This window comes from Streptococcus infantis (assembly GCF_047463315.1).
In the GTDB taxonomy this organism is placed as follows: Bacteria; Bacillota; Bacilli; order Lactobacillales; family Streptococcaceae; genus Streptococcus; species Streptococcus infantis_AB.
Window position 1 is genome coordinate 1 of the sequence record NZ_JASHEB010000002.1, and the last position, 115,343, is coordinate 115,343.

Here is a 115,343-nt window from a genome sequence, read left to right on the forward strand (position 1 = left end):
TAGCCATTTTACCATCCGATTTCAAATAGTAATTTCCTTGCCATGCATTGCGAGCATAAGATCCATCTGATTTCAAGTAATACCAAGCTTGGTAAGAAGAATCATAGACCCACTCACTCTGAGCCATTTTCCCATTTGACTTGAGGTAATATGAACCTTGCCAAGTATTATGCGCATAAGCTCCATCTGATTTGAGGTAATACCAGGCTTGGTAGTAAGAATCATAAATCCATTCACCCTGAGCCATCTTACCATCTGATTTGAGATAGTAACTTCCCTGCCAAGCATTACGTGCATAAGATCCATCTGATTTAAGGTAATACCAGGCTTGGTAATAGTTATCGTATACCCACTCATTCTCAGCCATTCTTCCATCTGACTTGAGATAGTAAGCACCCTGCCAAGTATTTGTTACTGTTTTCCCATTTTCAGAAAAATAGTACCAAGACCCATTTTGACGAACCCAGCCACTTTCAGCTGCTACACTTGGGGTAGGTGCTACATTGGTGTTAGTTTGAGATGTACTCGACTTTTTCTCTTTTAAAACACCCTTAGGCGCATTCTTTGATTCACAGGCAATCCCATCATGATCTTTATCTAAAGTAGCAGAATACCCTGGTTCTCCCTTATGAATATCTGCATAACCATTCTCCCAAGCTTCCTTACAGCTTGAAAAATGGATACTTTCATCTGCCACAACTGGATGTAAAAACAAAGCTAGAGCAGGTAAAGAAGCTAGACCAAGTTTTAATAAATGACGTTTGTTCATGATTTCCTCCTAAAATTATAATATTAATCTCGATATTATTTTATCAAACTTATTTCAGCAATTCAAGAAAACTTCTAGTTATTTCTGCAAACTCTTTTGGTTTGGCTCTATTTAGAACATGTGGACCATCAGGGATAATCTGGAACTGTGAAGTTGGCATCAGTTCTTGAATAGTTTTCATTGAAGTGAGATTTGGCTTATCTTGACTACCACAAATTAACAAAGTTGGATAGGGACAATTCTTTGCAATCTCCCTTAAATCAAGTGTTTTTAATTCTTCGGAAACTCCAACCATAAGAGCTTTATCTGCTCCCTGTTTCTCAAATATCCTTTTGGGGAGTAGTTTAAATATCAGCAACTGAATATAAAAAGGAATGTTACCAGCTAGTTTCAGTGGGCAACCTGACAAAACCAAGACCTGAAGATTTGGTATATCATAACTTGAAAGTTCCAATGCAAGTGCAGCCCCTAGGGACAAACCTACTAGAACAAAAGGTTCTGTCTCCTTTAATAAGTGCTGATAAATGCGCTCCTTAGCTTCTTGATAGCTAGCAACTCCGGAAGGAAATAACTCTAGGGCTTCAGAGGGATAATCTGCAAGAAAATCCTGAACTTCTTTCCAACTATCTGCTGACTGACCTAGGCCATGTAAAAATATTAATTTCATTTAGTTCTCCCTTACTGACAACTCGTATAACCCCCTAACCGCATTACAGCCATAAATGGCTTCTGCCTGTTTCAAATCTGATAAAGTCAAGACCTTCTCTTCTACCTGCCCGATTTCAAGTAAATGCTGGCGATAAATCCCTGGTAAAATGCCAAGTGTACTAGGTGGGGTATAGAGCTTGTTATTCATTTTTAAGACCAGATTCCCAATAGAGGTTTCGAGCAATTTTCCATCAGCAGTGTGATAGATGATTTCCTGCTCTCCCACTGTCAAATGCGGTCGGTGTGTCGTCTTAAAGTAGGTAAAGGCCTGCTCCAAATCAGCTTCTTGCTGACAAATCTTGGCCTGACAAAAACTAGAGCTAAGCGGTGTCAATACTTGTCGTTCAATTTCAATCTCTCCAGATTTGCTGAGACTGATTCGTATCCGATAATCTTGACAGATGTCACAAGACTGGTACTCCTTCTCTATTTTTTGTTTCAAAACTTCTTGGTCAAATGGAAAGGCAAAATAACGACTAGCCTTTCGCAATCTTTCTAGATGTTGCTTTTCAAAGAGCAATTTTTTCTGGCTGATTTTCCCTGTCGTAATCAATTGAAAACGAGGTTGTTTTCGGTAAAGAACAGCTGCCTTTTGATGGACTTCACGGTATTCTGACTCCCAAGTACTATCCCAAGTGATGCCACCTCCGACACCATAGATGGCTTGCCCTCCATGCAGTTGAATAGTTCGAATAGCCACATTGAAAATCCGTCGTCCATTGGGCAGTAAGAGACCAACAGTTCCACAGTATACTCCACGCGCATGTGGTTCCAAGTTCTTGATAATTTCCATGGTCGCTATCTTGGGAGCTCCTGTGATGGAGCCACATGGAAAGAGCGAACGGAAGATTTCAACTAGGTCAACATCTGGTCGTAACTGACTCTTGATAGTCGAAGTCATCTGCCAAACTGTAGAATACTGCTCAACTTGGCATAAACGCTTAACATGCTCACTACCAACCTCAGAAATACGATTCATGTCATTTCGCAAGAGGTCCACTATCATCATGTTTTCTGAACGATTTTTGGGATCCTGTTCCAACCAAGCCGCCTCTTTCAAGTCGTCATCGTTATTCAAACCACGTTTAGTTGTGCCCTTCATAGGACGAGTCGTCAATTCACGACCATTTTGCTCAAAAAAGAGTTCTGGACTCATGGAAATCACTGCCATATCATCATGCTCTACGTAAGCATTATATCCCGCTTCCTGCTCCACCACCATACGATTGTAGATGGCAAAAGGATTAGCAGATAACTCCTGCTTGAGTTGGACAGTATAATTGACCTGATAGGTATCTCCTTGTCTTAAATGATGGTGAATTTGGGTAATCGCCTTTTCATAGTCCTCAGCAGATGTTACTTCCTGCCAATTTGATGGCAAATCCACCTCCTCATAAGCTAGAGGAATGCTGGATGTTTCAACGCTGTCATGAACGGTGAAATAGAGGAGATACTCTCCTAACAAGGGACCCTCGTGAACCGCTAACTTCTCCTCAAAAGCAGGTGCTGCTTCATAACTAACATAACCAACTACATAATAGCCCTGCTCTTGGTAGCTTTCTACTTGAGCTAGCAAGTCTGCTACTTCTGCTAAATCTCTGGTTTTTAACTCTTTAATAGGCTGGGTAAAGGTGTATCTCTCGCCCAAAGCCCTAAAATCAATCACTGTTTTTCTATGCATATCCTAAGTATACCATAAAAGCCAGACCCCAAACAGGAGATCTGGCTTTTTAACTAATAGGGTTGAGAAAACTTACTCAACATAATCTAACAAATAACCATAACCCTTTTCTTCCATTTGATCCTTTGGAATAAAACGGATAGACAGGCTGTTAATACAATAGCGAAGTCCCCCCTTGTCCTGAGGCCCGTCTGTAAAGACATGTCCTAAGTGGGAATCACCAGTTCTACTTCTGACTTCTGTTCTGACCATATTATAAGACTTGTCTTCCTTGTAGGTCGCAACATCTGGACTGATAGGCTGGGTAAAACTTGGCCAACCACAGCCCGATTCAAATTTATCTTTCGAAGAAAAGAGGGGTTCACCTGTCGCTACATCTACATAAAGACCTGCTTCAAATTTATCCCAGTAACGATTTGAAAAGGCGCGTTCTGTTTGACCGTTTTGAGTTACAGCATACTCCTCTGGAGAGAGAAGTTTTTTCAATTTATCGTCACTTGGTTTTGGATATTGACTTGCATCAATAACAGGATAGGCTGCTTGATTGACATTGATATGACAATATCCATTAGGATTTTTCTGGAGATAGTCTTGGTGGTAGTCCTCAGCCACGATAAAATTTCTTAAGGCTTCCTTTTCAACCGCTAGAGGCTGGTCATACTTCTTAGAAACTTGATCAAAGACTTGATTGATGACTTCTAGGTCTTTTTCATCTGTATAGTAGACTCCCGTGCGATATTGGGTTCCTACGTCATTACCTTGCTTGTTTTTACTGGTTGGATTGATAATGCGGAAATAATGGAGCAGGATTTCTTTTAAAGAGATCTGATTGGCATCATAGGTCACATGAACAGTCTCAGCATGCCCAGTTTGGCCGATCAATTCATACTGGGTTGTTTCTCCTCTACCATTTGCATAGCCAGAAACAGCCTCTGTCACACCTGCTACTCGTGAAAAATACTCTTCTACTCCCCAGAAACAACCTCCCGCTAGATAGATATCATGTAAGTCAGCATCTTTACTTGAATCAGTTTTTTTCTTGGCCTTTTGTCCTTGACTAACTGCTGCCTTCTCGATTTGAGTGGTATCTGTGTAGCTTGCGCTCCTTTTTTCCAAAAGAAATAAAAATCCAATAATAATGCAAATGATGATTCCAATGAATACAATTATTTTTAATTTATCATTCATGATGAGCCTCTAATCTATGCTTTTTAGCGTCTGTAAAATAGTTTCCTTGTCCATAAAACCTGGCTGGGTCTTGACTAGTTTGCCTTCTTTATCGATAAAAGCCTGAGTTGGATAAGAACGAACTCCGTGACTCGCTAAAAGTTGTCCCGAAGGGTCTAGTAATACTGGTAAATCTTTATAGTCCAAACCCTGATACCATTTTTTAAAGGCTTCTTCTGACTGCTCTCCTTTTTGACCAGGAGAAACCACTGTCAAGATGACATAGTCATCACTTGCTTCTTTTGCAAGTTCATCTGTATCAGGAAGACTGGCTAGACAGATAGAACACCAAGATGCCCAAAATTTGAGATAGACCTTTTTGCCTTTGTAATCTGATAGACGATAAGTTTTTCCATCAACTCCCGTGAGTTCAAAGTCTGTAACTGCTTCTCCTTTTTTTACAGTTTGAGAGCTAACTTGCGCTTGTTTGTCTGCATTTTGCTTGTCAGTTTCGCTTGTTGTCTGATTTTTACAAGCCGATAGACAAAACAGACTAGTGCAGACCAATACAGTTGCTTGCCATGTTTTCATCTTCATCACCTTCTTTTTTGTTATATGAATATAGATATTCATTTTGTAGTTCTATTATATACCTACCTTGCTAAAAATACTTGGAATCTGTTTGGAAAATTCTTAAAACCCTTGGGAACCAAAAAACTCTCACCTGCTTAGCAGATGAGAGTCAATTGATTATTTAAAGATAGAAGTTTTAAAGCTATCTGTTTGTTGAAGAAGTTTCTTAAAGAGTTTTTCTTTCAAAGTGACAGTATTGTCAAATTTAACAGAACCATTCTTCAAGCTTGCCTTATCTTTTTCAACAGCAGCAGCAAATGCTTGTTTCAAGTCCTCATAAGAGTTATACGTTGTACCATCAATTTCAATAGATTGAATTCCATGTTTGGCACTTGTCACAACTTCATTGAAGTAAGCTTTCTTCCAATCTTCAAGATTGTTGAATTTTCCATCAGAAATCTTGTTAATGATGAAGTCATCACCTAGAGTATCTTTACCAGCTTTTTTAGATTCAGCTTTTAGCATGTTAGAAGCATAGTTTAGGAAGCCTTTTTCGTAGCCATAGTAACCCCAGATTCTGAAAGTATTGTGTTTAAATGACATCGCTCCTGGAGCACCTTCACTTGTATTACCACCATAGATACCAGTCATCATTGGAACAGTGACATAAGCAGAATCAAAGTCAGATGGATTATAAACTCTGTTACCTGGACCACGATTGGTCATGAAGTTGTTAGTTACTAGGTCATCTACTGTACGTAATGGAATAGTCTTTTCATCATCACTCAAAGGACGTACCTTATCGAATTGATTCTTGGTATTATTTCCTCGGTATTGTTTGTCTACTTTCTTGAACCAAGCGTTGTTTAAATCTTGATTTGCCTTATCCAGGACAGCTTCTCCTTCAAGATAATCCAGAAGCATGAGGGTGTCATTATAACCCTTCATGTAACGATCAATTTCGTCACGTGATTTAAGGTCATTTGGATTAGTGTTATACCATTGATTTCCATCGTTTGGACGTTCATAAGCCATGTTGAGACCAAGGGCTTTGTATTCACCATTTGGATTTGATACAGACGGAGTTTGTAACATTCCTTGAGCAAATGCTTCAAGATCTGTTCCTTCACGGTGTCTTGAGCCACCTAGATAAACCATTCGGTCATTTACGTGAGTTGTTTCATGAGTAAAGGCAGAAACCCCAAAATCACTAACCATATCCGTCACCATAAAGAAGACAGAATCATCCTTATATGGATTCGCATAAACGCGAGCCACAGCTCCCATACGGCCATCAGTCGCATGGTAACGATCTGTAGGTCCATACAATTCACGGATAGGCGCCACATCTTTACCACTGTTTGTATGGCCATAACGATCAGTACTAATGCCCTTATAATTCTGGTTGTCCAGTACAGGTGTCGGAACCATATTATTGCTCTTCAAGAGCTGATTACGGACTTTATCTAGAGATAGACGTGACCAGAAATCCAGGTAATTCTGTTGACCTTTCGCAACCTTGTCAATTTCAGCTTTGAAGGCATTCCGTTCTGCTTCAGTGTTCTTACCATATTTTTCAAATGAACTATAGGCCATGGTATTGTATGTTGAAATCAAGAACATGTGGGCATCTTTTAAGTTCAAGAGTGGTAAGATCATCTTGCCGTGCATATCGTTATTTAAACCTTCGTAGGCTCTATGTTTCTTATCTGCAAAATCAGGATTTGTTGTTTTTGGTTCCACGATATAGACATTATCTTTGGTTGCTTTGATGAACCAATCATTCAAGTCTGTATCTTTTGTGAAGAGTTCCATGTTATATTTGAGGAAGTCATTTAAATTGCCTGATAGAGTATGTTTAGCAACTACTTCACGGAAGGCATCATGTGTGCGAGTTCCTTTTACATAGTCTTCTTTTGAACCAATTTCAATCAAACGGTCTAATACATTGACGTTCTTACCATAGAAGTCTGGCTTGAACAACATGAGTTGCTTGATATTGAAATCATCAAACTTCACTCCGTAATAACGGTTAAGGTAAGATAGGCCAAGGAGAACCGCTGCCTTGTTATCATCAATTTTCTTGATCAAAGCACGCTTAGCAGCCTCATCTGTGTTTAATTGATGGTCTTGGTTTTCAACCAGTTGTTTGACAAAGTGAGTCAGATTATCCTTAACTTCTTTGAAGGTTTCTTCAAGATAAAGGTTCTTAATAGCATTAACTTTGTTTGGACCAGTTCTACCAAGGTGCGTGTAGATAGGATCTGATTGTAATTCTACAGGACTCAATTTTTCAACAATAGTATTGATGAGATCACTACGGTCTTTGTCAACCATATTCGGAGTATAAACAACTTCACCAAGTTCTGCAATACCGTACTCTTTCACTTGTTTGACTTTAGAGTCTTTCGGCGTAATGCTGAAGATATCTTTTGTCTTATCTGCATAGTGAATCATAATATGATCAGCATCAGCTAATTCCGTCACAAAGGTATTGCCTTTCATAGCAGTTACAGACAATACTTCTTTAGTCAAGAGAGGACTTCCTGCAGCCAATTTATTACCTTGGTCTACAATCCACTCTTTATTATAGAAAGGTTGAAGTTTTGCAATATTACGGTAAGCTAGCTCACGAGTTGCATCATAACTATCAATTGCTTTGTACTGATCGTCTTTGTTTAGACTGTTATTAAGCTTGTCTTCAATAGGTTTGCTGCTAGTAAATTTATCAGCAGTGATTCCCATTGCTTCAATTTTCTGCTCAGCTTCTGCCAGTGAGATACTTGGAATTTTACGTGAATTGTTAAAGGATTTCTTACCTTCACTCACGCCATCAACACTATAATTACGTTTGGTTCTTGAATAGGTGAAGTAATCGTCAGCATCAATATCTGAGTGACCAAATACCATCTCACCTGTTTTGACTTTCATCATAGTGATGTTGTCTTCAATAGTACCCAAGGCCCAGTTGGTACCCAGCAATCCACCAGATTGAACAGCTTCTTTCAGTTCGATAGAACCTTTAGCAACTGAATTTCTAAGGACACCTTCTTTACCGACCGTGTAGTTATTAGCACCATTTTGAGATGAATAGACTAGACCTGCAGCTTTTGCTTTGTTACCAGTGATTTTAGCATCAACGTAGGCTTTCTCAACGATACCCTTCCAGTTTTCACCAAGAACACCAGCTAAATAGCCTCCTCTATTACCAGCAGCGTGAAGTTTACCGATAAAGGCGACATTACTTACTTTTCCACTACCATCAATTTTATTGATAATACCAGCTACATCATTGTTACCGACAACATTTCCAGTTACTTTGACGTTTTCAATAGTTGCATTATTTTTGATGACATTAGAAATTGGAGCTACTCGATCAACTCCAGGCATATCAATATTGACATTTTCTAGTAAGAGATCCTTAACTGAACCACCTTCGATGTTTCCAAATAATGGTTTAGTGATATTATGAATAGCAAATTTATTACCATCAGTACTTCCCAATGAACCTTTAAAGGCATTGGTTACATAAGATTTGCCAGCTGGCGGTACATTATTAGCATTCATATTGCTACCAAGTTTAAATGTACCAGTCGGATTGGCTTGCATAGCTTTTACAAGTTCATTAAAGTCGTAGTAAACATCACCTTCATGAGCTTTAGGTTTAGGTAAATAGTGTATATACTCTTCAGTGAAACGATTTTCTGCAGTACGTTGAATCAAATCTGGTGCTTTAGCAGTTACTTTGTAAAGTTTATTTCCATCTACAGTAACTTCTTCGATTTTATCAACAGCTAGTTTAGTAACCTTATTATCGTGAGTGGTAACTTTTAAGTAGTAAGGCTTAACATTCGATGGTTTTTCAGACAAGAGACTACTATCGGTCTCATTTCCTTGGTCATCCACACTGATTAAGCTTGTTTCCTTAATATTTTTGACTTCGACTTTTTTAAGGTCGATTCTCAGTGGTTCTTCCTTAAGAACTTCTTCTTCGTCACCATTACCACGATCATACACCATAGTCGTTGCAAGCGTATAATCCTTGTAATAATCTAGATCAGCTAAAGCTGTCGCAAGATTAGACTCTGAAAGACTAAAGATCTTAATAACTTGATCGCCTTTTTTCAACACTGCTTGAATAGACTTGATAGTCACTCCATCTGGTTTTTTAAGGCTATAAGTTGCTTTTGCACTTCGATTCAATTCTTCTGTATCAACTTTAGTTAATGTTAGAGTAGGTTTTTCTAATTCCTTAGTACCTTTTTTGATAATGTGGTCTTGTGCCTGTTCAAGAACTTCTTCTGAAACAGTAGGTGCATCTGCAGTTTTCACACCCTTGATAGTCTTGTAGACTTTGGTAATTTTCTTCTTACCATTCTTACCTACCTGAGCAACTGTTTCAGTTCCCTTGAGTAAACTCGAATCTTGTTCCATTATCGTTTTAAAAGGAACTTCTTCAACAGAAACTTCTTCGGTTTGGCCTTCAATTGGTTTGGTTCCGCGACTGATTTTTTCAGCTACAGGAGCTTTAACAACTTCCGTACTAGTGCTGATAGCTTCGCCAACTTTCTCCCCATCTACAGTTTTGTAGACACGATGTATGAGTTGACTACCAACTTCACCCTTTTGAACAACACTTTCTTCGTCTGTATAGCGATTAGAATCCGATAGGTATTCTGTAGAATATGGAATTGTAACAGTTTCTGTTTCAGTCACAGTTGACTCAGTCACATTGTATTCTGGCAAGCTCGGTTGAATGAGAGGTTCACCTTCGTGTCCCTCTTCCTGAGTACCTTTAGCTGTTACTTCATCTGTATAGGCTGGGAGTTCAGGTTGGATTGGAGATTCGCCTACATGACCTTCTTCTTGAGTACCCTTGGCTGTTACTTCTCCTGTATAGGCTGGTAATTCCGGTTGGATTGGAGATTCGCCTACATGACCCTCTTCCTGAGTACCTTTGGCTGTCACTTCTCCTGTATAGGCTGGTAATTCCGATTGGACTGGGGCCTCGCCTACATGACCTTCTTCTTGAGTACCCTTGGCTGTACTATTCTCTGGTTGTGCTGGAGACTCTGGTTTGACAGGGGGTTCACCAATAGGGGCTTCTTCTTGGGTGCTCTCTGTTGTTTCTTCACTTGTATGACCAGGAGGTTCTGGTTGAACAAGTGATTCGCCTTCACGAGCTTCTTGTGTCACTTTATCTGTAATCAAGTTATTATCTTGATTATTTTCAGGCATTGAAACCTTCAAATCAGCTTCTTTGAAGTAACCAATGTAGTCATACCCATCAATTTGAATAACTCCATTCGCTAAATCCTCTTTACTACATGAAGAGAGTGTCTGATTATAAGATTGTAGGACTTTATTTTCAAAAGCCTTAGCAGTATGAGGAATAAAATAACTACCTCCAAGGGCACTAATTAGTAGGATTCCAACTACCTTATTGCGATGTTTCTTTGATATTAAGAGGACCGCTAAAGAAGCCGTTGCAAAACCGAGCCCCGCTAGCGCTAATTCTTTGTTTCCAGTACTTGGTAACAGCTGGCTTCCAACTTCTTTTTTTCTATAAACAAGATAAACAATATCATCTTGTTCTAAATTCGACGGAAGCTCTCTATGAATAAGGGCTTTTTCAGCTTCTGTCAACTCTTGCTCTGCCAAATAACGATAGTGTACCTGATTTGGCTCACAAACTTCATTAGCCGCTACTGGACCAAGCAAGAGGTTGTTAGCACCAAAAAGTACGGCTCCGATGACAGCAGAACCGACTCCAACAGAGAACTTTCTAATAGAATATTTTATAACCTTTTCAATATGTTTCTTTTCCATTTTACAATTTCCTAATATAATCTTGTGGGTATTGGGCACGCGCTCCTCCAATAAGCTTGGGACGACTAGCAAGTGCAGTTACGTGGGCTTGGCCGATTGATCTCAAAACTGGACGTATCGGGACTTGAACATGTTTGATATGCATCCCAATAGCCGTATCTCCAATATCGAGTCCTGCATCAGCTTTGATAAATTCGACCTCAACTGGGTCTTTCATATAGCGAAAGGCCGCCAATTGACCTGATCCTCCAGCATGCAAAGTCGGTAGAACACTAACAATCTCAAGATTGTATTTGATTGCAACCTCTCGTTCTACTACCAAGGCCCGATTAACATGTTCGCACCCTTGAACTGCTAGGTGGATTCCTCTAGCTGATAAGATTTCTAAGATCCTTTTAACAATTAATTCCCCAATTTCTTGACTAGAGGCTTTCCCGATGTGTCCTCCTATAACCTCACTGGAAGATAAGCCCAAAACAAAGAGAGCCCCCTCATGGAGAGAAGCCTTTGCCAACACATCTTCTAGGATTTCCTCTACCTCTTTTTGTAAATGTCCTTGGTCCATACTTTACCTCGCTTATTTCTTTCTATGATATCGTTTTTTCATTATTTTAGCAAGCTAAGTGACGTAATAGAAAGTATTCATCTATAGTACCTCAATTGAGTTTACAAAAATTATCGTATAGTCTAAACCTAATCAAATCCAAATCTAAAACGAAAAAAACAGAGAATTCTATTTCTCTGTCTTTTTTCAAATACTTCAAACTTTTTGGAGTCCTTGGACGGCATCGTGATTGATGATAACTTGACCGTATTCTTGGAGAACTGAACGGCTGATATCACTATCATCAGCAAATTCACGCATGCGAGCCAATAACCAAGCTGGATAAAGACTTGGATGATCTTCCACATCAACCAAGACTGTTAGATAGTATTGGTCGTTCATTTTGTAAAGTTCTGAAGTCTCCATTTGGTAATCAACTGTTTTCGCAAAAGAAACCAAACTAGTTAAGTCGTCAAAGCGTAGGATGTAGTAGATATAAGGTTCTCTTTTCCCTTCATCCACCTCAGCAATTTCATCAATCGCCGCTTCTTCCTCTTTTTCAACCTGCTCTAGAGATTGGATAGCTTCAATATCTTCTTTGGTTTTCTCTGCCATGGTTTTTTCTAATGTTTTCAAGAACTCATCTGGAGACATTTTTGCTAGTTCATCCATGTCAGGAAGGTCTGCCAAATCCTCAAAATCCAAATTTTGGTCAATCTTAGACTTGGTTACAAAGACGTCGACCTTATCAGGCTTCGGTGTCACTCGGAAGCTAAGCATACCTGTATCCAAGAAACTGTCTGGCATCTCTAACTCATCCAGAATGGCATAGAAAAACTCTTCTGTTTTTTCTTGTGGAACGAGAAAGTCTGCGATTTCCATTCCACGATCCATCAAATCTTCTAAAGACATCGTGATTTTTAAAGTCGTATCACTGATTTGTTTCATTTTCATAGTTCGTAACCTCATACTTTCAGTTCTATCTATTATACAAGATTTAAATGATTTTATCAAAAGAATGGCGTCGGAATGTGATATAATACTAGTATCTATTTTAGAATGTAAGAAAGATAGTTTCATGAAAAATATAAAAGTTAATGCTTTGGCTAGCTTGCTGGTCAATATTTTAAACATCGTTTTTCCCCTGATTACCAATCCCTATCTAACACGGATTCTTAGTAAATCAAATTACGGCTACTTTAACACAGCTAACACCTGGGCGAGCTTCGTCATTCCACTAGCTGCCTTTGGGATTTACAATTATGGGATTCGAGCAATTAGTAAAGTAAAGGATGACAAAAATAAGATTAATTATGTCTTTTCTAAGTTGTTCTATATTTCGCTCATTACTTCAGTTGTAACAACAGCTATCTATTTCCTCTTTATTTATTTTGATACTAGTATTGTCAATCTAAAAATTCTTTACTACATCCTTGGAATCCAAGCTCTCTTCCAATTTCTGAATATCGAATGGATGAATGAAGCCTATGAGAATTATTCTTTTATCCTTTATAAAACACTCGTGATTCGTATTGGAATGTTGGTTGCTATCTTCGCCTTCGTTAAGACACCTGATGATATTGTTCCCTATGCTACAATCATGAGTGCAACAACCATTATCAACTATCTACTCAGCTTCCTATGGATTAAACGAGAAGTTTCCTTTGTCAAGATCGAAGTCATTGAACTCATCAAAGCATCTAAGCCTCTTCTGACCATGTTGCTCCTAGCAAATGCCAATATGCTTTACACCTTGCTAGACCGTATGTTCATTACCAAAGGACCTGATGAGAATTACATCTCCTACTACACTATTGCTTCAAGTATTGTTATGCTGATTGCTAGTGTCCTGAGTGGAGCTATCAATGTCAGCATTCCTCGACTTGGTTACTACTTAGGAAAAAAAGATTATACTTCATATAAAAATCTGGTAAACCAAGGTGCGGCTCTCTTCTACTTTCTTATAATTCCGACTAGCATTGGAATCATGGTTTTAGGAACTTATGCGACAGTTATCTACTCTTCTGAGAAATATATAGAAGCAGGAATTGTAACAAGCGTCTTTGCCTTTCGAACCATTATCTGGGCTATCGAATTAATCCTTGGAAAGCAAATTATCTTTATCAATGACCATGAAAACCGATTAACAGCTTTCTACTTTATCGGTGGCGGTGTCAATGTCATCCTAAACTCTCTACTCCTTTTCAACAACATCTTTACTCCTGCCTACTACATCGGAACAACGATTATTGCTGAGGCAATTGTGGTTCTACTTGAAATCCGCTTTATTCAGAAACATAAACTCTTGGATTTGAAAGAAATCTTTGGAACATTAGCTCGCTACACAATTGTGTCACTAGGCTTTATTCCAATTTACTATATCTGTAAAATTCTCTTCCAAGTTCATTCATACACAGTGAATATGGCTATGCTCAGTATGGTAGTAGCTACAATTGCCGGATGTGCTATCTATTATGCTTTCGCTCTCTTTATCATTAAGGATAAAACCCTTCACTATGCAATAGATCTAGTTCGTGCAAAAATCAAACGAAGTTAACAAAACACCTATAAAGCTTAAGCTTTATAGGTGTTTTTATTGTAGAAAAATTTAATTAAAAATCAGTTAAAAACTTAATTATTTTCTTGGCTCGTTTGTGTCTTAGGTTCAGTAGATTGATTTTTTTCCTCAGACGTAACAGATGAGCTTTCTGTTTGTTGAGTTCTCTCAACTTCTGTTGTTTCGAAAATGTGCCCCTGACTATTTGCCACAGTTTGTTCCTGAGTTGTTTCCTCGGTTGTAACAGTCGTCCAAATTCCATCTGCATTGAGCTTGTACCCGTCAGGACTTGTTCCATTTCTTAGGAGAGAACCATTTGTTTGGAAATAATACCAGTTACCATTCAGTTGTTTCCAACCAGTCTGCATTGCTCCGTTAGCATCAAAGTAATAACTTTGATCATCTACCTTGTATAAACCAGTTGCCATCTGACCATTTTCAGTGTCAAGATAATACTTACGGCCCTTATCTTGGAACCAACCTGTCTTCATCGCTCCATTGCTTGCGAAGTAATAGTAATGGTTATCGAGCCATTTCCAACCGGTCTGCATAGCACCGCTTGCATTGAGATAATAACGGGAACCATTAATTTCTTGAAGGCCTGTTAGCATAACACCTTCTTTGTCTAGATAGTACCACGTGTCCTTATCTTTTAACCAGCCAGTCTTCATCGCTCCACTGCTTGTGAAGTAATAATAATGGTTATCGAGCCATTTCCAACCAGTTTGCATAGCACCACTTGCATTGAGATAATAGCGTGAACCATTAATTTCTTGAAGGCCTGTTAACATGACACCGTCTTTATCTAGATAATACCAGATGTCCTTATCTTTGAGCCAACCTGTCTTCATGGCACCACTGCTTACGAAGTAGTAATAATGGTTATCGAGCCATTTCCAACCAGTTTGCATAGCGCCACTTGCATTGAGATAATAGCGTGAACCATTAATCTCCTGAAGGCCTGTTAGCATCACACCGTCTTTATCTAGATAATACCAGATATCTTTGTCTTTGACCCAGCCAGTTTTCATATCCCCATCGCTAGTAAAATAGTTCCAATGACCATCAAGGAAGGCCCAGCCAGTTTTCATGATTCCATAGTTGTCAAAGTAGTAGGTCTTTCCATTAATTTTTTTCAGACCAACTGAAGGAACACCATCTCCATCATAATAATACCAGCTTACCCCAATCTTTTGCCAACTAGAAGCCCTTCCTTGAGCCTGTAGGCTACCATTACTTGCAAAGAACATCTTCTTGCCATTAAAGACTTGTAAGCCAGTTAGCATTTTACCATCTTTATCAAAGAGATATTTTTGACCACCAATTTCAGCTAGTTCGTTATAAAGTCTTGCTCCCGTTGAACTGATATAGTACCAAGAACCACCTTGCTTAAACCAACCCTCATACTGCATCTTACCATTACTATTGAGGTAATACCAGTTGCCATCTAGTTTTTCTCTGCTGTCCTGAATATGTAACCAGCTACCTGCTAGCATTTGGCCCTTACCATTGAAGAAATAATAGTCTCCATCATCTAATCTATGCCATCCAATGGCCATTTGATTGTCTTTCAAGCGATATTTCCAGAATCCATCTTCTTTGTACCACTTTTCAGTTACTTTGGGAATATTTGGGAAGGATTCTGAAACATCAGTAAAGCCTTTATCGCTAATGTTAAAAACAGTTGCATCTTTTGTTTGGCTCGAAGCATGAACTACTTGTATATTCTTCCGTTTGAGATAGTCTCTGGTTGAGGAAAGATTGGCATCGTATGATGATGTATGGACCACCATCTTTGGCGATAAGTTGTCTAGGAAAGGAATTGTATTAGAAATCTTGGCATCATAGTGATGATTCCACTTCATCATATCTACTTTACCAATCTCTGGCCCAATCTTATCCTCTGCTCCTTCAGCGTTATCTAGGTCTCCACCAAGGTAGATTTTTTTCCCAGCTACAGTTACAACTGCTACCAAGGAATTCGAGTTGTCATCATAGACTCTTTTCAATTTGCCATCTGGACCATACTCATTTTTATAGTTGTAGAGTTGGACATCCATATCACCAAATTTAAAGCGACTATCCTCCTCTTTAATGTCCTGTACTAGAGTGACACCTTTTTCTTTGGCAGTTTTGATAGCATTGTCATAATTAAACAAATTATCCCATAGACGCCACTTACTGGTAATTCGCTCATCTGTATATCTTTTTAGATAAAGTTTCCCTACTGGATAGCGTTTTAGGACCTCGTCTGCAGCCCCAATATGATCACTATGGACATGGGTTCCAAGGATAAAATCAAGTTTCTTAACCCCCAGATGACTTAAATGACGGAACAATCTATCTTCCAAAACTTGCGAATTTAAGTTGGAAATTCCAACTCGACTAGGATATTTAGGGTTTGAGCCATCAGGAAAATCATAGTCCTCTCCCATGTCAATGAGGGCAAAATGTCCGTTGCTTTCGAGAACAATAGCATCGCTTCCTGAAGCACCTTTGGTATTTATATAATGAATGCGGTTCCCAGAACCAGTTGAGATTGTATCTGCCTTCACTGATTGTAATTGACTTGCTGCAGCTGATAATAGTATGAAACTATATAAGAGCGATCGTTTAAGTTTTTTCATGTAAATCACTTCTTTCACAAAATTCATGGTAATATGGCCAGATAAAGATTCAATTTTTAATAAGTTTGGATTATTTCTTTAAAACAACTCGGGCTAATTTTGCATCACCTTGTTTATAGATTGGATTTTCTTTCCAGTTATAATTGGTATTGGGAGTTTCAAAATCAGCTCCATACAAATGACTGATATAGTCTCTAGTATTCTCTGGAATTTTCACATCTACGCCCTTAAAGTTAGCAACTTGTAATTGACTGAATGGCAATTCGTAATGATAGACCTCATGACGAGTTGGTACTCCCAAAGCATTAATCATAAAGAAAATCGTATCGGAGGAGATTGTTTCCCCTTTTTTATCATAAACAATTAGATCTACATTCAAACCTTTATAGCTGTATGATAGTTCTACCAATTGTTCATTGTAGTAAAATTCTTTGGTTCTTGAGAAACCTCTTTCCAAGAGATATTGTTCATCCTCTACAAAGCGTTGATAATCTGGAATAATGATGCCAAAATCCATATCCAGGTCATGGCTAATAAAATCATTTTCTCTAAAAAAGCCTAATAGAGTCCCAAAATCCAACCAAATATCATAATCTTTCAAAGGAGAACTATAAATAGTTTGAAGAATTTCTTCAAAGTTGTCTTTTAACAACTCACTTCTTTTGGAGTCCAATTCAACGTTCGCTTTGTCATTGAGACTTTTAATGATTGGTAAGTTCTTGATGAGGCCTTTCTTGTCCCCTAAAAGACTTGCCAAGCTTCTTTTTAACCATTGTAACACGTCTTACACCTCTTTTATATAAGCGACAAAATCATCATGTTTCACTCGTTTTTCAACTGGTGGAATTTCCATAAAATCATCACCGTAAATAGCTGACAAGATTTGATGGGAAGCCTCAGGGATTTTGTAGGTTCTATCTTCGAATGGACTATCCATTACTTTATCAAGTAGCGTCTTCTCAAATTTTGTAGAAGTTCTCTTATTTTCCATCAAATAATCAATAGAATCATTATCATTAGCCTGCATTGAGAGAAGGTTCATTTTTTTATTCCAAGTTTTAACTCTTGTTAAACGGAAAACAAGAACCAATAGATATCTGATAATATTCTTCAATCCAGCATTTTTACTATGAATACCATAGAGAGTATATACAGAAAGTCTGCGATAGGTATCTAGTTTAACCATCTCTTTGTTGACATCAGCATAATAATCAAATGGGAAAACATCTACGCAAATTCCTAAATCGATATCATTTTCAATATAGTTATTCTCATAAACTGTACGTGCATCATATACTCGATAAAATGGATAAGGATAGCGAGCGTCATTTTCCCAAGATGCTACTTTGTAGATAGGGTCATTGTCCCGTAGAACTGCTTGGTATAACTTGTCATACTCATCACGCTTCAAAGAGATATCAACATCATCATCCCAAGGAATATACCCCTTATGTCTAACGGCTCCTAATAGAGTTCCATAAGCCAAAGAATAATTAATATTCTCTTTTTGACAGAGATTATGAATGTAGTCCATCACTCCTAATTCTACTTCTTTAATCTCTTCTTCAGATAGTCTTCTGTATCCATCTCTCGTTTTAGAAATAACAGAGAAATAATAGCCTGAAATCATAAATAGAATACAACCCAACAATGAAATACCATAGAGAGTTGAGCTCAAGAACAAATTAGAAATTAAGATAACAACCGTCATAAGTAGACCAGAAACAAGCTCATTATCTGTTATCTTATCCTTTTTGTCTTTTAGGAATTTCTTGATGCTGGCCCAGATAAATGAAATCATGAAAGCAGCAAAAGGTAGGAAACCCAGTATACCATTATAGAAAAGTAGTTCTAAATATCCATTATGAGTCAAGTAATGCTCTTTAATGATATATGCACTTGCATCATAAGTTTTCCCTAACTCATACCAGTTACCTGCTGAGTAACCAAATAGTGGTCTCTTTGGAATGAACGAAGCTGTCGATTGCCAAATAGCAAAGCGATTATTAGAGATATTTTCTTCGCTAGTATCCGTTCTCTCCAAGGTTAAATTATTGTTTTCACCTTTTTCTTTATTGAGCAGAATTTCCGCAGAATGAGCTTTTAAATACAAATCACTGCTATACTTTACACCATTATATGATAAAAATACTAGCCCAACTGTTAATAATACAGTGACAAAAGATTTCGCCTTATTGCTATATTCAAATTTTATCAAAGAATAAAGAAATGCAGCTACAACTAAACAAATATATGTCGTTCTTGAGCCTGATAGAACTATATAGGCAAAGTTTAAAACAATGGAAGAAATAGCTAGTGTTTTAACAATTTTGTTTAAAGCAGAAAGTCTCATCCATAAATAGATAATGACGATTAGTGAAATAATCGAAAGATAGTTGGGACTTGCTAAAATACCAAACAAACGTGACTCAACAAATCCTTGACGGATCAACAAACCTTTATAATCGAAAACTCTATATCCGATTAGCATAAAAAATTGAACAAGAGATAAGAAAACTCCAACAGTATTTGCAACAGTAATTACAGAAAAGAATACGTTAAACAAAATTCGAGATTTTTCTCTACTAAAGTTTTGAAAAATTGGGTAAATAGCAAAGAAATAGATAAAGAACACTACCAAGTTCTTGATATTTGTTGAAAAACCATACTTCATCACCAGTAAACTTGTGATAATATTCATGGCAAAAAATATGATTAAGTACTCAATTTTTCTAACAAATAAATAGGCCTTCTTTACAAAGAAATTATATAAGCCTAATAGGACTCCCAAAAGAGTCATACCTAGGGTAACAAATTTATTTGCAGAGATGAATTGAAGGGGGACAATGAGTCCCGCCATACAATAAAAAGATATGACTGATAAAAATACCAGATTAATTTTAAAATAGTTTTTCTCAATAATAGAAATCATTTTCTCTCCTAACGGCTATGTTGACGAAGTAAAATCTGTGTGTAGAGCTTTCTGCTGAATAGTAGAGCTAGAAAACTTATTTTTCTAGCATTGGTAAATCTAGCATCTCTTAAAATGTTCACTCTATTCTGTTTTAGATAATTTATCAATTTATCTTCCAGTAGTTTATCTTTAAAATCAGAATCAATCAACAATCTATCCAAGACATAGAAATAGGCCCAATTTAAACGCATCGTTGCAACATCAGCGATTGCGGGATAGTGCTCTCTTATTATATTCGCATTTTGCTCATATGCTTCAATCACATTTAAGAATTTTAATGAGAACTTTTGTGTAGTAATACTATTTTCACGATGGACATAATAATACTTCTTCTCATTAGTCGCAGCAACCTTCTGACATTGATCCAGTAAACGAATCATAATAAAGGCATCTTCTGCAATTTTTCCAACTTCAAATTTCAAATGATTAAAGAGCTCTTTTTTATATAATTTATTAACAGCAGTAACTGATAAGACCTTTGCTTCCATAACCATTTTTATAGCTTCTTCTGAAGAAAGGTTCCAAGTTTTAATCTCTGAAACTTGTTTTTCAGGAATCTGATGAAAGACATCGTAGTGTCCGCACATTGATAAATCTGCATTCGACTCTCTTAATTGACGGTAGAGTGTTTCGTACATATCTGCATCAATATAATCATCACTATCAATAAAGCCAATCAAATCTGAAGAAGCATGATCAATTCCTGTATTTCTGGCTGCAGATAGGCCACCATTCTCTTTATGAATCACACGAATTCGTTGGTCTCTCAAGGCCAGCTGATCACATAAGTCACCACTCTGGTCTGTTGAACCATCATTGATAAGTAGCAATTCAAAATTGGTATAAGTCTGCTTTAAAATCGACTCAACACATCGTTCAAGATAATTTTCTACGTTGTATACAGGAACAATGATACTAATTTTTTCTTGCATTGTATTCTCCCTTATATTCTGTATAGCTCTTATCCATATCTGCTATTATGGCATCATGGTGAGGTACTTGCTTGTCTGCAGGCGGTGGTGTCATATAGTCACCAAAAGCTGTGCTGAGATAGGCGTCATAGCCGACCGGAATAGGCATTTCTGTTCCCTCGAAAGGTAGGAAGATGTTGTCTTCAAAGGCCTGAATTGGATACTTTTTCTTCATGTATCCTGGCCCTGAACATAATTCTGTAATGCCATCACTTTCGGCTGGCCCATACTTGGTCATTTCTTTCTCAGCCTTTTTCCAGATACGATAGCGAAGCGATTTAGGAGTCAACCCTAATAAAATGGTACTACCCCACTTCATGAGAGCTCCATGTTTTTCTGGAATGGTTTGTGCACAAAATAGAGAATAAATCAAAGCCCAGTGGACCTGTTTCTTGCGCTCTGCTGGATTTTTAGGGTAGTAGTCCAAGGGAAGAACATCCAAAGCCAAGCCGTGGGGAAGGTCCAAATCTTGTTGATAAGGTTTGATACAAGTTGTTTCCTTGTCTCGAATAGTGATAAAGAGGTTACGGTCTACATAGTCTTTAGAACTCTTTGATAGGAAGTAACGCTTATCCGCATATAGAGGCCATAACTCTGCTAGTTTTTCATAGTCCTTTCGTGGCATAAAAAAGTCCAAATCATCATCCCAAGGGATGAAACCTTTATGTCGTAAAGCTCCAATAGCTCCTCCGCCACACAAATAACAGAGCAAGCCATGTTCTTTACAAAAAGCGACAAAATATTCAGCCATTTCTAAGCTACGGGCTTGAATTTCCTTTAAATCACTCATCTCATTCTTTTCCTCTTCTATAGAATTACATCATTTTATTATACCAAAAAATGGTCAAAAAATCCATCTGGTTATGTGAAAAATCAAAGCCTGAGACATCTATTTTATTAGATGTTTCAAGCTTTGATTTAGTTTTTATTGTCATCTAAATCCCATTTGAGCTAATTTTTTCTGATAGGCTTCTTGGTCAATACGAAGTGACTGACCTCCATAGACATCATAGTCATCTACCCAGTCTCCAAGTTCCGGTACTGTTAGTCTTTCAATACCGTTCTGGCCTCCTTCGAGAACGGATAATCCGTTGGTCAATAAGAAAGTATATGGAATGTTGGTAGACGTCATAGCGAATACTTTACCAAGTGCTTCAGAACCTGTGAAGAGTTTTGTAGGATCCTTTATCTGCTGTAAAACAGCAGTCATGACTTGTTGCTGTCTACGAGTTCGTCCATAATCCCCTTCATCATCATCGCGGAAACGTGCATAGTTGAGAAGTGTTGAACCATTCATTTGTTGTGTTCCGACTTTAATTGTTTGTGTTGGTGATTCTGTTTCTGTCGCATGCAAGTCATCACCAACTGTAGCTTCTGTAACTGGAACTCCATTTAGGGTTGAAAATTGAGCATCAATAGTCACCCCGTCAGGGAAAAGCGTGTCAATAGCAGTCGCAAAGGCTTGGAAATCTACAAGAGCATAGTATTTGATATCTAGGTCAAAATTATCTTTAAGGACCTTACGTACCATTTCAGCCCCTTGTTTTCCTTCTTGTTCACCTAATTCGTAGGCTAAGTTCAACTTGTGGTCAGTTTGTTTTTGTCCGTTAATAACTTGGCTATAACCATCAATATAAACTAGGTTATCTCGCATAAAACTTACAAGTTTAAGCTTTTTATCTTTACCACTTACATTTAGAACCATAATGGAATCTGTCCGTGTTTCCGCACTATTCTGTCCAATACGGCCGTCTGTCCCTAAAATAAGAATATTAACACCATCTCTTGTATCCTGTCCATTGAAAACTTCAACTTGGGCAGCCTTGGCATCTTTTGGTTTGTCTGAATCAGCTGTTTGCATCCCTTTCAAAAACATGATGATCATTCCAACTAACACAAAAAGCAATAAGGTGAAAACCCATCCAAACAAACGTTTAAAAGAGAACCCTCTTTTCTTTTTGAGCTTCTTGACTTTTTGTTTTGGAACTTTATGTCGAGAGCTGCGACTTCTTTTGCCATAAGTTGGAAGGCCTATATTAGATTCTTCTTGAGGGAGTTCTTGCAAATCTTCGAATTCTTCCAAGTCCTCACGATAAACCTGACGAACTTCTTGTTGCGGCTTATCCAATTTAGCTTGTAAAAAAGCAAACTCTCTCTTTTCTTTATCATTTAGATAGTGGATATTTTTTAATAGATAGTCGTAACGTAGTTTCTCATGGTGTGTCAGAGGATTCTCTCTAGTCATTCCTTCTCCTTCCTTTTATCCTGTATGGTGTAGATAGGGTAAGCTCCTAGTACTTTATAGTTGATCCCAATCGTTTCTAGTTCTTTTTGAGCAAAATGGACCAATTCTTTATCAGCAAAGTCCACATCAATGATAAAAAAGTACTCACCTAGTGCTGTTTTTAAGGGGCGACTCTCAATCTTAGTTAGGTCAATCCCGCGCCAAGCAAAGGTCGAAAGCGCCTTATATAAAGCTCCTGGAAGATTATCTGGCAAGGTCAATGCTAGACTCATTTTCTTAGCATTTGCATTCAAGGGCATTTGCGGTGCCTTGGGACCTAACACCCAAAAGCGAGTGAAATTGGCTTCCATCTCTTGAATATCTTGAGCGACCAATTCTAATCCATATTCCTCAGCAGAGCTCTTAGGAGCAATGGCTGCAAATGGTTGATCTGGATGCTCGGAAACATAGCGCGCAGCGTAGGCTGTACTGGCAGTGACTTCTAGTTGAGCGTCTGGATAATGCTCATCGATAAATTTCTTTCCCTGCGCCAAGGCCTGCGGATGAGAAAAGATTTTCTCAATTTTAACTTGCCCTGGTACCGCCATCAACTGTTGATGAATTGGCTGCACAATCTCCGCCACAGCCTGAATACGAGCTTGATGAAAAAGATAGTCCAAGGTTTCATGAACACTACCTTCAATGGAATTTTCAACTGGCACTACTGAATAGTCTACCAATCCCTGTTCATAGGCCTTGATAACGTCCGTAATATTTGAAAAAGGCTCTAGTTCCTCATGAGGAAAAGCCGTCTGCACCACATGGTGCGAAAAAGATCCTTTAGGACCTAGATAGGCAATTTTCATATCAATTCCTCTATAATTTCCTCTGGACTTAGCTTGGACACATCAATAACTTTACTAGCTACTTCCTCATACCAAACCTGTCTTTCTTTAAAAATCACAGCCAAATCTTCCTTTCTATTCTTTAAAAATAGTGGACGTTGATTCTCTTTATCAGCTGAAATTCGCTGGTACAGTGTCTCAAAATCTGCTTTAAGGTAAATGTTGTCGGAATTTTCCTTCAGCAAGTCACGATTTTTCTGAGAAATGACCACTCCTCCACCAGTAGACACGACTTGGTTTGTTTTTAATAAGTCAGCTAAAACTTCTGATTCCACCTGGCGGAAGGCTGTCTCTCCTTTTTCTTCAAAGAAACGAGCAATCGGCATCCCCAGTCGGCCTTCCAGCAAGGCATCCATGTCTACAAAGTCAGGATCTAGCTTTCTAGCAATAGTAGTTTTTCCTGAACCCATAAAACCTAGTAAAACCTTAGCCATGAATCAAAGTCTCCAAATCATCAAAGAAGCTTGGGTAGCTTGTGTTAATAGCTTCTGCACGGTCCAATTCAACTTCTCCATCCGCAACCAAGAGAGCTGCAATGGCTGTCATCATACCGATACGGTGGTCTCCAAAGGTGTTGACTTTGGCTCCATGGAGGGCAGATTTCCCTTTGATAATCATTCCGTCTGCTGTAGGAGTAATAGTTGCTCCCATGCTATTTAAAGCATCTGCGACAACTTGAATGCGATCCGTTTCTTTAACCTTGAGTTCTTCTGCATCTTTGATAACTGTTTGACCTTGAGCTTGGGTAGCAAGGAGCGCGATAATCGGCAATTCATCAATTAAACGTGGAATCAAGGCTCCGCCAATTTCTATCCCGTTTAGTTCTGAAGTTTCAACAGTCAAGGTTGCAGATTTGGCAATTGAATCAATATCAGTAATCTCTAATTTCCCGCCCATAGCTCGGATAACATCGATAATACCTGTACGTGTTTCATTAATACCGACATTCTTAAGTACCACTCGAGAATTTGGCACAATCAAACCTGCTACTAACCAAAAGGCTGCACTCGAAATATCTCCTGGAACAAAAACCTTTTGTCCACTTAGTTTCTGTGGTCCCTGGACAGTGATTTTCTTACCATCGACACTTAAGTCACCACCAAATTGACGCAGCATATCTTCTGTGTGGTTACGAGTGCACTCCTTTTCAATGATGACTGACTGACCTTGAGCCTGCAAAGCTGCAAAAATCAAGGCTGACTTGACTTGAGCAGAAGCGATTGGCAATTCGTATTGAATAGGTCTTAAGTTTTTCGTTCCCTTTAAGTGCAACGGTGGCAAGTCTCGCTCTGTTTGACCCGAAATGCTGACTCCCATTTTTTTCAAGGGAAGAGTTACACGATCCATGGGGCGTTTAGAAAGACTATCATCTCCAAACATCTCTACTTCAAAGTCTGCACCAGCAAGGACACCTGAAATTAAACGAATAGATGTCCCAGAATTCCCCATATCCAGGGCTTTCTGAGGCGCTTTTAATCTATCCATCCCAACACCTTGAATGGTAACGACACCATCCTTGTCCTCAATCTCTACACCGAGATCACGAAATACCTGTATGGTTGACAAGACATCTTCACCACGCAAGATATCATAAACCTTCGTTTCACCCTCAGCCAAGCTTCCAAAAATGATAGAGCGATGACTGATGGACTTATCCCCAGGTACTCGAATACTACCATTTAAGTGCTTAATGTTTGTTTTTAATTTCATACAGGCCCTCATACTGACAATACTTTTTCTTATTTTATCATAAAAAGTCAGAAATTTCTTAAAAATTCCTGACTTTATGAGGTAAATTCTTATTTTAAAAGTTCTGAAATTGGTTCAAAGACAATTTTTTCAATATCAGAAAGGTAGATAGAAAGTTGTTGCTGTTTGGCAAAGAATTCTGACAAGAGAGAGTTTCCTTGAATTTGCTTGCCAAAACTTTCCATTTTTTCTTGGAAAGAAGCATCTGGAATTTGACCAGTTTGTGCCATGATTTGGATTTCATGTTGAAAAGCAATATAATCTGCAAAAATTTTGCTTGCTTCTGCATCCGCTTGGATGGCATCTCTAGCTTCTTTAACTGCCTTGTATTCAGGCAATTCGCGTAGTCCACGACTTAGTGCATTTGCACTATCATAAATATTTGACATAATTGTCCTCCTTATTTAATAACGACTGTGTAGTCAGTATTTTCTGTAATGACTTGCTCAGCACGTTTTAAATCCTGAGCATTCTTAAAGGAAATTTGCAGAATCCCGTGAACATCCTCACGGTTTTCCTCATTGATATGGATATTGACCAAAGAAGTTCCACGTAGCAATTCCAAGATGCGTAAAATAACATCTTCCTCATCGGGAACATCTACATAAAGGTCAAATGAGCTATCTACTCCTCCGCGTTTATGGATTTCCATAGCCTGACGTTGCTCACGCGCTTGATTGAAAAATCTCCATATTTGGTTTTCATCACCCTTACTGATAGCTTGTCCAATCTCGTCCAAACGGCCCTTGAAATCCTCGATGCGTTCAATAATAGTCTCTCGATTGGATAAGAGGATAGAAGTCCACATACCAGGCTCACTTTCGGCAATCCGAGTCATATCTCGAAATCCACCGGCCGCAAAGCGCCGCGCCATTTCATGCTCTTCAGCATAACTTGCAGTTTGTTCCATCAGGCCTGATGCTAAGATATGCGGAAAATGGCTAATCTGAGAAGTCACTCGGTCATGCTCTTCAGCATCGATTTCAATGAAACGAGCATGAAGACCTGACAGCAAGTCTCTCATTTCTTCGAGCGTATCCGGAGTTGTCAGACTAGATGGCGTGAAGATATAATAGGCATTCTCAAAAAGATTAACATCTGCAGAGGCAGCTCCTGTCTTGTGACTTCCTGCCATGGGATGGGCCCCCACAAAGCGAACGGACTTATCAGCAAAATACTTCTCTGCTGTAGCCACAATAGCTGACTTGGTCGATCCAGCATCAGAAATAATGACACCTTCTTTCAAGTCCAAGTTGCCCAATTCCTTAATAAAGGCAATAGTTTGCTTGATTGGCAGGCTAAGAATGATGACGTCTGCAAGTGGAGCAAAACTGGCAAAATCATCCGTCGCTCGGTCAATCATTCCTCTCTCCAAGGCAATATCTCTAGACGCTTGACTACGATTATATCCTAAAATTTCATAATCAGGATGATCCCGCTTGATCCCGAGTGCCATGGAAGCACCAATCAAACCTAGTCCTGCGATATAGATGGTTTTTGCCATAAGAACTCCTTAATAATTCTTTGTATACTCCCGATGTTTCACAACAGCTTCTTTTAATTCTTCCAGATTATCAGAGGAGAATTTCTCAAGGATTTCTTGAGCCAAAACCGTTGCTACGACTGCCTCCATAACGACACCTGCTGCTGGAAGAGCAGTAGGATCACTTCTCTCTACTGTTGCTTTATAAGGCTCATGAGTTTCAATATCGACACTCATCAACGGCTTATAGAGAGTCGGGATTGGCTTCATAACACCACGAACAATAATCGGTTGACCGTTGGTCATACCACCTTCGAAACCTCCAAGGTTATTAGTCCGACGAGTATAGCCATCTTCTGATGACCAGAGGATTTCATCCATGACTTGGCTACCCTTAAGATGGCCTGCTTTAAAACCAAGACCAAACTCCACACCCTTAAAGGCATTGATAGAAACAACAGCTTGAGCTAGCCTTGCATCTAGTTTACGATCCCATTGGACATAGGAACCAAGACCAACCGGAACACCTCCAACAACCGTTTCTACAACACCTCCGATGGTATCCCCATCGCGTTTGATTTGGTCAATATAGTCCTTAATCTCCTGCTCACGTTCTTGGTTGACAATAGAAACTTCAGACTGGGCAGCTAGTTTCTTAATCTCTGAGACTGTTAAGTTTTCTGGAACATTGATTTCCTTACCACCGAAGATAACAACATGGTTAGCAATTTCGATATCAAGTTCAGCTAAAATCCGCTTGGCTACTGCTCCAACTGCCACTCGCATGGTCGTTTCACGGGCAGATGAACGTTCCAGGGAATTTCGCAAATCATCAAAGCGGTATTTGATGCCCCCAACCAAGTCTGCGTGACCTGGGCGAGGATGAGTGATTTTTCGTTTGCTTTTGAGTTTGTCTTCAATATCCTCGGCAGACATGATATCTAGCCATTTTTGATGATCCTTGTTAATGACATCCATGGTAATAGGTGCCCCTGTCGTCTTACCATGACGAACTCCAGAAGTAAAGACAACTTGGTCACTTTCAATCTTCATACGACCACCACGTCCGTATCCACCCTGGCGACGTTTGAGATCCTCATTGATATCTTCTGCAGTCAAAGGCAGTCCTGCTGGAATTCCTTCAATAATTGCTGTCAGACGAGGACCATGTGACTCTCCTGCTGTTAAATATCTCATACATTCTCCTTATTTTACCAAGTATTCTTTCATTTCTTCAAGAGAAACTGGGTGAATCATCGCTGAACCAAGCTCAGGTACCAAAACTAACTTCATGGTATTCCCACGCGCTTTTTTGTCATGAGTCAAAGCCCGATAGAGCTTGTCAATATCCCAGTTTTCATACTCAACTGGAAGACCAAACTTCTGACACATCTCTCGGATGGACTGAGTTATTCCCTCTGGCATGAGGCCTTTTTCTTCGGCTACCTTAGAGACCTGAACCATTCCCATAGCTACTGCCTCACCGTGCATGACTTTTCCGTAACCAGCAGTTGCTTCAATGGCATGGCCAATTGTGTGACCAAAGTTGAGATACAGACGAATGCCATTATCCAACTCATCTTCAACTACCATCTTGCGCTTAACCTGACAAGAATGCTCAATCAAACTCTCGGAATGTTCCAAAATGCTTTCCACAGAACCATCCATTTTAGATAATAGGTCCCAAAGCTCAGGATCTTCGATGAGGCCATACTTGATGACTTCACCCATTCCTTCAATCAACTCTCTCTTACCCAAGGTCTCAAGAACAGTTGGGTCAATCAAAACACCATCAGGCTGAGCAAAAGTTCCCACCATATTCTTGGCAAAAGGGGTGTTCACTCCAGTTTTTCCACCGATTGAAGAATCAACCTGGGCAGTTAAACTAGTTGGAATCTGAACAAAATGAATTCCTCGCATATAGGTAGAAGCTACAAAGCCAGCCAAGTCTCCGACCACTCCGCCACCGAGTGCAAGGATGCCATCACTACGAGTTAAACCTTGCTTCACTAAAAATTCATAAGCCTTTTGAACCGTGGTTAGATTTTTTCTCTCTTCACCCTCTAGAAAGTCAAAAACTGCTACTTGAAACCCAGCATCCTCTAAACTCAGTTTGACCTTTTCTGCATAGAGTGAAGCTACATGGTTATCGGTAATGATAACGACTTTTTGTGGTTGCCAAAGTTCTCGCAACCATTTTCCTGCTTGAGACAAGCATCCTTTTTCAATCTGAATATCATAAGGATGATGTAGAAGGTCTATTCTGATTTTCATAGCAGGTCTCCTTTTTCTTTATTGATACTTTTGTTTTAATAAGTCCCAAATTTGATCTGTTGGCATTTCCTTGCCTGTCCATAACTGAAAAGCTTCCGCAGCTTGGTAAAGCAACATACCAAGGCCATTGATAGATTGATTTCCCTGGTTACTTGCCCATTTTAAAAACGGTGTTTCAAAGGGTTGATAAATTACATCTGCTACCATGAGCTTCTCTGGTAAAACGATGCTGGTCGGGATTGGCTGAGAGGATCCATCCATGCCCACACTAGTCGCATTGACCAAGAGGTCGGCTTGAGTGATGCTGTCCTGAAGACCTTGAACATCCTCTAATGCAAATAAATCTACTCTAAATCCAGTCGCATTCTGTATTTTTTCTAAGTAAGGTCTTGTTTTTTCCATGGATGAAGAACGAACAAAGACAGAAATCTGACTCACTCCATCCAAGATTGCCTGTGCCAAAATGGCCTTGGCTGCACCGCCTGCTCCTAACAAAACCATTCTTTTCCCGGAAATTTTAAAAGAAGGCAAGCTCTTAAAGAATCCCTTGCCATCTGTGTTATATCCAATTAAAGTTCCCTCTCGATTCACAACCGTATTGACAGCACCAATCAAACGAGCTTCTTCACTCAATTGATCCAGATAAGGAATGACCTGCTCCTTGTAGGGCATAGAAAGATTAATTCCAAACATCTGATAACGACGAATATTGGCAACTGTTTCTGCCAAGTCAGTTCCTTCTACCTCCCAAGCAAGATAAACCCCATTGGTATTGGTTGCTTCAAAAGCTCTGTTGTGAATGAAGGGTGAAATGGAGTGTTTGATAGGATTGGCGACTACAGCTGCTATACGTGTGTAGCCATCAATCTTCATTTAGTATCTCCCGAATTTTTTTCATGCTAGAAAGTGAAATCTGTCCTGGAGCACTGGCTTCGTCCAGACTCGCAAAAGACCAGCTAGAACCCGTCACATCTGAAGTGATACGAGAAACCTTACCCATTTTCCCCATAGAAATCGTCACATATTCTTGTTCGGGGTTCAATGTTTTAAAGCCACGTGTAAAGTTCATCAAATCCAATACATCTTGTTCTGTATGAGCCATAACCGCAATTTTTACAACTTTAGGATTTAAACTTGTCAACTCAGACAAGATTTCCATTAGATTTTCCGGTGTTTCTTGGAAATTATGGTAGCTCAAGACGAGGTTTGGAAATTCTAACATCTCCTCAAAAACATCTCTATAACTAAAATACTCAAAATCAATATAATCTGGTTGATAAAGCTGGGCTACTTCCTTGATAATTTGAACATATTCTTCTGACGAGAGTTCAATTTGACCACCCTCAGAACGAGTACGTAAAGTGAAAACAAGCTCACGACCTGCAAATTTTTCAAAAATAGCTGGTGCTACCTGTAAAATAGCTTCCTTTGGTAAGAAGTCAGCTCGCCACTCAATGATATCGGCATCATGGTACCGCGTCACATCAATAGTCTGAGCCTCCTCTAAACTTCTTGGCATTACGGAAACAATTAATTTCATTTACTAACCTTCATGGTAATCACTTTGAGGTAATTACTACTTTCATCTTTTTCGTTGTAGACAAAGTCTGCTGGAAGTCCATACTTTTGAAGGACCTGATATTCTCTACCTGCAAATCCTTTGTCGATTTGTTCTGTGAATTTTTGACGGGAAACATTAGCAGCATTAGTACTAGCAATAATGATTCCACCTGGATTTAAAATCTCTAGGCTTTGGGAAATCAATTTATGATAATCCTTAGCTACAGAGAAGGTTTGTTTTTTATTTCGGGCAAAGCTAGGCGGATCCAGAACAATCACGTCATAGCTTAAACCCTTTCTTTTAGCATATTTAAAGTATTCAAAGACATCCATGACAAGCAGTCGATGATTGTCTAGACTCAAACCGTTGGCATGAAAATGAGCTTCTGATAGTTCTCTTGAACGTTTGGCTAGGTCTACAGAGGTTGTTTCACTAGCTCCCCCCATAGCTGCAGCGACTGAGAAGGCTGCTGTATAGGAAAACATATTGAGCAAGGATTTCCCCATTGCTAAACCATCAACTAAGCTCCCACGAACTTCATGCTGATCCAAGAAAATTCCTGTCATAAGGCCGTCATTCATAAAGACTTGGTACAAGACTCCATTCTCGAGAACAGTGAAATATTCAGCCGCTTCTTGACCATAGATGTGGGCAGACTCATAGTCTAGACCTTTAAAGCGAATCTTTTCATAGGCACCTAAGACTTCCGGGAATACCTGAGAGAAGGCTGCAATAATCTCTTGGCTAAGACTATAAATATAGGAGTTGTACCAAGAGAAAACAACATAATCTCCATAGAGATCCAGCGTCATTCCACCAAATCCATCGCCTTCTTGATTAAACAAACGAAAGGCAGTTGTCAACTCATCTTGATAGTAGGAAGAACGTTTTTGTTTAGCTTTTTCAAACAAGCTTTCAAAGAAGGTTTGATTAAAAGAAACTTTCTGGTTAGTTACAAACCAACCAATTCCCTTATTTTGTCGGGATAAATAAGCCTTCCCTAAAAATTCTTTGCTTTGGCTGAAAAGTTCAACTTCCTGATCAGTTTCAGATAAATCTGGAAAATCAACTTCTTCCAAAAGAACCTGACCTTTACGGAGCTTTTTTTCGACACGCCGACTGACGAATACTTTATTCATAGATACAATTATATCAAATTTGTTGAAAATTCACAAAGTAGAAAGTGATTTCTCCATTGATGTCATAGGAACTATCCAAACTTTTCGTTTCTGCTTGATGATTTCTAAATGAGAATGGTCATTTGTGTTGAGAAATTTCATTCTATTACCGTAAAAATAGACATTCACATCCTGAGGACTATTTTTATAGCGCAAACGTTTGCTCATTTGCTTGCTTTGTGGTAAAATGATTCTCAAATTGTTAAGTATGAGGACTATCTATGAAAAATCAAACCCTAATGCAATATTTTGAGTGGTACCTTCCCCACGATGGACAACACTGGACGCGACTTACCGATGATGCTGAGCACCTTGCAAATCTAGGAATTAGCCACATCTGGATGCCACCTGCCTTTAAAGCTACCAACGAAAAAGATGTCGGTTATGGTGTCTATGACCTTTTTGACCTCGGTGAATTTGACCAAAAAGGAACTGTGCGTACCAAGTACGGTTTCAAAGAAGACTATCTTCAAGCCATTCAAATACTTAAATCACATGGGATTCAACCTATGGCTGACGTCGTCTTAAACCACAAGGCAGCTGCAGACCGTTTAGAATCCTTCCAGGTTATTGAAGTCGACCCAGAAGATCGCACAATTGAACTTGGAGAACCTTTTACCATCAATGGTTGGACAAACTTTACTTTTGATGGAAGACAAAACACCTACAATGATTTCCACTGGCACTGGTACCATTTCACTGGAACTGACTACGATGCTAAACGTCGTAAGTCTGGCATCTATCTCATTCAGGGAGAGAATAAAGGTTGGGCTCATGAAGAATTAGTCGACAATGAGAACGGAAATTACGACTATCTTATGTACGCAGACTTGGATTTCAAACACCCCGAAGTCATCCAGAATATCTATGACTGGGCCGATTGGTTTATCGAAACGACTGGTGTAACTGGTTTCCGCTTAGATGCAGTTAAGCACATTGACTCTTTCTTTATGCGCAATTTCATACGCGATATCAAGGAAAAATATGGTCAAGACTTCTATGTTTTCGGAGAATTCTGGAATCCTGATAAGGAAGCTAATCTGGATTATCTTGAAAAGATTGAAGAACGCTTTGATCTTGTTGATGTTCGCCTTCATATGAATCTCTTTGAGGCAAGCCAGGCAGGAGCTGACTATGATTTAACAACTATCTTTGATGATAGTCTGGCTCAAATCAATCCGGATCGAGCTGTGACCTTTGTCGACAACCACGATACCCAACGCGGACAAGCTTTAGAATCTACTGTAGAAGAATGGTTTAAGCCAGCAGCCTATGCTCTTATTCTCCTACGTCAAGAAGGGCTTCCATGTGTATTTTACGGAGACTACTACGGTATCTCTGGTCAATATGCTCAGCAAAATTTTAAAGAAGTTCTTGACCATCTGCTAGCTATCCGAAAAGATTTGGCTTATGGAGAGCAGACAGACTACTTTGATGACCCTAATTGTATCGGTTGGGTCCGTTCAGGAGCTGACAATCAAGCACCTTTAGCTGTTCTTATCTCAAATGCTCAAGACAATTACAAAACTATGTTTGTTGGTCCAGAATGGGCTGATCATACTTTTGTTGATTTACTTGGCAACCATTCAGACCAAGTAACTATTAATGCTGAAGGATATGGTGATTTCCCAGTTACTGAACGTTCTGTAAGTGTTTGGGGACTTACTTTTTAAGAACACAAAAAAACTTGCCATGGGCAAGTTTTTTTATTGCTAAATATTAGTCTTTCCAAAGGTCCATGGCATTTTTAAAATCAGATGAAACTTGAACATTTTGAGGGTTTGTTGCCTCTCTCTCCTGACGCTTAGCTTCTACCTGGGCTACACTCCTAATCCCTTCGTGACGCCAGTTTCGAAGGATAGCTTGGATATATTTCCAATTTGGTTTTCCATTTAGAACAGCTTCACGTAAGGCTTCTTTTATCAAATCCGCACTAGTTCCGTCTTCTTTCAAACTCTTTTCCAAATCTTCGATTTCAAATGGGCTCAATAGACGACCTAACTCCTGTTGGAAAGTATCTACCAAGCTCTTTAAATCATTTGGGGCAAGTTGCGTCTGGTTTGGAGCTTGTTTTTCAAAAAGTTGGTCTAGGCGCTCCAAGGCGAGAGTTGCATCAAAGATAACTTCTATTTCACCATTAAGTTCAATCGTACGGTATTGAAGCAGGCCTTTTTCTGTCAAGCGTGAAATAGCCTGATTGACTTCAGTGACATTTTTGCCGATTTTTTCAGCAATCTGACTTGGAGACAATTCACCTAAAGCCGTTGTATTCTGTAGGTAAAAGAATTGCCAAACCAAGAAATCATCACTTGATGAGAACAATTGATTGTAATGTAAGAGCAAGTCACTCGGCAACACTAAGTTTCCTGACTTGAAAGCATCTAAATATGTCATAATTCCTCTTATAAATATCCAAAATGAGACACATCTTCTTCCGCACTTTTCCACTCAAAAGGTGTTTCTTGATAAACTGCATAATTTACCCAGTTACTGAAAAAGAGGGCTGCAGACGAACTCCAACGCATACAAGGAAGCTCATGGATGTCGTCATTTTTGAAATAATTTTCTGGTATATGGGGATCTAAACCAGCATCTAGATCTCTAAAATATTCTTTCGCGAGCGTGTCGCGATCATACTCTAAATGCCCAAAACTATAGACTTCTCTCAAATCTCGACTCGCAAGGATAGAGATTCCTACCTCTTTTCCTGATGCTAAAATCTCTAGATTTGTTTTATTCAGAATATCTTCTTTGTGGACTTCTGTATGGCGAGAATGAGGGGATACATATAAATCATCAAAACCTCTCAAAAGAAGGTGACCTTCTTTTAAAACATCCTGAGGATAAATCCCCGAAAGCTTCTGCTCCATCTGGTATTTATCTACGCCATAGCGATAGTATAGACCTGCCTGTGCCCCCCAACAAATATGCAGGGTTGAAAAGACATGAGTCTTAGACCAATCGATAACTTGGGTAAACTCCTGCCAATAGTCAACCTCCTCAAATGGAAGGTGCTCAACTGGAGCTCCTGTGATAATCAAGCCATCAAAATAATCATCTCTGACTTCCGAGAAGGTCTTATAAAAAGTCTTCATATGCTCAGAACGAGTTGTTTTCGACTGATGACTTTCCATATATAAAAATTCAATATCTAACTGCAAAGGAGTATTGGCTAAATGGCGTAAAAGCTGAGTTTCTGTAACCATTTTCAGTGGCATCAAGTTTAAAATCAGAATTTTCAGTGGTCGAATATCCTGATGAGCCGCCCTCTGGTCATCCATGACGAAAATATTTTCCGTTCGTAAAATCTCAACTGCTGGTAATTTTTTATCAATTCGAATCGGCATAGAAATCTCCTTACTGTATCATATTGGACTCAAGTAAACATGGTATCGTCAACGGGGAAAAATGCTGACGTTTCTCTTTCCCTTTATTATACTGTATGAAGATATAGTTTTCAATTATAGTTTTTCTCTAACTAGATATAGCTTATTTTTATATCAAATGAAGAGAAAACAGCCCTAGGGACTGTTTTTCATTAATAATGCATCAGCACTTTATAGTCGTAATCTCCGATAGCTTCACGACCTTTGAGTTCATCCAGTTCGATCAAGAAGGCACAACCTGCTACGACTCCACCCAATTTTTCAATCATTTCGATGGTTGCTTTAACAGTACCACCTGTTGCCAAGAGGTCATCTACGATAAGAACACGTTGTCCTGGTTTGATAGCATCTGCGTGCATAGTCAAAGTGTCAACTCCATATTCTTTTTCGTAGTCCGCTGAAATGACTTCACGTGGCAACTTGCCAGGTTTACGAACAGGCGCAAAACCAATTCCCAACTCAAAAGCGACTGGACATCCAACGATAAATCCACGAGCTTCTGGTCCTACGATCATATCAATCTTTTTATTAGTAGCATATTGAACAATTTCACGAACAGCGTAACTGTAGGCATTTCCATCTGCCATCAATGGGCTAATATCACGGAAAGTAATTCCTTCTTGTGGGTAATTTTCAATACTTGCAATGTAATCTTTTAAGTTCATAGCATTTCTTTCTTTTAAAGTTTTTACTCCCTATTATACCATAATTCCTAGAAAAGCAAAATAGAAAGAGGCCTTGATACTTGGTTCAAGACTTCTCATTTTTTCTTCAATTGTTGCTAGAAGTACTTACTTCTTTTTGCTTTTAGAAGTTTGATTCCGTTGACGATTCTGTTGGATGCGCCACTCTCGCTCAAAGTAAGACATGGTTTCAAATACTCTCTCTGGCAAACCAACATCCAGCAAATAGATTGGGATTTTCAAAACATTTGTTTGCTTTGCAGTCGAAAATCTACTTCGTAGACGATACCAGAAAAAGTTGGATTTTAAAAGTTCCTTGTCATAAAACTGAACCTCAATAATATAAAAATCCCTTGCATTTCTACTACCCTTAATTCTCGTGAGAGCAAACTTTTCTACCTGTCCCCAGGAATAAAACTGCCAGTCTTTCTTTGGATATGGTTTATAGGAAAATCCTTGAGCTGTACATTTTAAATACTCTTTATCAGAAAAAAGCCGAAGCAAATGTTGATACAAAATGAAGCCAACGATGAGGATTAAGAAACCAATAAAGAGAATTAAAGCCACCAATCCCATAGGTGGTTCTTCAGGATAGCTCAGCAAAAACGAAAGGATCCAAAGTAGAAGAGCCAATTCTAGTAGGTAAAGAATAAGGCTCAAAACGATTTTCTTACTACTCCATTTAATAATTGTTTCTTCCATTATGCCAACTCACTTAAATATTCATAGCGTTCATATTTTTCAAGCAAGGCTTCATTCTTCTCGTCTAATTCTTTTTGAAGGGTAGCTAGTTTACCAAAATCAGAACCATTTGCTAGCATTTCTTCCTCTATAGAAGAGATGCGGTTTTCCAAGGCTTCGATGTCACCTTCAATACTTGCCCACTCCTGCTTTTCTTGGTAGGTCATTCGTTTCTTTTCTTCACGAACTTTGACGACTTTTTCCTTGTCAGCTTTTTGGTTTTGAGTTACCGTTTCTGCTTCAAAAGCTTTTTCATCTAGGTAGTCTGTGTAATGTCCAAAGAAAGGACGGATGATTCCATTCTCAAAGGCAAGGATCTTAGTCGCAACCTTATCAAGAAAATAACGGTCGTGACTAACTGTCAGAACTGGACCTGCAAAACCTTGTAAGAAATTTTCTAGAACTGTTAAGGTCGCAATGTCTAGGTCATTTGTCGGTTCATCTAAGAGAAGCACATTGGGTTTTTCCAATAGTAACTTGAGGAGGTAGAGACGTTTCTTCTCTCCACCTGATAGCTTCTCAATCAAAGTACCGTGCGTTGAACGAGGGAAGAGAAATTGTTCTAGTAACTCAGCGATTGAAGTCGTAGTACCACCGCTAGTCTTAACCTCTTCTGCCACTTCCTGCAGGTAATTGATAACCCGCTTACTTTCATCTAAACCTTCGATTTGTTGAGAGAAATAAGCGATACGAACTGTTTCACCGATGATAACTTGTCCTTCAGTCGCTTCAAGTCTTCCTGCAATAAGGTTAAGAAGGGTTGACTTCCCAACACCATTGTCCCCAACGATTCCAATACGGTCTTTGGCTTGCACTAAAAGGTTAAAATGTTTCAGAATCGGTTTATCGTCATAGGCAAAGGAAACATCCTTAAACTCGATAACTTTTTTACCGATACGGCTAGTTTCAAAATTCATGCTCAAGTCTGTCTCAAGGCTAGTATCTGAAACTTCCTTTTTCAAGTCATGGAATCGATTGATACGAGCTTGTTGCTTGGTCGCACGAGCTTGAGGTTGCCGTCTCATCCAAGCTAATTCTTGTTTGTAAAGTTGTTCCTTTTTGTGAAGAAGAGCGGCGTCACGCTCATCCTGTTCAGCCTTGAGACGGACATAATCTTGGTAATTCCCCTGATACTCTGTTAATCCACCTCTATCCAATTCAAAAATTCGCGTAGAAAGAGCATCTAGGAAATAACGATCGTGGGTGATGAAGAGGACAGTCTTCTTGGAATTCTTCAAGAAAAGTGTCAGCCACTCGATGGTCGCAATATCCAGATGGTTGGTTGGCTCATCAAGAAGCAAGAGATCATGATTTCCTAAAAGCACTTGCGCCAATTGAACCCGTCTACGAAGACCACCCGACAAAGCTCCAACCGGAGTCGATAATTCTTGAATGCCTAGTTTACTGAGAACAGTCTTGACCTGACTTTCGATTTCCCATGCTTGGAGAGAATCCATCTCCGCCATGACCCGTTCTAGACGCGCCTGCTTGTCCTCACTGTAGTTGAGCATAAGCAGTTCATACTCCCGAATCAACTGGATTTCCTTGAGGTCACTGGATAAAACAGTATCCAAGACAGTCTTACTATCATCAAAATCAGGATTTTGAGTCAGATAGCCAATCTTGTAATCACTCTTTGCTGAAAAAGGGCTAATATCGCCATCAAAACCTGAAACACCTGAAAGCACATCTAGAAGGGTCGTTTTCCCAGTTCCGTTGACCCCAATAAGACCGATACGATCCAAGTCATGGATAATAAAGGAAATATCCTTAAAAACAGTCTTATCACCAACTGATTTGCTTAGTTTTTCAACGATAAAATCACTCATTTTCTCTCCCTTAAGTATGCATGAATGGCTTCCACTTCATTATCTAGATTACCATCCACAATAGCGTACTCAATTTCTTCTAAAACATCCCCTAATTCAGGACCTGGCTGATAGCCGTATTCTTTGATGAGAATACCACCGTTGATTTGCATCTCTTTCTTATCATGAATAGTCAAGCTCTTGTAAGTTTCTGTGATTGCTTGCGGATTGACTTCTTTTCCTTGAGCTCTGCGAAGATTTTCAGCCTGTAGAAGCAAGTCCAAATCAAAACGGTAGCAATCACGCTTGCTCAGTTCTCCTTTTTCTCGTAGAGACAAAATAGTCAATAAATCCTGTACTTGCTTGGCAAATTGTCGTGATGTCTTCCAATGTTTTAAAAATTTTTGAGCATCTTCCACTTTTAAAACCCATAAAAGTGCTGCCCAAGCTTGCTCAGAAGATTCAAAAGTAAAATCTTTTTCTAAATCAAACAAAGACTGGAGTTTCTCCTGACTGCCTACCATATCTGGTAGATAATCATAAGCTTGACTCTCAATCATAGATGATAAACCTACTCGCCAATAGGGAGCAAGTAAAAGCTTATCAAACTCGACAAAGGTGCGCTCCACAGAGATTTTATCTAAGAGTGGCGTTAAGGCCTTCATCGCTTCAAACGTTTCTTGCTCGAGTTCAAAACCAAGACTAGCTTGGAAACGAAAGCCACGCATGATGCGTAGCGCATCTTCATTGAAACGTTCACTAGCTACACCGACAGCTCGCAAGACCTGATTTTCTAAATCTTTGAGACCATCAAATAAATCGACGATTTCCCCTGTCTCATCTAAAGCAAAGGCATTGACTGTAAAGTCACGACGCTTGAGATCTTCTTCCAGCGAACGCACAAAAGAAACAGAACTTGGTCTACGATAATCCACATAGACATCCTCTGTCCGAAAGGTCGTCACTTCGTACTCTTCATCTCCATCTAAAACCAAAACGGTCCCATGCTCAATGCCGATATCAGCTGTGCGTGGAAAAATCTGCTTGGTCTCTTCAGGATAAGATGAAGTCGCGATATCCACATCATGGATGGGACGATTGAGTAGGGCATCCCTAACAGAGCCACCCACAAAATAAGCCTCAAAGCCGGCTTCTTTAATTTTTTCTAATACTGGTAAAGCCTTCTGAAATTCAGAAGGCATTTTTGTTAATTTCATAGTAAGTGTTCTAATCCATAGACAAGCTCATGACGCTTGACAACTTCTTTGATTCCCAAATTCACCCCTGTCATGAAGGAGCTACGATCATAGGAGTCATGACGCAGAGTCAATCCTTCTCCCTGATTTCCAAAAATGACTTCCTGATGAGCTACCAAACCTGGTAAACGTACCGAATGGATTCGCATGCCATCAAAATTAGCTCCACGTGCTCCTGCTATGAGTTCTTCCTCATCAAACGCACCTTGCTTGATAGACTCTCGAACTTCCGCCATCAACTCAGCTGTTTTAATAGCTGTTCCACTCGGAGCATCCTTTTTCTTATCATGATGAAGCTCGATAATCTCCACATTTGGGAAATATTTGGCAGCCTGAGCTGCAAATTGCATGAGCAAGACAGCTCCCAAGGCAAAGTTAGGGGCAATCAAACCACCTAAATCTTGAGCACGAGAAAATTCTTTTAGTTCTGTAATTTCTTCACTAGTGAAACCTGTTGTTCCTACTACAGGAGCAAATCCATTTTCAAGAGCAAAACGCGTATTCTCATAGGCAACTGCTGGTGTTGTAAAATCCACCCAGATATCTGCTTCAAAGCCTGCCAAGTCTTTCTTATCATTGAATACTGGAATTCCTTGCCATTCAGATGCAGACTCAAAAGGATCCAAAACGGCTACTAGTTCAAGTTCAGGATCAGACAAAACCATCTGACAAGCAGCTTGGCCCATTCTTCCCTTAAAACCTGCGATAATTACTCGAATACTCATCTTTACTCCTATCTAAGATACAAAGCCTGTAAGAACACAAAGTGAAAATAGGAGTTCTGATCAAGGAGTTTCTTCTCCTTGGAAGAACTATCTTTTTCACACAGGGTTCCAGGCGTGTTCAATTCTAAGATACAAAGGACGTTAGCTGCCCATGAAAAATAGGGGATGGCGCTGACTTTCCACGAAAGGCAAGACAGGCATCTTTTTTCAAGAGGCAGATAGTCCGTGTTCAATTTTAAGATACCAAGACAGTCAAAACAATCTATACGATTGGTGTGTATGCCAAAGCGATGCTTCCTTCTCCCAGGTGAGTTCCAATGACACTACCAAAGGTTGCAATCTCAACATCTGTAGCTACTCCACTATCTAGCAAAAGCTGACGTAAATCGGCTGCTTTTTGAGAGGCATTCCCATGAATTACAGTAATCTGATAATTTCCATTACTTGTCACATCTTTGACAATTTCAACCAGACGTTTAGTTGCTTTCTTCTCTGTACGAACCTTCTCATAAACTTCGATAACACCTTGGTCATTAAAATATAGAATTGGTTTAATGCTAAGAAGATTTCCTAAAATGGCTGCGCCGTTTGATAAACGACCACCTTTAACCAAATGATCAAGATCATCTACCATGATAAAGGCAGAAGTATTTTCAATCTGTTCTGTTAACTTGTCTAGTATAGACTGGAAATCATTTCCCTGCTCAGACCACTGAAACACACTTTCCACCATGAAACCTAGTGGTGCACTTGTAATTCGAGTATCAGGAAAAGCAATGGTTAGACCTTCGAACTCATCCGTCATATATTGGATATTCTGGTGAAATCCTGAGATTCCAGAAGAAAGGAAGAGACCCAAAACATGAGTATAGCCTTTTTCTTTTAATGATGATAAAATTTCATCCAACTTTGCGATACTTGGTTGACTTGTTTTAGGTAGTTCAGATGAATGAGCCATTTTTTCATAAAATTCTTGAGCGGTTAGATTTACACCTTCAACATACTCCTGTCCGTCGATATTCACAGGAATGTCAAGCACAAATAAATCTTCTTTCCGCAAGGTTTCCGCTTGTAGAAAAGCAGATGAGTCTGTTATGACCGCTAATTTCATTTTTTTAAAACTCCAAATTAATTCCTGGTAAGTCTAATGCAATTTCCGTTACTTCATAAGTCAAACGGTTTAGCATATCCAAACAAGGACGAGCAAGCGTCTCAACTTCTTCTTGACTAAAGTCACTTGGTTGATCTACGATACGACCTTCGACGTGGTTCACTTGAGAAATAGTACCACTGATAACAAATTTATCAAAGACAATCATAAAGCTTAAAACAACTACGAGAGAAGTCACCTGATTTTCTTGGTCATGTTGAAGTAGTTGGAAGTTCACATCAACCTTTGTTTCAGGAATTCCGTTCTCATTTTCCCATTCAAAATTACGCGCATCAAAGTGATACTGACTAACAAATTCTTGTTCACGTTTTAAATTCATCATATTCTCCATGGTTACAATTTACTTTGACATTGTAACATATTTTCTTATTTTCTGCTAACTTTCCTAAATTCCGATTTCTGCTTTCACAACTTCAGCAATGGTATCCACATAGTAATCCACTTCTTCAGTTGTTGGTGCTTCAGCCATGACACGCAAGAGTGGCTCAGTTCCACTTGGGCGAACGAGAATACGTCCGTTACCTGCCATCTCTTCTTCCATCTTATCGATAATAGCCTTGATAGCTGGTACTTCCATGGCTTTTTCTTTCATGGCATTTTCCACACGGATATTGACCAATTTTTGTGGGTAAATCGTTACTTCTGAAGCCAACTGAGATAAGCTCTTACCTGTTTCTTGCATGATTTTAGTCAATTGAACTGCTGAAAGTTGACCATCACCAGTTGTATTGTAGTCCATCAAGATAACGTGACCTGACTGCTCTCCACCGAGATTGTAGCCTGATTTTCTCATTTCTTCAACTACATAGCGGTCTCCAACAGCAGTGACGGCTTTATTGATACCTTCACGGTCCAAGGCTTTATGGAAACCAAGGTTGGACATAACTGTCGTTACAATTGTGTTTTGTGCCAATTGACCTTTTTCAGAAAGGTATTTACCGATGATATACATAATCTTATCACCGTCGACAATTTCACCATTTTCATCGACTGCAATCAAACGGTCGCTGTCCCCATCAAAGGCTAAACCAATTGCAGATTGACTTTCTTTTACAAGTTCTTGCAAGGCTTCTGGATGAGTTGAACCGACATTCAAGTTAATGTTCAAACCATCTGGAGTTTCTCCAATGACAGTGATTTGAGCACCCAAATCTACAAAAATTTGGCGAGCACTAGTAGAAGCTGCTCCATTTGCAGTATCCAAGGCAACCTTCATCCCTTCAAGAGCTGTTCCAGTTGAAACCAGGTAGGCTTCATACTTGCGTAATCCTTCTGGGTAATCAACAACCGTACCTAATCCTTCGGCACTTGGACGTGGAAGAGTATCTTCGCTAGCGTCAAGCAAGGCTTCGATTTCTGCTTCTTTTTCATCGTCTAGCTTAAAGCCATCTCCACCAAAGAATTTAATCCCGTTATCTAGAGCTGGATTGTGGCTAGCTGAAATCATGACACCTGCGCTCGCTCCTTCAGTTTTTACCAAATATGCTACTGCAGGCGTAGCAAGTACACCAAGTTTATAAACGTGAATTCCCACAGAAAGAAGACCAGCAATCAAGGCTGCTTCTAACATTTCCCCTGAAATACGTGTATCGCGTCCAACTAAAACCTTAGGCGCTTCTGTCGCATGTTGACTGAGGACATATCCTCCAAAGCGACCCAACTTAAAGGCCAATTCTGGCGTTAATTCTACGTTTGCTTCTCCACGGACTCCGTCCGTTCCAAAATATTTACCCATTTTAAGATTCCTTTTCTAGTATAATGTTTATTTTAAGATTCTGACTTCGTCTCTGCTGCTGTCGTTGAAGAGTTTTCGGTAGACGAACCATTACTTGTTGAGGTTGTACTACTTGTTGTTCTGACAGCTTTGGTCGTTACTTTCATAGTAGTTTCAAAAGGTGTAATCACTGTTGGTAAGACAGCTCCATTTTTATCAACAGCTTGCAAAGGAACTGATCCAGAATAGTTCCCTGTAATCTGTTCACTCGTTGGTAAAACTGCGACAATCCGATCAATCTTAGATAGTGTATCCGCATCACTAGTTACTGAAACTTTTTCATCAGAAACAGTAACACGTTCGATTATAATCTTCTCATCAATTTGACTAGAATCAATTTGAGGTACAACAGGTACATTATCTCGAGTAACTTTCTTACCAATCTTGACTGTGATTTTTTGTGGTGTTGCTACAGCTGTCAAACCACTTGGAAGATTTTCAATGGTCAAGGGAACTTCAATCGTTCCCTCTGTAGCCTGGGTCAAATCAGCAGTCACTTTAAATTTACGAGTGCTTTCCTGCATCTCACTAGCCAAGGCCACCCGATTTGAACCCGTTAGAAACACTGTCACTTCTGAGCTAAAACCACTGATAAAATACTGCTCACTATCATACTGAATATCAATCGGTACATTGACTACCGTATTGGTATAGGTTTCAGTTTTAGTTTGCCTTGCATTCGTATTGTTTTGATAATTGATTGATGTTGCATAGATAAATAGGACACACGCAAAGAGGAGCGAGGAGATGATATAAAGACTATTTCTTCTCATTATTCCAGCCTCCTAATAGACGTTCTTTTAAGCTTGGTTCTTGTGAATCCTTAGGTATCAGAATACGACGTAGTTCTTCCTCGAATTCTTCCAAACTTAGATCATGTTTGAAGACACCGTTATAGGTGATGGATATACCTCCAGTTTCTTCTGATACAACAAAAGTAAGGGCATCTGAAACTTCTGATAAACCAATGGCTGCACGGTGACGAGTTCCGAACTCTTTGGAAATACCTGTGTTTTCAGTCAGTGGTAAATAGGCAGAAGTTACTGCAATCCGATCTCCACTGATAATGACTGCACCGTCATGTAGAGGAGTATTAGGGATAAAGATGTTAATTAATAACTCAGCAGAAATCTTAGCATCCAAAGGAATTCCTGTAACGATGTACTCCTGCAAGGTTCTCACACGTTGAACAGCTACCAAAGCTCCAATCTTTCGCGGGCTCATATACTCAACCGATTTTACAAAAGCCTGTACCATCTGCTCTTCTGAACTCATAGGAGTATTTGAAAAGAAGTCCGTAGCTCGACCTAATCGTTCCAAACCTGTCCGAATTTCTGGAGAAAAGATAACAACCGCTGCGATAACTCCATAGGTAATCAATTGGTTAATCAACCAGGAAATAGTCGTCAAGCCCAAAAAATTAGCCGCAATCTGAGCTAAAATAAAAACTAAAACGCCTCGAACCAGAATCATAATCTTGGTTCCTGCAATTGATTTTGTAAATTGGTATAAGATATAAGCAACGATTAGAATATCAATCACATTTATCGCAATACTCCAAGGACTGGAAAACAAACTAGACCAGTATTGAAGATTAGATAATTGCTGAAAATTCATCCTGTGTCCCCTCTCCAAAAAAGCTTCTCTTCATTATACCATTTTTAATGGAAATTTTCTCCCCCCTACCTCATTTTAAATTGGCAGAAAATATGATAGAATAAAATGATAAAAATGAAACAAGGAGAAACCATGTCTGAACTATATGATATCACCATCGTAGGGGGTGGCCCAGTTGGTCTTTTCGCAGCCTTTTATGCAAATTTACGTCAAGCTAAAGTACAAATCATTGACTCTCTTCCACAATTAGGTGGCCAACCTGCCATTCTTTATCCTGAAAAACAAATTCTTGATGTCCCAGGTTTCCCTAATCTCACTGGTGAAGAATTAACAAATCGCTTGTTAGAACAATTACAAGGGTTTGATACACCAGCCCATCTCAATGAAACTGTTCTTGAAATTGACAAAGAAGATGGTGTTTTTAAGATTACAACCACTAAAGGAACTCATACTAGCAAAGCTGTCATCATCGCTATGGGTGGAGGTGCCTTTAAACCGCGTCCACTTGAACTAGAAGGTGTCGAAGGTTATAAAAACATCCATTACCACGTTTCTAACATTCAGCAATATGCTGGACAGAGAGTAACCATCCTCGGTGGAGGAGACTCTGCTGTGGACTGGGCCTTAGCTTTTGAAAAGATTGCTCCAACTACACTTGTTCACCGTCGAGATAACTTCCGTGCCCTCGAACATAGTGTCCAAGCCCTTCAAGAATCATCTGTTAGCATCAAAACACCATTTGTGCCAAGTCAACTTATGGGTGATGGACAAATTCTCAATAAGCTTGAAATCACAAAAGTCAAATCCGATGAGACTGAAACCATTGAACTGGATCACCTCTTTGTCAACTATGGATTTAAATCTTCTGTCGGTAATCTTAAAAATTGGGGATTAGAACTGAATCGTCATAAAATTATCGTCAATAGTAAGCAAGAATCTAGCCAGCCTGGAATTTACGCTATTGGTGACTGCTGCTACTACGATGGTAAGATTGACTTGATTGCAACAGGTCTTGGTGAAGCACCAACTGCTGTCAACAATGCCATTAACTACATTGATCCTCAACAAAAAGTACAACCAAAACACTCTACAAGTTTATAAGAAAAAAACCACGAATCCTAGGATTCGTGGTTTTATAGTTCATCAGCAATTTTATTAATCTTTCTCAGTCGATGATTGACACCACTTTTTGTGAGTGGATTTGTCAAACTGTCTGCCAATTGCTGGATAGAGTAGTCCGGATGTTGGATACGTAAATGCGCTACTTCCTGCAAATCTACTGGCAGGCTATCTAGACCAACAGTATCCATGATTTTACTGATATTGTTGATGGTTTTCATACTCGCTGAAACCGTACGAGCGATATTTGCTGTCTCCGCATTATTAGCACGATTGAGATCATTCCGAGTTTCTCGAAGAATCTTGACACCTTCAAAAGTATCTCTCGCCTCCATGGCTCCCACTAAAATCAGGAAATCCATAATATCTTCAGCTCGTTGAAGATAGGTCACTGCCCCCTTTTTTCGTTCGATAACCTTGGCATCTAACAAGAACTGCTGCAAGAGCGAAGCAATCCCTTGGGCATGGTCCACATAGACGGAACTTATTTCTAACTGATACTTGCCTGACTCAGGATCCCGAATACTCCCATTTGCCAAAAAGGCTCCACAAAGGTAAGCACGTCCAGCTTCCTCGTCTCCTAAAATATCTGGATCAATCCCAGTCTCTAGACCAAAGAAAGAATCAGCCAAACGCAAATCCGCTAAAAGTTCTTGAACCCGCTCATCAGTAAACACGGTATAAACACGATTTTTCCGAAGATTACTTCTCTGATGATGACGAATCTCTGACTTGATACCATAGAAGTGCAGGAAAGATTCATAGAGGTGACGGGCTAACTTAGCGTTTTCTGTTATAACGGACAAGGTTAAACCAGAGCTAGATAAACCCACACTACCAGACATCTTGATAATAGCTGATAACTCATAACGACTCAGATGGTGCTGACCTAGGATTTCTTCTTTTACTGCTACTGTGAAACTCATTTTCTCACCTGTATAATTCGCATCAACTCGTCCACGATTAAATCTCCATCATGGAAGGCTCCACCATTTTCCAAACGTAAGAAATTGGATGAAATAACACGAGGGACTTGCTGGCGCAAACCTTCAAAATCATGTTCAACCTGAACCAGATATTCATCAAAACGGTTGGTGTCCATATAATCCCTCGGAACCTTTTCGATGTTAACAAGGACAGTATCGATAAATGGACGGCCCAAATGACGATGCAAGACTGCTACGTGATCACTATCTGAGAAATGTTCTGTCTCTCCACGTTGAGTCATAATGTTGCAGACATAGGCAATTTCAGCCTTGGTTTCCAGAAGAGCCTGACCAATCTCCTCAATTACGATATTAGGCAAAATCGAAGTAAAGAGTGAACCTGGTCCCAAGACAATCATATCACTCTCAAGAATAGTATTCACCACTCGACGGCTAGCCTGCGGTTTTTCATCATCTAGAGTGTTTGTCACATAGACATGGTCAATCATACCTGGATGGTCTGCAATGTGACTTTCACCAGCAACTTCAGTTCCATCTTTAAAGACGGCATGGAGTGTCAAAGGGTGGTCACTTGATGGAAAAATCTTACCTGTGGTATGGAAAAATTTACTCAGCAATTGCATGGCATTATAAGTCGAACCCTGCATTTCAGATAAACCTGCAATGATAATGTTTCCTAGCGGATGACCTGCAAAGGAACCAGCATCCTCAGAAAAACGGTATTGAAAGACCTTTTCATAGAATTTTGGCATATCTGACATAGCCACAAGAACATTGCGAAGATCACCAGGAGGAGTCAACTGTTGAATGTTTTTACGAAGCTCTCCTGAAGAACCTCCATCATCAGCAACAGTTACAATGGCTGCAATTTCGACATCCTTTTCCCGTAAACTCTTTAAAATAACAGGAATCCCGGTTCCACCACCAATCACCGTAATTTTTGGTTTTCTCATGAACGGTTTACCGTTTCCTTTCTTCGGTCTTTATCACGATGGCTTTCGTTTACAGGCCAATTTTTCGCCAGATCATTGGCTAAACGCTTGGCAAAAGCAACACTTCTATGCTGTCCACCAGTACAACCAATCGCAATCGTTAAGACTGATTTGCCTTCTTTTTTATAGCCTGGTAGGATTGGTTCAATCAAGGCTAACAAATGACGGTAGAAATCTTCAGATTCTTCATGATTCATCACATAGTCATAAACCGCCTGGTCCTCACCTGTCTGATTACGGAGCTCTGGAAGGTAGTAAGGATTTGGCAAGAAGCGAACATCAAATACCAAATCAGCATCAATTGGAATTCCGTATTTAAACCCAAAAGACATAACCTCGACACGAAAAGACTGCGTTTGTTCTTGGTCTGAAAACTGTTCTGCAATGGTCTTTCGAAGTTCACGTGGAGTTAACTCTGTCGTGTCTACCACGTTTTGACTCATATTTTTCAAAGGCGCCAAGAGTTCGCGTTCCAACTTGATTCCATCCAAGATACGACCATCTGCTGCTAGTGGGTGACTTCTTCTAGTTTCCTTATAGCGTGCCACCAATTCTTTGTCAGCAGCATCCAAAAAGAGGATTTTAAAGTCTAAATCATCTTGGTTTTCCAACTCATCCAAGACAGCTTGAATCTCTGAGAAGAAGGAACGGCTACGCATGTCCACCACTAGGGCTAACTTGTGGTCATCGTCCTTGGTCTCGACCAACTGCAAAAACTTTGGCAAGAGAGCAGGCGGCATATTATCAATGGTAAAATATCCTAAATCTTCAAAAGACTGAATGGCTACTGTTTTCCCTGCACCACTCATCCCTGTCACAATCACCAGGTGAAGTTGTTTCTTTGTCATCATAGTCTCCTTATATCAAAAGAAGTTTGGAAGAACCAAACTTCTACTAGCTTATCCAATCTCTGCGATGACTTCAATTTCGACTTTTACATCGCGAGGAAGACGAGCTACTTCCACAGCTGAACGAGCTGGAAATTCCTTGTTAAAGGCTGTTTGGTATACCTCGTTAAAAGGTACAAAGTCGTTCATATCACTTAAGAAGCAAGTTGTTTTAACAACATGGTCAAAGTCTGTTCCTGCCTCTGCTAAAATAGCTCCAATGTTTTTCAAGACTTGTTCTGTCTGTTCTTGGATTGTTTCTCCTACAATTTCTCCAGTTTCAGGAGATAGAGGTACTTGACCGCTAGCGAACAAAAGGTTGCCAACGATTTTCCCTTGAACGTAAGGTCCGATTGCCTTTGGAGCTTTATCTGTATGAATTGTTTTTGCCATTTGTATTCCTCACAGTTTTTCTAAAATAGCATCCCAAGCCTGGTCCATTCCTGCTTTTGTCACAGATGAAAAGAGGATGAAATCATCACTTGGATCAAAGTTTAATTTCTTTTTAATAGCTGATTCGTGCTTGTTCCATTTACCACGCGGAATCTTGTCGGCCTTAGTCGCCACAATGATGACAGGAATCTCATAATACTTAAGAAATTCGTACATCTGCACATCATCTGCTGTCGGGTCATGACGAAGGTCAACGAGACTAACAACCGCTCGAAGATTTTCTCGAGTAGTCAAGTACTCCTCAATCATACGACCCCATTTTTCACGTTCTTTTTTGGAAACACGGGCGTATCCATAGCCAGGCACATCCACAAAACGCATCTTGTCATCAATATTAAAGAAATTGAGTAGTTGTGTTTTTCCTGGTTTTCCAGAGGTACGAGCTAGATTTTTACGATTGAGCATGGTGTTGATAAAGCTTGACTTCCCAACATTTGAGCGCCCTGCAAGAGCAATTTCAGGAAGTTCATCCTCTGGATAGTGGGACTTGTTGGCTGCACTCAGCAAAATCTCAGCATTGTGTGTATTGATTTCCATAGTCACCTCTAGGCTGTCTCTAGAATTGGCTTAGCCGTTCCGTCAACTGCTTCTTTTGTGATACGAACAGTTTTCACATTTTCTTGACTTGGAACCTCAAACATAACATCTAGCATGGTTTCTTCGATAATTGAGCGAAGACCACGCGCACCCGTTTTACGTTCGATGGCTTTGTTTGCAATTTCTTGGAGAGCTTCGTCGTCAAATTCAAGCTCAACATCATCATAAGAAAGCAAGGTCTGGTATTGTTTAACCAAGGCATTTCTTGGTTCCTTCAAGATGCGAACCAAATCATCTACAGTCAACTGCTCCAAGGCTGCAAAGACAGGCAAGCGTCCAATCAACTCAGGAATAATACCGAATTTTTGAATATCTTCTGCGATGATTTCTTGCATGTAAGAACTATTTTCGTCAATAGCCTTGTTGTTTTGTCCGAAACCAATCACTTTTTCACCCAGACGCTGTTTGACAATCTCTTCGATGCCATCGAAGGCACCACCCACAATAAAGAGGATGTTTTTTGTATCCACTTGAATCATTTCTTGTTGTGGATGTTTACGTCCACCTTGTGGTGGTACACTAGCTACAGTTCCTTCGATAATCTTGAGAAGGGCTTGTTGCACCCCTTCACCAGAAACATCACGTGTGATAGACACGTTCTCGCTCTTCTTGGCAATCTTGTCAATCTCATCTACATAGATAATTCCACGTTCTGCACGTTCGATGTTAAAGTCAGCAGCTTGCAAGAGTTTGAGGAGGATATTTTCCACGTCCTCACCTACATAACCAGCCTCAGTAAGAGCTGTTGCATCTGCGATGGCAAAAGGTACATTCAAACTTCTAGCAAGAGTTTGAGCAAGGAAAGTCTTACCTGAACCTGTTGGGCCAATCATCAAAATGTTTGATTTTTGCAAATCCACATCTTCTGACTCTTCACGAGTGTCATGGAAATTGATGCGTTTGTAGTGGTTATATACAGCTACTGCCAAGGCACGTTTGGCACGATCTTGACCAATCACATAGTGGTTCAAGATGTTTAAGAGTTCGATTGGTTTTGGTACTTCAGATAAGTCTGCTAGGACTTCCTCTGCCAACTCCTCACGAATAATTTCCTGGGCTAACTCCACACACTCATTACAGATAAAAGCGTTGTTCCCAGCGATTATTTTTTTAACTTCTTCTTGGCTTTTGCCACAAAATGAGCAATAAACCATCATATCATTTTTCCTATTTGTAGGCATGATTCCCTTCCGTTCTAATTATTCATTCTCTCTAAAATAAGGTCATATAAAAAGCATGAATGCTATTCACCAAGTTTGTAAAGGCATTAAGCCAAAGTAGAGTAGCAAGTCCAAAGCGCTTTTTACGAAAAGCGTGTGTTCCAGCTACAAAACAGACAGCACACAAAAGAGCTGTAAAAAATCCAAAAATACTACGCTCCATTAGACTTCCTTTCTCTTTCTATATTCGATGGTAAAATCATAGGCATTTTTCTCATCTCTAGTATAAGATTTGCTTGCAACAGTCTCAAAAACAGTCAAGTCAAAATCTTCCGGAAAAAAAGTATCCCCTTCAACTTGAGCATGGATTTGTGTCACAATAATTTCATCGAGATAAGGTTCAAAAAGCTGAAAAATCTGCTTACCCCCAATGATATAGAGATTTTTATCCTGGTTATGGTACCAGTCTAAAACATCCTCAACATTTTGGAAAACCAGAGCACCCTCAATTGACTCTTCAACATTACGCGTCAAAATCAGAGTCTCACGTCCTGGAAGCAAACGTCGTCCCATTCCATCAAAGGTGACACGTCCCATCAAGATGGCATGATTCAAGGTTGTTTCTTTAAAATGTTTTAACTCTGCTGGCAAATGCCATGGTAAGCGATCCTCTTTTCCGATTACACCCTTTTCATCTTGGGCCCAGATGGCTACGATTTTCATTGTCATGCTTTCATCCTTTTTATTGATAGTTCTATTTTATCAAAAATCTTGAAAAAAGACTGTTTTGGAATGCCCTCCGAAATAGAAAAAATCCGTAGAAACTTTCTACGGATTTTTGACAAAATAGAGTATCTTACAAACCAGGTGCTTGTCCTAATTCTGCTGCAAGCATCCAGACAGTTTTTTCAAGGTCTGCCTTAGCACCAACGAAGATATCATTGGTTACATCATCACCTTCCTCATCAGTTACATCCAATGCTTTTTGGAAGAGTGTGATGAGGTAACGATAGATAGATAGAACACGCTCTAAACTTTCTTCTACGTTACGGAATTCTCCAACTTCTTCTTCGATTTCACTGTGTTGAAGGAATTCTGTCAAAGTAGAGTATGGTTTGCCACCAAGTGTAATCAAGCGTTCGCTGATTTCATCAAGGTAAGCATCTAGACTATCCATGTATTCATCCATCTTAGGATGCCATACCATGAATCCACGTCCACGCATGTACCAGTGTACTTGATGAAGAGCGATATGTGCCACGTACAAGTCAGCTACGGCTTGATTCAAAACTTCCTTTGTATTTACTAGCGCTTCTGCCGCTGGTTTAGTTAATGTTGCTACATCTTTTACTGCTTCTTTTTTCAATTCTACCATCTTTCTCACCTCATTATTATTTTTTGTAACCATCTTTATTGATTACTATTTTAGTATACTACTTCTCGAATACGATATCAAGGAAAGTGTACTATCTGAGAAAAGTCTTAATAGACTGATAATTTAAGAATAGGAAACTGTAATTTTTAGTTGTTTTCTGTGTCTTTACCAGAAAATTGACTTTGATAAAGGTCATAATAGAAACCCTTTGCAGCTAGGAGACTTTCATGATTTCCTTGTTCGATAATCTGCCCATCTTTCAGCACCAAAATCTTATCAGCTTCCTGAATTGTCGAAAGACGGTGAGCAATGACAAAGCTTGTTCTTCCCTTCATCAAACGCTTCATAGCTTTTTGAATCAAGAGTTCTAAACGGGTGTCAACTGATGATGTCGCTTCATCAAGGATTAGAATTTTTGGATTGGCTAAGAGGGCACGCGCAATGGTTAAAAGCTGTTTCTGACCAAGAGAAATATTACTTGACTCTTGGTTCATCTCCATGTTATAGCCCCCAGGAAGAGTGCGGATAAAGTGGTCTACATTAGCAGCCTTAGCTGCTTCAATGATTTCCTCATCTGTTGCTTCAAGGTTCCCAAATCGAAGATTTTCCTTGATACTGCCTTCATAGAGCCAGGCATCCTGCAATACCATCCCAAACTGTCGACGATAGTCCTGACGAGACAGGTCACGAATATCTTGACCGTCCACTAAAATAGCTCCAGCAGTTACATCATAAAAACGCATGAGAAGGTTAATTAAGGTTGTTTTTCCTGCTCCAGTTGGTCCTACGATAGCCACCATCTCTCCTGGTTCAACATCCAGATTGAAATTGCGAATCAATGGTTTATTTTCCACGTATTGGAAATCAACATTCTTGAAGCTAACCTGACCTGTCAATGGTGCCAGTTCTTTCACTTCAGCAGTTTGGGCTTCTTCCTGTTCATCCAAAACTTCGAAGACACGATCAAGCGAAGACTTAGCACTTTGCATTTGTCCCGCTAATTGAGTGATATTTTGGATTGGTTGACTAACCTGCCACACATACTGAACGAAAGCTTGCATATTACCAATGGTTAAGCGTCCTGCGATAACCTGCAATCCACCTAATACTGCAACAATTAAGTAAGTTAAATCCGATACAATATGAAGGGCAGGCATCATCAAACCTGAAATGAAGCTAGCCTTGAATCCAACTTGTTGCAATTCATCCGTAATCTTTTCAAATCTCTCTTGAGATTTCTCTTCACGTCCGAAAAGTTTAAGAACATTGAAACCAGTCAAGCTTTCCTGTACAAATCCATTCATACTTCCTAGAATGGCTGCCTGCTGTTTAAAGTATGGTTGCGAACGATTCAGAATTGTTTTAGCCCCAAAATAAGTTATCGGAATCGACAAGATAACAATGATGGCCAACTGAAGATTTAGATAGAGGACCATTCCCATAACAAAAAGAATGGTAAAAACAGCATTGACAATCTGTAAGAAGGATTGTTGAAGGGCATTTGAAACAGTTTCAACGTCACTGGTAAATCGACCTAATAAATCACCAAACTGGTGCTTGTCAAAGTAGGACACAGGGATGCGATTGATTTTTTCGCTCATTTCATTTCGCAAATCCTGTATCATGGACTGCACCGCATTGGTCATAAAGTAGTTTGAATAATATGACCCCAACTCATAGAGAAGACCACGCAAGAGATAAATCACTAGAATTACTGCAATATAGCTAGTATTAATGCCTGCTCCTGCAACACCATTTGCCATGGCAAGAAGGTTACTGGTTAACTCAGTGATAGCAAGCCCCAATACGAATGGCTCGATAACACTCATAATGACGCTGACTATTTTCAAGAAAACTGCAAAGAAAACAGAGAAACGGTAGGCTTTTAAATAGCTCCATAGACGAGCTAGACTAGATTGTTGTTTCATCCTTTACCTCCTATTCTTCTGTTAGAGACGCATTTTTCAACTGCGATTCAGCAATTTCTCGATAGATGTCATTGGTTTCCATCAATTCTTCATGACGCCCACGACCAACAATTTCACCCTTATCAAGGACGATAATCTGGTCAGCATCCATGATAGTTCCAACACGTTGAGCAACAATCAATACCGTAGCATCTTGTGTCACTTCCTTGAGACGACGGCGCAAAATAGCATCTGTACGGTAGTCCAAGGCTGAGAAAGAATCATCAAAGATATAGATATCTGGACCCTTGATGACTGCTCGTGCAATCGACAAACGTTGTTTCTGACCACCTGATAGGTTGCTTCCGCCTTCTGCCAGATGCGTCGCAAAACCTTCTTCTCGACTTTCGATAAAGTCTTTGGCTTGGGCCACATCTGCTGCTTGGTGCAAGTCCTCATGACTGGCATCCTCTTTCCCGTAACGGAGATTGTCTGCGATAGTCCCAGTAAAAAGCAAGGCCTTTTGTGGAATAAATCCAATCTTCTGACGGAGTGATTTGAGACGGTAATCCCGGACATCAACACCATCGACCTTGATTTTCCCTAGCGTAACATCGTAGAAACGAGGAATCAATTGAACTAGAGTAGACTTACCTGACCCAGTTGAACCGATAAATGCAATGGTTTCTCCCGGTTTAGCAGTGAAGGAAATATTATGCAAAACAGGGCTTTCTGTTTCCCCAGGATAGGCAAAGGTCACATTATCAAATTCTAAATAACCATGAGTTTCTGTTTCTTGAATTCCACCCTCGTTTGGATCAATGGAAATTGGCATATCCATGATTTCTTTCAAACGCTCACTAGATACAGCTGTTCTAGGATACATGGTGAAGAGGTTTGATAAGAATAGGAAGGACAAGAGAGCATGGAAACTATACTCGATGAAGGCTACCAAATCACCAATCTGCAAACTGCCGTGCTTGAGGGGATCAAGGGCAAACCAAACGATAGCCACAATCATAGCGATAATGATTTGCACAAATAGCGGTTCTGTCAAACCTGTCAATTTGAATAAACGATTCGAATTGTCCGCATAGATAGCATTTTTCTCTTCAAAACGTTTTTCTTGGAAGTCTTCACGAGCAAAGGCACGTATGACACGCAAGCCCATCAAATTCTCACGGACATACTGATTAATCTTATCCAGTGTTTTCTGTTGCTTTTCAGATAAGGGGCGAGTTTTGACCGCCACATAAATGACTACTACAGCCAGAAAAGGTACGGAAAAAGCGACGATCCAGGCTAGTGAAGGACTCGTCAAGAAAATCATGAGAATACTCGACAGCATCATCATGGGAGTGATAACACCCAACTTAAGCGTTTGTTCCGCAAACTGCATGAGGACAAAGGCATCACTGGTGATACGAGTCACCAATGAAGAAACACCAATTTGTTCATATTCGTGATGAGAATACTCTTGTAATTTAGCATAAACATCATTTCGCATGTCCTTAACCATACTGGTGGTCAGTTTACTAGCAGCATAGGCTAGAACAACCCGCCCAAATGTCCCCAAGACGATAATAACCAACATTACGATAGCCCAAAAATAGAGCTTTTCTTCATTACCTTGATTAATCCCCTGGTCAATCATGCGAGCAAGAACAGTCGGTAGCCCAAGATTGACAATAACAAAGAAAATAGCTCCGAAGAAGTCTAACACTAACCACTTGGGATAACGTTTGAGATAAGACCAAATATAAAGCATAATTCTCCTTTCTTTTTCATTCAAAATGCAGAAAAGAGCGTGCTTTCGCACGCCTTTTTACTAAAAAGAAGACAGGCAGTCTTGACCTCGAAGGAGGAACTGTCTGTCTCAGATATTTGAAGCTTATTTTACAAAGTCAAGCAATGCCAAGAAGCTTTCTGGATCAAGTGATGCACCACCAACAAGAGCTCCGTCAACGTCTGGACAAGCCATGTATTCTGCAACGTTTTCAGGTTTAACTGAACCACCGTATTGAACACGTACTTTATCAGCTACTTCTTGACCAAAGTCAGCTGCTACAACGTCACGAACAACTTTACACATTTTTTGTGCATCGTCTTGTGAAGCTGATTTACCAGTACCGATAGCCCAGATTGGTTCGTATGCGATTACTGTTGAAGCTACTTGTTCTGCAGTCAATCCAGCAAGAGCAGCTGAAACTTGAGCACCTACGAATTCTGCTGCTTTACCAGCTTCGTAAGTTTCAAGGCTTTCACCACAACAGATGATTGGAAGCATACCGTTTGCAAAGATTGCTTTTGCTTTTTTGTTGATGTCTTCATCAGTTTCGTGGAAGTAGTCACGACGTTCTGAGTGACCGATAACAACGTAGTCAGTACCGATTTCTTTCAAAACTTGTGGGCTAGTTTCACCAGTGAAGGCACCAGCATTTTCAAAGTAAGTGTTTTGTGCAGCAACTTTAAGGTTAGAACCTTTAGCAGCAGCAAGTACAGTAGTCAAATCAACTGCAGGAGCTGCGATACCTGCTTCAACAAGGTCTGATGAAGGAAGTTTTGATGCTACAACTTCAACGAATGCTTTTGCTTCTTCTGGGTTTTTGTTCATTTTCCAGTTACCAGCGATAAATGGTTTACGTGACATTTCACATACCTCTTTTTTCATTTTATTTTCTACTTATTTTATCATAAATAGAGGGAGCTTGCAAATTTTACTCTGTAACTAGAAGTCTTCTTTTCAAATACTTTCCAGTCGTCATTTCTATTTAGAGTCTGGCTTTTTCCTGGTTAATTTGACCACTGCTTCTGTCCTAGCCGTGTGCGGAAACATATCAACCGACTGGATATAATGCATGTCATAGACCTCCATCAATCTGACTAAATCACGTGCCAAGGTAGATACATTGCAGGAAACATAGACCATCTTTTCAGGAGCGTATTTGACGATGGTATCCAAGAGCTTGTCATCTAAACCGGTACGTGGCGGGTCCACAATCAAGGCATCCGCACGATAGCCTTCCTTATACCATCTAGGGATAATCTCTTCTGCTGTACCTGCCTCATAGTGGGTATTACTATACCCCATACGCTGGGCATTTGCCTTAGCATCCTCGATAGCTTCAGGAATAATATCCATCCCCCTCAGACTTTTAACTTTTTTGGCAAAGGCAAAGCCAATAGTACCAACACCACAATAGGCATCAATCAGATGGTCATTCTCATTTACGTCCAAGGCCTTAACGGCTTCACTATAGAGAATTTCTGTCTGTTCAGGATTGAGTTGGTAAAAAGCTCGAGGTGAAAGAGAAAATTCATAATCAAGAACACCTTCGCCTATACTATCTTGGCCCCAAATAATCTCAGTCTTGTCCCCATAAATCTCACTAGTTTTAGCAGTATTGGTATTGACTGCGACAGTCACTACTTCAGGATAATCCTTGACTAGGTCTTTCACAAATTGAGTCAGATTCAATTGACGATTGGTCACAATGATAATCTGGACTTGCCCAGTTTTCCGTGCTCGACGAACCATGATGGTCCGAACCCCAAGGATTTTCCGTTCATCCGTAATCGGAATTTGATGGTAAGTCAAGAGTTCAGCGATGCGATTAGCAATTGCTTGCGTCTCCTTGTCTTGAACAAGACAGTCCTTTAACTCGACCAAATAATGGGAATTCTGAGCATACAAACCTGCCTTGACTTGACCTTTAAACTTTCGTGTCTGAAATTGTAGTTTAGCCCGATAATATTTTGGTTTCTGCATGCCAATAGTTGGTCTAATCTCAAAGTTTTCATAACCTGCAGGGGCAAATTTCTTCAGTGCTTGATGGAGAAGATCTGTCTTGAATTCCAACTGCTTGTCATAGTGTAGGTGCATAATTTGACAGCCTCCACACTCATTATAAATAGTACAGTCTGGAACCACTCGAAACTTAGATTTTTTATTGACCTCAAGCAGTTTAGCCTCAACGTAGTTACGCTTAACAGAAGTCACCTGACAATAGATATCTTCACCCTTGAGAGCACCTGGGACAAAAACGAGGGTTTTCTGATAAAATCCGATACCTTCCCCGTTAATCCCCATGCGCTTGATTTTTAATGGAATTTTTTGTTTGACTTTAAGACTCATAAGTCTATTATACCACGTAGTTTCTCAATGGTTAAGAATATGTTACAATAAAACCATGAATACAGAGACATCTCATTTTTCCCCATTGGATTTTCCTGAGCAATTACGAACCTATATAGAGGGGGCAACCCTTTCTGACAGCTCTTCTCATTCAAGAGCAACGGTTCTCTATCTTGACTCAGGTTACTACTTGAAAATAGATCGAAAGGGACGTTTAGAGCGAGAAGCTAGCATTGCGAATTGGTTTGAACAAGAAGGAATAGGAACTCCAGTCATCCACTATCTATCTACAGATAAAGACTATCTTCTGACGAAAGAAGCTATTGGTCATAATGCACTCGCTTTTTTAGACCAGCCAGAAAAAATCTGCCGAACAATGGCAGAGGCTCTTAAAAAGCTTCATAACTTAAACCCACAAAATTTTCCTTCAGAAAATCATTTAAAAGCCTATAAAGAAAGAGCCTTTAAAAAATATGAAAAAGGGGCGTTCTATGTCAAGGAGCTCCTACCCCAATTCCAGATTAACAGTCGCGAAGATGCCTTCCAACTCATCCAAGAACAAGGGCATCTTTTAGAAACAGATACCTTTATTCACGGAGATGCCTGTCTACCAAACTTTATTCTTAAAGATGCCAGCCATTTCTCTTGTTTTATTGACCTTGGTTTGGCTGATTTTAGTGACCGACATATCGATCTCTTTTGGGCAGTTTGGTCCCTAAACTATAACCTGAAGGACCCTAAATACGCTGAACTATTTCTTGACTATTACGGGAGAGAACAGGTCGATATCAATAAACTTCGACTCGTTGCTGCCTTTGAAGTATTCGGATAAAAGGAAAACCATGAAAATCACAAAACTAGAAAAGAAAAAAAGACTCTATCTGCTAGAAATTGACAAGGAGCAAACCTGCTATATTACAGAGGATACCATTGTTCGCTTTATGCTGACCAAGGATAAGGAAATTAGTCCAGAGGAGTTTGCAGAAATTCAGACCTTTGCACAATTTTCCTACGGAAAAAATCTAGCGCTCTACCACTTATCTTTCAAGGCTCGCACTGAAAAAGAAGTCAGAGATTATCTAAGTAAACATGAAATCGATGAGAACATCATACCCAAAGTCATCCAATCTCTAAAAGATGACAACTGGATAAATGACCGTCAGTATGCCTATGCTATTATCAACTCCAATCAACTATCTGGCGACAAGGGAAGCTATATGTTGATACAGAAAATCTCTCAAAAAGGAGTTACTAAATCCATTATCCAAGAAGTCTTACAAGAATTTGATCTGACGGAAGTCGCAGAGCGTACAGCCGAAAAACTACTGAAAAAATATCAGGGAAAATTGCCTGCTCGCGCTCTACAAGATAAGATTATCCAAGGCCTAACCAATAAAGGTTTTTCCTACTCGGAAGCTAAAACAGCCTTTGACCAACTGGATAGCCAGGTAGAAGAGGAAACCGTTCAGGAACTAATCTTTAAAGAGTTGGATAAACAATATCGAAAATATTCGCGTAAGTATGAAGGATACGAACTCAAGCAGCGTTTGACCCAAGTTTTAGCACGAAAAGGCTACGATTTTTCGGATATAGCCAGCGCTCTCAGAGAATATCTTTAATTTTTTCATGAAAAACTAAGAACTTTAAACAAAAATGTGATACAATAGTAAACGATAAACTTATAAATTGTAGAAAGTTGGTTAGTTATGAAACTTCCAAAAGAAGGCGACTTTATTACAATTCAAAGTTATAAGCATGATGGGAGTCTTCACCGTACTTGGCGAGACACCATGGTACTAAAAACAACAGAGAACGCTATTATCGGCGTCAACGACCACACACTTGTTACCGAAAGTGACGGTCGTCGTTGGGTAACTCGAGAACCGGCTATTGTTTACTTTCACAAAAAATATTGGTTTAATATCATTGCCATGATCCGTGATAATGGGATTTCCTACTACTGCAACATGGCTAGCCCATACTATCTAGACGAAGAAGCTTTAAAATACATCGACTATGATTTAGATGTTAAAGTTTTTACAGATGGTGAGAAACGCCTCTTGGACGTTGAAGAATATGAACGTCATAAGCGTAAGATGAATTATCCTGATGATTTAGACTATATTTTGAAAGAGCATGTTAAGATTCTTGTTGATTGGATCAACAACGAACGAGGCCCCTTCTCAGAAGCCTATGTCAATATTTGGTACAAACGCTACGTAGAACTAAAGAATCGGTAAAGTTGTCAAACTAGGGTGTCTGCCCTAGTTTTTTTATAATCAAAAAACCTGTCTTAAGGCAGGTTTTCGTTTAAATATCTAATTTCGTAACGGTAAATTTGATATGGGAATAATCTTTCTCGATATCCTTATCTACCATAAAGGCTGTTGCATCCTTCTTGACCTGCACCAAGTCGATATTCTGGGCTTGAGCTGCATAGACACAACCACAGTAACATTGACGATAGATATCATATTCTTCACACATCTCTACAGAACGTTTGTAACCTTGGTTTTTCTTAAAGTCACTCGGAAGATAATGAGTGGTGTAGATTTTTTGCACATCAATCCCGATACTATTGATGGTTTGTGAATTTTTGTGAGGACTGATGGTTAGGGCTGAACCAAAGTAGTCAAACCCTAAATCCATAGCCACCTGCGCTGTCTTGTCCAAACGATAGTCAAAACAAACCTTGCAACGATCGCCACCTTCAGGTTCTTCTTCCAAACCTCGAACCAGTTTACGGTATTCATTGGGTTCATAAGGTGCTTCTAGATATTGGACGTTGTTGCCAGTTCTCTCATTAAAATCACTGACAAACTTCTTGGTCACATAAGCACGCTTGTGATATTCTGCCTTGGGATGGATATTGGAATTAGCAAAATAAATGGTCACATCGGCATACTTAGTCAAGTACTCTAAAGTGTAGGTACTGCAGGGAGCACAACAGACGTGCATGAGAATAGTTGGTCTTTCTTCATTTTTTTCCCAAACTTGGACCATCTTTTGCATGACACGGTCATAGTTGATCTTTTGATTGGGATTCATCTTGCTTAGAATTTCTTCTACATCAATCATGCTCTTCTCCTTTTCTTCTTGTTATTTTATCACAAGAAGGCTCTTTGGGCAAATAGGGTTTCGTGCTTTATTCAGTTTTTAAGTCCTGATTTAATAGCTTGCCCATCCTTGTCAGACCGATTATTAATATAGGATAACTTAAAAGTAAGATAAGGCCTAGAACTAAAAAGACAGCTACAAGACCCCAACGATCAATCAACCAACCTGTCAGTGGGAAAATGATAATCATAGATAAACTAAAGAGCATAGAATTGATACTAAGCATAGTTGCTCTTACACTGGACGGTAAATAGCCTTGTAAGTCATTAAAATAGATTGGTTGATAAACTGCATAGAGTGTATCGGTTAAAAGATACACGAGAAGAAAAGCAAAGGGAGTTCCAGAAAACACCAATAGTAAGGCTAAACCCGTTAGTGCAACAAGAGTCGGAAAAACTCGATTGCTATTCCATTTTTTACCAATTTGACTAGCTACATAAACTGCTATAAGATTTAAGCCACTACCAATCAGCATGACCAGCGATACCTGCCATCCTGCCAAGTCACTAATTTTCTGCTGATAGTAAAAGTAAAACATGCACATCAGTGTTCCGACTAGCTGATAAGTCATCATCCAATAAAAGAGTACTGGCTTTTCATGCCATTCTTTTCGAACTTGGATGACAATCGTTTTAAAGGTTAAGCTTTCATTTTTTTCTCTCTTTGCCATTGGTTCTTTCATAAAATAAATCAAGATTATTGAAAGAAAAGATAATCCAATAGCAATTAGATAAGTCCAAGCAAGTGCTCCGTGAATAAAGAATCCTGCCACAACTGTACCTAGGGTTCGGGTGACTTCTGCCACACCAGACAAAAAGCTAGAAATCTGAAGATAACGGTCTTTTTGACCCGCTTCAACCGCCGAATCATATAAGAAAGCGGTGCTGGTTCCCGAGTCAAAATTATAGGACCAAGCACTGACCATCATGGCAAGAGCATAGATCCAAAAATTCCCCTGACCAAATAAAATCAAGATAGAGGATACAATACTGGCCAAACGAGCCAAATAGAGATTGGTCTTGTAGCTAAATCGATCAGCCAACATACCAGAAGGGATCTCACACAAGAGACTTGTTCCATGAAAGATACTTTCTAAGAGACCGATTTGAAGTAAGGAAAGACCATTCTGAATGAAAAATAGAATCCAAAAACTGGTAATTCCAAAATAAGATGTAAATTCCAGACCTGCTAGGAGTGGAATATTGCGTTTGTAAGTTCTTTTAAACATTGTTTTCTCTCTTTCAATATGTATTATGACTGTTTCTAAAAGACTTACTTAGATTTGCCTACATTTTCTCCACCTCTTTCATTTAAAGTAATACTCAATGAAAATCAAAGAGCAAACTAGGAAGTTAGCCGCAGGCTGTACTTGAGTACGGCAAGGTGAAGCTGACGTAGTTTGAATTTGATTTTCGAAGAGTATAAAAACGCCAGACGGCGTTTTTATGGCTATTAAGGTTTGATACGGTGCAACATACGTGGGAATGGAATGGCTTCACGGATGTGTTTAGTACCTGCTGCAAAAGTGACCATACGCTCGATACCGATACCAAATCCACCGTGTGGGACAGTCCCGTATTTACGAAGGTCAAGGTAGAATTCGTATTCTGTACGATCCATACCAAGTGATTCCATCTTCGCTACAAGCGCATCGTAGTCTTCCTCACGCATGGAGCCACCGATGATTTCTCCGTAACCTTCTGGTGCGAGCAAGTCTGCACAAAGCACACGGTCTGGATTTCCAGGAACTGGTTTCATGTAAAAGGCCTTGATGGCTGCTGGGTAGTTCATGACAAAGGTTGGTACACCAAAATGGTTTGAAATCCAAGTTTCATGTGGTGAACCGAAATCATCACCATGTTCGAGATGTTCATAGTCAGCGTCTTCATCATTTTCATGCTCTTGCAAGAGGTCAATGGCTTCATCGTAAGTGATGCGTTTGAATGGCTCTGCAATATAACGTTTCAAGAGGTCTGTATCACGCTCTAATGTTTCTAAGGCTTGAGGAGCACGGTCCAAAACACCTTGAAGAAGAGCTTTGACATAAGCTTCTTGCAAGTCAAGTGACTCATCGTGTGTCAAGTAAGAGTACTCAGCGTCCATCATCCAGAACTCAGTCAAGTGACGGCGAGTTTTTGATTTTTCAGCACGGAATACTGGACCAAAGTCAAAGACGCGACCAAGAGCCATAGCACCCGCTTCAAGGTAAAGCTGACCTGATTGGCTCAAGTAGGCTGGTGTTCCAAAGTAGTCTGTTTCAAAAAGTTCTGTAGAATCTTCTGCCGCATTTCCTGAAAGAATTGGGCTATCAAACTTCATGAAGCCATTCTTATCAAAGAACTCATAAGTTGCATAGATGATAGCATTACGGATTTGCATCACTGCTACTTGTTTGCGTGAACGCAACCACAAATGACGGTTGTCCATCAAGAAATCTGTACCGTGTTCTTTTGGAGTGATTGGGTAATCTTGAGATTCACCGATCACTTCGATGTCTGTAATATCTAATTCGTAACCAAATTTAGAACGCTCGTCTTCTTTGACAATCCCTGTCACGAAAACAGATGTTTCTTGGCTTAGGCGTTTGATGGTGTCAAATTTTTCAAGACCTACTTCTTCACCAAATTTCTCGATAAAGTTTGGTTTGAAAGCAACTCCTTGGAAAAAGGCAGTTCCGTCACGCAATTGCAAGAAAGCAATTTTCCCTTTACCTGATTTGTTGGCAACCCAAGCACCGATAGTCACTTCTTGACCAACGTAGTCTTTTACTTCGATAATTGTTACACGTTTTGTCATCATTTATTTTCCTTTTTTCGTTTAACTTGTCCGAAGACATCATTACTCATTATTGTACCACAAATAATGGCTGATAGCTAGCTAGTTTGACAGAAATTCATAAGTTTTTAAACACAAAAAACCTCCGCCAAAAGGACGGAGATTTAGATTATTATTTTTCCATAAATTGGTGCAAACGACGAATAGCTTCTTTGAGTGTATCTAGGTCTGTCGCATAGCTGAGACGGACATTGTCTGGTGCTCCAAATCCAGCACCTGTAATCAAAGCCAGACCAACTTCCTCAAGGATGGCCGTTGTAAATGCTGTTACGTCGATATAACCTTTCATTTCCATGGCTTTTTTAACATTTGGGAAGAGATAGAAAGCTCCTTGTGGTTTGACAACTTCAAAGCCAGGGACTTGACACAAGAGTGGATAGATGGTATTCAAACGTTCTTCAAAAGCTTGGCGCATGGTTTCGACAGAGTCTTGCGGTCCAGTTAGCGCTTCGATGGTTGCGTATTGAGACACAGCTGTTAGGTTAGAAGTTGTTTGACCAGTCAATTTGCTCATAGCAGCAATGATTTCTGGATCACCAACTGCATAACCTACCCGCCAACCAGTCATGGCATAGGCTTTTGAAACCCCGTTAATGACAATGGTTTGCTTGCGAATAGCTTCTGATAGACTAGAGATTGGTACGAACTCATTCCCGTTATAGACCAAACGACCATAAATATCATCGGCCAGGATGAGAATATCATGCTCAACTGCCCAATTTCCGATGACCAAGAGTTCCTCACGAGAATAAATCATTCCAGTCGGATTAGAGGGTGAGTTTAGTACCAAGACTTTGGTCTTATCTGTGCGAGCTGCTTCTAATTGCTCTACAGTTACTTTAAAGTGATTGTCTTCCTTGGCTTGAACAAAGACTGGAACACCTTCTGCCATCTTAACCTGATCCCCATAGCTAACCCAGTAAGGTGTTGGAATAATGACCTCATCACCAGGGTTGATAACAGCCATAAAGAAAGTATAAAGGGAGAACTTGGCACCTGTAGCAAAAGTGACTTCGTTTGCTGCCACAGAATAGCCATAATAACGTTCAAAATAAGTATTAACCGCTGCTTTTAATTCAGGCAAACCTGAAGCTACCGTATAGAAAGAAGCACGCCCATCTCGAATGGCTGCAACAGCGGCATCTTGAATATTTTCAGGAGTATGAAAATCGGGCTGACCTAAAGTTAAGAAAAGGACGTCTTTTCCTTCAGCCTTTAACTTCTTTGCTCTTGCATCACTAGCCAGAGTGACACTTTCTTCCATTTCTAATACACGCTTGGATAGTTTCATTGTTTCTCCTTTTCGACTAAAGCACCAGATTCAAAATCTACCAGATAATAATCTCCTCCAGACTTGATTTCCCAGACAGGCTTATCAGCGTAGCGTCCAAAAGTAATCTTGTCGATCTCAGTTGCTCCTTTTTCTTTGACAACTGCTTCTGCTTTTTCTTGAGAAGTCCCATTTTCTAGTTGATATACGTAAATATTATTGCTACTTTTCTCTATTAAGACAGCAACTGGTTTCTGGTTCTTATCTTGACCAAGAACACTATAATAGCTTTCTAAACCATTGAAGATATCAACCTGGCTAACCGTTTCTAGATTTGCATACTGCTTGGCGAGCCTTTCACCTTCTACCTTTGCAGTTTGATAAGGCTTCATGCTGAGCCATACCAAGTAGAGAAAGGAAGAAGTGATGACTAGAGTTAACAAAGTTATACCAATAATGTACTGAAATAATAGGGAATTTTTTTCTTTTTTCTGTCTCTTTTTCACTCGTCTATTTTACCATCTATCCTAGTGAATTACAAGTGAATTAAGGGGGAGATTCTTGAACTCTAACCTCCTTTCAGGCTTTCAAATATAAGCTCCAACTATTGAGCTATAGGCTTTTCTTTATCTACAATCTCATGATTGATAGCTTCAAATTTAATACTTTTTATATTTTGAGCAAATTTCTTGCAAATGATTTCGCTTTGTTGTAACATATATTGTAACAACAGAGTAAATCTGATTAAAATTAAAAGGAGACATCCTATGTCTAAAAAAGTATTATTTATCGTCGGTTCATTACGAGAAGGTTCATTCAACCACCAAATGGCACTAGAAGCCGAAAAAGCTCTTGCTGGAAAAGCTGAAGTGAGTTACCTTGATTACTCAGCTATTCCTCTCTTTAGCCAAGATCTTGAAGTTCCTACACTTCCGACTGTTGCAGCAGCTCGCGAAGCTGTTCTAGCTGCTGATGCTATCTGGATTTTCTCTCCAGTCTACAACTTCTCAATTCCAGGGACTGTAAAAAACTTACTAGATTGGCTTTCACGCGCAATTGACTTATCTGACACTCGTGGAGCATCTGCTCTTCAAGATAAGATTGTTACGGTATCTTCTGTAGCTAATGCAGGTCATGATCAACTCTTTGCAATTTACAAAGACCTCTTGCCATTTATCCGTACACAAGTTGTTGGTGAATTTACAGCAGCCCGTGTTAATGATTCTGCCTGGGCAGATGGTCAATTAGTCCTTGAAGATAGCGTCGCTGCTTCACTAAAACAACAAGCAGAAGACTTGCTTCAAGCTATTCAATAATTACATAAAAAAGAAAAAGATAGTAGAAAATGTCATTTCTACTATCTTTTTTGTTAATCAACAAGTTCTGCAATCATACTATGTTTGAGTGGTAGACTACACATTACTAGAAGGAAGATAAATGATGATTGAATCCAGAAAAGAGCCAAGTCAAAGATTCCATGTACAGCAACCACTGTTAAAAATGAAAGATAAAGGCCAAGGATAGGTCGTTTACTTGGTACTTGACTCATATCAATTAATTTTCGGATTGGGTCAGAAGAAGCAATTCCTAGTAATACAGTCCCCACTACACCGTAACTCAATATCGTATCGATATAGATACTATGCGCATGTTCATGATAAGGTGCAAAAATACGAGGATAAGCATGCATGTATGTTAGTGGACCTTCTCCCCAGAATGGATTTTGTTTGAATAAGGTCATCCCCGCATTCCAGATAGATACTCGTTCTTCCATAGATGAATCAAGGGTTCCCATTCGAACTCCTAAATCACTCGAGAAGAGAAAGGCCAAGCCGATACCAAAGACTCCAATACTTAACCAGAAAGCTCGCCAGTTCTTAATGGTTGTGAACAGATAAATAATCGCACCAAAGATAATGGCTGGAAAAGCTGTTCTATTTTGAGTAAAGTTGAGTCCAAATAAATTAGCAAAGATTGCAATTACTGAGAAGATTTTCAACCATCTCAATCTAGTCGTACTTATCAGATAGAAACCAATCATGATACAGAAACAACAGATAATTCCATAATAATTTGGATTAAAGAAGGCTACTTCTGCTCGGTTCTGATGCCAGACCTGCATCTTAGGGGATAAGAAAGTATAATCAAATTTCTTGACGATTTGAAAATGCTCTAAGGCTGCAAAAACTGATGCTAGCACACTAAGCGACATAACCGATTGCAATACTAATCTGAAAAACTTAGGGGTTAAATGGGCTTGGTAATAGTAAAAGAAGATTGCAAAAAGGAACATTCCTAAAGTGGAAACCATCCCCATCACATTTTGAGCTAAAAGAGAGATAACACCACTATAGCCGATAAATAAAAGTAAGATAAAATGGTGGGATAATCGTTTTAATATCCCCTTCATCTCTCCTGTAAATATAAGACCTATTAAGTAGGCTATGAAAATAATAACGAAAATATAAAAAGGCAAGAAAATACTTAGAATAACAGCTAGCAAGACTAGCTCTTGCTTGGATAAGCCTTTCAATTTTTCAATGATACCTATTGATTTCACAACAGATCCTTTCTCTCTGCGCTATAAAGCTCAGATAAATAAACTATTAAAACATTTTACCATTTTTCAAATGATTTGAAAACCACTTTGTCCATGGCACCCAAACTAAAACTAGGTAAAATTTTATAGTGGGTGAAGATATCTCTTAAACCACGCATCCTTTTGTAAAAATATGGTACAATAAATCTAGTTGTTTCAGAAAGGACCTAGTATGAAATCCTACCAAGAAGTTTACAAAATCTTAGCTCATGAAACAGATTATTTAAGTGGAGAAAAAATTGCTGAAATATTAAACCTCTCTCGCACCTCTGTTTGGAAGGCTATCCAACGCCTCCAACAAGAAGGTTTAGAAATTGACAGCATCAAAAACCGTGGTTACAAACTTCTTCATGGTGACCTAATCTTACCTCAAGAAATCGAAAACAACAGCCCCATCACTGTTCAATATAAACCTATCACCAAATCAACTCAGAGTGATGCTAAGGAGGCTATGGAAGCTGGTGCCAAGGGAGATATACTCTACCTCTCAACTGGCCAAACGATGGGACGTGGTCGATTTCAACGCCCCTACTACTCTCCAGAAAAGGGGGGAATCTATATGTCTCTCCACCTCAAACCCAATCTTTCTTATCTAGATTTACCAGCTTATACACTCTTAACTGCAGCTGCTATTTATAAGGCTGTTAAAAATTTAAGCTTGATTGATTTAGACATCAAATGGGTAAATGATCTGTATCTTAATCAGAAAAAAATAGCCGGTATCCTAACAGAAGCCATTACTTCTATCGAAACCGGCCTTGTTACAGATGTTATTATTGGTGTTGGAATCAACTTTTCTATCGCTGACTTTCCCAAAAATCTGCAAGGAAAAGCTGGAAGTCTCTTTTCTAAAAGTAGCCCCATTACACGCAATGAACTGATTGCAGAAATCTGGAAATGTTTCTACGAAACAGAGGCTGATGAGCTGCTTTACCTTTATAAAAAACAATCAATTGTTTTAGGAAAAGAAATTTCCTTCAAGAAAGATCAAGAAATCATCTCAGGAAAAGCTTGTGATATCTCTGACCAGGGTCAACTGCAGATCCAATTAGCTACTGGTAAAAAAATTTGGCTCAACAGTGGCGAAGTTTCGCTTACCAAATGGTAAATATTCGTCAACAACATAAAAAATCGACCTTCTTGAAAGAGAGGTCGATTTTTGTATCATTTATTTTTTCAAACGCTCAACATCACGTGCAATGACAAGTTCTTCATCCGTTGCAATGACAAGGACACGAATTTTTGCTGCTTCAGTAGAGATATCTCCAGTTACACCAAAAACATTTTTCTCTGGATCTACATCACAGCCAAACCAAGAAATACCTGAGATAACTTTCTCACGGACGAGAGTTGCATTTTCACCAACACCAGCAGTAAAGATAATGGCATCAGCTCCATTTAGGACTGCCAAGTATTGGCCAATATGTTTTTGGATACGGTCAACATACATTTCAAAGGCCAAAGCAGCATCATGATTCTCTGCTTCCATTGCAGCTATCACATCACGCATATCACTAGACTTACCTGAAACACCCAGCAATCCTGACTCACGATTAAGAATACGACTGATATCCTCAGGTTTGTTAAAGTCCTCTGTATATTGCATTAAATAAGGAATGATAGCTGGATCAATATCCCCTGTACGAGTTCCCATCATAACACCACCAAGTGGAGTGAACCCCATAGAGGTATCGATTGATTGACCTCCCTTAACAGCTGTGATAGAAGCACCATTACCGATATGGCAAGTGATCAATTTCAACTCTTCTAATGGACGTCCCAAAAGTTTTGCTGCTTCTTGAGCAACATATTGGTGACTTGTTCCGTGCGCACCGTATTTACGAACTTTGTTTTCTGTATAGTACTTAGTTGGTAATGGATAACGGTATGCTTTTTCTGGCATTGTTGTGTGGAATGATGTATCAAAGACCGCTACACTTGTGATATCTGGCAACAATTCTTTGAAGGCACGAATACCAGCAGCATTTGCAGGGTTGTGCAATGGAGCAAGAAGTCCTAGTTCTTCAATTTTTTCTAAGACATCGCCTTCAACAACTGTAGACTCTTTGAAGTACTCACCACCTGCAACGACACGGTGTCCAACACCAGTAATCTCATCATAAGATTTAATAATATTAAAACGAATCAAGTCATCAAGCAAAATCTTAACAGCTAAGGTGTGGTTTTCAATATCAAGAACTTGTTCTTCAGAACGACCATCAAACTTAACTGTTGAAACAGAATCCTTCAATCCGATTCGCTCAATCAAACCTTTTGCAAGTACCTTTTCTTCTGGCATTTGGTAGAGTTGCCATTTCAAGCTTGAGCTTCCAGCGTTAATTGCAATGGTTTTTGTCATAATGTTTCCCCTTTTTTAAGCGTTTTCAACTATTATATCAAAATTTACATTAGATTTCATGTTCTTGACACCAATTTTGAAAATTTTCCTTAAATTCCATCAAAATTTCAGGGTCACGAAGACTCGTAAGTGGATAAACAAATGGTTCAATCCCTTCTCCCGTCTTCTTCTGTAGAACAAAGATTGTTTTAGACTGAGCTCCCTGTGCAAAGAGATCCTCTGGTAAAGCGATGATTGCTACTAGTTGGGCTTTTTCAGTCAGCCATGATTTTAAAAGTTCACTCTGAGGACTTGTCAGGAGATCTGTTGGAGCTAGAAAAATCGCATAACCACCTGTTTTAAGATACTTGAGTGATTGTTCCATTAACAGATGATGCGCATAGGTATGTTCGCCCTTGGCTGCCACTTGATAACGCGAGGCTGTCTGATTATCTGGATAGTAACCGACAGGCAGGTCACTTACAATGATATCACTTTCTTTTAATACTTGTGGACGTACTGCATCTCCTTGGACAAAGCCCATTTGAAGATCCATTACTTCCGCCATGCTTGCCGCCAAGTCAATCAAGAGGTCATCAAGTTCTATTCCCAGATAGTCTACCTTTTTGTTCATGGACGTTAAGAAGCTAGCTCCCAGAATTCCCATCCCAGAACCCAACTCTAATAGACTCATATTTTCAGCAGGAAAAAGTTGCTCTATGATAAAAATCATCAAGTGACCAATGGCATCTGGCGTGAACTGGTGGTTGGCTTGAAGAGGTTCTGTTTGCGCTGCCTTCATTAACAAAAATTGATAGGTCCGTAACCACTCCTCTTTTCGAAGTGCTAAGCGTTTTAAAGCCTGGTTATTTTTCTTGACTTGTTCCAGATTGGTTTGGCCATCTAGATAAATTCCGTTTTGTTCTATCAAGGCGTCATAAAAGCTAGTCGCCAAATCATTTTGAATAATTTGGACATTTTCTAGTAAATAAGTATATGCTTGTTCAATTTTTTCAAAATCCATAATCTTATCTTACCAAATTCAGAGCTGATTTTCCAGATTTTCATAATACTGAAAACAAATTAAAAACCTCTGAGATAACTCTCAAAGGTTTATTCTACTATTTACTATTTTCAACAGCTGCTGTTACAAATGCAGTGTAAAGTTCTTCTGGACGATTTGGACGACTTGAAAGTTCTGGATGATACTGACAAGCCACAAAGAATTTGTTTTCTGGGATTTCAACAATTTCGACCAAGCGGTTGTCTGGTGACACTCCTGAAAAGACAAAACCTGCTCCTTCAAACTGTTCACGGAAGGCATTGTTAAACTCATAACGGTGGCGGTGGCGACGTTGGACCACTTCTTTATTATGATAAGCTGCAGCTGCCTTGGAACCACGTTTCAACTTAGAAGGATAAAGTCCTAAACGAAGGGTTCCACCCATGTCCTCAACATCAATCTGATCACGCATGATATCGATGATCGGATATTTGGTATCAGGATCAAGCTCTGCTGAATTAGCTCCTTCAAGTCCTAAAACATGACGGGCAAACTCGATACAAGTCAATTGCATTCCCAAGCAGACTCCCAACATTGGTACATCATTTTCACGCGCATAGCGAATCGCTTGAATCTTACCTTCAGTTCCACGTTGACCAAAACCACCTGGAACGATGATTCCGTCAGCATCAGATAGAAGTTCTGCCACATTGTCAGCTGTCACATAATTAGCATTGACCCAATCAATCTTGACTTCTGCATCATTTGCATAACCAGAGTGTTTCAAGGCCTCTACGACAGAAATGTAGGCATCTTGCAACTCGACATACTTACCAACAAGAGCAATTTTGACTTGTTTTTTGAGATTCATGACCTTATCGACCATGGCTGACCACTCTGTCATATCTGCTGCCGGTGCATCAATCTTCAAATGGTCACAGACGATTTGATCCATGCCTTGAGCTTGCAGATTAAGTGGAATTTGGTAAAGATGATCCACGTCCAATGACTCGATAACAGCTTCTGGCGCTACATCACAGAACTGGGCTAGTTTGTTTTTAATCCCTTGTCCTGCAGGTTTTTCTGTACGAATGACCAACATATTTGGCTGGATTCCCAAACCACGCAATTCTTTGACAGAGTGTTGAGTCGGCTTGGTCTTCATTTCTCCAGCTGCCTTGAGGTAAGGAAGCAAGGTTGTATGGATATACATGACATTTTCTGCGCCTACATCAGACTTCATTTGACGAAGCGCCTCTAAGAATGGAAGGGATTCAATATCACCGACTGTTCCCCCAACCTCTGTAATAATAACATCAGAGTCAGTCGTTAGAGCGGCACGCTTAATTTTTTCTTTCAAGGCATCTGTAATATGTGGAATGACTTGGACAGTTGCTCCAAGGTATTCTCCACGACGTTCCTTGCGAAGAACTTCACTGTAGATTTTACCAGTTGTCACGTTTGAGAATTTGTTAAGATTGATATCAATAAAACGTTCATAGTGACCCAAGTCCAAGTCTGTCTCAGCCCCATCATCTGTTACAAAAACTTCCCCGTGCTGATAAGGGCTCATGGTCCCTGGGTCAATATTGATATAAGGGTCAAATTTTTGAATAGTTACCTTCAAACCACGATTTTTCAAAAGGCGCCCAAGGCTCGCTGCAACGATACCTTTTCCAATAGACGACACCACTCCACCAGTTACAAAAATATATTTCGTAGACATAGATTCCTCTTTCTAAAATGCTCAAGATCTTGTTCACTAGAGGGGGACTAAGAAAACAAGACCTTCACCGATAACTACAATCCAGGTTGATAATTTCCCTGGAAAAACAAAAATAGCTCCCTAATAACTAGGAAGCTCCGACCTCAAAAAGAGGTGCCCGAACAATATCTTACCTCAATTTTACTCATTTGTCAAATGTCACTCTTTGCTAGATTTATAGTTCTACTGCAGAAAAGAAAACAACAAGGAGATTTCCTCGTTGTTTGATATTATTCTTCCTCTTCCTCAGAATCTTCGTCATCTTCTTCAACGAGATCCACATCTTCTCCAAGGTCATCTGGTGCAATTTCATTGATTTCAGCGTCGTAGGCTTCTACTTCGTTCTTCTCATCATCCGGATTTTCATCATCGTAAGAAAGAGCTGGATCTTCTTCGTAGGCGTCCTCATCCTCTGGATCATCTGCACCATAATCAATGGCATCCGTATCTCCATCCATAAAGGCATTGACACGTTTTTTCTTAGCCTTAGGCGCTACTTCTTCATCGTCACTTTCCTCAAGAGCAATGATTTCTTCGTCAATTTCATCTACTCCATACCATGAACGAAGGCCCCATTTGTTATCTCCAAGAGAGATGAAGCTACCATCAAAGTTCAACTCTGTATAGAACAAAGGTAGTGCTTCGCGAATATCGCTATTAGAGGTACCAAGATAGTTTTGGATTTCATTGACCAAATCGCTAAAATGCATTTCGTGGTCGCGACCACGTTGTTCCAAGATGGCACGAGCCACCTCAATCATAGATAGTTCACTTTTTTCTTGCCCAGCAAATACTTCTAATTCCAAAGCGTTTCTCCTCTTTTTTTACTACTAATGCCAGAGTATATAAACTCTGGTCTCATTTTATCACGTACTCTTTATTGTACGATAATTTTCCTTATTAGTCAAAGGTTTAGAAGAAATAATATGAAATATTTCAGCGAATAAAAAGACCTGGGTGATACACTCACAGGTCTATTGATTTATTTATGACACAAGGCCACAGCCCAATGCCAACCACAAACTGCCAGAGGATCCCTACAGAGATAAAGGACCATTTATTGCGCCAGATTAAGTAAAAGGCCCCTTTCAGGTCCTGCCAGTAACTCCGTTTCATCTCAATCCCTTTCCTTTCCTTTTCTTTCATTCCCCTAGAATAGCGGAAAAGCCTCCCTTGTCAATGCGTTTCAAAAGAAAAAGGCTGGGTAAGCCAACCTTTTCTATTTATTCAGCTAAGAGCACTTCTTTGATGGTTTGTTTTTGGAGTTTTCTGTTGGATAGATAAAAGAGGCTTTCATAAACCACCGCAAAAACGATCAAAGTCCAAAAGCACACATTCCAGTCAAAGTTATGCTCAATCTTTTCAGGAACGGTGTCTTTGATCACACCAATCAAGATTTCCATGATGCCATATTGATAAGCCGTCCCAAGGGCAAATCCTAGATAAGCCCAGAAACGATAAGGAGCGAGAATATGACTTTGGCATTCACGATCGGTGTAGCCAAAAGCCTTCATAAGAGCCAAGGTTTCGCGACTTTCTGAGACCACAATTCCCAATGACAAAAAGAGGATCGAGAAAGAAAGGATCAAACCAATCATAATCATCATCGTTTGGATGATGTCATCTGTGTAGTCCCTTAGCCCAAAAGACAATTGAATCATGGCCGCGAAACACATGGAGCCAAAGACCACAAAAAACAGGATCGATTTTCTCCCCCAAATCAGCGACGAAGACAGCTCTTTTAGGAAGGGGGTTTCTTTCTTAGGAGCACTTTTTTTCCTTTTGACCTTAATCGGTGTTGGGGATTTTTTCAATAGGCGAAGGGCCGGCGTTTGTAATTGTCTTTTAGCATAGCCAATCGCAAGAACCATAAAGAAAGCCGTTGGCAGTATCACTAAAGCGATCAAGAGCTGCCAGTGAAAATGAATGGTAATTTCTGGCAAAATCCCCTTCTCATTGCGAAAGTCATAAAAATGTCCCATCATTAGAAAAGAAGCTAAATAGCCAAGAAGCGCTCCAACTCCAAAACTGAATCCAAAAGCCCAAAATCGTTTCCCCAACTGGCCATTGCTATAACCCAAAGCCTTTAAAATTCCTAATTGTTCCTTGTGGTCATCGACAAATTGTTTGATATAAAAACACATGAGAAGGATCGACGTCAAGGACAAGACAACCCCGCTGACCATGGCCACCATCCAGGAAAGCGAAATTTGGGCATCATAGTAGGTCTGAATCATCGGATTGGTTTTAGAAATCTCCAACTGCTCGATATCAAGATAAAAATTCAAGAAGAGATTGGCCACAAAAATCGCACAGGCTCCAATGATACTGACGACAACTAATTTTCGAATATCTTTTACTGAAAACATGGCTTACCATCCAATCTCATAAGCAGTCTGTGGCTGATCATTGGTCACAACTTCAGTAATTTTGCCACTATTGACGCGAATGATGGTTCTGGCCATATCCGCAATATTTTGGTTGTGTGTCACCATGATTAGGGTAAAGCCAAGCTTTTCCTTCAACTTCCAGATATAGTCGAGAATCTTGCGCCCTGTTTCTTCATCCAGGGCTCCCGTCGGCTCATCTAAGAAAAGAATCTCTGGCTTTTTGGCTAAGGCACGAGCAATAGATACTCTCTGCTGTTCCCCGCCAGACAATTCACTCGGATACTTGTCTAGCTTATCGCCAAGTCCCAAATCCTCGATAATCTGCAAAAAATCATGATTGTCTGCCAGGTCAGCTCCCATCTTAACATTTTGTCTAACCGTGAGATTCGGCAATAAATAATACTGCTGAAAAATAAAGGCAATCTTATCACGTCTAAAGGCTGTCAATTGAGCATCTGTGAGTTGAGACAAATCCTGTCCTTGAATGAGAATATGCCCCTCATCTACCTTTTCTAATCCTGATAACACGTTTAAGAGGGTTGACTTTCCTGATCCAGAAGGACCTAGGATAACTACATCATCCTGGTCTTGAATCTGTAGATCAATCCCTTTTAAAACCTTGGTTTGGCCGTAGCCTTTGTATACATTTTCTAGTTGAATCATTTCTTTCCTACCATTTCTTTGATGAGAGATTGACAAACTTCTGTCAATAAACCAATCACTTCTTCCATGCTGAACTGATAAATACCAGAAGCAACCATAGAGGCCATCCCGTGTGAGTAGATGAATAGATGCTGGTACAATCGACTAGCCTCCTCTACAGTCAAAGGATAGTCTGCGACAATCGAATCCAGAACCAATTGGTAACTATGATCCTTCATGGGAAGAAAATCTTGAAAGCGACGAATCGGATCTTTGCTAGGATTTTGGAAAAGCAACTGAAAGAGTTGGGGCTCTTTTGAGGCGAACAGGATATAAGCAACCCCGACAGATCGAAAAGGCTTCTCATCTTCTAAGGCCTTGCGAATATACTCAACCACGACCATTTCCGCAGCAACAATAACCTCTGCTTGTAACTCAGCCATATTTGCAAATTGCCCAAAAATGACTCTTGGTGTGGCTCCCAGTTTTTCCGCTAATGCTCGAGCCGTCAAACTAGCTATTCCCTCTTCTCTCACCAATTGTAAAGCTGTCCCAATCATAGCCTCTTTACTAAATTTAACCTTGGGTGGCATAAGACTCCTTTCGTGCAACGTTTGTTGCGCAACACTTGTTGCCTAAAATATTACCATAACAAAGAAAACTTGTCAAGAAAAATCTGTAAAGCATAGAACAAAAAAACCAGCCCACTAATACAAGTGACGTCTGGTATACTAAATCTAGTCCCGAAGATTCGAACGGCGCTTGAAAACTTTACCCAGCAGAACCTCACACTAGCCATATCCATAGATATCCGTTAGCTCAAGGTGTTGATGCCAATCGACAAGGCTGCCTCCACCTCATCTTCACTCATCTGGCTGATCAGCATCATACCAAGGACAATGATTAACAAATGCTCATTTTCAGCAACATCCATATAGTTCATGTCCTTCTCCTTTTCATTCTTTTTTCATTATAAAGTAAAGAAGACCAGACAGCAATGAATTCGTAAAGCAAAAACACCTCCAGTATTCACTGAAGGTGTCTCTTTTAGTGATAGCTTAAAGCTCGTTTAAAGGTTTTCCAGATACCTAAATCATCTGTTTGGAGGACTAGGCTAGCATACATACGTCCGATAAAGGCTGTTGCAGTTACGGCAAATACAACTGTTATCGCAAGAGAAATCCAAGCCTCGATGCTATTTGCATAACCATTAATAGCTCTAAAAGGCATAAAGAAAGTAGAAATAAAGGGAATATAGGATCCAATTTTCAAAATCAGATTGTCTCCTGCAGCGCCTAGGGCAGTAACGCCAACAAAACCAGCTATTATCAAAATCATCAACGGAGATAAGGCCTTTCCTGCATCTTCAGGGCGAGAAACCATAGAACCTAAGAAGGCTGCCAAGACTACATACATGAAAAGACTGACTAAGACAAACAATAAGGTGTTCAGAGAAAATGCTTCTCCCAAATGACTTAGAATACCTGAATTAGCCAAGAAAGGCATATCCTTAAAGAATAAGATAGCTCCAAGTCCGCCTACAACATAAATACCAATATGAGTCAAAATGACAAGAAGTAAGGCAATCATGCGTGCGTAAAAGTAGTGGCTAGCACGAATACTTGAGAAGACCACTTCCATAATTTTTGTCCCTTTTTCACTGGCTACCTCTTGAGCAGTGACACTGGCATAAGTAATCAAGATCATATAGAGGAAGAAGCCTAGTCCTGCCGCTGCAAAGGTTTGGACCATCTTCTTACTTTCCTTAGATTCATCAATCTGCTCTGAGAATTGAATCGTTTGTGCCAAGTGCTGTTCCTGTTCCTGAGATAAATGTGCCTCCGAACGATTGAGTTGGTATTGGAGCTCATTCAACTTAGTTGTCACAGCTAACTTAATACCACTTTCAAGTGAAGTTTCACCGTGATAGACTGCCTTGAGGACACTACCTTCTTGATCAATGGTCAAATAACCTTTTATTTTTTCATCCTTGACAGCTTCTTGGGCGCTTGCTTCATCCTTATAGTCAAAATTAATGCCATTGGTCGATTTAAGACTCTCTGTTACAGCAGGCACCGAACTAACTACTGCCACCTTATTATTCTGAGCTAAAGAGGAACCTTGGAGATAGCCAATTCCGCCAGACAAGCCGATAAAGAGAAAAGGCGAAATTACCATAAAGAAGAAACTCCAGGATTTGACATGACGTAAATAAGTTTCTTTGATTACAACCAACATATTTCTCATACTTCCACCCCTGATTCTAGTTTAAAGATTTCATCTATTGTCGGAGCTTGCTGGTCAAAGGTCGCAATATAGTGTCCTTGAGTCAAGATAGCAAAAAGCTCCTGTCCAGCATTTTCATCATCTAGGATGAGCTTCCAAATCCCCTGCTTGGTCAAGCTAGCATGTGTGACATGTGGGAGTTTTTCCAAGTCTTCCTGACTCTTTTCACTTGCAACAAAGAGTCGCGTTTTGCCGTATTGATTACGAACATCTTGGACTGGTCCATGCAAGACGACACGCCCATCACGAATCATAAGGATATCATCACATAGCTCTTCGACATTGGTCATGACGTGATCTGAAAAGATAATGGTTGCACCACGTTCTTTTTCTTTGAGGATAACCTGCTTGAGCAATTCAGTATTGACTGGATCCAGACCACTAAAAGGTTCATCTAGAATGATCAGATCTGGTTCATGCATTAAAGTAATAATCAGCTGAATCTTTTGTTGATTCCCTTTTGAGAGACTCTTAATCTTATCTGTCAATTTCCCCTTGACTTCCAGCTTCTCCATCCATTGAGGGAGTTTTTCTTTGACTTCTTTGGCATCCATGCCTTTTAACATGGCTAGGTAACGAACCTGCTCTAGAACTGTCAACTTAGGCATGAGACTACGTTCTTCGGGTAGATAGCCAATCCGAGCGTAGGTTTCCTGACGAATTTCCTGACCATCAAACTGAATTTCTCCTTGATAATCCAAAAATTTCAAAATACTGTGGAAAATGGTTGTTTTCCCTGCTCCATTTTTCCCAACTAGACCTAAAATTCTTCCAGGCTGAGCTTGAAAGTCAACGCCAAACAAGACTTGTTTGGGACCAAAACTTTTTTCAAGATTGCGGACTTCTAACATAATCCACCTCCTACTAATCTTACCCCCATTATACTCCTTTTTTTAGTCATTACAAGGATTTATGTACATTTTTATTAGTAGAATTTACTGGGCATTTTTTATATCAAAACGAATAAGATTCAACTTCATTTTTCTTTCCAATATTCGGCATTTACAAAGACAAAAAAATCCATCCCTCAGGATGGATTTTAGACTGTTAACGCACTTCTGCATTCACTTTTTCTTCGAGAGAAGCTTGAATTTTTTCCATGTAGCGTGCGACTTCTTCGTCTGTCAAACTATCTTCTAGATTTTGAAAGGTCAAGCTGTAGGCCATAGACTTCATGCCAAGTCCTAGTTTTTCACCTGAGAAGACGTCAAAGAGTTTGATGTCTGTCAAACGTTTCACGCCAGCAGCTTGAATGGCATCAACCACCTCTTGGTGAGTCACTTCTGCTTTGAGGAGAAGGGCGATATCACGGCTGACTGCTGGGAATTTAGTAATTTCCACAAAGACTGCTGCTGGTTGAAGGGCTTCTTCAATAGCTGAAAGGTTAAGCTCTGCCACATAAGTTTCTGGAATATCGTAAGCCTTAGCCGTCACAGGGTGCACTTGACCGAGGAAACCAAGAACTTGATCCCCTAGTGAGATCAAGGCTGTACGTCCTGGGTGAAGGCTAGCGATTTCAGAGGTTGCTGTATAAGTCACTTCAAGACCCAAACGAGAAAAGAGGGCTTCAAGGATTCCCTTAGCATAGAAGAAATCAACCGGAACGGCTGCAGTTTGGAAGTCTTTTTCAGCGACTAAACCTGTCAATGCAAAAGCAAAGCTGTTGATTTCATTTGGCAAGTCTTCTTTTGGATTACCCGTTTGTTCAAAGACTTTTCCAATCTCATAAAGAGCCAAGTTTTTATTCTTACGCGCTACGTTGTAGGCAACTGTATCCAAAATGCCTGAAACCATATTTTGACGGAGAACAGAACGGTCCACAGTCATTGGCCACATCAATTCTGTCAAATGACTTGGCTGAATCGTAAACTCAACTGCTTTTTCAGGGGTTGTCAGAGCGTAAGTGATGATTTCTGTCAATCCAGCACCTTCTGCAATGGTACGAACTTTACGGCGAAGCTTTTGTGTAGCTGTTAATTCACCGGCTGTCCCATCATCTTTTGGAAGACTGGTTGGCAAGCGGTCATAACCATAAATCCGAGCGATTTCTTCGAAGAGGTCTGCTTCAATCGAAATATCCCAACGACGACGAGGAACGCTCACTGTGAAGCTTTCTGCATTTCCAGAAAGGCCAAATCCAAGACGACGGAAAACATCCTCTACATCCGCATAGGAAAGCTCAGTACCAAGGACACGGTTAACGTCTGCAAGAGTAGAAGAAACTTCCACATCAGAAGTGTCCAACTGTCCTGCTGAAACGATGCCCTTACGCACGGTTGCACCTGCAAGCTCTGCAATCATACTTGCTGCCGCATCAAGGGCTTCATTGACAGTTGCCACATTGATGCCTTTTTCAAAGCGAGAAGATGATTCTGAGCGAAGATTGAGACGACCACTTGTCTTACGGATAGATTTGCCATTGAAGACAGCAGCTTCAAGGACGACACGAGTAGACTTTTCAGAGATTTCTGTAGCCTCTCCGCCCATGACACCTGCAAGGGCTACTGGTTTGTCAGCAACAGTAATGACTAAATCAGTTGTTTCCAACTCACGCTCTTCCCCATCCAAGGTCACTAATTTCTCACCAGCACGTGCTTCACGTACACGGATATCAGTTCCTTCAAAGGTATCCAAGTCAAAGGCATGCATAGGCTGACCAAAGTAAAGCAAGATATAGTTGGTCACGTCGACGACATTGTTAATGGGACGAATACCCTCGTTCATGAGGAGGTTTTGCAACCATTGTGGACTTGGTGCGATAGTCACATTATCTAAGATACGGGCAGCATAGTAAGGAGCCTTATCTGTATCAATGCTGACAGAAAGAGCATCCGCTGCAACTTGGTCTGTTTCTGTTAAAGTAAATTCTTTAAAGTTGACTGCCTTATCATAGATAGCTGCCACTTCGTGAGCTACCCCACGCATAGAAAGAGCATCTGCTCGGTTGGGTGTGATAGAAAGTTCGATGATTTCATCATCCAAGTCTAGGTAAGAGAAGACTTCCTCACCTGGTACTGCATCTTCTGGCAAGATTTGAATTCCATCTGCAAATTCTTTCGGTACAACGGAGTCAGAAATGCCCAATTCACCAAGTGAACAGATCATCCCGAGTGACTCTAAGCCACGGATTTTCCCTTTTTTAATCTTGTAGTTGTCCGCAATGCGAGCTCCCGGAAGTGCCACCATAACCTTGATGCCTGCACGCACATTTGGCGCTCCACAGACGATTTGACGGGCTTCTTCTTCATCCACATTGACTTGGCAGACATGCAAGTGTGTTTCTGGCACATCTTCGCAAGACAAGACTTCTCCGACGACAATTTTTGAGAGACCAGCAGCAGGTGATTCCACACCTTCTACTTCGATCCCTGTGGTTGACATTTTTTCAGCCAACTCTTGTGATGGTACATCAATGTCCACCAATTCTTTTAACCATTTATAAGATACAAGCATAATTTAATTCTCCAGAATGACAGTTGCCACTCTAGTTTTTTTCCTTTCCTATCATTTCATTAGAAGAATCATCTTCTTACCTTAATTTCTTTTTCAGTAACCAATCCGTATCTACCTTTTGCCCAACCATAAAACGATGTTGGCTAAATTTTTCAAAACCATATCGATTATAAAATGCTTGAGCTTTTGTATTATGCTCCCAAACACCTAGCCAAGCCCAGGAAAAACCATTGTTTTCGGCAAGTTCCAAAGCGAATTCAAATAGTTGCTTACCAAGTCCAAATCCTTGGTATGTTTGTAGCACATAGAGGCGTTGAATTTCAAAAGCGTCCTCTAATTCTCTCTCGGTTTGAGCATTTCCCCAGTTGACTTTGAGAAAACCAGCTATCTCCTCTTCATGCATAATGAAATAGGTTTCGGATTCAGGATTTTCCAACTCAGTTGACAAAACTCTCAGATTATAAGCCTCTTCAAAGTATTCCTGTAACTGCTCTTCCGTATTATCATGAGCAAATGTTTCACGAAAGGTTTGTTTGGCAAGTTTTGCCAACACCTCAACATCTGCTATTTCCACTTTTCTAATCATTATTAAAACTGTTCTGAGAAGCGGACATCTCCTTGGTAGAATCCACGGATATCGTTGATTCCGTAACGAAGCATAGCTACACGCTCTTGTCCAAGACCAAAGGCAAAGCCAGAGTAAACAGTCGCATCGATACCACTCATCTCAAGGACACGTGGGTGAACCATACCGGCACCCATAATCTCGATCCAACCAGTTTTCTTACATACGTTACAGCCGTCTCCTCCACACTTAAAGCATGAAACATCCACCTCAACAGATGGCTCAGTGAACGGGAAGTAAGATGGACGCAAACGAATTTGACGCTCTTTACCAAACATTTTTTGTACAATCAACTGGAGGGTTCCTTGAAGATCCGCCATTGAGATATTTTTCCCAACAACCAAACCTTCAATTTGGTGGAATTGGTGACTGTGGGTTGCATCGTCTGTATCACGACGGAATACACGTCCTGGTGAGATCATCTTCAAAGGACCTTTTGAAAAATCATGGGCATCCATAGCACGCGCCTGAACTGGAGATGTGTGAGTACGGAGCAAGATTTCTTCTGTGATATAGAAAGTGTCCTGCATATCACGAGCTGGGTGATCCTTTGGAAGGTTCATACGTTCAAAGTTATAGTAGTCTTGTTCAACTTCAAAACCATCCACGACTTGGTAACCCATCCCGATGAAGATGTCTTCAATTTCCTCACTAGTTTGTGTGAGGATGTGACGGTGACCAGTCGCAACTGGACGACCTGGAAGCGTAACATCAATGCTCTCACTTGCTAGTTGAGCTTCAACTTTCTTTTCTTCCAAGAGCTTAGCTGATTCTTCAAATGCAGCTGTCAAAATATCACGAGCTTCATTGACGTGTTTTCCGATAATTGGACGCATTTCTGCAGAAACGTCTTTCATCCCTTTAAGAATTTCAGTCAGTGATCCTTTTTTACCAAGGACAGAGACGCGCAATTCTTGCAGCTCTTTTTCATTTTCAGCAGAAATCTGCTTCAAGCTAGCTAGCGTTTCTTCACGAAGCGCTTTTAATTGTTCTTCAATAGTTGACATAATTCCTCCATCAGTCTCTCGTAGATAAAAAGAAAACCACATGCCAAAAACTCCACACTCGGAGCGTTGACACGCGGTACCATCCGTTTTTATCTGACAAGTCAGACCTTTATTTCTGAATCCATAGGCAAGTGAATTCACCCAGCTTTCATATAGAGAGCTTTCAGTCACGGCTCTCCTCCCTGATATACTTCCCCTGAGATACTAGTCTTGCAGATTCCTATTTAATTATTATTATTCATTTTATCAAATTTCAAGCATTCTTGCAAGATATTTTGCGACTAATCAACATAGTCCCCACCTTCAAAACCGTAATACTCTTCCAAGCTGAGACCACTTGCAGCGATTTCCTTGGCTTCTTTTCCGACGTAGCGAAGGTGCCATTCTTCAGCCATATAGCCTGTTTCTTTTTCCTTACCTTTGAGATAGCGAACGACAAAACCATAGTCTGCAGCATGATCTAAAAGCCATTGAGCAGCTTTTTCTTCTGTCACTAAATCACCATCTGTACCGATAAGGTCAAATGCTAGTCCAGTTTGGTGTTCACTATATCCAGGCCGAGCAGAATAGCGGTCAGCCTCTGCCTTTCCGTCTTTGTTGACATAGTCCTGATAAAGTTGAGTTTGAGTTTCATAACTTCTGAAACCACTATAGTGGTCGCTGATTGGGAAACCTGCTTCCTGCATAGCAGCAATAAGTTTCAACAACTCAGCCTTTGCTGTAGGATTTTCTCCAGGATTATAGTCCTTAGACAAGGGATAATGCTTATTAGCGATAACAATCTCATCGTACTTCCCTTGAACGCTATAGTAATCTCCCTTATTAACTACTTCTGCCTTTTTCTGGCTTGCTTCCTGAGATTTACTACCGACAGTCCCTTCTTGGACGGTTTTTTCTTCAGTTGAAGTCTGATTTTCTGAAGTCGCTGGCTTTTCTTGCGAACAAGCTGCCAATGTCAAGGCTAGCAATCCTGATAATACAAGGTATCTTTTTTTCATTGTTTATCCTTTCATTTCAATCATTTGGTCCAAAGTTTCAGATAAGGTTTCAACCAAACCTTCTAATTTGCTTCCCTTAACCTGATATTCTTCAGCGACCATTTCTTCCCAAGGAACCCACCAAGCTGGACCACGACCATTAAGACCGTGTCCCTTCATATCACCCTCTCGTCTAGGGAAAATATGCCAGTGGGCATGTGCATCACCGTTTCCCAACAACTCTACATTCATCTTTTGAGCAGAAAAGGCTTTAGAGACAGCTTCTTGGACCAAGCTCATTTCCTCTAAAAAGCGAAGTTTGACTGGAGCTTCCATATGATACAATTCTGTCACATGTTCTTTTGCCAGGAATAAAGTATAGCCTTCAAAATACTGGTGGTCTCCGATGACAACATAGCCTGTTTCCAGTTCTTTTACAAAGTAGGGATTTTCCCCTGCCTTAATCCATTCAATTCGTTGGCAAATCAAGCACATCTTAGTCTACCAATCCACTCTTGAGGTAAGCGTCTACCATACGCTCGGTAGCAAGAACAGAATCAATATGAGTTCGCTCGTAAGAGTGACTAGACTCGATACCCGCTCCTAGAAGAGCGTGTTTGACTTCTGCTCCAGCTGACATGGCTGCAGAAGCATCCGAACCGTAAAATGGATAGATATCGAGTTTAAATGGAATGTCCTGCTCTTTTGCCAAGGCAACCAGATGTTGACGGAATTCGTAGTGATAAGGACCTGAAGCATCTTTGACACAGATTGACACTGTGTACTCATCCGTCTGCTGGTCATCTCCCATTGCTCCCATATCTACCGCTAGATATTCGACAACTTGACTAGGGATACTTGAGTTAGCACCATGGCCCACTTCTTCAAAGACCGAGAAGGCAAAATGCGTAGTGACAGGAAGTTCAATCCCTTCTTCCTTATAGACTTTAAGGAGATTTAGAAGGATAGCTGCACTGACCTTATCATCCAAATGACGCGATTTGATAAAGCCTGTTTCAGTTACGACAGTTCGTGGGTCAAAGCTGATAAAGTCACCAACCTCAATACCAAGTGCGCGTGTTTCTTTTTCATTGGTCACTTTTTCGTCCAAACGTACTTCCATATTGTCCTGCGTGCGTTCAGCAGTTCCAGCGTCCTTGTATACATGACAAGAAGTCTGGTGGATCAAAATGGTACCTGAAATAGTCTTACCTGTACTAGCCACATGAACTGTACAGTTTTCGCCTTCAATCATGTTCCAAGGATAACCACCGATACGGTCCATTTTAAGACGTCCATCTGGTTTAACAGCGCGAACGATAGCTCCCAAGGTATCCACATGAGCGGTCACATAACGCTGTTGCTCGTCATTTTTACCTTTGACAGTAACATTCACTCCACCTTTGGCAGTACGGATTGGTTGATAACCTAGTTTTTCAAGAGTCTCAACCAAATAATTCGTAATCTCACGTGTGAATCCAGTTGGTGATGCGATAGCAGTTAGTTCTTTGATATATTCTACAGTTTGATTCATTTCTTCACCTCTTCCTAATATTATATCACTTTTCCCATTTTAGTATGTGTAAAAAGGAAAAACGAATATACTTTGATTGCGAAAGTATTTTATGATATAATGAAAAAAGTTCTTATGATGAAAGGAAAAAATATGAACAGATATTTCAAAATGACGCTTCTCTTAGCCTTACCGTTGGCATTCTTGTTGGGATGTTCTAAACAATCATCAACAACTTCTAACTCCTCAAAAGCAGAGACAACTGAGGTAAAAACGACTGAAGCTGAAACAACTGAGGCTGAAACTACAGAAAAGAAAGCTGAATCAAAAACTGTAGTCTTTGTTCATGACAGTAATCCAGGAAGACATTCTACCTTGACATATACTGTTGAGGGTGATGACGTTATGAAACAAGAAGTTTATAATGTTTTTGAACCTGAAATACTCAATAAGAGCGCTGATGAGCTTAAAGAACTTATCGTGAAAACTTATAAAGGGTATGAGGGAATCAAAGGTGTTACACAAAATATCGAATTCAAAGATGGAAAAGTCATCCATACCATGGTCATTGACATGACTGTAGTCAATCTTGATGAGATGAAAAAAGCAATGCCTAATGAATATTCAGGAGCTGGAAAGCGTGTGAGTTTTTCAAAAACTAAAAAGATGCTTGAGGACCTTGGATATACTGAAAAAACGAACTAAGAGTAATAAAAAAACCTTGGCATAAGCCAAGATTTTTTTTATTCCATCTCAAAAGCTTCACTCTTTTGCTTATTTGGAAGAACAAGGGAAAGTAAAATCCCAATGATCGCTGGTACTAACCATGGCAATGAAGCCTTAGCAAATGGTAGAGCATTCACAATATTGGCAAGGAAGGTCACTTCAAATGAACTTCCCAAGACACTAGCTACGGCAATAGCTGTAACAAGACCCATCGTCAATTGCATGCCTGGTTTTGAAAGTGGTACAAATTTGTTCACAATCACAATCATAACAATCACAATGGTAATTGGATACAAGATAACTAGGACAGGGATAGAATATTTGATGATTGCATCAAGACCGAGGTTGGCAATTGCAAAACCAATCAAGGTAAAGACAGTCGCATAAACCTTATAGCTGAGTTGTGGGAAACGTCCGTTAAAGAATTCAGCAGTTGAAACAATCAAACCTACAGTCGTTGTGAAGCAAGTTACTGTTACCATAGCAGCTAGGAATAATTGAGCTGTTGAACCAAAGATTTCTTGGGTCGCTTGTGACAAGATATAAACCCCTGGAGTTCCACCCTTCATCGCTTCTTCTGTCATCGGGAAGTGATTCCCAAGGAAACCTAGGCCAATGTATAGAGCACTAAAGCCAAGCGCTACGACAATTCCGACTACCCAAATGGTTGAGATGTACTCTTTTTTACTCGAAAATCCAAGTTGTTTCAAGGTTTCAACCGCGATTACACTAAAGGCAACAGATGCGAGAGCATCTAGAGTATTATATCCTTCAAGGAATCCTGCTCCAAATGCTGAAGCCTGATAAGCTCCTGAAGCCGCTTGTGGTGCATTTCCACCATATTTAAAGGCCCCAAGGATGACGAGAACAACGATTAAGAGGGCAAAAACTGGCGTCAAGACACGACCGATACGATCCAAAATCTTTGAAGGATTCAGCGAAATGAGATAGGCTGCAACAAAGTAAAGAACCGTAAAAATTATCAAACCTAGACTTTTATCTGCTTGATCCAAAAGTGGACTGATCCCAACTTCAAACGATGTTGTTGCTGTACGCGGAATCGCAAAGAATGGACCAATCGACAAGTACAAGGCTGCTAGATAAACTGTCGCAAACCATGGGGAAATTTTCTTAGAAATTTCATAGATATAACCCTTTGGATTCAGGGTCCCGATAATCAAGGTTAAGACGGCAATCCCGACACCCGAAAATACAAAACCTGCAATGGCAGGGAAGAAGTTATCTCCAGACTGTGCACCTAGAGTAGGAGGGAAAATCAAGTTCCCTGCTCCAAAAAATATTCCAAACAGGAGTAATCCTGTTAAAGCACCTTTTTTAGCCATAAACTCTCCTTATAAAATTAAAATACTTTCTTAGTATAACATGTTTAAAGGCATGAAAAGGCTGTCACAAAATAATTCTAAAATGTTTTCAATTTTCTGATTTTTAGAGCAAATAAAATCCCCCTAAAACCTTTCTTATTGTCGGTCTTAAAGGGAGTTTTTCTTATTCTAAAGCATCCATGCCACCTTGGACATTGATAACCTCATAGCCTTGTTCTGCTAAAAATTGACAAGCGCGTGCTGAACGCATTCCTGATTTACAAATCACGTAGAAAAGATTATCCTTGTCTAGTTGTTTATAAGTATCAGCTAGTTGGCTGAGAGGTAAATTACGAGCACCTTCTAAATGAAGAGCCTCAAATTCCTCTACTTCTCTCACATCCAATACAGAAAGTGACTCTTTCTGGTATAGTTGGTAAAAATCATTAAAAGTAATTTCTTTCATTTTTCATCTCCGAGAATTTTTTGAATTCTAGCTTTCAAGTCAGGTAAGACTTCTTCCTCAAACCACGGATTTTTCTTCATCCAGATTTGATTACGAGGTGATGGGTGTACCAGAGGGAAATAATCTGGCAAATACTCTTTATATCGATGGACACGATCTGTTACCTTTCCACTGACTTTCTCATGCAGATAGTAAGCCTGAGCATACTGCCCAATCAAGAGCGTCAATTGAATATCTGGTAATTCTTTCAAAAGTTTAGGGTGCCACTTTTCTGCAAAACCAGGTCTAGGTGGTAAGTCACCGGATTTCCCATGTCCTGGAAAGTAGAAATCCATGGGCATGACTGCAAAATAACCTGAATTGTAAAAGGTATCCTCATCCACACCCAACCAATCTCGCAGGCGATCGCCACTTTTATCCTTCCAGTAAAGTCCTGCTTCTTGAGTTTTGAGTCCAGGTGCCTGTCCAATGATATTGATACGAGCTGTCTTTGGGGCTGCAAAGAGAGGTTCAATCCCTTTCTCGGTATAACTGGCATTTTGTGGATCCGCCATGATGGCTTTCTTGATTCTTTCGATTTGAGACATCTGTTTTCCCTCCAAAAAGAAGTCCAAGCATACAATCTCAGACTTCTATAGCATTATTTGATCAATTCGTAAATAGCTTCAGCATAGATGGCTGCTGCACGGAAGAGATCGTCCAAGGCGATAAATTCATTGGCTTGGTGCATAGTATCGATAGAGTCTGGGAACATAGCTCCATAGGCTACACCACGCTCTAATAGACGTCCAAAAGTTCCTCCACCGATGACTTGTTCGTGACCTTGAAGGCCTGTTTGTTTTTCGTAAACATTCAACAAGGTTTGAACGAGTGGATCTTCCATTGGCACATAGTGAGGAGTGTGACCATGTTCAGAAAGGCTGACTGAAGCAACTGGCAAGCTTTCAAGAACTGACTTGATTTGCTCTGGGCTTGTTCCTTTTGGATAACGGAAGTTGAGGGCAATAGTATTGTCAGCACTTGTTTCATCAAAGCGGAAGACCCCCGCATTCATAGAAAGGGCACCCATTTTTTCATCCACATGAGCAACCTTCAAATTCTTTCCTTCGTGGTCATTCAAGAGAATCTTAGCAGCAATATCGAGGTAGTCTTTTGCAGGTCCTTCAAAAGCAAATTGGCTAAGGAAGAGGGCAAGGTAAGTCGCACCATTGACACCTGAAGCAGGCATAGCACCATGAGCTGATTTACCAATTACAGTCACCTTGTACTGACCGTTTTCTTCTTGGATTTCTCCTCTGAGTTTGTGCTCTGCAACGAAGGCATCTAGTTTCCCTTGCAAGTCAGCTAAGTCACCTGAAACGACTGCAGTTGCTGATTCAGGAACCATGTTTTCACGCAAACCACCTGTGAAGCTGTGAAGACGAGCTGCACCCTTGTTTTCACCGGCAAAGTGGAGGTATTCAGTGATATTTCCTTTTTCACCATTGATGATAGGGAATTCAGCATCTGGAGAGAAGCCAAAGTCAGGTTTTGCAAGTCCTACATGCTCAAAGTAGTAGTCCATATCTGCCCAACCTGACTCTTCGTCAGTTCCCACGATGAAGCGAACTTTCTTAGAAGTTGGAAGCCCCAATTCCTTGATGATTTTCAAACCGTAGTAACATGCTGTAGTTGGCCCCTTGTCATCAGAAGCACCACGCGCATAAAGGCGACCATCTTTGATAGTTGGAGTGTAAGGGTCCGTGTCCCAACCACTACCTGCTGGCACTACGTCCATGTGGGCAAAGATTCCGAGAACTTCTTCCCCTTGACCAAACTCGAAATGACCTGCATAGTTGTCGACATTTTTTTTTGGGTAGCCATCACGGTCTGCGATTTCGAGGAATTTCTCCAAGGCTTTTACTGGACCAGGTCCAAATGGATGCTGCGCATCTGCCTTGCTGTCATCACGTTCTGAGTTGATTTCCAAAAGGCTAAACAAGTCAGCCAAGAGGTCTTCTTTACGTTTTTCTACTTCTGCTGTAAAATCAATAACTGTCATTTTTACTTCCTATCTTTTCTCGATAATTTCATCTACTGGCAAGCGGTAGCTTGGTTCCAATTTCTCATCTGTGTATCCTACTGTAATCAAAAGCTCTGGACGGAAGCGTTCTTCAATTTCCAAAACTTCATTAGCTTTTGATTTGTCAAAACCAAGGATAATGTTTGAACCAATTCCCTGGTCAGTCAATGCAAGGACCAAGTTCATCGCAACTAATCCTGCATTAAGAGCCAAGTAGTCACTGACTTGTTGTTCATTGTAACGTGCATACTCAGCTGGAAGATTTTTCATAAAGTACTGAAGTTGTTCTTCTGAGAAGTTCTTTGCTCCACCAACACGGGCAATCTTGCGAGCTCGTTTAGCTAGGTCAGTATCTGTAAACAAGGCAATGGTTACAGGGGCAGATGCTACTTGCTCAAAGTTTGAACCGTAAGCCAATTTTGCTAGTTCAGCATTTCTCTCACGAACCACAACAAACTTCCAAGGCTGACTGTTGTGAGCGCTTGGTGCCAAGGTTGCGATTTCAATAGCAGTACGAACATCCTTGGGATCAACAGGTTTATCAATAAAATGCTTTGTCGCATGACATTTTTTATTTAACTCAAGAAATTTCATAAGCAAGTTCCTTTTCTAATTCTACTGCTTCCATTTTACCACATTTTGAAAGAGCTTGCAGAGATTTTTCATAAGTAGAGACCTTTATCCCATCTCTTAACCAGGAATTACAAGCTTTTCGATTTAGTTGTAAGCTATAATAAAAACTTTCTGCACAAGAAAAAGTAGACGATTAGTCGCCTACTTTACTCATATTATTGCGCTGATACAATTTTACTTGCAGATTCAATCGCTTGTTTCATAGCATCACGTGCAGTCTTCAATTGTTGAAGGAAAACAGTACGTGCTTCTGCAGGCATTTCTGTATCGTCAGAACCTGCGCTTGACAAGCCATCATTAAATGCCTTTCTTGAAGTTTCTAGTGAGTTAAGAGCAGGTTCCACTTGTTGTTTATAAGCATCTTTTTGAGCCTCAGGAACTTTGTCACCGATTTCTTCAACATATTTCTTATAGTTGTCAATCAACTTACCAAAAAGAGTTTTCATATCTCCAATTGTTTTAGCGTTGTCAATTTCTTCATCTGTTAGAAGAGTAACTTCAGATGTGTTTGTCTTTGAGTTATCTGTTTTTGATGAAGCTGATGTTTGTTCAGTCGTGCTTGAAACTTTACTTGCAGAATCAGAAGATTTATTTCCACAAGCTGCTAAAGTTGCAACTGATAAGAGCACAAGGCCCGCAGTAAGAAGTTTTTTCATGACTATCTCCTTTAAATAGTTTTATGATACCTATATTTTAAAATAAAATAATTTTATTGTCAAACATTTACCGAATTATTGAAGCTAAAAAGCTCATTGAGTTCACTATTTTTAAAATCTATATTAAATTTATCGAAAATGTTCAAAAGATTATCCAAGACCGAGGTTTAGACTTGAACGTAGTCGACTTGGAAAGCAATGATAATCCAAATAACTACATTATCTTCTCAAGCGATGGAAAAGAAATTAAAGAACAATTTGACAAGGTCCTCAAAGAACTCTACCAAGACGGAACCCTTGAAAAACTCAGCAAAACCTATCTCGGTGGTTCCTACCTACCAGATCAATCTCAATTACAATAAGATATATTAAAAACGATTGGCTAGTCCAATCGTTTATTTAGTATCTGTTAATCAAAGCAACTCTTACAAAAAATCAAAATAATTCTTCACATCCTCCACATAGCCATGCTTTTCAATTAAACTAGCTAACAAATCTCTATTATGGCCTTGATAGTTGTCCTCTCGCCGCAATTCTTCATACATTTCGATAAAGGGAAGGCCCTTGGTCTTAGCTGATTCTAGCTCTGCTTCATAGTCATAAACAACCTTACGAAATTGGATATTGACTAATTCACCATTTTCAACCTCAAGTAAGGCATACTGGGCACGGTGATTTTTCAGCCCTACCCAGTCAAAATAAGGCATACCAATCGAACCTGGATTGATGATTTGTTGACCTTGGCTACCATAACGAAGCAACTGCTTGTGAACATGACCATAGACGGCTACATCAGTAGTTTCATCAAGTAGCTGGTCAAATTTTTCGGTATCATTTTCAACCAGCAAATCACCACCATAATTTTTCTCAGGTAAATTATGTGAAAGAGAAAAGCGCAAGCCTTCCACTTCTTTCTTGGCTACCATAGGTAGATTTCTCAACCAATCAATATGCTCTGGGTTTAGACGCTCCATCAGATACTGGGTCAATCGCATAAGCTGGATTTCTTGGGGATCCTCTAAACCATATTGCCCATCTAAAGCCTCTAACACACAATCATCCCAGTTGCCTCGAACAGATGCTGTAATGGGAAGGTCTTTCAAAAGAGCCACCAAGTCATTTGCTCCCGGCCCAGGAAGAAAAATATCTCCCAGAAGCCAATATTCAGTCGCTCCCAACTTTTTAGCGTCCTCAAGCACTCCAGCTAAGGCTGTCGTGTTACCATGAATGTCTGATAAAATTGCAATCTTATGGTTCATTTTCTGCTCTTTCTTTATTGGATAGCATTCAGGGTATCCAAATCACTCTTATTTTTCTTCATTATAGCATAAAATCGTAGAAGATTTTCACATAGAAATATTATCACCAAGATTCTTTTAAAAATATGTCAAAAATAGTTGACATTTTATTTTTTAAAAGATATACTATAGTCAAATATATGTGACATAATCAAATAAGGAGGAAGCATGAATCGTGTGAAAGAATTTCGCAAGGAATTGGGCATATCCCAGCTCGAACTTGCCAAAGATATCGGTGTCTCTAGACAAACCATCAACATGATTGAGAATGACAAGTACAATCCTACCCTGGAACTCTGTCTCAATCTCGCTCATAGCCTCCAAACAGACCTCAACAGTCTCTTTTGGGAGGACGAATTTTAATAAGGAGAAGAAAAATGAAAAAAGAAACTCTCACTGAAAAACTAATCAAACGCACATACGGCATTTCTGGACCACTTGATGAACACAAACAACGTGAGGCTGACCGCATCGGAAATAAACTCTTTATGGTTCTCTTCTACCTCATGGTTTTTGGCAATCTCATTCCCTTTGTCCTCGCTTATAAATATCCCCAAATGGTCGCGTTTGGATATCCAATTATCATCTTTCTGGTTTCTATGGTTTGTGCTATCTATGTCAGCACTCAAACTAAAAAAACAGGTATTACTGCTATCGATCCTGATATGCTGAGCCAGAAAGAACAAAAACAATTGCGCTACCCTGGCCTTAAAGCCGGACTTGTCTATGGAGTTTTGATGTTCTTTGGAATGCCTCTTCTCAATGTCTTAACGGATGATAACAAGAACTATCTTAGTTACCTTTTCAATCTAGGCCATTTCACATCAATTCTTTTCGCAGCTTTCTTTTTCGGATTAATGATGCAACTTGTCTTCTGGCTTCGCATTCGAAAAGCCAAGGAAGATCAAGACGACTATTAGGAGAAATCATATGAAATCATTACAAACTTTAATTCTCAGTCATATTTTGGTCAGTATCTTTATGACCTTTTTCCTAGTTTATGGCTATATTACACGTCCTTTTCTGATCATCTTCCTGCTAGCCCTTCCTGTCTTGAACAAAGGACAAAGATTTCAGAAAATCACATCAAAAAAAATACGCCTCTTAAACGCATCTCTCTGCTTTATCCTCGTATCTCTCCCACAACTAATTACGAATTCTATGGATTGGAGATATCTCCTATTTCTAACCATCTGTATAATTTTTAGTTTGGTCTACTTCTATACTCTCTATCAACTCTTTAAAGAAGTTAAGCAAAAAGAATGTTATTAATCGCTCTAAAAAACACCCCCTAACACTTCTCAGTGCTAGGGGATTTGTTATTTTCTTAAATATCTCACATATTCTACTAATACGTAGATGAGGATTGTTAAACAAATGATAGTTTCTATCCAAACGAGTAGGTTAAGGGTTGGAAACTGTAGGATTCCCTGGGCCATTTTCAAGGAAGTTGCCGTGATGATGGTTGGGAAAGTTAGAGCTGAAAAGGATGGTTGAAATCCCTGTTTTAGAATTCTCGGCAAGCGACTAAGGACAAAGAAAAAGAAAGCCTGTGATGCAAGAATCATGACTAACAAAATCCAGCTAGGAAGGTCTGGACCTCCTACTCTCACTAGTGCTGCTAATAGGAGAGAAAATGGAGCGCAATAGATCCCTTCTTGACCCATTAAAGCTAGTGGCAATGGATTCTTTTTCAAATCTTGATAAATGAGAGGATACAGGATGAGGGTTAAGATAAAACCAAAAATCCAAGCTCCATAGGCAATCCCAACAATGCCCACCACGGGGTAGGTCAAGCTTGCTACTGCTATTCCTACATAAAGAACAGTCCAAGTCGGTGTAGCACTAGCCCTTGGCTTAGTCTGAACGTAATTGATAGTAAAGTAGATAATTAAACCTACATCCAGTAGAAAGGCAAACCACCAGAGAACCTGCGCAATGAAGTTCAAGCTAACTGGTAGAATCCGCAGCATATAAGTCGATAAAATCATCCCTGCCATGGGAAAGGTCGCCATTCCTGACAAGACGGGTGCTTTCTTCAGTTCTTGCTTGCTTACTTGCCAATCACTAAGATGACTGTAAAGAAAATAAAACCATAGAATCAAGCCTGACAAACTAAGCAAATGAGAAAGAAATGGGAAGGTATCTAAGATAAGATTTCCTGCACCAGCTAATCCCAATAAGCAACCTGAAAAAGCTAAGGGGAGTTTCTTCATGCTAACCTCCGAAAATAACGTTACTATCAGTATAGCATAATTAAAGCTCAGCTAGACAAACCTTCATCAATTTTTTTGGCTATAAAACGATTGTCCCCTTTTAAAATACTCACTAACAATAATGATTAAAATAAATTCATCAAAAGAGTACCTATCACTTGATAGGTACTCTTTTAACATTTCATTCTATAGCTTGGTTAGCCTTTAAAGGTTACGATTGTTGCACCACTTCCACCTGCATTTTGTGGCGCATAGCCAAAGCTCTTGACTTGCTTGTTTCTTTGGAGATATTTGGTTACTCCTTCACGAATGACTCCTGTACCGATACCATGGATGATGTCTACTTGAGCCATGTTGTTGAGCAGGGCTTGGTCGATAAAGGCATCCAAGGCTTCCATAGCTTCCTCATAACGTTTGCCACGGAGGTCTAGTCGAGCCTGTGGGCCTTTGCCTGCAGCACGTTTAACCACGTTGACTTGTTTCTTCTTGACAGGCGCTTCTTGCTGAGCCTGAACCAAGTCGAATTCCTTATCTTCAAGCGTCATCTTGATCAAGCCGACCTGAGCTTCCCAACGACCATCCTTGAGCTGATTGGTCAAGGTACCTCGTTGACCATAGCTTAAAACGATAATATCATCCCCAACTTTTGGAGCTCGTTTCTTCTTAGCCTTTTGAAGAATCTTGTTTTTAGAAAGGTCAACTTTTTCAGGGGCTAATTTTTTGAGCTTAGCCTTGGCTTCGATAATTTCATGTGGTTTGAGTTGAGATTTACTATGAAGATTTTTAAGAATATCATCACTCTCTGCCAGAGCCAATTCAACAATCTCAGCGGCTTGCTCACGCGCCTTATTGAGTTCTGTTTCCTTCTCACGATTGAGCTCGTTGTAGAGTTTTTTAAGAGCACGGTTCATCTTGAGGTTTTCTTGCTCAACTTGGCGAATATTCTCAAGACGTTTCCGGCTTTCAAGTGTTTGCTCTTCCAATTGCTCTATGATGCGATTGACATCATTGTCTTGGTTAATCTGCTTGTTGGCATCACCTACAATGACATCTGACAAGCCCAAACGTTTAGCAATCTCAAAGGCATTACTTCTGCCCGGTACTCCTTGCATAAAGCGATAGGTTGGACGCAGGCTAGCTGTATCAAACTCCATGCTGGCATTCTGAACATAAGCCGTTTCAATTCCATAGGCCTTGAGTTCAGGATAGTGAGTGGTTGCCATAGTCTTGACCTGACGCAAACGCAAGTCTTCTAGGATAGACATGGCAAGGGCAGCTCCTTCCTGAGGATCTGTACCTGCTCCAAGCTCATCTAGTAGCAAGAGGGAGTTTTGGTTGACTTTACCGAGGATGTCTACGATATTGGTCATGTGACTAGAGAAGGTTGAGAGGCTTTGTTCGATGGATTGTTCGTCTCCGATATCCGCAAAGACCTCCTCAAAAATTCCAACACGACTTCCCTTATCCGCCAAAATCGGCAAACCTGACTGAGCCATCAATTGCGTCAATCCTAAGGTTTTTAGCATGATGGTCTTACCACCCGTATTGGGACCAGTGATAACGATTGCTGTTAGCTCCTTACCGAAGTGAACATCATTTGCAACGGCATTTTGCACCAAGGGATGACGAACATGGAGGAGTTGGATTTCCTGCTCTTCAGAGACTTGAGGCACCACGGCTCCTGTCTCTTGGATAAAACGGACCTTTGCTCGAATCAAGTCTAAATGTCCAATAATCCAGGCATCATTTGCAATTTCAGCTGCGTGTGGCCGTACACGCTCAGAAAGTTCTTGAAGGATACGCAACATCTCATAGCGTTCATCTGCACGAAGACTAGCAATCTCCTCACTTAGCTTGACCACTTCACGCGGTTCGATATAGACTGTATTACCACTGGCAGAGATATCATGAACAACACCAGCAATCTTGTTTCGATAGGTATTTTTGACTGGCAGAACTTGGCGACCATTTCGACTAGCGATGATGCCTTCAGTCAACATCTGCGCCTTTTGTTTGAGAAGATCCTGCAAAACATCACGGACTTGGCTCTCACTGTCGTGGATTTTACGGCGGATTCGTGCCAAATCTTCACTAGCAAAATTCTCTATGAATCCAGCTTCATTAATAGCTTGGAAATTGCCCTGCAAATGTGGGAAATCATGAAGTTTCTCAAACCAATTGGCCAGGTGGTCCAAACTCACATTTTCAAGATTGTCATAGAAGTTTTTCAGTTCACGACTGGCAAAAATGACACGTTTGAGAAGGAGAAATTCCTCGATGTTGAGGTCTGCTCCCATCTCCAAACGTTTGCAGGTTGCAGCAATGTCTTTGGTGCTTGAGATACTGAAATGCGGATGCTCGACAAAAAGTTCTTGCATCTCCTTCATCTCAGTAAAAGCTTGCTGAATCTTGTCTCCTCTATCACTCGGAACAAGTTCTTTTAACTGCTCTAACCCTTGTTCCGTCAAAAGATGGGGCTCAAATAAAGCTTTGACCTTATTAAATTCTAACGTTTCTAGTATTTTTGTATTCATCTTATTTCCTTAGTAAAAATATTATGGCTTTGCTTATTTTTAACTTTTTTAAATCTATCTTTTACTTTTCGAAATTGTAAACAAAAGGCTAGGAATAGTTCCCGCCCTTTTTATCCGATTATTTTTGTAACCCAAAGCTGTTTAATAAAATTAGTTGTGAATGGAATGCTTTGGATGATATGTCTAGCTACAAAGCTATTTTCAAGTGAATTTTGAACAATTTGTAATGGCACAGTCGCGAGAATCGTTAGCATCATTTGGAGGACAAACAAGGTCACACCGACTGATAGCACACCCGCACCGATACGGTAGTATTTCTCATCAAGTATCTTACTTGGTACTAGGTTTAGAAAAAGACCAAGCAAGCGACCGATACAATAAAAGACTGTAAAGGCTAAGAGAAAACCAATTCCTGCATAAAAGACTTTATCCAGTTGGAAAAGCTGATTGGATGAGAAAAAGTAAGTTCCCTGTCCTTCCTGTGGGTTGGCATAAGGGATTAACAAGTTGAACTTTTGCCCTAAAGATAGGTAATAGTTGCTTGCAAAATAAGCTGAGACAATCGTAGCCACAAGATAATAAGCTTGTAAAAGAATTCCTCTGCGGTAGCCGATATAAAAGCTCCAAGCAAGGATTAATAAGAGTAGGATGGAAATCATAAGGAATCCCCTATCTTACTCTGCTCTTGTTTAGCAGCGACCACTTTATAACGGAGCGATTCTAACTCTTGCTCCTTATCATCAAATTCAATCTCACGGCTAAGCTGGGTTGACAAGCAGTTGACTGCTAAGAGAATCGCCACTGTCTCATCATCAGCTCCAGGCATTTGTTCTTTGATTGCTTCATATTTTTCCGTTGCAACTTTAGCAATCTCCTCCATGAAAAGATTGTCATGTTCAGTTGTCAGGGTTAATGTTTTTTTCCCAAATGTAAACTTGAATCGATTTAAATTTGCCATAAAATTCACCTCAAGATATTATACCAAATTTCACTAAGTTTGTCAGTTTTTACCAATTCTAGCGCTTTTATGGTACAATAGAGACTATGGCAAGTATCACATTAACTCCGAGCGAAAAGGAAATTCAGGCTTTTGTTCAAAAGCATGAACATGCACTCACTCCAAGTAAAAATCCCTATATTCGCTACTTTTTAAAGCTTCCTCAAGCCAGTGTTTCCGTCTATACATCTGGGAAAGTCCTCTTGCAAGGAGAAGCTGCTGAAAGCTATGCTAGCTTTTTTGGTTATCAAGTAGCACAAATAGTTAGCGGGCAAAATTTCCCCTTGATTGGAACAGATGAGGTTGGAAATGGTTCCTACTTCGGTGGTCTGGCTGTAGTGGCGTCATTTGTAACTCCTGATCAGCATGACTTTTTACGAAAACTCGGAGTTGGAGATTCTAAAACACTAACTGACCAAAAGATTCGTCAGATTGCTCCCCTTCTTAAGGAGAAGATTCAGCATCAAGCACTCCTTCTTTCGCCAAGTAAGTATAACGAAGTCATTGGAGAACGCTATAATGCTGTTTCTGTCAAGGTAGCGCTTCACAATCAAGCAATCTTTCTCCTCCTTCAAAAGGGAGTTGAGCCTGAAAAAATCGTTATCGACGCCTTTACGAGTGCTCAAAACTATGATAAGTACTTAAAAAATGAAGCCAATCATTTCTCAAATCCAGTTACACTTGAGGAAAAAGCTGAAAGTAAATACTTGGCTGTAGCAGTTAGCTCCATCATAGCGCGTGACCTCTTCCTAGAAAATCTTGAAAACCTAGGGCAAGAGTTAGGTTACAAACTTCCTAGTGGTGCTGGTGTTGCTTCTGATAAGGTTGCCAGTCAAATATTAAAAGCATATGGAATGAAGGGCCTTAACTTCTGCGCCAAACTTCATTTTAAAAATACTGAAAAAGCAAAAAAACTTCTATAGAGGTGAACCATGAAATATTTTAAATCATTTATAAGAGAATGGGGAGTTTTTATCCTTATTATTGCCTTAGTTGGTCTCAGCCGTCTCTTTCTCTGGAGCAATGTTCGTGTAGAAGGACACTCTATGGACCCTACTTTAGCTGATGGAGAAATTCTCTTCGTTGTCAAACATCTCCCAATCGATCGCTTTGATATAGTTGTCGCTCATGAGGATGAAGGGAATAAAGATATCGTGAAGCGAGTCATCGGGTTACCAGGTGATACCATCCGTTACGAAAATGATAAGCTCTACATCAACAATCAAGAAACCGATGAGCCTTACCTAGCAGATTATCTCAAACGTTTTAAAGAGGATAAACTCCAATCAACCTATACCGGAGATAGCTGGGATGGGAAAAAAGGCGAGTACTTCAGAAGTCTTGCTGAAAAAGCTGATGCCTTTACCTTAGATGTTAACTTCAATACTAGCTTTACCTTCACTGTTCCAGAGGGACAATACCTCCTACTTGGTGATGACCGTCTGGTATCTAGTGACAGTCGACATGTTGGTACTTTTAAAGCAAAAGATATCATTGGAGAGGCTAAATTCCGTTTCTGGCCACTCAAACGTATCGGAACATTTTAAGAACACTAAGAGGCCGAGAAATATAAATCTCAGCCTCTTCTCATTCTATTCTGAATGATAGATTTCATTCAGGAATGTAAAGGAATTATATGGAAGTCTATTTTACAGGTACGATTGAACGTATTATTTTTGAAAATGTCAGCAACTTTTACCGTATTCTCCTTTTAGATATAGAGGATACCAATGCTGAGGACTTTGATGATTTCGAGATCATTGTTACAGGGACCATGGCTGATGTTATCGAGGGAGAAGAATACACTTTCTGGGGGCAGATTGTCCAACACTCCAAATACGGAGAACAACTGCAGATTTCCCGTTACGAAAGAGCAAAACCAACTAGTAAGGGATTGGTCAAATATTTCTCAAGTAGTCATTTCAAAGGGATTGGTCTCAAAACTGCCCAAAAGATTGTGGAACTCTATGGGGAAAATACTATCGATGAAATCCTAGAACATCCTGAAAAACTTGAGACTATCTCAGGGCTGTCTTCTAAAAGTCGTGAGGCCTTTGTATCCACACTCCGTCTCAACTACGGTACTGAAATGGTCTTGGCCAAGCTTGCCAATTATGGCATTCCTAATAAATTAGCTATTCAAATTCAGGATACCTACAAAGAGGAAACCATCGATATCGTTGAGAACTATCCTTACCAGTTGGTAGAAGATATCAAGGGTTTGGGTTTTACCATCGCTGACCAATTGGCACAAGAATTGGGCATTGAAAGCCAGGCGCCTGAACGTTTCCGAGCAGGACTCATTCATAGCCTTTTAAACGCTTGTATGGAAAGTGGGGATACTTATGTTGAAGCTAGAGACTTATTAGAAAAGACTCTAAATCTACTGGAATCCTCACGTCCTGTAGAACTGGAACCAAGTCAACTTGCTCAAGAATTGTCCAATCTCATTGAAGAAGAAAAAGTCCAACAAGTTGACACCAAAATCTTTGATAACAGTCTCTTTTTCGCAGAAGAAGGGATTCACAATCACCTCATTCGTATCCTTGAAAAAGAAGAACCCAATAAACATGAAACAGAAATCATCCAGGAGCAGATCGCAATTGTCGAGGAAGAATTAGGCATTCAATACGATGCCATTCAAAAACAGGCAATCTGCGATGCTATCCAAAACAAGGTCTTTATCCTGACAGGTGGACCTGGTACAGGTAAGACCACTGTTATCAATGGGATTATTGCCGTCTATGCTCTATTAGAAGGACTGGACCTTCGAAAGAAAAGTAATCTACCGATTCTCCTTGCTGCTCCAACTGGTCGTGCAGCTCGTCGCATGAATGAACTAACAGGCTTGCCGAGTGCAACCATTCACCGCCACTTGGGTATGACTGGTGACGACGACACAAGCCATTTGGAGGATTATCTAGATGCTGACTTTATCATCGTAGACGAATTCTCTATGGTAGATACTTGGCTAGCCAATCAACTCTTCTCAAATATCTCCTCTACTAGTAAAATTCTCATCGTTGGAGATAGTGATCAGTTGCCATCGGTTAGCCCAGGTCAAGTTCTGGCTGACTTACTCCAAATTTCAAGTATTCCGCAAACACGCTTGGAACAAATCTACCGCCAGAGCGAAGAATCAACCATTGTCACACTTGCGAGTCAGATTCGTCAGGGAATTTTACCTGCAGATTTCACTCATAAAAAAGCAGACCGTTCCTACTTTGAAATCGCTAGTAACCAGATCCCAGCGACCATTGAAAAAATCCTAGACGCTGCCATCAGAAGTGGCATCCCTGCACGAGACATCCAAGTTCTAGCTCCTATGTATCGTGGAGCAGCAGGGATTGATGCCATCAATCAACTCATGCAAGAACTGCTCAATCCTCTTAAAAAAGGACAGATTAGTTTTGAAGCAAGTCAGTTTCAGTATCGTAGCGGAGATAAGGTCATTCATTTGGTTAACGATGCAGAAGTCAATGTTTTTAACGGAGACCTAGGCTACATCACGGACCTCATTCCTGGAAAATACACTGAATCTAAACAAGACGAAATGATGATTGATTTTGATGGGAACGAGGTTTCCTATCCTCGAAATGAATGGTACAAGATTCGTCTTGCTTATGCCATGAGTATCCATAAATCTCAAGGAAGTGAATTCCCAGTTGTCTTTCTTCCCATCACCAGTGCTAGCAAGCGTATGTTGGAGCGTAACCTCATCTACACTGCTATTACTCGGGCTAAAAGCAAACTCATTCTACTCGGTGAACTTCAAGCCTTTGATTATGCAACTAAACATATCGGAACCTCTCGCAAAACTTACCTAATAGAACGTTTTATTGAACTAACTGAAAGCTCTGAAGAAGTAAATGAGCCTGTTCTCGAAATCACAGAACCGACGGCCCCTCATCAATCTTACATCCTAACCGAAGAAAACTGGTCTAATATTCCAGCTATGATTGGGATTAGCCACGATGACCTTCAAGAGTTTTTCGGAAAATAAAGCACAAGAGAGAGTGGGACAGAAATCGGTAATTCATTAGAATTCGATTTCGTCGTCCCGCCTCCGCACAGTTGAGTAGGGCTGTAAAAGCTGATGAAATCAGCCTAGTAGAGCCCACTCAACCACTGCGTCTTGCTCGACAATCCAAAGACAATTAAAAGGCTAGGACTTTTGTCCCAGCCTTTTTTCTTGTAGAGATTATTTTACTGTTGCAGTGCTTGTGATCAATTCAACAGCTTTCTTGATTGTGATATCGTGTTTCAACATATCTGCTGAAAGCAAGCTTTGTACTTGAGCAACTTCCATGTTGTAATCTGCAGCCAATTGCTCGATTTCTTTTTGGATTTCTTCTTCAGTAGCGTCAAATCCTTCAGCTTTCGCAACTGCTTCGATAACAAGATTAGTCTTCGTACGTGACTCAGCTTCTGCTTCGTATTGTTTGTGAAGGTCTTCTTGAGTAGTTCCAGTGATTTGGAAGTACATGTCAGGGTTGATACCTTGACGTTGCAAGTTTCCAAGGAATTCGTTTACTGAGCGGTGAACTTCTTCGTGGATCATTTCTTCTGGAAGTTCTACGATTTCAGCGTTTTCAACTGCTTTATCGATTGCTGCACCTTCAACGGCATCTTTGTAAGCTTCTTCTTTAGCAGCAACCAATTCCTTGCGGTATTTTTCTTTCAATTCAGCAAGTGTTTCAACTTCTTCGTCGATATCTTTTGCAAGTTCATCGTCAAGAGCTGGAACTTCTTTAGCTTTAACTTCGTGGATAGTTGTTACGAATTTAGCTTCTTTACCAGCAAGGTCTTCTGCTTGGTAGTCTTCTGGGAATGTTACGATAACGTCAACAGTTTCACCAGCTGAGTGTCCAACTAATTGGTCTTCGAAACCAGGGATAAATTGACCTGAACCAAGTCCAAGTGAGAAGTTTTCACCTTTTCCACCGTCAAATTCAACACCGTCGATAGAACCAACAAAGTCGATCACAACAGTGTCGCCGTTTTTAGCAGCACCTTCTTTGATCACCAATTCAGCCAAGTTGTTGCGTTCACGTTCGATACGCTCTTCAACATCAGCGTCAGTTACTTCTTTATCTACATCAACTGATACTTCAAGGTTTTTGTATTCACCCAATTTTACTTCAGGTTTTGTAACAACTTCAGCAGTGATAACCCAATCTTGACCTTTTTCCATAGAAGTTACGTCAATTTTTGGTTGTGCAACGACTTCAAGACCAGCTTCTTTAACAGCTGCTTCATAAGCATCTGGTAAAAGAGCGTTCAATGCATCTTGGTAAAGTGCTTCTTCACCAAATTTTTGGTCGAAGATAGGACGTGGAAGGTGACCTTTACGGAAACCAGGAACGTTAAGAGTTTTCTTTACTGAGTTAAATACACGGTCCAATTCTGGTTTGATTTGGTCTTGAGAGATAGTGAAAGTCAAGACACCACGGTTTGTTTCTTTGTTTTCAAATGATACAGACATTCTGTCATTTCTCCTTAAAATTTTTAATACAGTCCATTATACCATATAGTAGCGAATTTTTTCAAGTAATGGATGCGCTTTTCGTCCATGCTTCAGTTACATTCGATGTCCCCTAAAATTCATCAGAACCCACCAGATGATGTTGAAAAGCATAAACTGCTGCCTGGGTACGATCACTGACCTCAAGTTTGGCTAAGATATTGGAGACATGGGTCTTGACTGTCTTAAGGGAGATGAACAATTCATCAGCAATACGCTGATTTTCATACCCCTTTGCAATCAGTTGAAGGACATCTCGTTCACGGGCAGTTAATTCTTCGTGAAGTTCCATATGATTACGGTGGTATTCCACCTTCTTACTCACCTCTTGTTCAATGGCTAACTCTCCAGCCGCTACCTTTTGAACAGCATGGAACAATTCATCAGCACTTGATGTCTTGAGCATATAGCCTTTAGCACCCGCATTTAAAACTGGCATGATTTTTTCATTGTCTAGGTAAGAGGTCACTATCAAGATTTTAGCCTCTGGCCATTCTTTGAGAATAGCTAGGGTTGCGTCAATCCCGTTGACTTCTGGCATCACAATATCCATCACAATCACATCGGGGCGAAGATCTAAAGCCATTGCAATTCCTTCGGCTCCATTAGTTGCCTCTCCAACAACTTCTACACCATCTTGTAATTCAAAATAACTTTTTAAACCAAGACGCACCATTTGGTGGTCATCTACTAATAATAGTTTCATTTTATTTCCTTTTGTTCATCAATCCAGCAAGGGTATACGAATATCCACTGCCAACCCCTGCTTGGGCGCTGTTAATAGTTGGATGGTCCCCGCCATATCTTCCACTCGTTCTTTGATATTCCTTAGTCCATAGCTAAGTTCATCAACATCACCTAGCTGAAAGCCACGACCATTGTCTACTACCTTTAACTGCAACTCTGTTTCCGTTTGATAAAGATAAACATCCAGACAAGAAGCCTGGGCATGACGAAGCGTATTACTGAACAATTCTTGGACGATACGAAAGACATGCTCCTCAATCTTTTTAGGTAGTTGGTCTACCTGATGTTTAAAGCTGACTTTGAGTTCACTTTTTTCTTCCAATTCTTTGAGAAGCAACTGAATCCCCTCAACCAGACTCTTTTGTTCCAGTTCGATTGGTCGTAAATGTAAAAGTAGAATACGTAAATCTCTTTGGGCTGTCTCCAAAATAGCTCTTACACTCTGGAGTTGTGTCTGCATCTTCTCTTTGTCTAATCTGGAAGCTTGTTGACTGAGTCCTGATAAAATCATATGGGCAGCAAAAATTTCTTGGCTAACCGTATCATGCAAGTCACGCGCGATTCGCTTGCGCTCCTTTTCAATAATCACTTCTTCCTTGATCAAGGCTTGATTGTCCGCTTTTTGAATGGCTTCTGTCAATAAACCAAGCTTGCCTGATAAGTTTCTAAAACTTGCGTCTAAATCAGTATCTCCAAGGCTTTTAATATCTTTACCAGCTAGCAGACGTTTAAGATTTGCTTGGATTCTTCTTCTTGAAATTTCGTCAACCATTGTCCAAAACAAGACCAATAAAAAAGCTAAGGCAAGACTAAACATCAAAGCCAGAAATAGGATTTTTTCTGTCTTTTCTAAATCTTGGAAGAGAGAAGTCCACTCCAAATCTAAGACCTTAAAAATGTTTCGAAATAGAAAAGCAACAAAGAGAAATGATGTGAGACCAATTAAAATATAGGGTTGCTTTTTCATCCTCTCACCACCTCAACATCTCCAACCATCGTTGTCAAAAGAATCTTAACACTCTTGGGACTCTTGAGATAATCTCTGGTTTCTTGATGAAATTGCTCATTACGCAAAGCACGTTTAGGCTGGTCGAAAAAGGTTAAATCTCCGTACAGAGAATTGACGCTTAGACTGACTTCAACATCCACTGGTACGATAATTCTAGTCGTACCCACCAGTTTTCTCAAGATGATGACATTATCATGATTGCTCAAAATCACGTGCTCTAGATGAATGGTATCCTTCCCCATAAGGCGAAAGAGATTGATATCATCAAAACGACAGGTCTGATAGCTAGAGAAGTGATGAAGATTTCCAAACCAGCGATTTTTCTCCCTCTTTACCGTCACTACTTCCTCAAAAACCAGATTGGTATCTTCTCTTTCCTGGTTCATCATAGGGTAAAGCAGGAAGAGACTATAAATCAAGGCCACAAAGATGGCTAAAATGACAAAGGGATTGAGCATGATGATAAAGAAAAATAGGATGCTCACCGCCACTAAAATAAAGTTATTTCCCTGTTTTCCAGTATAATATCGAATCAGCAGTAAAAACAAGAGCAAAATCAGTAGAAAACGGGAAAAATGCTCTGATACCATCATAATCAGAGCTCCTGTCAATAAACAAGCTTCAATAAATAGAAAAATTTGAAATTTTCGCATGTATCCGTCCTCTCTATTTAATTGTATCACAAATCCCAAAAGTCACATCCGTCTGAGGAATGATAAAGAGACCGGGACTAAAATCCCGACCTCTTTCTTTACATTTGGTCTTTTGCTTCTTTTAATTTCCCATATAGGAGATAGTCGACCTCTTGCAAATCCTCAATTTTTTTACAATTAAGGGCACACATAATCAAGCGTAGGTCTTCCTTCCAACCTTCAACAATGGAAATAACGACATCAACAGAGTAATTTTCAACCAGCTCTAACATAGTGCGTGATAGACCAACTGCCTTGGCTCCAAACACCAAGCATTTGATGATATCTAGTGGATTGCGAACTCCTCCACTAACTAAAAGTTCCATCTTGTCTTTCCAGTCTTGGGCATTCAGAAGAGCTTGCATGGTCGATTGCCCCCAGTCATTGAGGTAGTCACGCTGTCCACTGCGACGGTTTTCGATATAGGCAAAGCTCGTTCCCCCACGACCAGACAAATCAACTGTTCTTATCCCTATTTCGTATGCCTTAGCAATGGTTTTCACATCCATACCAAAGCCGACTTCTTTTAAAACAAGTGGCACAGAGATTTGCTCAGCATAATCTTTCAGATTATGCTGCCATAATCTAAATTGACGTTCACCCTCTGGCATGAGTAATTCCTGCATGACATTAACATGAACTTGCAAGAGGAGAGGATTCATCTCTTTCACTGTTTGTAATCCTAGTTCTACAGGTTTGTCTAAGCCAATGTTGGTTCCAAGAAGGAGGTCAGGATGATTTGACTTCACGGAAAAAGAATCGTCCGATGAATCCTTAAGAGCAGCACTGTAAGAACCTGTTACAAATAAAATCCCACAGGCTTCAGCCACCTGAGCCAATTTTTGATTGATTTCTCTACCCTTATCGCTTCCACCCGTCATGGCATTGATATAAAAAGGAAAGTCCCATTTTCGCCCTGCAAATTCTGTCGAAAGATCAATTTCATCTAAGTCATATAAGGGTAGCGAGGAGTGAATCAACTCCACTTCATCAAAACTATTATAAGTACTGTTTTGTTCAAGGGCATAGCGGATGTGTTCATCCTTCCGATTTGTCGTCATGTCCCATCCTTTCTTGATATAAGAGTTCAATTCCTAGATCAGCCCAGCGTTTTTTCAGTAATGTGGTCGAATCTTGGTCAAAACTGAGGGCAATCCCACAGTCTCCACCACCAGCACCACTGCTCTTAGCAACAGCTTTTAAGTCTTGGCTAGCATTTTTTAATTGCCTGAGCGAAGGTGTGTAAATGTCTGAACTCAAGTCTTCTAAAAGTTGGCTGGCTTGTTCCAGCAAGTCAATAATGGTTTCTTCTTGACCTACCTCCAAAGCCTTTACCAAGTTAGCTACTGTTTCTTTTGAAGCCTGTAAAAAGCTAGAGTTCATATTATCCTTGATTTGCTTGACCATATGACTAGATACAGCCACTTCCTTGGTCCAACCAACCAGAAAGTCAAATGTCAAGACCGGTTCAACGCTCGCGATTGAAAAGCCCCAGTCACGTGCTAATACGGCCTGCAAGTCTTCTTTTTCTAGCCAATCTGCCACTTTCTCACGGTCAAATGACTGATAGAGGACGAGGTCTTCTGATACGATACAGGCAATGTCCCCCATGGAGCCATTGTCCCCACGTTTGAGAAGTACAGCACTCGCCAATTTAAACAAGAGTTCTCTGTCAGCTAATCTTTCATAGAAGGCAAGCATGGCCTTGATAACCAAGACAACTACACTACCACTAGAACCCAGGCCGAATTTCTTCCCCTCACGTTCCATTTTCCCACGAATCTCTATAGAAAAAGGACGCAAGTCAACTCCTTGGGCAGTTAGATACTCCTCCACCAAGGCAACTGTTTCTTGAATCAAGGCATAAGAAGAATCCGGTCGCATGTCTACACTATAAGAAAACATATCTGAGTAGAGTCGATAATTATTAGACGCTTTAATCTCAGCCGTCATATAGATGGGAATAGCTTTTATTAGCGCCAACTGTCCTGGTTCTAAAATGGCATACTCCCCAGCCCAATAGAGCTTCCCACAAGTTTTAACAATCGTCATCTTGGCTCAAATCCTTTGTTTTTGAAACGATTAAGCGATAGCGTTGACCTAAGAGTTCTGATAGATGTTCCAAGTCTTTTTCTAAACAAAGAACCTTTACATTAGGCCCCGCATCCATGGTGAAGTAACAAGATTCTCCTTGTTCTCTAAGCTGACGAACAAAATCCATAGCCTCATAACTCGCATCTGTGAGATAAGAGAACGGCGGATTTGCAGTTTTTGTCGTAGCATGCATGGCAAGAGCGTTCTTTTCTGTTAATACTCCAACTTTCTCAAAGTCATTTTCCTTGAGGTAGATTAGCATATCCTTGTAGTCTTGCTCAGACTGACGAATCCACTCCTCAAATGTTGTTGAAGTTTCCACGCAGAGTTTCATGCCATCCCGACTAGAGATTGGTTTTTTCTGGTCTTCCAAGACCAACATAATCATAGAGAGTTTCAAGTCAGTTTCAACTGGATAGATTTCTCCACTATCCTTGTCCCAAGCTGCTAAGGGACCATAAAAACTACGAGATGAAGAGCCCGATGCAAACTTAGCTTCCAAAGCCAATTCTTTACGATTTAGTCCTAATTGGAAATAGGCATTACAAGCTTTTACCAGGGCAGACAAACCACTGGAACTTGAAGAAAGACCCGCTGCTGTTGGCATATTGTTCTTGGTATCGATACGAACAAAACCTGCCCCTTCAGGACGGTAGCGGTCAATGATTTTACTCATTTTGACATGCTCAGCTTCGTTTTGCAACTGACCATTGATGTAGAAAGCATCCGAGCTTGCATCTGCTGGCAAAGGTGAAAGTGTCGTCTCCGTATACATATTTTCTAAAGTCAGAGAGATACTGCTAGTCGCGGGAACCATCTCTTTTTCTTTTTTCTTACCCCAATATTTGATAATAGCAATATTGGCATAGGAACGTACTGTTACAGGCTTTCGATCCATGTCTGAACAGCTCCTTTCTCTTCTAATCTTTCTGCGAGTTCTTGTGCTTGACTGACATTAGCAACCAAGGCAATGATGCAACCGCCTAGACCACCACCACTCATCTTGGCTCCTAGAGCTCCATGTTCAAGGGCAGTTTCAACCAAGGCATCTGCCTCAGGGCTACTAACTCCGATTTCTTTTAGATTTCCATGAGCTTTGGTTAGAATTTCTCCCAGCTTCACGGCATCTTTTGTTTGAATAGCTTTTTCTGCTTCTTGGGTTAATTCTCCTAATGCATGCAAGAAAGGCAGAGCTTCCTTACCTTTGTTCTCTACGACTTGGATAGCTTCACGAGTATTTCCATAAACTCCAGTATCTGCAATGATCAGATAAGCTGACAAATCCATAGCTAATTCTTCAAAACCAACATTCTTGATAAAACGGATAGGTTGGTCACTAAGACAAGTCTTAGCATCTAAACCACTAGGATTCATATGGGCAATCATCTCCGCCCGATTGACCAAAATCTCTAAAACATCATGCGGAAGTTCTGCCTGGTAATAATCAAATACTGCACGAATGGCTGCAATACTTATGGCTGCTGAAGATCCCATCCCACGTTTTTCAGGAATAGCCGAGTCGATTTGACAACGGATGCAAGCATCTTTGATATTTAAATACTCGAGAGACGCATAAACAGCCATAGACAAGGTGTCCTCTTCAAACAGACGCCATGGTGTCGCCGCTGGTACCACTCGACAAGTCACTTCAACCTCTAAAAGAGGCAAAGAAATGGCTGGGTAGCCATAAACCACTGCATGCTCTCCGATTAAAATAATTTTACTATGTGCCTGACCGACACCAACTTCTTTTGTCATTTAATCCTACTATCAGATGAAAATCATCTTTTTCTAGATAAAATTTTAGAACTTTATTCCTTTCTATTTTATTATATTTTCACAAAAAAAGCGATTGTTTCCTTCACAATCGCTTGTTTTCATTACTGGACCCATTCACCATTATAGTTGACGTAGTAGCCACCTACTGTGGTATTTACAGCTAAGGCACCTGAACTATAGGCATAGTACCATTTACCATTAACTTGGAACCAGCCTGTCTTCATATCGCCATTGCTTGCATTGAGATAGTACCAAGTGGAGCCATCTTGAAACCAGCCTATCGCCATAGCTCCTGATAAACGGAGGTAATACCAATAGCCATTGATAGAAGCCCAACCTGTTTTCATATCCCCATTTTCAGCGTCAAGATAATACCAAGATGAGCCGTCTTGATACCAGCCAGTTGCCATAGCACCTGATGAACGGAGGTAGTACCACTTATTGCCAAGTTGTTCCCAACCAGTTTGCATGATACCAGTTTCTGGATCTAGATAGTACCAAGCTGAACCATCATTTATCCAACCTGCACGTCTTTCACCACCAATATAGTTTTCTCCATTAATTTCCGTTTTAGCTAGATAATACCAATTAGACTGGTCATAAAGCCAACCTGTCTCTAAAGAATGATTTTGATTAAAGTAATAGTTCGTGTAAAAACTCTTCTCTTCTTTATCTTCTGAATCTTCACGTTTTTCCCCATACTTTCTTCCAACACTGTCTTTAGTTTTAACCTCTAATGCTTTCCAACCAACAAACTCTTGTAGCACTCCATTTTTGTCAAAGTAGTACCATTCTGGCATTGGGGAACCTTCTAATCTTATACCATTAGGGTAAGGACCAATTGTATATCCTTTAACTGGCATTGGAATGTATTGCCAACCAACAACCATTTCACCATTATAATCAAAATAATAGGTTTTCCCATCAATCACTCGCCAGGCCGTTTCTTTGATGTCACCCTTCTTGTAGTAGGTTCTACCATTTTCTTGGACAAATTGCCAACCTTCTGAATCAGTGTCATCCGCTAATACTGTACTAGTTGCTAATAGACTAAAGAAAAATACTGCTAGTCCAACTTGCATCATTTTTTTCAAAAATTTCATTCTTGCTTCCTCCAAAATGATTGTAGCAAAGACTGAACTATATGTCAATATATAATAATTTCAAAAAAAGCAGTTACACAAGGTAACTGCTTTTCTATTCTTGCATGGTGTAACCCACACCACGCACGGTTTTAATGTAACTCTTTTGACCTTTTACGTCAAGTTTGCTACGTAGATAACGGATATAAACATCCACGATATTGGTTTCTGTCGCACTTTCGTACTTCCAAACACTTTCCAGCAACTGCTCTCGAGTTAAAACCTTCTTGCTTCCCATAAGGGTAGCCAAAAGGTCATATTCACGACGTGTGAGGGCGATCATTTCCTCACCACGATAGACAGTATGATGTTCTACGTCCATACGCAGATTGCGATAGGATGTCGGAACCTTCATTTGACTACAGTGTTGGTCGATAAAATCCCGACCTCGGAAAATTGCTGCAATACGTGCCACCAAATCATCAATAATGACTGGCTTGTAGATATATGAAACAGCGAAACGCTGGATTGTTTCAAGTTGGTCTTGCAATTCTTCTCGATGATCCAAGACTATAATAACCGAAGCTGGCTTAGTCCTACTCAACTGTTCTGCAAAACCCTGGGCTGTCATATCCCCTAGATGAGCATTCAGTAAAATCAAGTCATAGTCAGTCTGAAGAGCCATGGAGAGGGCTTTTTGACCCTCTTCTACCTGATCAACTCGGTATTGCTCTTTTTGGAGTTCCAGACTTAAAAAATGAGCTAGATTTCTTTCTTTCTCAAATAATAAAATCCGTTTCCCCATGGCTGACCTACTTATTTTTCGTCATACCAAGAGTAGTGGAATGTTCCTTCTTTGTCTTTACGTTGGTATGTGTGGGCACCAAAGTAATCACGTTGTGATTGGATCAAGTTTGCTGGAAGGTCAGCTGAACGGTAGCTATCAAAGTAAGTGATGGCTGCTGAGAATGTTGGTACAGGTACACCAGCTTGAACAGCAAGAGCTACGATATCACGAACAGATTGTTGGTACTTAGCAGTGACATCCAAGAAGTACTCATCCAAAAGAAGGTTAGCCAGATCTGCATCACGGTTGTATGCATCAGTGATTTTTTGCAAGAAACGAGAACGGATGATACAGCCAGCGCGCCAGATAGATGCGATGTCTGCAAATGGCAAGTTCCAATTGTTTTCTTTAGAAGCTACACGCAATTGCGCAAAACCTTGTGCGTATGAGATGATTTTTGAGAAGTAAAGGGCTTGGCGGATTTTTTCGATCAACTCAGCCTTGTCTCCTTCAAATGTGAAAGCAGCTGGTTTTGGAAGCACCTTGCTAGCGTGTACACGTTCTTCTTTATAAGTTGAAATGTAGCGCGCAAATACTGACTCAGTAATCAGTGACAATGGCACACCAAGGTCAAGAGCTGATTGGCTAGTCCATTTACCTGTTCCCTTGTTTCCTGCAGCATCCAAGATGTAGTCTACGATTGGACCATCTTGACCTTCGTCGTCTTTGCGTCCAAGGATATCCGCAGTGATTTCGATCAAGTAGCTATCTAATTCGCCTTTGTTCCACTCAGTAAAGATTTCAGCCATATCTTGAGCTGAAAGGCCAAGCAAGTGTTGCATCAAGTCATAGCTTTCTGCAATTAACTGCATATCACCGTACTCGATACCATTGTGGACCATTTTTACATAGTGACCAGCTCCATCAGGACCGATGTAAGTCACACATGGTTTACCATCTTCTGGTGCTTTTGCAGAGATCTCTTCAAGAACATCTGCTACCAATTCATAAGCTTCTTTTTGTCCACCAGGCATGATAGAAGGACCTTCAAGGGCACCTTTTTCACCACCAGAAACACCTGTACCAATGAAGTTAATACCAGAGTTCGCCAATTCTTCATTACGACGGATAGTATCTTTGTAGAACGTGTTTCCTCCGTCAATCAAGATATCACCTTTATCCAAGTGTGGAAGAAGGGCTTGAATCGTTGCATCTGTACCAGGTCCTGCTTGAACCATAAGCATGATACGACGTGGTTTTTCAATTGAGTTTACGAAGCTTTCAATATCATAGCTTGGCACAAAGTTTTTATCAGGGTGGCAAGCAATCACATCTTCTGTTTTTTCTTTACTACGGTTATAGATAGCAACTGTGTATCCACGAGATTCAATATTAAGGGCAAGGTTACGACCCATTACGGCCATACCAACAACACCAAAGTTTGCTTTTGTCATGTGACACTCCTCTTATTTAATATGTTTTATTTTATCACGTTTATCTGCGAAAAGAAAGAATTTTATAACAATTTGACTAGTAGTCTAAATCATCCGCATGGCCAGAACCATTCCCAACAAAGTAACCTGTCTTACAGTTAAGGGTGAAGAGATAAGTTCCATCTGGTTTGTAAAGATTATAATAACCATTGCCATTAACGATATTTACAGGTTCCAAGATATATTGGTTTCCAGTGATATATCCACGTGCACGGGATGTCTCAAGTATTCGTTCAAGGACACCATCTGCAAAGGTCCAGGCAGGATTACTACTATCACTTACAGCAGTTTGATTATACGGTACTCGACTGACACTTCTTTGCAAATTAACACCTTCGCTTGACAAGCCACTATTAGTAGATGCCGCAGTATCACTTGTTGAAGTAGATGGACTGCTTTCTGTTGTTGGGCTTGACGCTTCCTGGCTTGCTGCTGTTGTTGAGGCCGTTGTTGTACTTGCTAATTGACTCTTACCAAGGCTAATTGCTTTATCTAGAAGTTTGTCAATTTCTGTATTACCAGTCTTGATATCTGTAAATTTAGCATCCGCTTTGATTTTTGCATTTGTATCCAAAACACCATCTGTAATAGCTGGAGTTTCAAATTGAGCATTCACTTCTTGGATAGCTTTTATTTGGGTTTCTAAGCTATCGTATTTTGACTTGGCAAGAGTGTATTCTCTCGCTCCCTCAAGTTTGACTAGAAGTTCCTTCAATTGATTTATTTGACTAAACTGGCTATTTTTAAGAGCTGTTTTGTTTTCATCAGTATAAAACGTGTCGTAGAGTGTATTAAATTGTTCATAGACTGACTGATTGCTTACCAAACCTGAATCTGCCGCCTTCGTTTGAAGCTCTTGAGAAGAACGCGTAATCTGACGATAAACGTAATAGCCACCT

General features: G+C 40.0%; 109 protein-coding genes and 1 pseudogene (1 of these 110 running past the window's edge). 16 read left to right on the forward strand and 94 right to left on the reverse strand.

Translation table 11 applies throughout. The features are described from left to right. From QM857_RS02005 to mecA, 8 genes are all read right to left on the reverse strand, one after another. A partial coding sequence (locus tag QM857_RS02005) for an excalibur calcium-binding domain-containing protein (RefSeq protein WP_414274896.1) occupies positions 1 to 769 on the reverse strand: 769 nt, incomplete at its 3' end. A 49-nt stretch (positions 770 to 818) separates the two neighbouring features. Beyond that, the gene (locus QM857_RS02010) at positions 819 to 1,436 is read right to left on the reverse strand and encodes an alpha/beta fold hydrolase (RefSeq protein WP_414274897.1); all 618 of its coding nucleotides are present in this window, start codon (positions 1,434 to 1,436) and stop codon (positions 819 to 821) included. Continuing rightward, the gene (gene pabB / locus QM857_RS02015; RefSeq protein WP_414274898.1) at positions 1,437 to 3,158 is read right to left on the reverse strand and encodes an aminodeoxychorismate synthase component I; all 1,722 of its coding nucleotides are present in this window, start codon (positions 3,156 to 3,158) and stop codon (positions 1,437 to 1,439) included. Between the two features lie 72 nt (positions 3,159 to 3,230). After that, on the reverse strand, positions 3,231 to 4,346 hold the full coding sequence (gene msrB, locus QM857_RS02020; protein WP_414274899.1) for a peptide-methionine (R)-S-oxide reductase MsrB: 1,116 nt from the start codon (positions 4,344 to 4,346) through the stop codon (positions 3,231 to 3,233). Between the two features lie 9 nt (positions 4,347 to 4,355). After that, positions 4,356 to 4,916, reverse strand: a complete 561-nt coding sequence (locus QM857_RS02025) for a TlpA family protein disulfide reductase (RefSeq protein ID WP_195184341.1) — start codon at positions 4,914 to 4,916, stop codon at positions 4,356 to 4,358. 159 nt (positions 4,917 to 5,075) lie between these two features. Further along, positions 5,076 to 10,727: a ZmpA/ZmpB/ZmpC family metallo-endopeptidase gene (locus tag QM857_RS02030; protein WP_414274900.1), complete on the reverse strand. Its 5,652-nt coding sequence runs from the start codon at positions 10,725 to 10,727 to the stop codon at positions 5,076 to 5,078. 1 nt (position 10,728) lies between these two features. Further along, the gene (locus QM857_RS02035; protein WP_195184343.1) at positions 10,729 to 11,292 is read right to left on the reverse strand and encodes a TIGR01440 family protein; all 564 of its coding nucleotides are present in this window, start codon (positions 11,290 to 11,292) and stop codon (positions 10,729 to 10,731) included. A 195-nt stretch (positions 11,293 to 11,487) separates the two neighbouring features. Continuing rightward, positions 11,488 to 12,225: an adaptor protein MecA gene (gene mecA, locus QM857_RS02040; protein ID WP_006148076.1), complete on the reverse strand. Its 738-nt coding sequence runs from the start codon at positions 12,223 to 12,225 to the stop codon at positions 11,488 to 11,490. A 124-nt stretch (positions 12,226 to 12,349) separates the two neighbouring features. On the opposite strand from mecA, the gene QM857_RS02045 reads away from it, so the two are divergent. After that, positions 12,350 to 13,828, forward strand: a complete 1,479-nt coding sequence (locus QM857_RS02045) for an oligosaccharide flippase family protein (protein WP_247912670.1) — start codon at positions 12,350 to 12,352, stop codon at positions 13,826 to 13,828. Positions 13,829 to 13,902: 74 nt separating this feature from the next. Here the strand turns inward: QM857_RS02045 and QM857_RS02050 are convergent, their stop codons facing one another. The 16 genes from QM857_RS02050 to QM857_RS02125 all read right to left on the reverse strand — a co-directional run bounded on the left by QM857_RS02050 (position 13,903) and on the right by QM857_RS02125 (position 31,735). Then, a complete protein-coding gene (locus QM857_RS02050) occupies positions 13,903 to 16,455 on the reverse strand; it encodes an MBL fold metallo-hydrolase (protein ID WP_414274901.1) in 2,553 nt (850 codons plus the stop codon). A gap of 70 nt (positions 16,456 to 16,525) precedes the next feature. After that, on the reverse strand, positions 16,526 to 17,236 hold the full coding sequence (locus QM857_RS02055) for a LicD family protein (protein WP_414274902.1): 711 nt from the start codon (positions 17,234 to 17,236) through the stop codon (positions 16,526 to 16,528). Between the two features lie 3 nt (positions 17,237 to 17,239). After that, positions 17,240 to 19,387: a LicD family protein gene (locus tag QM857_RS02060; RefSeq protein WP_414274903.1), complete on the reverse strand. Its 2,148-nt coding sequence runs from the start codon at positions 19,385 to 19,387 to the stop codon at positions 17,240 to 17,242. Between the two features lie 8 nt (positions 19,388 to 19,395). After that, positions 19,396 to 20,361, reverse strand: coding sequence for a glycosyltransferase family 2 protein (locus tag QM857_RS02065; protein WP_414274904.1), 966 nt, complete (start codon positions 20,359 to 20,361; stop codon positions 19,396 to 19,398). After that, complete coding sequence (locus QM857_RS02070; RefSeq protein WP_414274905.1) at positions 20,345 to 21,190, reverse strand: LicD family protein; 846 nt, start codon at positions 21,188 to 21,190, stop codon at positions 20,345 to 20,347. The genes QM857_RS02065 and QM857_RS02070 overlap by 17 nt, the downstream gene beginning before the upstream one ends. Positions 21,191 to 21,331: 141 nt before the next feature. Beyond that, on the reverse strand, positions 21,332 to 22,645 hold the full coding sequence (locus QM857_RS02075; protein ID WP_414274906.1) for an LCP family protein: 1,314 nt from the start codon (positions 22,643 to 22,645) through the stop codon (positions 21,332 to 21,334). After that, positions 22,642 to 23,490: a prephenate dehydratase gene (gene pheA / locus QM857_RS02080; RefSeq protein ID WP_414274907.1), complete on the reverse strand. Its 849-nt coding sequence runs from the start codon at positions 23,488 to 23,490 to the stop codon at positions 22,642 to 22,644. Before pheA ends, QM857_RS02075 begins: the two co-directional genes overlap by 4 nt. Further along, positions 23,487 to 23,963: a shikimate kinase gene (locus QM857_RS02085; RefSeq protein ID WP_414274908.1), complete on the reverse strand. Its 477-nt coding sequence runs from the start codon at positions 23,961 to 23,963 to the stop codon at positions 23,487 to 23,489. The genes pheA and QM857_RS02085 overlap by 4 nt, the downstream gene beginning before the upstream one ends. Further along, on the reverse strand, positions 23,956 to 25,239 hold the full coding sequence (gene aroA, locus QM857_RS02090; RefSeq protein WP_414274909.1) for a 3-phosphoshikimate 1-carboxyvinyltransferase: 1,284 nt from the start codon (positions 25,237 to 25,239) through the stop codon (positions 23,956 to 23,958). Before aroA ends, QM857_RS02085 begins: the two co-directional genes overlap by 8 nt. Positions 25,240 to 25,328: 89 nt before the next feature. Then, entirely contained in the window at positions 25,329 to 25,667 is a 339-nt protein-coding gene (locus tag QM857_RS02095; RefSeq protein ID WP_036757185.1) for a YlbF/YmcA family competence regulator, read from the reverse strand. An 11-nt stretch (positions 25,668 to 25,678) separates the two neighbouring features. Continuing rightward, positions 25,679 to 26,782 carry a prephenate dehydrogenase gene (locus QM857_RS02100; RefSeq protein ID WP_414274910.1) on the reverse strand — a complete coding sequence of 368 codons (1,104 nt, stop codon included), beginning with the start codon at positions 26,780 to 26,782 and terminating at the stop codon, positions 25,679 to 25,681. Positions 26,783 to 26,791: 9 nt separating this feature from the next. Continuing rightward, the gene (gene aroC, locus QM857_RS02105; RefSeq protein WP_414274911.1) at positions 26,792 to 27,958 is read right to left on the reverse strand and encodes a chorismate synthase; all 1,167 of its coding nucleotides are present in this window, start codon (positions 27,956 to 27,958) and stop codon (positions 26,792 to 26,794) included. A 9-nt stretch (positions 27,959 to 27,967) separates the two neighbouring features. Then, positions 27,968 to 29,035, reverse strand: a complete 1,068-nt coding sequence (aroB, locus tag QM857_RS02110) for a 3-dehydroquinate synthase (protein WP_414274912.1) — start codon at positions 29,033 to 29,035, stop codon at positions 27,968 to 27,970. An 18-nt stretch (positions 29,036 to 29,053) separates the two neighbouring features. Then, positions 29,054 to 29,908, reverse strand: a complete 855-nt coding sequence (locus QM857_RS02115) for a shikimate dehydrogenase (protein ID WP_414274913.1) — start codon at positions 29,906 to 29,908, stop codon at positions 29,054 to 29,056. Beyond that, entirely contained in the window at positions 29,898 to 30,575 is a 678-nt protein-coding gene (gene aroD / locus QM857_RS02120; RefSeq protein ID WP_414274914.1) for a type I 3-dehydroquinate dehydratase, read from the reverse strand. The genes QM857_RS02115 and aroD overlap by 11 nt, the downstream gene beginning before the upstream one ends. Beyond that, positions 30,572 to 31,735, reverse strand: coding sequence for a class I SAM-dependent rRNA methyltransferase (locus QM857_RS02125; RefSeq protein ID WP_414274915.1), 1,164 nt, complete (start codon positions 31,733 to 31,735; stop codon positions 30,572 to 30,574). Before QM857_RS02125 ends, aroD begins: the two co-directional genes overlap by 4 nt. A 260-nt stretch (positions 31,736 to 31,995) precedes the next feature. On the opposite strand from QM857_RS02125, the gene QM857_RS02130 reads away from it, so the two are divergent. Then, entirely contained in the window at positions 31,996 to 33,447 is a 1,452-nt protein-coding gene (locus QM857_RS02130; protein WP_414274916.1) for an alpha-amylase, read from the forward strand. A gap of 46 nt (positions 33,448 to 33,493) precedes the next feature. Here the strand turns inward: QM857_RS02130 and QM857_RS02135 are convergent, their stop codons facing one another. The 12 genes from QM857_RS02135 to cdaA all read right to left on the reverse strand — a co-directional run bounded on the left by QM857_RS02135 (position 33,494) and on the right by cdaA (position 44,935). Beyond that, on the reverse strand, positions 33,494 to 34,168 hold the full coding sequence (locus QM857_RS02135; RefSeq protein WP_006151493.1) for a DnaD domain-containing protein: 675 nt from the start codon (positions 34,166 to 34,168) through the stop codon (positions 33,494 to 33,496). A gap of 8 nt (positions 34,169 to 34,176) precedes the next feature. After that, the gene (gene metA / locus QM857_RS02140) at positions 34,177 to 35,121 is read right to left on the reverse strand and encodes a homoserine O-acetyltransferase MetA (RefSeq protein WP_414274917.1); all 945 of its coding nucleotides are present in this window, start codon (positions 35,119 to 35,121) and stop codon (positions 34,177 to 34,179) included. A 191-nt stretch (positions 35,122 to 35,312) separates the two neighbouring features. Next, the gene (locus QM857_RS02145) at positions 35,313 to 35,825 is read right to left on the reverse strand and encodes an adenine phosphoribosyltransferase (RefSeq protein WP_006148048.1); all 513 of its coding nucleotides are present in this window, start codon (positions 35,823 to 35,825) and stop codon (positions 35,313 to 35,315) included. Positions 35,826 to 35,951: 126 nt separating this feature from the next. Next, positions 35,952 to 36,545, reverse strand: a complete 594-nt coding sequence (locus QM857_RS02150) for a hypothetical protein (protein WP_414274918.1) — start codon at positions 36,543 to 36,545, stop codon at positions 35,952 to 35,954. Beyond that, positions 36,545 to 38,413 (reverse strand): ABC-F family ATP-binding cassette domain-containing protein, encoded by a 1,869-nt coding sequence (locus tag QM857_RS02155; RefSeq protein ID WP_414274919.1) that lies wholly within the window; start codon positions 38,411 to 38,413, stop codon positions 36,545 to 36,547. Before QM857_RS02155 ends, QM857_RS02150 begins: the two co-directional genes overlap by 1 nt. Further along, on the reverse strand, positions 38,410 to 39,609 hold the full coding sequence (locus QM857_RS02160; RefSeq protein WP_414274920.1) for a CCA tRNA nucleotidyltransferase: 1,200 nt from the start codon (positions 39,607 to 39,609) through the stop codon (positions 38,410 to 38,412). Before QM857_RS02160 ends, QM857_RS02155 begins: the two co-directional genes overlap by 4 nt. After that, positions 39,606 to 40,373: a 4-hydroxy-tetrahydrodipicolinate reductase gene (gene dapB, locus QM857_RS02165; protein WP_414274921.1), complete on the reverse strand. Its 768-nt coding sequence runs from the start codon at positions 40,371 to 40,373 to the stop codon at positions 39,606 to 39,608. Before dapB ends, QM857_RS02160 begins: the two co-directional genes overlap by 4 nt. A gap of 262 nt (positions 40,374 to 40,635) precedes the next feature. After that, positions 40,636 to 41,484: a DegV family protein gene (locus QM857_RS02170; protein ID WP_414274922.1), complete on the reverse strand. Its 849-nt coding sequence runs from the start codon at positions 41,482 to 41,484 to the stop codon at positions 40,636 to 40,638. Between the two features lie 4 nt (positions 41,485 to 41,488). Continuing rightward, complete coding sequence (locus tag QM857_RS02175) at positions 41,489 to 41,863, reverse strand: DUF1149 family protein (RefSeq protein WP_235083894.1); 375 nt, start codon at positions 41,861 to 41,863, stop codon at positions 41,489 to 41,491. 66 nt (positions 41,864 to 41,929) lie between these two features. Further along, positions 41,930 to 43,279: a phosphoglucosamine mutase gene (glmM, locus tag QM857_RS02180; RefSeq protein ID WP_414274923.1), complete on the reverse strand. Its 1,350-nt coding sequence runs from the start codon at positions 43,277 to 43,279 to the stop codon at positions 41,930 to 41,932. A 32-nt stretch (positions 43,280 to 43,311) separates the two neighbouring features. Then, positions 43,312 to 44,091 (reverse strand): YbbR-like domain-containing protein, encoded by a 780-nt coding sequence (locus tag QM857_RS02185; RefSeq protein ID WP_178895319.1) that lies wholly within the window; start codon positions 44,089 to 44,091, stop codon positions 43,312 to 43,314. Further along, positions 44,078 to 44,935 carry a diadenylate cyclase CdaA gene (cdaA, locus tag QM857_RS02190; RefSeq protein ID WP_178895320.1) on the reverse strand — a complete coding sequence of 286 codons (858 nt, stop codon included), beginning with the start codon at positions 44,933 to 44,935 and terminating at the stop codon, positions 44,078 to 44,080. The genes QM857_RS02185 and cdaA overlap by 14 nt, the downstream gene beginning before the upstream one ends. A 132-nt stretch (positions 44,936 to 45,067) precedes the next feature. Between cdaA and QM857_RS02195 the strand changes: the two genes are divergently transcribed. Continuing rightward, the gene (locus QM857_RS02195) at positions 45,068 to 46,036 is read left to right on the forward strand and encodes an NAD(P)/FAD-dependent oxidoreductase (RefSeq protein WP_414274924.1); all 969 of its coding nucleotides are present in this window, start codon (positions 45,068 to 45,070) and stop codon (positions 46,034 to 46,036) included. Between the two features lie 32 nt (positions 46,037 to 46,068). Here QM857_RS02195 and whiA read toward each other — a convergent pair whose 3' ends face one another. The 13 genes from whiA to rlmD all read right to left on the reverse strand — a co-directional run bounded on the left by whiA (position 46,069) and on the right by rlmD (position 58,507). Then, entirely contained in the window at positions 46,069 to 46,980 is a 912-nt protein-coding gene (gene whiA, locus QM857_RS02200; RefSeq protein WP_414274925.1) for a DNA-binding protein WhiA, read from the reverse strand. After that, positions 46,977 to 47,954 carry a YvcK family protein gene (locus QM857_RS02205; protein ID WP_414257920.1) on the reverse strand — a complete coding sequence of 326 codons (978 nt, stop codon included), beginning with the start codon at positions 47,952 to 47,954 and terminating at the stop codon, positions 46,977 to 46,979. The genes whiA and QM857_RS02205 overlap by 4 nt, the downstream gene beginning before the upstream one ends. Continuing rightward, positions 47,951 to 48,841, reverse strand: coding sequence for an RNase adapter RapZ (rapZ, locus tag QM857_RS02210; RefSeq protein WP_414257919.1), 891 nt, complete (start codon positions 48,839 to 48,841; stop codon positions 47,951 to 47,953). Before rapZ ends, QM857_RS02205 begins: the two co-directional genes overlap by 4 nt. Positions 48,842 to 48,892: 51 nt before the next feature. Then, positions 48,893 to 49,273, reverse strand: a complete 381-nt coding sequence (locus QM857_RS02215; RefSeq protein WP_001140424.1) for a RidA family protein — start codon at positions 49,271 to 49,273, stop codon at positions 48,893 to 48,895. Between the two features lie 9 nt (positions 49,274 to 49,282). Then, the gene (yihA, locus tag QM857_RS02220) at positions 49,283 to 49,870 is read right to left on the reverse strand and encodes a ribosome biogenesis GTP-binding protein YihA/YsxC (protein WP_006150399.1); all 588 of its coding nucleotides are present in this window, start codon (positions 49,868 to 49,870) and stop codon (positions 49,283 to 49,285) included. An 8-nt stretch (positions 49,871 to 49,878) separates the two neighbouring features. After that, positions 49,879 to 51,111: an ATP-dependent Clp protease ATP-binding subunit ClpX gene (gene clpX, locus QM857_RS02225; protein WP_006145154.1), complete on the reverse strand. Its 1,233-nt coding sequence runs from the start codon at positions 51,109 to 51,111 to the stop codon at positions 49,879 to 49,881. A gap of 31 nt (positions 51,112 to 51,142) precedes the next feature. Further along, complete coding sequence (locus QM857_RS02230) at positions 51,143 to 51,313, reverse strand: hypothetical protein (protein WP_000442253.1); 171 nt, start codon at positions 51,311 to 51,313, stop codon at positions 51,143 to 51,145. After that, positions 51,313 to 51,819: a dihydrofolate reductase gene (locus QM857_RS02235; protein ID WP_235083886.1), complete on the reverse strand. Its 507-nt coding sequence runs from the start codon at positions 51,817 to 51,819 to the stop codon at positions 51,313 to 51,315. Before QM857_RS02235 ends, QM857_RS02230 begins: the two co-directional genes overlap by 1 nt. 127 nt (positions 51,820 to 51,946) lie before the next feature. After that, a complete protein-coding gene (locus QM857_RS02240) occupies positions 51,947 to 52,465 on the reverse strand; it encodes a Dps family protein (protein WP_414274926.1) in 519 nt (172 codons plus the stop codon). Between the two features lie 146 nt (positions 52,466 to 52,611). After that, positions 52,612 to 54,393 carry an ABC transporter ATP-binding protein gene (locus QM857_RS02245; protein ID WP_414274927.1) on the reverse strand — a complete coding sequence of 594 codons (1,782 nt, stop codon included), beginning with the start codon at positions 54,391 to 54,393 and terminating at the stop codon, positions 52,612 to 52,614. Between the two features lie 10 nt (positions 54,394 to 54,403). Next, a complete protein-coding gene (locus QM857_RS02250) occupies positions 54,404 to 56,140 on the reverse strand; it encodes an ABC transporter ATP-binding protein (RefSeq protein WP_414274928.1) in 1,737 nt (578 codons plus the stop codon). 123 nt (positions 56,141 to 56,263) lie between these two features. Further along, positions 56,264 to 57,022, reverse strand: coding sequence for a triose-phosphate isomerase (gene tpiA, locus QM857_RS02255; RefSeq protein ID WP_414274929.1), 759 nt, complete (start codon positions 57,020 to 57,022; stop codon positions 56,264 to 56,266). Between the two features lie 117 nt (positions 57,023 to 57,139). Further along, positions 57,140 to 58,507: a 23S rRNA (uracil(1939)-C(5))-methyltransferase RlmD gene (gene rlmD / locus QM857_RS02260; protein WP_414274930.1), complete on the reverse strand. Its 1,368-nt coding sequence runs from the start codon at positions 58,505 to 58,507 to the stop codon at positions 57,140 to 57,142. A gap of 55 nt (positions 58,508 to 58,562) precedes the next feature. On the opposite strand from rlmD, the gene QM857_RS02265 reads away from it, so the two are divergent. From QM857_RS02265 to QM857_RS02275, 3 genes are all read left to right on the forward strand, one after another. Then, on the forward strand, positions 58,563 to 59,339 hold the full coding sequence (locus QM857_RS02265) for an aminoglycoside 3'-phosphotransferase (protein WP_414274931.1): 777 nt from the start codon (positions 58,563 to 58,565) through the stop codon (positions 59,337 to 59,339). A gap of 10 nt (positions 59,340 to 59,349) precedes the next feature. Further along, positions 59,350 to 60,126, forward strand: coding sequence for a recombination regulator RecX (gene recX / locus QM857_RS02270; RefSeq protein ID WP_414274932.1), 777 nt, complete (start codon positions 59,350 to 59,352; stop codon positions 60,124 to 60,126). Positions 60,127 to 60,213: 87 nt separating this feature from the next. Then, complete coding sequence (locus QM857_RS02275; RefSeq protein ID WP_004252157.1) at positions 60,214 to 60,747, forward strand: DUF402 domain-containing protein; 534 nt, start codon at positions 60,214 to 60,216, stop codon at positions 60,745 to 60,747. A gap of 70 nt (positions 60,748 to 60,817) precedes the next feature. On the opposite strand, the gene QM857_RS02280 is transcribed toward QM857_RS02275, so the two are convergent. From QM857_RS02280 to QM857_RS02300, 5 genes are all read right to left on the reverse strand, one after another. Continuing rightward, positions 60,818 to 61,585, reverse strand: coding sequence for an epoxyqueuosine reductase QueH (locus QM857_RS02280; RefSeq protein WP_006150335.1), 768 nt, complete (start codon positions 61,583 to 61,585; stop codon positions 60,818 to 60,820). Between the two features lie 67 nt (positions 61,586 to 61,652). Beyond that, positions 61,653 to 62,852: an MFS transporter gene (locus tag QM857_RS02285; protein WP_414274933.1), complete on the reverse strand. Its 1,200-nt coding sequence runs from the start codon at positions 62,850 to 62,852 to the stop codon at positions 61,653 to 61,655. A gap of 224 nt (positions 62,853 to 63,076) precedes the next feature. Further along, the gene (gene asnS, locus QM857_RS02290) at positions 63,077 to 64,420 is read right to left on the reverse strand and encodes an asparagine--tRNA ligase (RefSeq protein WP_414275095.1); all 1,344 of its coding nucleotides are present in this window, start codon (positions 64,418 to 64,420) and stop codon (positions 63,077 to 63,079) included. Positions 64,421 to 64,571: 151 nt separating this feature from the next. Then, complete coding sequence (locus tag QM857_RS02295) at positions 64,572 to 65,750, reverse strand: pyridoxal phosphate-dependent aminotransferase (RefSeq protein WP_414274934.1); 1,179 nt, start codon at positions 65,748 to 65,750, stop codon at positions 64,572 to 64,574. Further along, entirely contained in the window at positions 65,747 to 66,235 is a 489-nt protein-coding gene (locus QM857_RS02300) for a DUF5590 domain-containing protein (protein WP_414274935.1), read from the reverse strand. The genes QM857_RS02295 and QM857_RS02300 overlap by 4 nt, the downstream gene beginning before the upstream one ends. A gap of 261 nt (positions 66,236 to 66,496) precedes the next feature. On the opposite strand from QM857_RS02300, the gene QM857_RS02305 reads away from it, so the two are divergent. Beyond that, positions 66,497 to 67,045 (forward strand): NADPH-dependent FMN reductase, encoded by a 549-nt coding sequence (locus QM857_RS02305; protein WP_414274936.1) that lies wholly within the window; start codon positions 66,497 to 66,499, stop codon positions 67,043 to 67,045. Between the two features lie 53 nt (positions 67,046 to 67,098). Here QM857_RS02305 and QM857_RS02310 read toward each other — a convergent pair whose 3' ends face one another. Continuing rightward, entirely contained in the window at positions 67,099 to 68,289 is a 1,191-nt protein-coding gene (locus QM857_RS02310; protein WP_414274937.1) for an O-antigen ligase family protein, read from the reverse strand. 211 nt (positions 68,290 to 68,500) lie between these two features. Between QM857_RS02310 and birA the strand changes: the two genes are divergently transcribed. After that, the gene (birA, locus tag QM857_RS02315) at positions 68,501 to 69,436 is read left to right on the forward strand and encodes a bifunctional biotin--[acetyl-CoA-carboxylase] ligase/biotin operon repressor BirA (protein WP_414274938.1); all 936 of its coding nucleotides are present in this window, start codon (positions 68,501 to 68,503) and stop codon (positions 69,434 to 69,436) included. 60 nt (positions 69,437 to 69,496) lie between these two features. On the opposite strand, the gene QM857_RS02320 is transcribed toward birA, so the two are convergent. The 16 genes from QM857_RS02320 to QM857_RS02395 all read right to left on the reverse strand — a co-directional run bounded on the left by QM857_RS02320 (position 69,497) and on the right by QM857_RS02395 (position 86,348). Then, a complete protein-coding gene (locus tag QM857_RS02320; RefSeq protein WP_414274939.1) occupies positions 69,497 to 70,687 on the reverse strand; it encodes an acetate kinase in 1,191 nt (396 codons plus the stop codon). A gap of 49 nt (positions 70,688 to 70,736) precedes the next feature. After that, positions 70,737 to 71,690, reverse strand: a complete 954-nt coding sequence (locus QM857_RS02325) for a class I SAM-dependent methyltransferase (protein WP_414274940.1) — start codon at positions 71,688 to 71,690, stop codon at positions 70,737 to 70,739. A 97-nt stretch (positions 71,691 to 71,787) separates the two neighbouring features. Then, positions 71,788 to 73,395 carry a CTP synthase gene (locus QM857_RS02330; RefSeq protein WP_414274941.1) on the reverse strand — a complete coding sequence of 536 codons (1,608 nt, stop codon included), beginning with the start codon at positions 73,393 to 73,395 and terminating at the stop codon, positions 71,788 to 71,790. A gap of 269 nt (positions 73,396 to 73,664) precedes the next feature. Then, positions 73,665 to 74,240 (reverse strand): DNA-directed RNA polymerase subunit delta, encoded by a 576-nt coding sequence (rpoE, locus tag QM857_RS02335; protein ID WP_006148015.1) that lies wholly within the window; start codon positions 74,238 to 74,240, stop codon positions 73,665 to 73,667. 417 nt (positions 74,241 to 74,657) lie between these two features. Further along, positions 74,658 to 75,803: an FtsX-like permease family protein gene (locus QM857_RS02340; RefSeq protein WP_414274942.1), complete on the reverse strand. Its 1,146-nt coding sequence runs from the start codon at positions 75,801 to 75,803 to the stop codon at positions 74,658 to 74,660. Positions 75,804 to 75,806: 3 nt separating this feature from the next. Then, entirely contained in the window at positions 75,807 to 76,487 is a 681-nt protein-coding gene (locus QM857_RS02345; RefSeq protein ID WP_414274943.1) for an ABC transporter ATP-binding protein, read from the reverse strand. Then, positions 76,484 to 77,059, reverse strand: a complete 576-nt coding sequence (locus tag QM857_RS02350) for a TetR/AcrR family transcriptional regulator (RefSeq protein WP_414274944.1) — start codon at positions 77,057 to 77,059, stop codon at positions 76,484 to 76,486. Before QM857_RS02350 ends, QM857_RS02345 begins: the two co-directional genes overlap by 4 nt. A gap of 221 nt (positions 77,060 to 77,280) precedes the next feature. Further along, positions 77,281 to 77,409 (reverse strand): glutamyl-tRNA amidotransferase, encoded by a 129-nt coding sequence (locus QM857_RS02355; protein WP_414274945.1) that lies wholly within the window; start codon positions 77,407 to 77,409, stop codon positions 77,281 to 77,283. A 104-nt stretch (positions 77,410 to 77,513) separates the two neighbouring features. Further along, complete coding sequence (locus QM857_RS02360) at positions 77,514 to 78,713, reverse strand: ABC transporter permease (RefSeq protein WP_414274946.1); 1,200 nt, start codon at positions 78,711 to 78,713, stop codon at positions 77,514 to 77,516. Next, complete coding sequence (locus QM857_RS02365; protein WP_414268457.1) at positions 78,710 to 79,603, reverse strand: ABC transporter ATP-binding protein; 894 nt, start codon at positions 79,601 to 79,603, stop codon at positions 78,710 to 78,712. The genes QM857_RS02360 and QM857_RS02365 overlap by 4 nt, the downstream gene beginning before the upstream one ends. A 196-nt stretch (positions 79,604 to 79,799) precedes the next feature. After that, positions 79,800 to 82,205: a phenylalanine--tRNA ligase subunit beta gene (gene pheT, locus QM857_RS02370; protein ID WP_414274947.1), complete on the reverse strand. Its 2,406-nt coding sequence runs from the start codon at positions 82,203 to 82,205 to the stop codon at positions 79,800 to 79,802. A gap of 76 nt (positions 82,206 to 82,281) precedes the next feature. Then, positions 82,282 to 82,791, reverse strand: coding sequence for an N-acetyltransferase family protein (locus tag QM857_RS02375; protein WP_414274948.1), 510 nt, complete (start codon positions 82,789 to 82,791; stop codon positions 82,282 to 82,284). 2 nt (positions 82,792 to 82,793) lie between these two features. Then, complete coding sequence (pheS, locus tag QM857_RS02380) at positions 82,794 to 83,837, reverse strand: phenylalanine--tRNA ligase subunit alpha (RefSeq protein ID WP_414274949.1); 1,044 nt, start codon at positions 83,835 to 83,837, stop codon at positions 82,794 to 82,796. 281 nt (positions 83,838 to 84,118) lie between these two features. After that, entirely contained in the window at positions 84,119 to 84,835 is a 717-nt protein-coding gene (gene ldcB / locus QM857_RS02385) for an LD-carboxypeptidase LdcB/DacB (RefSeq protein WP_006148004.1), read from the reverse strand. A gap of 3 nt (positions 84,836 to 84,838) precedes the next feature. Further along, the gene (locus QM857_RS02390; RefSeq protein ID WP_414274950.1) at positions 84,839 to 85,309 is read right to left on the reverse strand and encodes an HIT family protein; all 471 of its coding nucleotides are present in this window, start codon (positions 85,307 to 85,309) and stop codon (positions 84,839 to 84,841) included. A 1-nt stretch (position 85,310) separates the two neighbouring features. Continuing rightward, positions 85,311 to 86,348 (reverse strand): M42 family metallopeptidase, encoded by a 1,038-nt coding sequence (locus tag QM857_RS02395; protein WP_414274951.1) that lies wholly within the window; start codon positions 86,346 to 86,348, stop codon positions 85,311 to 85,313. Positions 86,349 to 86,480: 132 nt separating this feature from the next. Between QM857_RS02395 and QM857_RS02400 the strand changes: the two genes are divergently transcribed. After that, positions 86,481 to 87,032, forward strand: a complete 552-nt coding sequence (locus QM857_RS02400; protein WP_414274952.1) for a DUF1307 domain-containing protein — start codon at positions 86,481 to 86,483, stop codon at positions 87,030 to 87,032. Between the two features lie 38 nt (positions 87,033 to 87,070). Here the strand turns inward: QM857_RS02400 and brnQ are convergent, their stop codons facing one another. The 6 genes from brnQ to QM857_RS02430 all read right to left on the reverse strand — a co-directional run bounded on the left by brnQ (position 87,071) and on the right by QM857_RS02430 (position 92,192). Then, positions 87,071 to 88,396, reverse strand: coding sequence for a branched-chain amino acid transport system II carrier protein (gene brnQ / locus QM857_RS02405; protein ID WP_414274953.1), 1,326 nt, complete (start codon positions 88,394 to 88,396; stop codon positions 87,071 to 87,073). Between the two features lie 163 nt (positions 88,397 to 88,559). After that, on the reverse strand, positions 88,560 to 88,841 hold the full coding sequence (locus tag QM857_RS02410) for a rhodanese-like domain-containing protein (RefSeq protein WP_263393940.1): 282 nt from the start codon (positions 88,839 to 88,841) through the stop codon (positions 88,560 to 88,562). Then, positions 88,838 to 89,428, reverse strand: coding sequence for a uracil-DNA glycosylase family protein (locus QM857_RS02415; protein WP_263393941.1), 591 nt, complete (start codon positions 89,426 to 89,428; stop codon positions 88,838 to 88,840). The genes QM857_RS02410 and QM857_RS02415 overlap by 4 nt, the downstream gene beginning before the upstream one ends. A gap of 53 nt (positions 89,429 to 89,481) precedes the next feature. After that, positions 89,482 to 90,882, reverse strand: coding sequence for a dipeptidase PepV (gene pepV, locus QM857_RS02420; protein WP_414274954.1), 1,401 nt, complete (start codon positions 90,880 to 90,882; stop codon positions 89,482 to 89,484). A gap of 9 nt (positions 90,883 to 90,891) precedes the next feature. Beyond that, a complete protein-coding gene (locus QM857_RS02425) occupies positions 90,892 to 91,497 on the reverse strand; it encodes a nitroreductase family protein (protein WP_414274955.1) in 606 nt (201 codons plus the stop codon). A gap of 194 nt (positions 91,498 to 91,691) precedes the next feature. Then, positions 91,692 to 92,192: a hypothetical protein gene (locus QM857_RS02430; protein WP_178895351.1), complete on the reverse strand. Its 501-nt coding sequence runs from the start codon at positions 92,190 to 92,192 to the stop codon at positions 91,692 to 91,694. Between the two features lie 137 nt (positions 92,193 to 92,329). Between QM857_RS02430 and QM857_RS02435 the strand changes: the two are divergent. Next, positions 92,330 to 92,554: pseudogene (locus QM857_RS02435) on the forward strand (amino acid ABC transporter substrate-binding protein); the annotation flags it as partial. Between the two features lie 63 nt (positions 92,555 to 92,617). Here the strand turns inward: QM857_RS02435 and QM857_RS02440 are convergent. Further along, positions 92,618 to 93,451 carry a metallophosphoesterase family protein gene (locus QM857_RS02440; RefSeq protein WP_178895352.1) on the reverse strand — a complete coding sequence of 278 codons (834 nt, stop codon included), beginning with the start codon at positions 93,449 to 93,451 and terminating at the stop codon, positions 92,618 to 92,620. Positions 93,452 to 93,658: 207 nt separating this feature from the next. Between QM857_RS02440 and QM857_RS02445 the strand changes: the two genes are divergently transcribed. From QM857_RS02445 to QM857_RS02455, 3 genes are read left to right on the forward strand one after another with little or no spacing between them, the layout of a single operon-like run. Further along, positions 93,659 to 93,853: a helix-turn-helix transcriptional regulator gene (locus QM857_RS02445; protein ID WP_178895353.1), complete on the forward strand. Its 195-nt coding sequence runs from the start codon at positions 93,659 to 93,661 to the stop codon at positions 93,851 to 93,853. A 14-nt stretch (positions 93,854 to 93,867) separates the two neighbouring features. Continuing rightward, positions 93,868 to 94,410: a DUF3278 domain-containing protein gene (locus QM857_RS02450; RefSeq protein WP_414274956.1), complete on the forward strand. Its 543-nt coding sequence runs from the start codon at positions 93,868 to 93,870 to the stop codon at positions 94,408 to 94,410. 10 nt (positions 94,411 to 94,420) lie between these two features. Further along, positions 94,421 to 94,762, forward strand: a complete 342-nt coding sequence (locus QM857_RS02455) for a hypothetical protein (RefSeq protein WP_178895355.1) — start codon at positions 94,421 to 94,423, stop codon at positions 94,760 to 94,762. 47 nt (positions 94,763 to 94,809) lie between these two features. Here the strand turns inward: QM857_RS02455 and QM857_RS02460 are convergent, their stop codons facing one another. From QM857_RS02460 to zapA, 4 genes are all read right to left on the reverse strand, one after another. Next, complete coding sequence (locus QM857_RS02460; protein ID WP_414274957.1) at positions 94,810 to 95,706, reverse strand: TDT family transporter; 897 nt, start codon at positions 95,704 to 95,706, stop codon at positions 94,810 to 94,812. A 197-nt stretch (positions 95,707 to 95,903) separates the two neighbouring features. After that, positions 95,904 to 98,240, reverse strand: coding sequence for an endonuclease MutS2 (locus QM857_RS02465; protein WP_414274958.1), 2,337 nt, complete (start codon positions 98,238 to 98,240; stop codon positions 95,904 to 95,906). 110 nt (positions 98,241 to 98,350) lie between these two features. After that, on the reverse strand, positions 98,351 to 98,899 hold the full coding sequence (locus QM857_RS02470; protein ID WP_263393949.1) for a CvpA family protein: 549 nt from the start codon (positions 98,897 to 98,899) through the stop codon (positions 98,351 to 98,353). Continuing rightward, positions 98,896 to 99,198 (reverse strand): cell division protein ZapA, encoded by a 303-nt coding sequence (zapA, locus tag QM857_RS02475; protein ID WP_214262307.1) that lies wholly within the window; start codon positions 99,196 to 99,198, stop codon positions 98,896 to 98,898. Before zapA ends, QM857_RS02470 begins: the two co-directional genes overlap by 4 nt. Positions 99,199 to 99,284: 86 nt before the next feature. Between zapA and rnhC the strand changes: the two genes are divergently transcribed. From rnhC to QM857_RS02490, 3 genes are all read left to right on the forward strand, one after another. Then, entirely contained in the window at positions 99,285 to 100,160 is an 876-nt protein-coding gene (rnhC, locus tag QM857_RS02480; RefSeq protein WP_414274959.1) for a ribonuclease HIII, read from the forward strand. Between the two features lie 9 nt (positions 100,161 to 100,169). Beyond that, on the forward strand, positions 100,170 to 100,784 hold the full coding sequence (gene lepB / locus QM857_RS02485; protein WP_414274960.1) for a signal peptidase I: 615 nt from the start codon (positions 100,170 to 100,172) through the stop codon (positions 100,782 to 100,784). 89 nt (positions 100,785 to 100,873) lie between these two features. Next, on the forward strand, positions 100,874 to 103,240 hold the full coding sequence (locus QM857_RS02490; RefSeq protein WP_414274961.1) for an ATP-dependent RecD-like DNA helicase: 2,367 nt from the start codon (positions 100,874 to 100,876) through the stop codon (positions 103,238 to 103,240). 198 nt (positions 103,241 to 103,438) lie between these two features. Here the strand turns inward: QM857_RS02490 and tig are convergent, their stop codons facing one another. The 12 genes from tig to mapZ all read right to left on the reverse strand — a co-directional run. Next, entirely contained in the window at positions 103,439 to 104,722 is a 1,284-nt protein-coding gene (gene tig / locus QM857_RS02495; protein WP_414274962.1) for a trigger factor, read from the reverse strand. Positions 104,723 to 104,834: 112 nt separating this feature from the next. After that, positions 104,835 to 105,467, reverse strand: coding sequence for a response regulator (locus QM857_RS02500; protein ID WP_414274963.1), 633 nt, complete (start codon positions 105,465 to 105,467; stop codon positions 104,835 to 104,837). An 18-nt stretch (positions 105,468 to 105,485) separates the two neighbouring features. Next, positions 105,486 to 106,475 carry a sensor histidine kinase gene (locus QM857_RS02505; protein WP_414274964.1) on the reverse strand — a complete coding sequence of 330 codons (990 nt, stop codon included), beginning with the start codon at positions 106,473 to 106,475 and terminating at the stop codon, positions 105,486 to 105,488. Further along, positions 106,472 to 107,170, reverse strand: coding sequence for a cell wall-active antibiotics response protein LiaF (gene liaF, locus QM857_RS02510; protein WP_281137748.1), 699 nt, complete (start codon positions 107,168 to 107,170; stop codon positions 106,472 to 106,474). Before liaF ends, QM857_RS02505 begins: the two co-directional genes overlap by 4 nt. A gap of 98 nt (positions 107,171 to 107,268) precedes the next feature. Further along, positions 107,269 to 108,270 (reverse strand): type 2 isopentenyl-diphosphate Delta-isomerase, encoded by a 1,002-nt coding sequence (gene fni, locus QM857_RS02515; protein WP_414274965.1) that lies wholly within the window; start codon positions 108,268 to 108,270, stop codon positions 107,269 to 107,271. Further along, a complete protein-coding gene (locus tag QM857_RS02520) occupies positions 108,248 to 109,261 on the reverse strand; it encodes a phosphomevalonate kinase (protein WP_414274966.1) in 1,014 nt (337 codons plus the stop codon). Before QM857_RS02520 ends, fni begins: the two co-directional genes overlap by 23 nt. Next, a complete protein-coding gene (gene mvaD / locus QM857_RS02525) occupies positions 109,248 to 110,201 on the reverse strand; it encodes a diphosphomevalonate decarboxylase (RefSeq protein ID WP_235083848.1) in 954 nt (317 codons plus the stop codon). The genes QM857_RS02520 and mvaD overlap by 14 nt, the downstream gene beginning before the upstream one ends. Beyond that, positions 110,183 to 111,061: a mevalonate kinase gene (gene mvk, locus QM857_RS02530; RefSeq protein WP_235083847.1), complete on the reverse strand. Its 879-nt coding sequence runs from the start codon at positions 111,059 to 111,061 to the stop codon at positions 110,183 to 110,185. Before mvk ends, mvaD begins: the two co-directional genes overlap by 19 nt. 122 nt (positions 111,062 to 111,183) lie before the next feature. Next, complete coding sequence (gene cbpJ / locus QM857_RS02535) at positions 111,184 to 112,185, reverse strand: choline-binding protein CbpJ (protein ID WP_414274967.1); 1,002 nt, start codon at positions 112,183 to 112,185, stop codon at positions 111,184 to 111,186. Positions 112,186 to 112,279: 94 nt separating this feature from the next. Next, a complete protein-coding gene (locus QM857_RS02540; protein WP_414274968.1) occupies positions 112,280 to 112,969 on the reverse strand; it encodes a response regulator transcription factor in 690 nt (229 codons plus the stop codon). An 11-nt stretch (positions 112,970 to 112,980) separates the two neighbouring features. Further along, entirely contained in the window at positions 112,981 to 114,405 is a 1,425-nt protein-coding gene (gene gndA / locus QM857_RS02545; protein WP_414274969.1) for an NADP-dependent phosphogluconate dehydrogenase, read from the reverse strand. Positions 114,406 to 114,481: 76 nt separating this feature from the next. Continuing rightward, a protein-coding gene (mapZ, locus tag QM857_RS02550; protein WP_414274970.1) for a cell division site-positioning protein MapZ crosses the window boundary here: on the reverse strand, positions 114,482 to 115,343 show its 3' portion. 578 nt of this gene lie beyond the right edge of the window; 862 of the gene's 1,440 nt are visible here — the last part of the coding sequence; its start codon lies beyond the right edge, outside the window; it ends in the stop codon at positions 114,482 to 114,484.

Coding starts and splice junctions, on each gene's coding strand:
- QM857_RS02010 (WP_414274897.1), bottom strand. CDS start 1,436: ATGAAATTAATATTTTTACATGGCCTAGGTCAGTCAGCAGATAGTTGG.
- pabB (WP_414274898.1), bottom strand. CDS start 3,158: ATGCATAGAAAAACAGTGATTGATTTTAGGGCTTTGGGCGAGAGATAC.
- msrB (WP_414274899.1), bottom strand. CDS start 4,346: ATGAATGATAAATTAAAAATAATTGTATTCATTGGAATCATCATTTGC.
- QM857_RS02025 (WP_195184341.1), bottom strand. CDS start 4,916: ATGAAAACATGGCAAGCAACTGTATTGGTCTGCACTAGTCTGTTTTGT.
- QM857_RS02030 (WP_414274900.1), bottom strand. CDS start 10,727: ATGGAAAAGAAACATATTGAAAAGGTTATAAAATATTCTATTAGAAAG.
- QM857_RS02035 (WP_195184343.1), bottom strand. CDS start 11,292: ATGGACCAAGGACATTTACAAAAAGAGGTAGAGGAAATCCTAGAAGAT.
- mecA (WP_006148076.1), bottom strand. CDS start 12,225: ATGAAAATGAAACAAATCAGTGATACGACTTTAAAAATCACGATGTCT.
- QM857_RS02045 (WP_247912670.1), top strand. CDS start 12,350: ATGAAAAATATAAAAGTTAATGCTTTGGCTAGCTTGCTGGTCAATATT.
- QM857_RS02050 (WP_414274901.1), bottom strand. CDS start 16,455: ATGAAAAAACTTAAACGATCGCTCTTATATAGTTTCATACTATTATCA.
- QM857_RS02060 (WP_414274903.1), bottom strand. CDS start 19,387: ATGATTTCTATTATTGAGAAAAACTATTTTAAAATTAATCTGGTATTT.
- QM857_RS02065 (WP_414274904.1), bottom strand. CDS start 20,361: ATGCAAGAAAAAATTAGTATCATTGTTCCTGTATACAACGTAGAAAAT.
- QM857_RS02070 (WP_414274905.1), bottom strand. CDS start 21,190: ATGAGTGATTTAAAGGAAATTCAAGCCCGTAGCTTAGAAATGGCTGAA.
- QM857_RS02075 (WP_414274906.1), bottom strand. CDS start 22,645: ATGACTAGAGAGAATCCTCTGACACACCATGAGAAACTACGTTACGAC.
- pheA (WP_414274907.1), bottom strand. CDS start 23,490: ATGAAAATTGCCTATCTAGGTCCTAAAGGATCTTTTTCGCACCATGTG.
- QM857_RS02085 (WP_414274908.1), bottom strand. CDS start 23,963: ATGGCTAAGGTTTTACTAGGTTTTATGGGTTCAGGAAAAACTACTATT.
- aroA (WP_414274909.1), bottom strand. CDS start 25,239: ATGAAATTAAAAACAAACATTAAGCACTTAAATGGTAGTATTCGAGTA.
- QM857_RS02095 (WP_036757185.1), bottom strand. CDS start 25,667: ATGTCAAATATTTATGATAGTGCAAATGCACTAAGTCGTGGACTACGC.
- QM857_RS02100 (WP_414274910.1), bottom strand. CDS start 26,782: ATGGCAAAAACCATCTATATCGCAGGACTAGGTTTGATTGGTGCTTCC.
- aroC (WP_414274911.1), bottom strand. CDS start 27,958: ATGAGATATTTAACAGCAGGAGAGTCACATGGTCCTCGTCTGACAGCA.
- aroB (WP_414274912.1), bottom strand. CDS start 29,035: ATGAAAATCAGAATAGACCTTCTACATCATCCTTATGATATTCAGATT.
- QM857_RS02115 (WP_414274913.1), bottom strand. CDS start 29,908: ATGAAGATTGATGGCTACACACGTATAGCAGCTGTAGTCGCCAATCCT.
- aroD (WP_414274914.1), bottom strand. CDS start 30,575: ATGAAATTAATTGTTTCCGTAATGCCAAGAAGTTTAGAGGAGGCTCAG.
- QM857_RS02125 (WP_414274915.1), bottom strand. CDS start 31,735: ATGAATAAAGTATTCGTCAGTCGGCGTGTCGAAAAAAAGCTCCGTAAA.
- QM857_RS02130 (WP_414274916.1), top strand. CDS start 31,996: ATGAAAAATCAAACCCTAATGCAATATTTTGAGTGGTACCTTCCCCAC.
- QM857_RS02135 (WP_006151493.1), bottom strand. CDS start 34,168: ATGACATATTTAGATGCTTTCAAGTCAGGAAACTTAGTGTTGCCGAGT.
- metA (WP_414274917.1), bottom strand. CDS start 35,121: ATGCCGATTCGAATTGATAAAAAATTACCAGCAGTTGAGATTTTACGA.
- QM857_RS02145 (WP_006148048.1), bottom strand. CDS start 35,825: ATGAACTTAAAAGATTACATTGCAAGTATTGAAAATTACCCACAAGAA.
- QM857_RS02150 (WP_414274918.1), bottom strand. CDS start 36,545: ATGGAAGAAACAATTATTAAATGGAGTAGTAAGAAAATCGTTTTGAGC.
- QM857_RS02155 (WP_414274919.1), bottom strand. CDS start 38,413: ATGAGTGATTTTATCGTTGAAAAACTAAGCAAATCAGTTGGTGATAAG.
- QM857_RS02160 (WP_414274920.1), bottom strand. CDS start 39,609: ATGAAATTAACAAAAATGCCTTCTGAATTTCAGAAGGCTTTACCAGTA.
- dapB (WP_414274921.1), bottom strand. CDS start 40,373: ATGAGTATTCGAGTAATTATCGCAGGTTTTAAGGGAAGAATGGGCCAA.
- QM857_RS02170 (WP_414274922.1), bottom strand. CDS start 41,484: ATGAAATTAGCGGTCATAACAGACTCATCTGCTTTTCTACAAGCGGAA.
- QM857_RS02175 (WP_235083894.1), bottom strand. CDS start 41,863: ATGAATTTAAAACGTGAACAAGAATTTGTTAGTCAGTATCACTTTGAT.
- glmM (WP_414274923.1), bottom strand. CDS start 43,279: ATGGGTAAATATTTTGGAACGGACGGAGTCCGTGGAGAAGCAAACGTA.
- QM857_RS02185 (WP_178895319.1), bottom strand. CDS start 44,091: ATGAGAAGAAATAGTCTTTATATCATCTCCTCGCTCCTCTTTGCGTGT.
- cdaA (WP_178895320.1), bottom strand. CDS start 44,935: ATGAATTTTCAGCAATTATCTAATCTTCAATACTGGTCTAGTTTGTTT.
- QM857_RS02195 (WP_414274924.1), top strand. CDS start 45,068: ATGTCTGAACTATATGATATCACCATCGTAGGGGGTGGCCCAGTTGGT.
- whiA (WP_414274925.1), bottom strand. CDS start 46,980: ATGAGTTTCACAGTAGCAGTAAAAGAAGAAATCCTAGGTCAGCACCAT.
- QM857_RS02205 (WP_414257920.1), bottom strand. CDS start 47,954: ATGAGAAAACCAAAAATTACGGTGATTGGTGGTGGAACCGGGATTCCT.
- rapZ (WP_414257919.1), bottom strand. CDS start 48,841: ATGACAAAGAAACAACTTCACCTGGTGATTGTGACAGGGATGAGTGGT.
- QM857_RS02215 (WP_001140424.1), bottom strand. CDS start 49,273: ATGGCAAAAACAATTCATACAGATAAAGCTCCAAAGGCAATCGGACCT.
- yihA (WP_006150399.1), bottom strand. CDS start 49,870: ATGGAAATCAATACACACAATGCTGAGATTTTGCTGAGTGCAGCCAAC.
- clpX (WP_006145154.1), bottom strand. CDS start 51,111: ATGCCTACAAATAGGAAAAATGATATGATGGTTTATTGCTCATTTTGT.
- QM857_RS02230 (WP_000442253.1), bottom strand. CDS start 51,313: ATGGAGCGTAGTATTTTTGGATTTTTTACAGCTCTTTTGTGTGCTGTC.
- QM857_RS02235 (WP_235083886.1), bottom strand. CDS start 51,819: ATGACAATGAAAATCGTAGCCATCTGGGCCCAAGATGAAAAGGGTGTA.
- QM857_RS02240 (WP_414274926.1), bottom strand. CDS start 52,465: ATGGTAGAATTGAAAAAAGAAGCAGTAAAAGATGTAGCAACATTAACT.
- QM857_RS02245 (WP_414274927.1), bottom strand. CDS start 54,393: ATGAAACAACAATCTAGTCTAGCTCGTCTATGGAGCTATTTAAAAGCC.
- QM857_RS02250 (WP_414274928.1), bottom strand. CDS start 56,140: ATGCTTTATATTTGGTCTTATCTCAAACGTTATCCCAAGTGGTTAGTG.
- tpiA (WP_414274929.1), bottom strand. CDS start 57,022: ATGTCACGTAAACCATTTATCGCTGGTAACTGGAAAATGAACAAAAAC.
- rlmD (WP_414274930.1), bottom strand. CDS start 58,507: ATGAGTCTTAAAGTCAAACAAAAAATTCCATTAAAAATCAAGCGCATG.
- QM857_RS02265 (WP_414274931.1), top strand. CDS start 58,563: ATGAATACAGAGACATCTCATTTTTCCCCATTGGATTTTCCTGAGCAA.
- recX (WP_414274932.1), top strand. CDS start 59,350: ATGAAAATCACAAAACTAGAAAAGAAAAAAAGACTCTATCTGCTAGAA.
- QM857_RS02275 (WP_004252157.1), top strand. CDS start 60,214: ATGAAACTTCCAAAAGAAGGCGACTTTATTACAATTCAAAGTTATAAG.
- QM857_RS02280 (WP_006150335.1), bottom strand. CDS start 61,585: ATGATTGATGTAGAAGAAATTCTAAGCAAGATGAATCCCAATCAAAAG.
- QM857_RS02285 (WP_414274933.1), bottom strand. CDS start 62,852: ATGTTTAAAAGAACTTACAAACGCAATATTCCACTCCTAGCAGGTCTG.
- asnS (WP_414275095.1), bottom strand. CDS start 64,420: ATGACAAAACGTGTAACAATTATCGAAGTAAAAGACTACGTTGGTCAA.
- QM857_RS02295 (WP_414274934.1), bottom strand. CDS start 65,750: ATGAAACTATCCAAGCGTGTATTAGAAATGGAAGAAAGTGTCACTCTG.
- QM857_RS02305 (WP_414274936.1), top strand. CDS start 66,497: ATGTCTAAAAAAGTATTATTTATCGTCGGTTCATTACGAGAAGGTTCA.
- birA (WP_414274938.1), top strand. CDS start 68,501: ATGAAATCCTACCAAGAAGTTTACAAAATCTTAGCTCATGAAACAGAT.
- QM857_RS02320 (WP_414274939.1), bottom strand. CDS start 70,687: ATGACAAAAACCATTGCAATTAACGCTGGAAGCTCAAGCTTGAAATGG.
- QM857_RS02325 (WP_414274940.1), bottom strand. CDS start 71,690: ATGGATTTTGAAAAAATTGAACAAGCATATACTTATTTACTAGAAAAT.
- QM857_RS02330 (WP_414274941.1), bottom strand. CDS start 73,395: ATGTCTACGAAATATATTTTTGTAACTGGTGGAGTGGTGTCGTCTATT.
- QM857_RS02340 (WP_414274942.1), bottom strand. CDS start 75,803: ATGTTTTCAGTAAAAGATATTCGAAAATTAGTTGTCGTCAGTATCATT.
- QM857_RS02345 (WP_414274943.1), bottom strand. CDS start 76,487: ATGATTCAACTAGAAAATGTATACAAAGGCTACGGCCAAACCAAGGTT.
- QM857_RS02350 (WP_414274944.1), bottom strand. CDS start 77,059: ATGCCACCCAAGGTTAAATTTAGTAAAGAGGCTATGATTGGGACAGCT.
- QM857_RS02355 (WP_414274945.1), bottom strand. CDS start 77,409: ATGAACTATATGGATGTTGCTGAAAATGAGCATTTGTTAATCATTGTC.
- QM857_RS02360 (WP_414274946.1), bottom strand. CDS start 78,713: ATGAGAAATATGTTGGTTGTAATCAAAGAAACTTATTTACGTCATGTC.
- QM857_RS02365 (WP_414268457.1), bottom strand. CDS start 79,603: ATGTTAGAAGTCCGCAATCTTGAAAAAAGTTTTGGTCCCAAACAAGTC.
- pheT (WP_414274947.1), bottom strand. CDS start 82,205: ATGCTTGTATCTTATAAATGGTTAAAAGAATTGGTGGACATTGATGTA.
- QM857_RS02375 (WP_414274948.1), bottom strand. CDS start 82,791: ATGATTAGAAAAGTGGAAATAGCAGATGTTGAGGTGTTGGCAAAACTT.
- pheS (WP_414274949.1), bottom strand. CDS start 83,837: ATGTCAACTATTGAAGAACAATTAAAAGCGCTTCGTGAAGAAACGCTA.
- ldcB (WP_006148004.1), bottom strand. CDS start 84,835: ATGAAAAAAAGATACCTTGTATTATCAGGATTGCTAGCCTTGACATTG.
- QM857_RS02390 (WP_414274950.1), bottom strand. CDS start 85,309: ATGTGCTTGATTTGCCAACGAATTGAATGGATTAAGGCAGGGGAAAAT.
- QM857_RS02395 (WP_414274951.1), bottom strand. CDS start 86,348: ATGAATCAAACTGTAGAATATATCAAAGAACTAACTGCTATCGCATCA.
- QM857_RS02400 (WP_414274952.1), top strand. CDS start 86,481: ATGAACAGATATTTCAAAATGACGCTTCTCTTAGCCTTACCGTTGGCA.
- brnQ (WP_414274953.1), bottom strand. CDS start 88,396: ATGGCTAAAAAAGGTGCTTTAACAGGATTACTCCTGTTTGGAATATTT.
- QM857_RS02410 (WP_263393940.1), bottom strand. CDS start 88,841: ATGAAAGAAATTACTTTTAATGATTTTTACCAACTATACCAGAAAGAG.
- QM857_RS02415 (WP_263393941.1), bottom strand. CDS start 89,428: ATGTCTCAAATCGAAAGAATCAAGAAAGCCATCATGGCGGATCCACAA.
- pepV (WP_414274954.1), bottom strand. CDS start 90,882: ATGACAGTTATTGATTTTACAGCAGAAGTAGAAAAACGTAAAGAAGAC.
- QM857_RS02425 (WP_414274955.1), bottom strand. CDS start 91,497: ATGAAATTTCTTGAGTTAAATAAAAAATGTCATGCGACAAAGCATTTT.
- QM857_RS02430 (WP_178895351.1), bottom strand. CDS start 92,192: ATGAAAAAACTTCTTACTGCGGGCCTTGTGCTCTTATCAGTTGCAACT.
- QM857_RS02440 (WP_178895352.1), bottom strand. CDS start 93,451: ATGAACCATAAGATTGCAATTTTATCAGACATTCATGGTAACACGACA.
- QM857_RS02445 (WP_178895353.1), top strand. CDS start 93,659: ATGAATCGTGTGAAAGAATTTCGCAAGGAATTGGGCATATCCCAGCTC.
- QM857_RS02450 (WP_414274956.1), top strand. CDS start 93,868: ATGAAAAAAGAAACTCTCACTGAAAAACTAATCAAACGCACATACGGC.
- QM857_RS02455 (WP_178895355.1), top strand. CDS start 94,421: ATGAAATCATTACAAACTTTAATTCTCAGTCATATTTTGGTCAGTATC.
- QM857_RS02460 (WP_414274957.1), bottom strand. CDS start 95,706: ATGAAGAAACTCCCCTTAGCTTTTTCAGGTTGCTTATTGGGATTAGCT.
- QM857_RS02465 (WP_414274958.1), bottom strand. CDS start 98,240: ATGAATACAAAAATACTAGAAACGTTAGAATTTAATAAGGTCAAAGCT.
- QM857_RS02470 (WP_263393949.1), bottom strand. CDS start 98,899: ATGATTTCCATCCTACTCTTATTAATCCTTGCTTGGAGCTTTTATATC.
- zapA (WP_214262307.1), bottom strand. CDS start 99,198: ATGGCAAATTTAAATCGATTCAAGTTTACATTTGGGAAAAAAACATTA.
- rnhC (WP_414274959.1), top strand. CDS start 99,285: ATGGCAAGTATCACATTAACTCCGAGCGAAAAGGAAATTCAGGCTTTT.
- lepB (WP_414274960.1), top strand. CDS start 100,170: ATGAAATATTTTAAATCATTTATAAGAGAATGGGGAGTTTTTATCCTT.
- QM857_RS02490 (WP_414274961.1), top strand. CDS start 100,874: ATGGAAGTCTATTTTACAGGTACGATTGAACGTATTATTTTTGAAAAT.
- tig (WP_414274962.1), bottom strand. CDS start 104,722: ATGTCTGTATCATTTGAAAACAAAGAAACAAACCGTGGTGTCTTGACT.
- QM857_RS02500 (WP_414274963.1), bottom strand. CDS start 105,467: ATGAAACTATTATTAGTAGATGACCACCAAATGGTGCGTCTTGGTTTA.
- QM857_RS02505 (WP_414274964.1), bottom strand. CDS start 106,475: ATGAAAAAGCAACCCTATATTTTAATTGGTCTCACATCATTTCTCTTT.
- liaF (WP_281137748.1), bottom strand. CDS start 107,170: ATGCGAAAATTTCAAATTTTTCTATTTATTGAAGCTTGTTTATTGACA.
- fni (WP_414274965.1), bottom strand. CDS start 108,270: ATGACGACAAATCGGAAGGATGAACACATCCGCTATGCCCTTGAACAA.
- QM857_RS02520 (WP_414274966.1), bottom strand. CDS start 109,261: ATGACGATTGTTAAAACTTGTGGGAAGCTCTATTGGGCTGGGGAGTAT.
- mvaD (WP_235083848.1), bottom strand. CDS start 110,201: ATGGATCGAAAGCCTGTAACAGTACGTTCCTATGCCAATATTGCTATT.
- mvk (WP_235083847.1), bottom strand. CDS start 111,061: ATGACAAAAGAAGTTGGTGTCGGTCAGGCACATAGTAAAATTATTTTA.
- cbpJ (WP_414274967.1), bottom strand. CDS start 112,185: ATGAAATTTTTGAAAAAAATGATGCAAGTTGGACTAGCAGTATTTTTC.
- QM857_RS02540 (WP_414274968.1), bottom strand. CDS start 112,969: ATGGGGAAACGGATTTTATTATTTGAGAAAGAAAGAAATCTAGCTCAT.
- gndA (WP_414274969.1), bottom strand. CDS start 114,405: ATGACAAAAGCAAACTTTGGTGTTGTTGGTATGGCCGTAATGGGTCGT.